81 protein-coding genes (2 of these 81 only partly in view) are annotated in these 115,343 nt (G+C 56.9%); 44 read left to right on the forward strand and 37 right to left on the reverse strand.

Going from position 1 to position 115,343, the window contains the following annotated elements; translation table 11 throughout:
* The 9 genes from C7378_RS11550 to C7378_RS11590 form a co-directional block, all read left to right on the forward strand.
* On the forward strand, positions 1-705 hold the 3' portion of the coding sequence (locus tag C7378_RS11550) for a sigma-70 family RNA polymerase sigma factor (protein WP_165876773.1). 216 nt of this gene lie to the left of the window's left edge; only the last 705 of its 921 coding nucleotides appear in the window; the start codon falls outside the window, past its left edge; it ends in the stop codon at positions 703-705.
* Between the two features lie 149 nt (positions 706-854).
* Positions 855-2,225, forward strand: a complete 1,371-nt coding sequence (locus C7378_RS11555) for a TolC family protein (RefSeq protein WP_131996579.1) — start codon at positions 855-857, stop codon at positions 2,223-2,225.
* Positions 2,222-3,343 carry an efflux RND transporter periplasmic adaptor subunit gene (locus C7378_RS11560; protein ID WP_131996582.1) on the forward strand — a complete coding sequence of 374 codons (1,122 nt, stop codon included), beginning with the start codon at positions 2,222-2,224 and terminating at the stop codon, positions 3,341-3,343. Before C7378_RS11555 ends, C7378_RS11560 begins: the two co-directional genes overlap by 4 nt.
* Positions 3,340-6,627: an efflux RND transporter permease subunit gene (locus C7378_RS11565; protein ID WP_131996585.1), complete on the forward strand. Its 3,288-nt coding sequence runs from the start codon at positions 3,340-3,342 to the stop codon at positions 6,625-6,627. Before C7378_RS11560 ends, C7378_RS11565 begins: the two co-directional genes overlap by 4 nt.
* Before the next feature lie 11 nt (positions 6,628-6,638).
* Entirely contained in the window at positions 6,639-6,854 is a 216-nt protein-coding gene (locus C7378_RS11570; protein WP_131996588.1) for a YgaP family membrane protein, read from the forward strand.
* 46 nt (positions 6,855-6,900) lie between these two features.
* Positions 6,901-7,599: an OsmC family protein gene (locus C7378_RS17975; protein WP_243648210.1), complete on the forward strand. Its 699-nt coding sequence runs from the start codon at positions 6,901-6,903 to the stop codon at positions 7,597-7,599.
* A 15-nt stretch (positions 7,600-7,614) separates the two neighbouring features.
* Positions 7,615-9,069: an NAD(P)/FAD-dependent oxidoreductase gene (locus C7378_RS11580; RefSeq protein WP_131996591.1), complete on the forward strand. Its 1,455-nt coding sequence runs from the start codon at positions 7,615-7,617 to the stop codon at positions 9,067-9,069.
* A 3-nt stretch (positions 9,070-9,072) separates the two neighbouring features.
* Positions 9,073-9,255: a hypothetical protein gene (locus C7378_RS11585; protein ID WP_131996594.1), complete on the forward strand. Its 183-nt coding sequence runs from the start codon at positions 9,073-9,075 to the stop codon at positions 9,253-9,255.
* Positions 9,256-9,380: 125 nt separating this feature from the next.
* Positions 9,381-9,935, forward strand: a complete 555-nt coding sequence (locus C7378_RS11590) for a YcbK family protein (RefSeq protein WP_131996597.1) — start codon at positions 9,381-9,383, stop codon at positions 9,933-9,935.
* Positions 9,936-9,938: 3 nt separating this feature from the next.
* On the opposite strand, the gene C7378_RS11595 is transcribed toward C7378_RS11590, so the two are convergent.
* From C7378_RS11595 to C7378_RS11625, 7 genes are all read right to left on the reverse strand, one after another.
* Positions 9,939-11,522 carry a L,D-transpeptidase family protein gene (locus C7378_RS11595; RefSeq protein ID WP_165876774.1) on the reverse strand — a complete coding sequence of 528 codons (1,584 nt, stop codon included), beginning with the start codon at positions 11,520-11,522 and terminating at the stop codon, positions 9,939-9,941.
* Positions 11,523-11,768: 246 nt separating this feature from the next.
* Positions 11,769-14,027: a sigma 54-interacting transcriptional regulator gene (locus C7378_RS11600; protein ID WP_131996603.1), complete on the reverse strand. Its 2,259-nt coding sequence runs from the start codon at positions 14,025-14,027 to the stop codon at positions 11,769-11,771.
* Positions 14,028-14,247: 220 nt separating this feature from the next.
* Positions 14,248-17,367, reverse strand: coding sequence for an efflux RND transporter permease subunit (locus tag C7378_RS11605; RefSeq protein ID WP_131996606.1), 3,120 nt, complete (start codon positions 17,365-17,367; stop codon positions 14,248-14,250).
* A gap of 6 nt (positions 17,368-17,373) precedes the next feature.
* Positions 17,374-18,639 (reverse strand): efflux RND transporter periplasmic adaptor subunit, encoded by a 1,266-nt coding sequence (locus tag C7378_RS11610; protein WP_165876775.1) that lies wholly within the window; start codon positions 18,637-18,639, stop codon positions 17,374-17,376.
* 38 nt (positions 18,640-18,677) lie between these two features.
* Entirely contained in the window at positions 18,678-19,931 is a 1,254-nt protein-coding gene (locus C7378_RS11615; RefSeq protein ID WP_165876776.1) for a TolC family protein, read from the reverse strand.
* Positions 19,932-20,117: 186 nt separating this feature from the next.
* Positions 20,118-22,637: an alpha-glucan family phosphorylase gene (gene glgP, locus C7378_RS11620; protein ID WP_131996615.1), complete on the reverse strand. Its 2,520-nt coding sequence runs from the start codon at positions 22,635-22,637 to the stop codon at positions 20,118-20,120.
* A gap of 115 nt (positions 22,638-22,752) precedes the next feature.
* Complete coding sequence (locus tag C7378_RS11625; RefSeq protein WP_131996618.1) at positions 22,753-23,358, reverse strand: hypothetical protein; 606 nt, start codon at positions 23,356-23,358, stop codon at positions 22,753-22,755.
* Between the two features lie 166 nt (positions 23,359-23,524).
* Between C7378_RS11625 and C7378_RS11630 the strand changes: the two genes are divergently transcribed.
* From C7378_RS11630 to C7378_RS11645, 4 genes are all read left to right on the forward strand, one after another.
* On the forward strand, positions 23,525-24,088 hold the full coding sequence (locus tag C7378_RS11630) for a hypothetical protein (RefSeq protein ID WP_131996621.1): 564 nt from the start codon (positions 23,525-23,527) through the stop codon (positions 24,086-24,088).
* A 325-nt stretch (positions 24,089-24,413) separates the two neighbouring features.
* Positions 24,414-25,847 (forward strand): efflux RND transporter periplasmic adaptor subunit, encoded by a 1,434-nt coding sequence (locus C7378_RS11635; protein WP_207901411.1) that lies wholly within the window; start codon positions 24,414-24,416, stop codon positions 25,845-25,847.
* 16 nt (positions 25,848-25,863) lie between these two features.
* Positions 25,864-26,589 (forward strand): ABC transporter ATP-binding protein, encoded by a 726-nt coding sequence (locus C7378_RS11640; RefSeq protein WP_131996627.1) that lies wholly within the window; start codon positions 25,864-25,866, stop codon positions 26,587-26,589.
* A 5-nt stretch (positions 26,590-26,594) separates the two neighbouring features.
* Entirely contained in the window at positions 26,595-27,833 is a 1,239-nt protein-coding gene (locus C7378_RS11645; RefSeq protein WP_131996630.1) for an ABC transporter permease, read from the forward strand.
* 34 nt (positions 27,834-27,867) lie between these two features.
* Here C7378_RS11645 and C7378_RS11650 read toward each other — a convergent pair whose 3' ends face one another.
* From C7378_RS11650 to C7378_RS11660, 3 genes are all read right to left on the reverse strand, one after another.
* Positions 27,868-28,740 (reverse strand): universal stress protein, encoded by an 873-nt coding sequence (locus C7378_RS11650; protein ID WP_131996633.1) that lies wholly within the window; start codon positions 28,738-28,740, stop codon positions 27,868-27,870.
* Positions 28,741-28,907: 167 nt separating this feature from the next.
* Complete coding sequence (locus C7378_RS11655; RefSeq protein WP_131996636.1) at positions 28,908-29,954, reverse strand: AI-2E family transporter; 1,047 nt, start codon at positions 29,952-29,954, stop codon at positions 28,908-28,910.
* A 50-nt stretch (positions 29,955-30,004) separates the two neighbouring features.
* On the reverse strand, positions 30,005-32,815 hold the full coding sequence (locus tag C7378_RS11660) for a cation-translocating P-type ATPase (RefSeq protein ID WP_131996639.1): 2,811 nt from the start codon (positions 32,813-32,815) through the stop codon (positions 30,005-30,007).
* A 153-nt stretch (positions 32,816-32,968) separates the two neighbouring features.
* Here C7378_RS11660 and C7378_RS11665 point away from each other — a divergent pair, with 153 nt between their 5' ends.
* The 10 genes from C7378_RS11665 to C7378_RS11710 all read left to right on the forward strand — a co-directional run bounded on the left by C7378_RS11665 (position 32,969) and on the right by C7378_RS11710 (position 42,066).
* Positions 32,969-34,879 (forward strand): heavy metal translocating P-type ATPase, encoded by a 1,911-nt coding sequence (locus C7378_RS11665; protein ID WP_243648211.1) that lies wholly within the window; start codon positions 32,969-32,971, stop codon positions 34,877-34,879.
* Positions 34,880-35,003: 124 nt separating this feature from the next.
* A complete protein-coding gene (locus C7378_RS11670; RefSeq protein WP_131996642.1) occupies positions 35,004-35,612 on the forward strand; it encodes a DUF308 domain-containing protein in 609 nt (202 codons plus the stop codon).
* Between the two features lie 111 nt (positions 35,613-35,723).
* Positions 35,724-36,599, forward strand: coding sequence for a universal stress protein (locus C7378_RS11675; RefSeq protein ID WP_131996645.1), 876 nt, complete (start codon positions 35,724-35,726; stop codon positions 36,597-36,599).
* Between the two features lie 363 nt (positions 36,600-36,962).
* A complete protein-coding gene (locus C7378_RS11680) occupies positions 36,963-37,181 on the forward strand; it encodes a hypothetical protein (protein ID WP_131996648.1) in 219 nt (72 codons plus the stop codon).
* Positions 37,178-37,900, forward strand: a complete 723-nt coding sequence (locus C7378_RS11685; RefSeq protein WP_131996652.1) for a Crp/Fnr family transcriptional regulator — start codon at positions 37,178-37,180, stop codon at positions 37,898-37,900. Before C7378_RS11680 ends, C7378_RS11685 begins: the two co-directional genes overlap by 4 nt.
* A gap of 368 nt (positions 37,901-38,268) precedes the next feature.
* Positions 38,269-38,424, forward strand: a complete 156-nt coding sequence (gene rpmH, locus C7378_RS11690) for a 50S ribosomal protein L34 (RefSeq protein ID WP_131996655.1) — start codon at positions 38,269-38,271, stop codon at positions 38,422-38,424.
* A gap of 110 nt (positions 38,425-38,534) precedes the next feature.
* The gene (gene rnpA, locus C7378_RS11695; protein ID WP_131996658.1) at positions 38,535-38,969 is read left to right on the forward strand and encodes a ribonuclease P protein component; all 435 of its coding nucleotides are present in this window, start codon (positions 38,535-38,537) and stop codon (positions 38,967-38,969) included.
* Entirely contained in the window at positions 38,966-39,280 is a 315-nt protein-coding gene (gene yidD, locus C7378_RS11700) for a membrane protein insertion efficiency factor YidD (protein ID WP_131996661.1), read from the forward strand. The genes rnpA and yidD overlap by 4 nt, the downstream gene beginning before the upstream one ends.
* A 9-nt stretch (positions 39,281-39,289) precedes the next feature.
* Positions 39,290-41,047: a membrane protein insertase YidC gene (gene yidC / locus C7378_RS11705; protein WP_131996664.1), complete on the forward strand. Its 1,758-nt coding sequence runs from the start codon at positions 39,290-39,292 to the stop codon at positions 41,045-41,047.
* A 74-nt stretch (positions 41,048-41,121) separates the two neighbouring features.
* Positions 41,122-42,066, forward strand: a complete 945-nt coding sequence (locus C7378_RS11710; protein ID WP_131996667.1) for a cupin — start codon at positions 41,122-41,124, stop codon at positions 42,064-42,066.
* 85 nt (positions 42,067-42,151) lie between these two features.
* On the opposite strand, the gene C7378_RS11715 is transcribed toward C7378_RS11710, so the two are convergent.
* The 10 genes from C7378_RS11715 to C7378_RS11760 all read right to left on the reverse strand — a co-directional run bounded on the left by C7378_RS11715 (position 42,152) and on the right by C7378_RS11760 (position 52,411).
* Positions 42,152-43,120, reverse strand: coding sequence for an isoaspartyl peptidase/L-asparaginase (locus tag C7378_RS11715; protein WP_131996670.1), 969 nt, complete (start codon positions 43,118-43,120; stop codon positions 42,152-42,154).
* A 61-nt stretch (positions 43,121-43,181) separates the two neighbouring features.
* Positions 43,182-43,895, reverse strand: a complete 714-nt coding sequence (locus tag C7378_RS11720) for a CDP-alcohol phosphatidyltransferase family protein (RefSeq protein WP_243648212.1) — start codon at positions 43,893-43,895, stop codon at positions 43,182-43,184.
* Between the two features lie 15 nt (positions 43,896-43,910).
* Positions 43,911-44,393 (reverse strand): GreA/GreB family elongation factor, encoded by a 483-nt coding sequence (locus tag C7378_RS11725; protein WP_131996673.1) that lies wholly within the window; start codon positions 44,391-44,393, stop codon positions 43,911-43,913.
* A gap of 170 nt (positions 44,394-44,563) precedes the next feature.
* Positions 44,564-46,330, reverse strand: coding sequence for an alpha-glucan family phosphorylase (gene glgP / locus C7378_RS11730; protein ID WP_131996676.1), 1,767 nt, complete (start codon positions 46,328-46,330; stop codon positions 44,564-44,566).
* A gap of 197 nt (positions 46,331-46,527) precedes the next feature.
* Positions 46,528-47,682: a galactokinase gene (galK, locus tag C7378_RS11735; protein WP_131996679.1), complete on the reverse strand. Its 1,155-nt coding sequence runs from the start codon at positions 47,680-47,682 to the stop codon at positions 46,528-46,530.
* A gap of 29 nt (positions 47,683-47,711) precedes the next feature.
* The gene (locus tag C7378_RS11740; RefSeq protein WP_131996682.1) at positions 47,712-48,635 is read right to left on the reverse strand and encodes an aldose epimerase family protein; all 924 of its coding nucleotides are present in this window, start codon (positions 48,633-48,635) and stop codon (positions 47,712-47,714) included.
* 15 nt (positions 48,636-48,650) lie between these two features.
* Positions 48,651-49,178, reverse strand: a complete 528-nt coding sequence (locus C7378_RS11745; protein WP_243648213.1) for a GNAT family N-acetyltransferase — start codon at positions 49,176-49,178, stop codon at positions 48,651-48,653.
* A 93-nt stretch (positions 49,179-49,271) separates the two neighbouring features.
* Positions 49,272-50,288: a hypothetical protein gene (locus tag C7378_RS11750; protein WP_131996687.1), complete on the reverse strand. Its 1,017-nt coding sequence runs from the start codon at positions 50,286-50,288 to the stop codon at positions 49,272-49,274.
* Complete coding sequence (locus tag C7378_RS11755) at positions 50,288-50,920, reverse strand: FmdE family protein (RefSeq protein ID WP_131996691.1); 633 nt, start codon at positions 50,918-50,920, stop codon at positions 50,288-50,290. Before C7378_RS11755 ends, C7378_RS11750 begins: the two co-directional genes overlap by 1 nt.
* 144 nt (positions 50,921-51,064) lie before the next feature.
* On the reverse strand, positions 51,065-52,411 hold the full coding sequence (locus C7378_RS11760) for a glycoside hydrolase family 27 protein (protein ID WP_131996694.1): 1,347 nt from the start codon (positions 52,409-52,411) through the stop codon (positions 51,065-51,067).
* A gap of 198 nt (positions 52,412-52,609) precedes the next feature.
* Between C7378_RS11760 and C7378_RS11765 the strand changes: the two genes are divergently transcribed.
* Entirely contained in the window at positions 52,610-53,362 is a 753-nt protein-coding gene (locus C7378_RS11765; RefSeq protein WP_131996697.1) for a hypothetical protein, read from the forward strand.
* Between the two features lie 85 nt (positions 53,363-53,447).
* Positions 53,448-54,527 carry a metal-dependent hydrolase gene (locus C7378_RS11770; RefSeq protein WP_131996699.1) on the forward strand — a complete coding sequence of 360 codons (1,080 nt, stop codon included), beginning with the start codon at positions 53,448-53,450 and terminating at the stop codon, positions 54,525-54,527.
* 91 nt (positions 54,528-54,618) lie between these two features.
* On the opposite strand, the gene C7378_RS11775 is transcribed toward C7378_RS11770, so the two are convergent.
* Positions 54,619-55,479: a glycosyltransferase gene (locus tag C7378_RS11775; RefSeq protein WP_207901412.1), complete on the reverse strand. Its 861-nt coding sequence runs from the start codon at positions 55,477-55,479 to the stop codon at positions 54,619-54,621.
* A gap of 321 nt (positions 55,480-55,800) precedes the next feature.
* Here C7378_RS11775 and C7378_RS11780 point away from each other — a divergent pair, with 321 nt between their 5' ends.
* The 3 genes from C7378_RS11780 (at position 55,801) to C7378_RS11790 (ending at position 60,649) form a co-directional block, all read left to right on the forward strand.
* Positions 55,801-56,868, forward strand: coding sequence for a hypothetical protein (locus C7378_RS11780; RefSeq protein WP_131996702.1), 1,068 nt, complete (start codon positions 55,801-55,803; stop codon positions 56,866-56,868).
* Between the two features lie 522 nt (positions 56,869-57,390).
* On the forward strand, positions 57,391-58,680 hold the full coding sequence (locus C7378_RS11785) for a hypothetical protein (RefSeq protein ID WP_131996705.1): 1,290 nt from the start codon (positions 57,391-57,393) through the stop codon (positions 58,678-58,680).
* Between the two features lie 688 nt (positions 58,681-59,368).
* Complete coding sequence (locus tag C7378_RS11790) at positions 59,369-60,649, forward strand: Ig-like domain-containing protein (protein ID WP_131996707.1); 1,281 nt, start codon at positions 59,369-59,371, stop codon at positions 60,647-60,649.
* 156 nt (positions 60,650-60,805) lie between these two features.
* On the opposite strand, the gene C7378_RS11795 is transcribed toward C7378_RS11790, so the two are convergent.
* Complete coding sequence (locus C7378_RS11795; RefSeq protein WP_131996710.1) at positions 60,806-64,210, reverse strand: DUF5107 domain-containing protein; 3,405 nt, start codon at positions 64,208-64,210, stop codon at positions 60,806-60,808.
* A gap of 190 nt (positions 64,211-64,400) precedes the next feature.
* Here C7378_RS11795 and C7378_RS11800 point away from each other — a divergent pair, with 190 nt between their 5' ends.
* From C7378_RS11800 to C7378_RS11815, 4 genes are all read left to right on the forward strand, one after another.
* Positions 64,401-65,489 carry a LacI family DNA-binding transcriptional regulator gene (locus C7378_RS11800; protein WP_131996713.1) on the forward strand — a complete coding sequence of 363 codons (1,089 nt, stop codon included), beginning with the start codon at positions 64,401-64,403 and terminating at the stop codon, positions 65,487-65,489.
* A 154-nt stretch (positions 65,490-65,643) separates the two neighbouring features.
* The gene (locus tag C7378_RS11805) at positions 65,644-69,177 is read left to right on the forward strand and encodes a TonB-dependent receptor (RefSeq protein WP_131996716.1); all 3,534 of its coding nucleotides are present in this window, start codon (positions 65,644-65,646) and stop codon (positions 69,175-69,177) included.
* Between the two features lie 28 nt (positions 69,178-69,205).
* Positions 69,206-70,639: a sugar porter family MFS transporter gene (locus C7378_RS11810; protein ID WP_207901413.1), complete on the forward strand. Its 1,434-nt coding sequence runs from the start codon at positions 69,206-69,208 to the stop codon at positions 70,637-70,639.
* Complete coding sequence (locus C7378_RS11815) at positions 70,629-72,623, forward strand: galactosylceramidase (protein ID WP_165876777.1); 1,995 nt, start codon at positions 70,629-70,631, stop codon at positions 72,621-72,623. The genes C7378_RS11810 and C7378_RS11815 overlap by 11 nt, the downstream gene beginning before the upstream one ends.
* A 59-nt stretch (positions 72,624-72,682) precedes the next feature.
* Here C7378_RS11815 and C7378_RS11820 read toward each other — a convergent pair whose 3' ends face one another.
* From C7378_RS11820 to C7378_RS11860, 8 genes are all read right to left on the reverse strand, one after another.
* Positions 72,683-75,142 carry a GH92 family glycosyl hydrolase gene (locus C7378_RS11820; protein WP_243648214.1) on the reverse strand — a complete coding sequence of 820 codons (2,460 nt, stop codon included), beginning with the start codon at positions 75,140-75,142 and terminating at the stop codon, positions 72,683-72,685.
* 351 nt (positions 75,143-75,493) lie between these two features.
* Positions 75,494-75,937, reverse strand: a complete 444-nt coding sequence (locus C7378_RS18205; RefSeq protein WP_424221469.1) for a twin-arginine translocation signal domain-containing protein — start codon at positions 75,935-75,937, stop codon at positions 75,494-75,496.
* Between the two features lie 35 nt (positions 75,938-75,972).
* On the reverse strand, positions 75,973-76,296 hold the full coding sequence (locus C7378_RS11835; RefSeq protein ID WP_131996725.1) for a hypothetical protein: 324 nt from the start codon (positions 76,294-76,296) through the stop codon (positions 75,973-75,975).
* Positions 76,297-76,468: 172 nt separating this feature from the next.
* Positions 76,469-79,072 carry a glycoside hydrolase family 9 protein gene (locus C7378_RS11840; RefSeq protein ID WP_131997001.1) on the reverse strand — a complete coding sequence of 868 codons (2,604 nt, stop codon included), beginning with the start codon at positions 79,070-79,072 and terminating at the stop codon, positions 76,469-76,471.
* Positions 79,073-79,717: 645 nt separating this feature from the next.
* Complete coding sequence (locus tag C7378_RS11845) at positions 79,718-81,325, reverse strand: MFS transporter (protein ID WP_131996728.1); 1,608 nt, start codon at positions 81,323-81,325, stop codon at positions 79,718-79,720.
* 335 nt (positions 81,326-81,660) lie between these two features.
* Positions 81,661-84,153, reverse strand: coding sequence for a TonB-dependent receptor domain-containing protein (locus C7378_RS11850; RefSeq protein WP_131996731.1), 2,493 nt, complete (start codon positions 84,151-84,153; stop codon positions 81,661-81,663).
* A 144-nt stretch (positions 84,154-84,297) separates the two neighbouring features.
* Positions 84,298-87,711, reverse strand: a complete 3,414-nt coding sequence (locus C7378_RS11855; RefSeq protein WP_243648215.1) for a CRTAC1 family protein — start codon at positions 87,709-87,711, stop codon at positions 84,298-84,300.
* Positions 87,712-87,994: 283 nt separating this feature from the next.
* Positions 87,995-89,470, reverse strand: coding sequence for an alginate export family protein (locus C7378_RS11860; RefSeq protein WP_243648216.1), 1,476 nt, complete (start codon positions 89,468-89,470; stop codon positions 87,995-87,997).
* A 169-nt stretch (positions 89,471-89,639) separates the two neighbouring features.
* Here C7378_RS11860 and C7378_RS11865 point away from each other — a divergent pair, with 169 nt between their 5' ends.
* The 3 genes from C7378_RS11865 to C7378_RS11875 are packed head-to-tail and all read left to right on the forward strand — an operon-like array spanning position 89,640 to position 93,468.
* Entirely contained in the window at positions 89,640-90,962 is a 1,323-nt protein-coding gene (locus tag C7378_RS11865; RefSeq protein ID WP_131996734.1) for an asparagine synthase-related protein, read from the forward strand.
* Positions 90,959-91,927, forward strand: a complete 969-nt coding sequence (locus C7378_RS11870) for an archaeosine biosynthesis radical SAM protein RaSEA (protein ID WP_131996737.1) — start codon at positions 90,959-90,961, stop codon at positions 91,925-91,927. The genes C7378_RS11865 and C7378_RS11870 overlap by 4 nt, the downstream gene beginning before the upstream one ends.
* Positions 91,924-93,468: an NAD(P)/FAD-dependent oxidoreductase gene (locus C7378_RS11875; protein ID WP_165876779.1), complete on the forward strand. Its 1,545-nt coding sequence runs from the start codon at positions 91,924-91,926 to the stop codon at positions 93,466-93,468. The genes C7378_RS11870 and C7378_RS11875 overlap by 4 nt, the downstream gene beginning before the upstream one ends.
* Positions 93,469-93,475: 7 nt before the next feature.
* Here the strand turns inward: C7378_RS11875 and C7378_RS11880 are convergent, their stop codons facing one another.
* Genes C7378_RS11880 through C7378_RS11895 form a run of 4 tightly spaced genes read right to left on the reverse strand, consistent with a single transcriptional unit; the run spans position 93,476 to position 101,529 of the window.
* The gene (locus C7378_RS11880) at positions 93,476-95,323 is read right to left on the reverse strand and encodes a CRTAC1 family protein (RefSeq protein WP_131996743.1); all 1,848 of its coding nucleotides are present in this window, start codon (positions 95,321-95,323) and stop codon (positions 93,476-93,478) included.
* A 25-nt stretch (positions 95,324-95,348) separates the two neighbouring features.
* Positions 95,349-96,203: a hypothetical protein gene (locus C7378_RS11885; protein WP_131996746.1), complete on the reverse strand. Its 855-nt coding sequence runs from the start codon at positions 96,201-96,203 to the stop codon at positions 95,349-95,351.
* The gene (locus C7378_RS11890) at positions 96,200-97,996 is read right to left on the reverse strand and encodes a CRTAC1 family protein (protein ID WP_131996749.1); all 1,797 of its coding nucleotides are present in this window, start codon (positions 97,994-97,996) and stop codon (positions 96,200-96,202) included. The genes C7378_RS11885 and C7378_RS11890 overlap by 4 nt, the downstream gene beginning before the upstream one ends.
* Complete coding sequence (locus tag C7378_RS11895) at positions 97,993-101,529, reverse strand: CRTAC1 family protein (protein ID WP_131996752.1); 3,537 nt, start codon at positions 101,527-101,529, stop codon at positions 97,993-97,995. The genes C7378_RS11890 and C7378_RS11895 overlap by 4 nt, the downstream gene beginning before the upstream one ends.
* A 351-nt stretch (positions 101,530-101,880) precedes the next feature.
* On the opposite strand from C7378_RS11895, the gene C7378_RS11900 reads away from it, so the two are divergent.
* Genes C7378_RS11900 through C7378_RS11915 form a run of 4 tightly spaced genes read left to right on the forward strand, consistent with a single transcriptional unit; the run spans position 101,881 to position 106,751 of the window.
* Positions 101,881-103,026 (forward strand): UDP-N-acetylglucosamine 4,6-dehydratase, encoded by a 1,146-nt coding sequence (locus tag C7378_RS11900; RefSeq protein ID WP_131996755.1) that lies wholly within the window; start codon positions 101,881-101,883, stop codon positions 103,024-103,026.
* Entirely contained in the window at positions 103,023-104,186 is a 1,164-nt protein-coding gene (gene neuC / locus C7378_RS11905) for a UDP-N-acetylglucosamine 2-epimerase (RefSeq protein WP_131996758.1), read from the forward strand. The genes C7378_RS11900 and neuC overlap by 4 nt, the downstream gene beginning before the upstream one ends.
* Positions 104,173-105,351, forward strand: a complete 1,179-nt coding sequence (locus C7378_RS11910) for a DegT/DnrJ/EryC1/StrS family aminotransferase (RefSeq protein ID WP_131996761.1) — start codon at positions 104,173-104,175, stop codon at positions 105,349-105,351. The genes neuC and C7378_RS11910 overlap by 14 nt, the downstream gene beginning before the upstream one ends.
* On the forward strand, positions 105,348-106,751 hold the full coding sequence (locus C7378_RS11915; protein WP_131996764.1) for an amidase: 1,404 nt from the start codon (positions 105,348-105,350) through the stop codon (positions 106,749-106,751). Before C7378_RS11910 ends, C7378_RS11915 begins: the two co-directional genes overlap by 4 nt.
* 108 nt (positions 106,752-106,859) lie before the next feature.
* Here C7378_RS11915 and C7378_RS11920 read toward each other — a convergent pair whose 3' ends face one another.
* Together C7378_RS11920 and C7378_RS11925 are read right to left on the reverse strand one after the other, a co-directional pair.
* The gene (locus C7378_RS11920; protein ID WP_131996767.1) at positions 106,860-107,852 is read right to left on the reverse strand and encodes a 4Fe-4S dicluster domain-containing protein; all 993 of its coding nucleotides are present in this window, start codon (positions 107,850-107,852) and stop codon (positions 106,860-106,862) included.
* Positions 107,853-108,435: 583 nt separating this feature from the next.
* On the reverse strand, positions 108,436-109,332 hold the full coding sequence (locus C7378_RS11925) for a helix-turn-helix domain-containing protein (protein WP_165876780.1): 897 nt from the start codon (positions 109,330-109,332) through the stop codon (positions 108,436-108,438).
* Between the two features lie 84 nt (positions 109,333-109,416).
* Here C7378_RS11925 and C7378_RS11930 point away from each other — a divergent pair, with 84 nt between their 5' ends.
* Positions 109,417-110,184, forward strand: a complete 768-nt coding sequence (locus C7378_RS11930) for a nuclear transport factor 2 family protein (RefSeq protein ID WP_131996773.1) — start codon at positions 109,417-109,419, stop codon at positions 110,182-110,184.
* Positions 110,185-110,458: 274 nt separating this feature from the next.
* Entirely contained in the window at positions 110,459-110,593 is a 135-nt protein-coding gene (locus C7378_RS18065) for a hypothetical protein (protein ID WP_279388593.1), read from the forward strand.
* A gap of 54 nt (positions 110,594-110,647) precedes the next feature.
* Here the strand turns inward: C7378_RS18065 and C7378_RS11935 are convergent, their stop codons facing one another.
* A complete protein-coding gene (locus C7378_RS11935; RefSeq protein ID WP_131996776.1) occupies positions 110,648-110,998 on the reverse strand; it encodes a hypothetical protein in 351 nt (116 codons plus the stop codon).
* A 617-nt stretch (positions 110,999-111,615) separates the two neighbouring features.
* Between C7378_RS11935 and C7378_RS11940 the strand changes: the two genes are divergently transcribed.
* The 3 genes from C7378_RS11940 to C7378_RS11950 form a co-directional block, all read left to right on the forward strand.
* Entirely contained in the window at positions 111,616-112,644 is a 1,029-nt protein-coding gene (locus tag C7378_RS11940; protein WP_131996779.1) for a type IV toxin-antitoxin system AbiEi family antitoxin, read from the forward strand.
* On the forward strand, positions 112,610-113,473 hold the full coding sequence (locus tag C7378_RS11945; protein WP_165876781.1) for a nucleotidyl transferase AbiEii/AbiGii toxin family protein: 864 nt from the start codon (positions 112,610-112,612) through the stop codon (positions 113,471-113,473). The genes C7378_RS11940 and C7378_RS11945 overlap by 35 nt, the downstream gene beginning before the upstream one ends.
* A gap of 174 nt (positions 113,474-113,647) precedes the next feature.
* On the forward strand, positions 113,648-115,343 hold the 5' portion of the coding sequence (locus C7378_RS11950; protein WP_165876782.1) for a DUF3427 domain-containing protein. The gene runs 1,421 nt beyond the window's last position; only the first 1,696 of its 3,117 coding nucleotides appear in the window; it begins with the start codon at positions 113,648-113,650; the stop codon falls past the right edge of the window.

Below are 115,343 nucleotides of genomic sequence, written 5' to 3' on the forward strand. Positions count from 1 at the left end.
CTCTACACTGTCGCCCGGAACCGATGCTGGAGAATGCGCCGCCGCTCAGTCCATGCTCCGCGGCACACCTTGTCGCTCGATGAGTTGATGCCGGATGAGGCGGAACTTGGCATGCTGCTTCGCGACGCGACAGCAAACCCGGAGAGCAGGATTCTGGAAGGTGAACAGAATCAGCTGCTTCATAAGGCTATTCTGGCTATTCCTCCGCAGTACAGGATCGTCCTTGTCTTGCACGATATGGAAGACCTGAACACGGAACAGACCGCCCAGATTCTCAATATCCAGCCGGGGACGGTCAGGGTACGGCTGCATCGCGCCCGGCTCCAGGTGCGGAAGGAGATGGCCCTGCTGCTGGAGAGTGCTCCAGCTGCAGGACCTGCCCGAAAGGCTCCGCGCAAACGGTCTCGCAAAGAGGCTGCCGCTCCTGGGCGGCCGAAGGAGTGCCGCGAACTCTTTGCCAACCTCTCCGACTATCTGGATGGGAAGGTGACTCCCCGGACCTGCGAGGAGATGCGTCAGCACATTGAGGCCTGTCCGGCCTGCATTGCCTTCATTCGGGATCTCCGGCAGGCAATTGACCGTTGCCGCAAGCTTGACGTTCCCTGTGATCCGGAGACTTCCGGGCGGCTGCGCTCTCTGCTGACGCAGGAGTATCTGCGGATGCTGGGGCTCCAGGCTCCGCAAAAAAACTCATCCATTCTGTAACGTTTCCGTCTCCTGTGTCTTTTTTATGGTGAGAGCGCCATTTGAAGGCACTCCAAAGCCGCCCAGCGGCTGTGTTCCAGCGTGACAAGGATCACAGCGCTGCATGCTCTCCGCGGACTATTCGTGAGGAGTGGCGGTAAGAGAGAGAGATGCGAACTATTCCTCATTTACGAGCAGGTCTCATGTGCTTCTTCCTTGCCTCTTCGTGGCACTGGGGTTTCACGCAGCAGCAGACCGCGCCTCTGACCTTGCGAGAGGCCGTGGAAGTTTCTCTGGAGAAGAGCCCCGACAGAACAATGGCCCAGACTGCGGTAGATGCCGGCCGCGAAGGCTCGCGCCTGGCACGCACTGCTTTGCTGCCCAGTCTCACTTTCAGTGAGGCAGCGACGCGCGGCAATGACCCGGTCTATGTCTTCGGGACTCGTCTGCGGCAGCAACGCTTTCAGCAGAGCGATTTCGCGCTGAACAGCCTGAACCGCCCGTTGCCGATCAATGACTTCACGACCCGCTTCGCCGGTAACTGGATGGCCTTCGATTCCTGGCACACCCAGTTTGAGATCAGACGTGCCGATCTGCTGACCAAAAGCTCCTCGGCGGCCGCTACGCGCGCGGACCAGGAGATCGTTCACCGTGCGGTCGAAGCGTATGAGTCGATCCTGCTGGCCATGCGCCAGGTAGAGGTGGCACAGCGTGACGTGGAGACAGCGAAGGCGTTGCTTGGGTCCAGCGAGAATAAGGTGAAAGCCGGCCTTGCCGTCGATGCGGATCAATTGACCGCCGCAGCTAATCTGTCAGAACGTCAGCAGAACCTCATCAGCGCCCAGGGTAGGGTAGAGGTTTCCTGGGCCGAGCTTGAAGCCGCTATCGGCGAACTTATTCCCCCCGAGGCGCGGAATCTGCGGCCCCTCGGCGAGCGGCACTTTGACCCCCTTCCGCTGGCTGACGAGCTCGCTGTTGCCCTAAAGTCGCGTCCCGACCGTGAGGATCTCGCCCTGCAGCGCCAGGCGCAGCAGGCGGCCGTTCAGTCTGCACGCTCTGCCTTCGGTCCGCAGATCAGCACCTTTGGCTCGTGGCAGACAGACAGGCCCAGTATCGCAGGCGCAGGTGGCAAAAACTGGCTGGCCGGGGCGGAACTCCGCGTCGATATTCTGCCCGCTGCGAAGCGCGAAAATCTTGCACTGGCCAAGATCGCATTGCGCCGCGCGGAAGCCGCCACCACTTCCGCCGATCAGCAGATTCGGCTCGAAGTCACCCGCGCTTACTACGAACATCAGGCAGCGCAGCAGATGCTCGACGTGGCCCGTGCCTCAACCGCTCAGACAGCGGAGAGCCTGCGCATTCTGCAGAACCGCTATCAGGCCGGACTTGCAACGATGACGGAACTGCTGCGAGCCGAAGATGCGGAGACACAGAGCAGCGCCAACTATTGGCAGGCAGTCTCTCGCAACACGCTGACCTACGCAAATCTCAAGTTCGCAACCGGAACGCTGACACCTGGCAGCGTAGAGGACCTTCAATGACCAGTCTCAGCAATAGACTCGCCATCTTTTTTACTGCCGCTTCTTTCGTACTTGGCGGATGCGCGGATAAGAGCAGTACGCCAATTACGCCCGCTGTGGTGACAGGCCTAGCGGTCTCTCGATCCAGCCTGATGCAGCTGCCGAATACGGTTGACGCTGTCGGCACTGTTCATGCACGCGAATCGGCTGTCCTCTCGGCGCAAGTGATGGGCCGTGTTCTTTCCGTTGGCGTACATGAGGGCGATCCAGTACGAGCACGGCAAGCGCTCATTATCCTTGATGATGCCCAGGCGCGATCAGATGTGGCACGCGCTCAGGCCGAGGTCGCTGCCAGCGATCAGCAGGTGAAGGTCGCTGCGAGCCAGGCATCGCTCGCCCAGTCGACACTGGTTCGCTACAAGCTTCTGCGTGATAGCAAGAGCGTCAGCCCGCAGGAATTTGATGAAGTCGAGCGGCGTGCCCAGGCCGCCACTGCAGCGCTTGAGGCTGCGCGCTCGCAGGGCCAGGCTGCTCAGGCGGCAGAGTCGGGCGCGCGCACTGCTGCGGGCTACTCCCGGCTGATGTCGCCCTTCGCCGGGGTGGTCGTCGCGCGGCATGTAGATCCAGGCGCGATGGCGACACCAGGCATGCCACTACTTGAAGTGGAGCGCACCGGCCCGCTACAGTTGCAGGCCGCTGTAGATGAGTCGCTGCTCGGTTCCCTGAAGCAGGGGGGGGCGGTCCCCGTACAGATCTCAGCCATCTCTTCGCAGCCCATCCAAGGGAAGGTTGCGGAAGTGGTGCCAGCAGCTGATCCGGCCAGTCGCACCTTTCTGGTGAAGATAAATCTTCCAGCTGTTGCAGGTCTTCGTTCGGGCATGTTCGGGACAGCCCGGATGAGCGGCGGTACCGATCATCCCGTGGTCGTGGTCCCACAATCGTCGCTCGTGACGCATGGCTCGATGAATGGGGTATGGGTCCTCGACGCTAACGGCATTGCATCCCTGCGCTACATCACGCTTGGCGGCAAGCACGAGACAAATATCGAGGTTCTGTCAGGGCTCAGCGCCGGTGAGACAGTGGTGTTATCTCCAGGCGATCGCGAGCTCGGCGGCAAGCGGATCGAGGTGCAGCAATGAAAGGCTCCCTCGGCATCGCCGGACGTCTGGCTGCTGCCTTCCTTGACTCGAAGCTGACGCCTCTCTTTATAGTCGCGTCGCTTATTCTCGGCGTGTTTGCAGTCATGGTGATCCCGCGCGAGGAAGAGCCGCAGATTGTCGTGCCGATGCTCGACGTCACAACTGCCATGCCCGGTGCATCTCCGGCAGAGGTTGAGCAGCGAGTCTCAGTACCGATTGAAAGGCTACTGCGGGAGATTCCGGGGGTAGAGTATGTCTACTCCACATCGAGCCCGGGCCAGAGTCTCGTCATTGCGCGCTTCCTTGTCGGGACACGCGAAGAAGATGCACTGGTCAAGGTCTATAGCAAGCTCTTCTCCAATATGGATCGTCTGCCGCAGGCCGCCTCGCAGCCTGTCATTAAGGAGAGGTCCATTGACAATGTGCCTATCCTGTCGCTGACCCTGTGGGGAAAGAACTATAGCTCCTATCAGCTCCGGACCATGGCGGCCGAACTTGAACATAGCATTCAGCAGGTTGATAACGTTTCTGAGACCAACATTCTTGGGGGGCAGCCGCGCGCCATGCGGGTGCTACTCAGCAACGATCGGCTGGCCTCCTACTCCCTTTCGGCCGGAGACATTGTCGACAGGCTGCGGGCGGCTAACTCCCGTGTTGAGGCAGGCCAGTTCGCCTCTGGCAATCAGCAGTTTCTGGTCGACGCAGGAGACTTCTTCCAGCGCAAAGAAGACCTTGAAGGAGTAGTGGTCGGCGTCGATCATGGGCGCCCCATCTATCTTCGCGACGTGGCCTCGAAGATCGAAGATGGCCCTGCAGAGCCCCAAAACTATGTTCTGTTCGGCACCGGCGCAGGCACAAAAATACAGGGCCAGACCATCGGCAGTGAGTTTCCCGCCGTCACCATCACCGTTGCCAAGCGCAAGGGGACGAACGCGACCGACATCGCCAATGCAGTGCTGAAGAGAATTGCAGAAATGCGCAGGACCACCCTGCCGGCAGATCTGAACATAACAACTACCAGGAACTATGGTGATACAGCAAAGGCGAAGTCGGACGAGCTGCTGAAGCACCTGCTGCTGGCCACTCTCTCCGTCACTCTTCTGATAGCCGTCTTCCTCGGCTGGCGCGAATCGGGAGTGGTGCTGCTCGCCATTCCTGTAACGCTGGCGCTTACGCTGGCTGTCTTCTATCTCTATGGCTATACGCTTAACCGCGTTACGCTCTTCGCCCTCATCTTCAGCATTGGCATTCTCGTCGATGACGCGATCGTTGTCGTAGAAAATATGGTTCGCCACTTCCGCCTGCCCGAGAACACGGGCCGGCCGGCGAGCGAAGTTGCCATCGAGGCCGTCGCCGAAGTCGGCAACCCGACGATTCTTGCCACCATCGCTGTCATCGCTGCCATCCTGCCGATGGCCTTTGTCCGGGGACTCATGGGGCCGTACATGCGGCCCATTCCAATTGGTGCTTCTTCGGCCATGGTGTTTTCGCTCATCGTAGCCTTCGTGGTTTCTCCCTGGGCTGCAATGCGCCTGGTATCCCACAGTGCGGAACAAAATGCAAAGCACGGTTCGAAGGAAGGTGCGACGACGCGCTTTTATCGGCGCATCATGTCGCCGCTCATCAATTCCTCCCGTCACCGGTTATTTTTTCTAGTGGGAGTTGTTCTTCTGCTACTGGCGGCCTGCGCGCTGGTTCCTCTCAAACTTGTCCGCGTCAAGATGTTGCCATTTGATAATAAGAGCGAGTTCCAGGTCATTATCGACATGCCGAATGGGACTACGCTCGAGCAGACCACGCGGGTTGCTCAGACGCTGGGCCACTATCTGGCCGAGCAACCGGAAGTCGCAAATTATCAGATTTATTCCGGTCTCTCGGGCCCTTACAACTTCAATGGGCTAGTTCGTCACTACTACCTGCGCCACGAGCCCTACCAGGCCGACATTCAAGTTAACCTGCTGCCCATTGCAGAGCGTAGCGTCCAGAGTCATGAGATTGCCAAGCGGCTGCGGCCAGAGCTGGTCAAGCTGGGCCTCCCCTTTGGTGCGCGCATCAAGGTCAGTGAAGTGCCGCCCGGCCCTCCTGTCATACAAACTCTTGTCGCTGAAATTTACGGCCCGCAGATGGCCGGGCAGCTTGAGGTAGCCAGAAAGGTCAAGCAGGTTTTTCAGCAGACTCCGGGTGTAGTCGATGTCGACTGGTATGTCGACGACCCTCAGCCGAAGCTCGTCTTCAAAGTGGATGAAGCAAAGGCCGCGTTGCATGGGATCGCTGTGTCGGAGGTCGCGAAAGCACTTGAGGTCGCCGAATCGGGAGCCGAGGCCGGGCTTCTTCACGATGCGCAGTCTCGCGAGCCTATCCCTGTAGATGTGCAGATGGAGCGCCCTGACCGCTCATCGCTGCAGCAGATTGAAAACATGAAGCTCACCGGAGCTGACGGACATACCGTGTCTCTCCGAGAGTTGACCCAGGTGCAGCAGACGACGCTGCAGCCGAGCATTTACCACAAGAACATGCAGCGGGTGGTCTATGTCACTGGAGACGTATCGGGTGCGGAAGAGAGCCCTGTCTATGCGATCTTCAAGATGAACAACGCCCTCGATAAGTTCAAGCTTCCTGCCGGTTATACGTTGACGCGCTACAATTCGGTGCAGCCTGAGTCGACCGACCACTACTCCATGAAGTGGGATGGCGAGTGGCAGATTACCCTTGAAGTCTTTCGCGATCTCGGACTTGCTTTCGCGGTCGTCCTTGTTCTGATCTATGTCCTGGTGGTCGGGTGGTTCCGTTCCTTCATCGTGCCGCTGGTCATCATGGCTCCGATCCCACTGACACTGGTCGGCATTCTTCCAGCGCACGCTATGCTGGGGGCATTTTTCACTGCTACCTCCATGATCGGCTTCATCGCTGGCGCCGGTATCATCGTTCGCAATTCAATCATCCTTGTGGACTTCATCGAACTCCGCCGGGCCCAGGGCATGCCTCTCGCCGAGGCAGTCATCGATGCCGGCGCTGTCCGCTTCCGGCCCATGCTACTCACCGCCGCCGCTGTTGTTGTTGGCGCGAGTGTCATCCTCTTCGATCCTATCTTCCAGGGGCTGGCACTCTCACTCATCGCAGGCGAAGTAGCCTCAACCGTACTCTCGCGACTGGCCGTTCCTGTTCTTTACTACATGGTTCAGAAGCATTCTGCCGGCGGCGGTACTCACATCCATTCACCCGAAAATATCGCCGAGTGTGAACGTCCGGTATGTGATGTACCGGAACAACTCTCTCGTGGATAAGGAGAACTCCCATGACTGTCGAACGTGCTCTTCGTCTCATCGCAGGTACCGTGATTCTGATATCGCTCGCACTTGCGCACTATGTATCCCCCTACTGGTACATTCTGACCGCCTTTGTTGGACTTAATCTGCTCCAGTCCGGAGTTACAAACTGGTGCCCGGCTATGACCATCCTTCGTCTGCTGGGGCTGAAGGATTCCGCAACCGGACAGTCTTGCGCCAGGTGAACCGATGGATGCGCCTACTCCACGACGTCGGCCTGTGCGAAAGGCCGTGAATGCTCTTAGGGATGAAACCTATCGAGCCATGCTGCGGCTCGAAGGAGGCAGGCCCGATGCTGCGCCGCTGCTTTGCGATGCGCTGCTGACAGCGTGGCGCGGCAGTGGTTCCGTCGAAGAGCCTGAGCAATTTGGCGAGTGGCTTAGGAAGGTCACTCCCGTTTGCCTGGAAATGCTCTACGCTTCGACCCACGGTGGGTATGGCAAGAGCGCTTCTGCTCATTATTCCCGACCCCCAAACATCAGCAAAAGAAAGCTTCTGAGGGAAAACATGGAAATCAAAGTGGCTCATCTTGACCACGTGCGGTTCTCGATCCAGACACGTGGTCATACGATTATCAGCGATCAGCCGGTTGAGGCTGCCGGCAACGACACCGGAATGACGCCTCCGGAACTGCTGCTCGCCTCCCTCGGCTCCTGCGCAGCATTTTATGCAGTCCAGTATCTGAAAATAAGAAAACTCGCCGAGAGTGGAGTGGAAGTCACCGTACATGCAGAGAAGTTGAAGCAGCCTTCTCGCATCGGAAATTTTCTAATCCAGGTCGCTTGTCCCGTTCCGCTTTCGGAAGAACAAAAGCAGGGAATGATGCGCGCCGTGCATCAGTGCCTTGTGCATAACACTCTTCTGAATCCTCCAGAGATTGCGATCCAGTTGACGACAGAAAGTCCGACAGAGGCACAGGTCCAACGGTAAGGAGGTTCTACTGTTATGGCAAGCATCCTCGTACTCGGTGCAGGAGTGGCGGGACATACCGCTGCTGCATTTCTTCAAAAATGGTTGGGTAGCGACGGTGAAGTCACGGTCGTTTCTCCCAAGCCTGACTACAACTGGCTGCCTTCCAATATCTGGGTAGGCGTGGGACGCATGAGCCCTGACAAAGTCCTCATTCCTCTTGCTCCCATCTACAGTGCCCATGGGATTCGATTCAAACAGGCACGCGCTCTCAGCATCCATCCCGAAGGGAGTGTCACGGATGCAATTCCTCATGTTGAGATCGAATCCACTCTCGCTGCGAGTGCTGGTGCAAGAGAGATCCTCCACTATGACTTTCTCATTAACGCCACAGGGCCGAGGCTGAACTATGCCGCAACAGAAGGACTTGGGCCGGATAAGTACAGCTACTCTGTTTGCACCGCATCGCATGCCGCGGAGACAGCTGTAGCCTTTCTCGAAAATGTTGAGCGCATGAAGCGCGGAGAGCGACGGCGATTTGTCGTTGGTACGGGTCATGGCACTTGCACCTGCGAAGGCGCGGCATTCGAGTACATCGTCAACCTTGAGTTCGAGCTACGCCGTCACGGTGTTCGCGACAAGGCGGATGTCATCTATCTTTCAAACGAATATGAGCTTGGCGACTTTGGCATGGGAGGAGCCCACATCCGTCGCAATGGCTACATTACTCCGACAAACATCTTCACCGAGTCACTCTTCGCTGAGCGGGGAATCGAGTGGATTATACGATCGCATGTGCAGAAGCTGGAGCCTGGACGCCTCTATTATGAGAACCTCGATGGCGAGGAAAAGGATCTAGCCTTTGATATGGCTATGCTCCTTCCGCCATTCTCTGGAGTTGGACTGAAAGCCTATAACCAGAATGGAGAAGACATAACGCCTGGTATGTTTACTCCGAACGGCTTTATGAAGGTTGACGCGGTGTATGAGCCGAAGCCCTATGAGAACTGGCTTGCGAGCGATTGGCCGCGGACTTATCAAAGTCCCGCCAGTTCTCGCATATTCGCCGCCGGCATTGCCTTCGCTCCTCCTCACGCCATTTCCCGGCCTCACATCAGCAAGCGTGGAACACCAATCTTTGCAGCTCCTCCAAGAACAGGAATGCCCTCTGCCACCATCGGAAAAACAGTCGCACATACAGTGGTTGACATGATTCGCGGCACCGGCAAACCAATGCATTCGGCATCCATGGCCGAGCTGGGCGCAGCCTGTGTTGCATCGGCCGGGGCTGATATCTTCCACGGCACCGCTGCCACGATGACCGTGTTCCCAATAGTTCCAGACTATGAGCGCTTCCCTGAATATGGCCGTGATCTTGATTACACCATTGGAGAGATCGGCCTCGCCGGCCACTGGGTGAAGCTGCTGCTCCATTATTTGTTTATGTATAAGGCGAGACTACGCCCTGGCTGGGCCTGGATACCGGAGTAACTTATGAACGAGCAGACAGTTGTAAAGCCCATTGCTCCGATAGCTCGCGGGCTATCGGAGTATGCTACGGTGCCAACGAAAGCGACTGTATTCATGCGCACATTTCTTCCCTGGCAGATCATTCGCTTTCTTGTCATCAATGCCAAGATCATGTCGATGACGCGCCGCAATGAGAAGCTGCACTGAGCCAGCGCGCCGGGAGCAATGTTATGCCGCTATCTCTATGCAATCGAAGCGGAGGAAAACTTGTGTCAACAATCTATAGGCAAGTCCTATAATTAGTAAGCAACACTACCACTGGGAAAAGATACATGCTGTTAAGAAACTCCGCCTTCGCGGGTCTGTTTTTCCTGTTGTCGCTGCCGACTGTCTCCACTGTCGGGGCAACGACTATCAACCGGGGCACATCTTTCGACGCCGTACCCTATCGCCTTCACCTCTACCACCTGCACACGGGCGAACATATCGATGTAGTCTATCGGAGGGGCAATCAGTATCTTCCGGAAGCTGTGGCTGAGCTGGATCATTTTCTCCGCGATCACCGCACGGGCGATGAAAAGGACTATGACGTTAAGGAGTTCGATCTTCTCCATGATCTGCTTGCCAAGCTAGGGCGGCCCAATGGGGAGATTGACATCGTATGCGGTTATCGCACACCTTGGAGCAATCATTATCTTCGCGAACATGGACACGGAGTTGCGCTGCATAGTCAGCACATGGAAGCCAGGGCGATTGACATTCGTATTCCAGGAGTTTCTGCAGCGACAGTTCGCGACGCCGCTCTTTCTCTGCATCGCGGCGGGGTAGGTTATTATGCGCAGTCGAACTTTGTGCACGTGGATGTAGGTAGAGTGCGCCGGTGGTGAAGGCTAGTTCGCATAAGGCCGTCCTTTTGCCAGTACTGCATTAAGCGAGCGATCGTGGCCATAGATGTCGTCGAAAAAGTGAACCTCGCCATTCTGCTCAACCACCGCGGTAAGGTAGACAATCAGCACAGGTACAGGCTTCGTGAGATCCACCTGTCGATTGTCTGGTCCAGATTCCATTGCCTGTCTGATGCTCGTCTCAGTCCACTCGGGCTGGTCCCGCAATAGCCATGTCGCAAGCTCGAGTGGCTTCTCCACGCGCACACACCCATGGCTGAAGTCACGGCGTGACTGTGCAAACAGCTGGGGTGCTGGTGTGTCATGCAGATAGACACTATGGGTATTCGGAAACAGAAATTTCACGAGTCCTAGCGAATTAGTCGGTCCCGGTTTCTGTCGCACGAGCAGTTTGCCTGATCGCATCTGCGCCATCTGGTCTTGAGTCACCGGGCCGCTTGTCACGAGGCGACCACTTAAATCCGTAACCTCGAAGTCCTTTCGCGCAAGATAATTCCTGTCCTTTCTGATGGAAGGAAGTATCTCCGCCCGCGTGATGCTTAGCGGGACATTCCAATAGGGGCGAAAGACAATATACTTCATGTCTTGTGCAAAGACCGGGGTCTGGTGCCGGACCGCTTTCCCTACAACAACATTCATGCGCAGGGCGACCTTTCGATCTTTTGTAAATGCACGCAACACGAACTCCGGGATGTTGACAGCAATCGGAGGTTGAGGAAAATCATGCGGCAGCCATCTCCACCGCTCCAGCGCGTCTTCTAACTGAGTTACCCGGAAGTTCAACGGGATGTTGAGCTGCTGTAAAGTTTGCTTGCCCAGCCGCCCATCGCCCCCTAATCCGTGTCGCACCTGGTAGTGCTTTACTGCATCTACGATAGCTCCGTCATAGATTCCGGTGTCAGTATCTACAATTGCCTCCGGCGGCAAGTCGCCTACGAGTCGCAGCCGTTGCGCAAGTTGTGCAATCCCCGCATAGTAATCGCCGGGCTCCAAGGTCTTTATAACCTGCGGCAGCGGCTTGCCGGGATCCATGGCCTCGAATGTCAGGTAATGCTGAAGAGCGATCTCCGTGCGTCTGTAGCCATCGAACTGCGGCTCAGCTTCATTCAGGACAGCCTGCATGTCACCGGGCGCGATTAAGACCCTCTGCGAGAGAAACTGCACCAGATCATACGTTCTATGGTTGATATCCAGATCGAATTTGAATTGCGCAGGATTTACTCGCCCGATGTGCAGGTCTGAGATGTAGCGCATCGCACTCACGGTAAGCGCCATATCAAAGCGCGCAACTGTATCTGCATTACTAGGTGCACCGTGCAACGCAGCGATGTGGGAGGGCCAGAGCGAAGCGTCGTAGTCCTGGGGAAGTAGACCTTTCTGCTGACTGCTTTCAAGGGCTGCGATGACGCCCAGTGCCTGGCGTGTAGGCTCTCCGTCTCGAGACCACACAGGGGAATAATTCGTTATCGCATACAGCTCCTGAATGCGCTGCACATAGTTTCTGTAGTCAGGCCATCGCAAGTCGCTGAGCTCTCCCCCTGTAGCCAGACTGCGCAGGCGATCCGCCACTGTTTCCGCGTTAAGGACAGGCGTGGGTGTCGGGGCGGCAGGTGAAATCTCCTGCGATTTACATCCGAGAGCAAGTAAGCACGGAAAAAGAACCAGAAGCTTAAGCGCAGTAAGACGTCTTGCAAGAGGCATGACTCATTAGAGCATTGATAAGGTTGCTGTCAGCACAAATGAGTGTGAGTAAAAATGCGAGGTGGGCCCGGAAATAGTCTTGAGATCTTTTGCTCGCGGAATCCGCCCTGCAGGTTATAGATACTGCTCTCTGCTGATTCCCAGCTTCTTCAATTTAGAGTTGAGGGTCGTTCGCTTGAGTCCAAGCTCTTCAGCGGCGCCGCCGGGGCCTCCGATGACACCTCTTTTAGCTCGAAGCACGCGCAGGATATGCTCACGCTCCGCTGTCTCGAGCGTAGGATCTGCCTCTTGCGTGTCTTCGGGATCTTCCAATTCTGCGAGCGGTGCATGCAGAGTTGATCCCTGACTCAAAATCACAGCTCTCTCGATGAAGTTCTCCAGTTCGCGGACGTTCCCCGGCCAATGCCAATTGGAAAGTGCTGTCATGACGTCTGGAGGTATTGCCGAAATAGATTTGCTCATGCGTCGCGCATGCTTCGCTACGAAGTAATTGACCAGCAGTGGAATGTCTTCACGGCGCTGCCGCAGGGAGGGAATGAGGATAGGAAATACCTTAAGGCGATAATAGAGGTCGATCCGAAATTGTCCTTCCTTAACCATTTTGGCAAGATCGCGATTTGTGGCTGCGATCAGTCGGATATCTACCTTGATTGTCCTCTTACCGCCTATCCGCTCAATCTCCTTTTCCTGCAAGGCGCGAAGGAGCTTTGGTTGCAGTTCCAGGGGGAGATCCCCCACTTCATCCAGGAACAATGTCCCCATGTGGGCCAGTTCCAGTCTGCCAATTCTTTGCGCGATGGCTCCAGTGAAGGCGCCTTTCTCGTGGCCGAAAAGCTCGCTTTCGAGTAGCCCCATGGGGATGGCGGAGCAGTTCAATTTCACAAACGTATGATCGCGCCGCGGACTGAGATGATGGATTGCCCGGGCGATTAGTTCTTTGCCTGTGCCGGTGTCTCCCAGGACAAGAGCGGTGGCATCCGTAGGGGCGAGTGTCTCGACCTGCTTCAGGACGCGTTTTAGGCTTGGGCTCTCGCCGACGATTTCTTCAAAGCTGTACTCGGTGCGAAGCTCTTCTTCTAAATAACGCTTTTCCTCGCGCAGCCTGTTGCTCATCTCGGAAAGCTGTCGGAAGACATTAGCGCCGTCAATCGCGGCGGCTATCTGTCGAGCCATCTGCATCAGCATTGCGGTGTCTGCGGTCGTAATAGCTGCTTCGCGACGACTGCCTATCAGGAGCGTCCCAATAATGTTTCCATGACTGTTCAGCGGAAGCCAGCAGCCCGACTTCACGCCTGCCCTCACCAGATGGTCCATTGAGCCGGGCGCGAATTGCGATTTATCCAACTGGTCTAAAAACAGCACTTGCCGATTCTGATAACACCATCCGGCGGGTGAGCCGGCGAGCGGCAGGGTGAATTCGCGGGGGGGCACTTGGTTTTCCTGCGAGGGAAGCTCCTGCACCCGGAGGCGATCAGCGTTGCTGTCGTAGAGCGCAATCGTAGCGTAGTCATTAGGCAGTAGATGGGAGATGCTGGAGGCGATGGCGGTGAGCATCCTCCGTATATCCATGCTGGCGACGACGATGCTGCTCAGTTCAAGCAGAAGAGATTCTTCCGCTCTTCTTCGATCGGTAAGGTCGCGCGTGATCTTGGAAAAGCCGAGGAGCTTGCCATCCTCTCCGCGCAGCGGCGTGATGATTACATTGGCCCAGAGGCGGGAGCCATCTTTGCGGATTCTCCAGCCCTCATCCTCAAACCTACCTTCCTGTGCAGCTACCGCGAGTTCATGGGCGGCCTTGTCGCAGTCGATATCCTCCTGTGTGTAGAAGGTGGAAAAGTGCTTTCCTAGGATTTCCTCAGCTCGATAGCCCTTGATACGCTCTGCTCCGGAGTTCCAGGAGACTATATTGCCATCGGTATCAAGCATGAAGATCGCATAATCCTGCACCCCCTCGACCAGCAGGCGAAATCGCTCTTCGGTCAGATGGAGAGCTTCCTCTGTCTTTCGGCGTCGAGAAATATTGCGAATCACGACTAGAAAGCGCTGGGCTGCATCTTCTTCGATCGGTTCCACCATCACGTCAATGGGGATTTCATGACCGTCGGCGTGAAGCCCGTGAATCGTAATCAGAGATTGGACATCTCCGTCACGAGCTTCGGAAAGGCGAGTCTGGACATATGACGTGTAGGTCTGGGCATATCGCTTTGGCAGGAGCGTGTCGACTGGTCTGCCAATGAGTTCATCCTGCGAATAACCAAATAGCCTTACAGTTTGCGGGTTTGCCTGGAAGATGCACCCATTGTGATCTGCAGTCAGAACGGCGTCGGGCAAAACCTGAAAAAGCGTTTGACTGAGCAGTCGGTTGGTCTCCATCGGGAATGCCCATCACTTTCCATCGCGCTCAACTGCTTAGCTGTTGAATTCTGCTTCGGCGGCAGAACCATCTTACAGGGCGCCATGGAGGAAGAGAGCATCGGCGGATTGTGAGTTCTGCCATCGCTGGACCGAGCTATGTTGGGATGCAGCCGATTCTGCCCGGGTAGCCTGCAGTACAGCAAAATAATAGATCTGTGGGGAGTTCCGAGGCAGAAATCTAGATTGGCTCCAATCGGGATGCAGGCACCTCCTCGGGATTCCTCTCGAGGGATGAAATAGAAGGTTTGCGGTTGAATAATTCGTAAAACGTAGGCAACAGGAAGAGGGTGAGCAGTGTCGAGCTTATCAGTCCGCCAATGACTACGGTAGCGAGCGGCCTCTGAATTTCGGCGCCGATTGAGGTGGAGATAGCCATTGGAACAAAGCCGAGGCTGGCTACGAGAGCTGTCATAAGGACTGGCCTCAATCTCCTCGTGGAGCCCTGCAGCACTGCTTCATGCAGCACCATGCCGCCCTCTCTCAACTGATTGATGGAACTGACGAGAACGACGCCATTGAGCACTGCGACCCCCAGCAGCGCGATGAAGCCCACGGATGCGGAGAGATTGAGATTGATGTGAAACATCCACAGAGCTGCAATGCCGCCCACCAGCGCGAAGGGAACATTTACGAGGATTAGAAAAGCAAGCTTGATTGAGTGGAAGGTCATGTACAGAAGCCCGAATACAACAGCGAGCGCAAGCGGGATAACCAGCAGCAATCGCCTGGTGGCTCGCTGCTGGTTTTCAAACTGGCCTCCATAGGTGACGGTGTAGCCTGCGGGCAGCTTCACATTGTCATTGACCTTCTGCTGGACCTCGGCAACGAAGCTGCCAAGGTCACGGCCTCTTACGTTCGACATGACCACAATGCGCCGCTGGCCTTCTTCGCGGGTAATCTTTTCAGCTCCTCGGGTCAACGTGACATCAGCTACCTGCCCGAGCGTAACGAGTTCGCCGCCCGGAGCGTAGAGTGGAATGCTGCGCATTGCAGACAGATCAGTGCGGTAGCGATCAGGCAGGCGCAGAGCGATCGTGTAGCGTCGCTGGCCCTCAATGACCTCAGAGATAACGGCGCCGGAGGCGGACGCCTCGACGGCCTTCTGCACATCCGAGACATTCAACCCATAACGAGCGAGAGCAGCCCTGCGGATTGCCACTGAAAGTTCGGCAACACCTGAGGTGATCTCCATCTGCGCGTCTGCCGCGCCTCGGACCGTGTTCACCTGGCGGAGCACCTCCTGGGCCAGAGAGTCTAGCTGCTGGAAGTTTTCTCCGAAGATCTTTATCGCGAGGTCTGCCTTCACCCCGGAGACTGTTTCATCCAGCCGCATGGCCATCGGCTGGGTGAAGTTGTAGCTAATCCCGGGGATCTTCGCCAGAGCTTTATCCATTGCATCGATGAGCTCTTCCTTCGAGTGGAATCTCTTCCACTCCTTAGTGGGAGTGAGAGCTACATACACATCGCCCTCGTTGATGCCCATTGCCTCGGTAGCAAAATCCGGCCGCCCAATCTTGGTGGTGACGTCAGAAATCTCAGGGAAAGCGCGAAGTGTTGCCTCAACGCGCTTTGAGATTTCGATAGAGTCGGTGAGCGAGATGCCGGGCAGCTTGCGTGTTTCAACCAGTATGGAGCCTTCATCGAGGCGAGGCATGAACTCCGTGCCGATGAAGATGAGCGAAGCCAGGGACACAATCAGGACAGCCGCCGCGGCGGCGATCATTGGAAGGCGGTGGCGAATCACCCACGACAGGCCGGAAGTGTAGTGCTTGGCCAGCCGATCCATCCATGTCACTTTGTGTAGCTTCTTCTTGTCTTTCTTGAGTCCATGGCGGAACACGAAAGAGCTGAGGACAGGAATGAAGGTGAGCGCGAGCAGCAGCGACCCAAGCAGAGCCGCACAGACGGTGATCGCCATGGGGCGGAACATGCGCCCTTCGAGCCCCTGCAGAAAGAGGATGGGAAGGTAGACAGCTATGATGATGCCCACGCCGAAAGCCATGGGTCGCGCAACCTCAAGCCCAGCAAGCGCAATGGAGGTGGCAGGCTTCTCCTCTTCAGCATGGTCGTGCATCCTGTGAACGGAGTTCTCGATCATCACGACTGCGCCATCGACAATCATTCCGAAGTCGATCGCACCAAGGCTCATCAAGTTCGCGCTGATGCCAAAGAGCTTCATTCCAAGGAAGCTGAAGAGCAGCGAGAGTGGAATGATCGAAGCCGTAACAAGAGCAGCGCGAAAACTGCCGAGGAAGAGCAGCAGCACAACGGTGACGAGGATGAACCCTTCGAAGAGATTGCGCTCTACTGTGTGAATGGTCCCATCGATTACGACTGATTGATCGTAGAAGGGCTTGAGAACAACGCCGGGAGGAAGATGCATGCCTGCGATCTTCTTTTTTACCAGTTCGATAACGTGCTTGCCATTCTCGCCCTTCAACATGATGACCATGCCGGAGATGGCTTCGCCATTGCGGAGAACTGCACCCTGGCGAGGTGCCGGCCCGATTGTTACCTGGGCAACGTCATGCAGCACTACCGGCGTGCCCTGATTGGCCAGCAGAACGATATTGCCAATTTCATCGACCGTGCTTGTTCTGCCCAGGCCGCGCAAGGTGTATTGCTCGTAGGCATGCTCGATGTAGCCGCCACCAAAGTTCGTGTTGTTCTCGACTACGCGCGTAGCCACATCCTTGAGGGTTAGCCCATACTGCTGCAGCAGAGCCGGATCGACCTTGATTTGGTATTGCCTGGTTTCGCCGCCCCACGTGTTCACATCGCTGACACCGGGAATGGTGCGCAACAGCGGCTTGATCTCCCACTCCTGCACGTCTTTGAGGTCCATGGGCGAGAGGCCGCCACCGGCAAGGGTGTATTGATAAAGCTCGCCGAAGGCAGTGGAAGGAGGGCTGAGCACAGGCTGGATTCCCGCAGGGAGCGAAGTTGCCACCTGCTGCAGCCGCTCGTTGACGAGTTGGCGTGCGAAGTAGGTGGGCACGCTGTCCTCGAAGACCACGGTCACCATGGATAACCCGAGCTTCGACAGCGACCGCACCTGCTCCTGCTTGGGCATACCCATCAGGGCACGCTCTATCGGATAGGTGACAAGCTGTTCTACCTCAGAAGGAGGCATCGAGGGCGCGTCCGTCACAATAACAATCTGGTTGTTGGTCAGGTCAGGAAACGCATCGACGGGGATGGTGCCAACCACCCAACCGCCTCCTGCAATGAGTACAAGGACCCCAAGTAGAATGACCCACCGATGAGCGAGCGAATAAGTGATGATCTTTGCGAACATGATGGGTCAGTCCCCCTGCATGGAGGCTTTGAGAAGTTGGGACTTCAGGAGAAAGCTGCCCTGCACCACGACCTCATCGCCGGGGCGCACTCCCTCTGCCAATATGACCTTGCCGTTTACCGATGCACCGATGCGGACAGGATGGGGAGCGAAGCGGTCGGGAGCGGTGCGGACAAAGACTATATCCTGTCCGTTCACCTGCTGCACGGCCTCGGGCGCAATCAGCATGACCGGGTGCCCTTGCCCAACGGCGACCTCCGCGGTTGCCAGCATCTCGGGTCGCAGAATGGCCGTTGGATGTTCAATGTCGATACGCACCTGCAGGCGCCGGGTCGTAGGGTCGAATTCCTGGCCAAGATTCGTGATGCGGCCCTTAAACCGCTGACCGGCAACCCCAGGCAGCGTAATCGAGGCATTTTGCCCCACCTTCAACTGCCCCAGGAACTCCTGACCCACAGAGGCCAGCATCCACAGGTGCCGCAGATCTCCGAGAATGAAAATATCTGTCGCCGGGGCCACGGTGGTGCCCGGAGTTATATTCTTTTGCAGAACATATCCGCTTGCCGGTGCGACTATCGGGATCAACTCGGTGGTTTCGCTGCTGGCATTCGGGGGCAGATCTGCAGGGATGCCGAGATTTTCTTCCAGATGCATTTTGGTGCGGGTGACATCGATCTCGCCGTTTTTGAGAGCGGTTTTCGAGTTGATGAGCTCCTGCCGTGCCTGCTCCGTCTGTTCAACCGAGGCCGCACGGAGAGCATAGAGTCGCTGCATGCGATCGAAATTGATCTGCGCCAGCGATTCCGCCGACTGCAGTCGCGCCCGCTCGGCAACAGCCATCGCGTAGGCCGCGCGCGCCTCATGGACATCGTGGCTGTGCATCCGCGCAAGCACCTCGCCTTGATGCACATAATCGCCGAGGTTGGCGTAGACACGTTCGATGCGTCCCGTGGTCAACACTCCGACCCGCCAGCTCTGGTTATCGGGCAGCACGATCTTGCCGGGGAATTGCAGCATATCGGGTTCTTCCTGAACTGCGAGGGTCGTTGTGGTGATGACCCCGTGCTGCTCCGCGACGGGCAGCACTATCTCCGCTGCATCGCGGGCGGATTTCGATGCCGATGTCGACACGGCTGCCTCGGCTGGAGCGCCGGATTTGCTGCCTGCGGAGCTGCAGCCGCTCGCGAGAGCTATGCCTGCCGCTATCGCGAGCGTAGCTACCGCTGTTGCCGACAATCGTCTCCATTGCTGCATTTCAATTCTTCGTGTCATAACGTTTCGTCCTCGCGCTTTCACGCTGCGCTCCCTCTTCATGGCTCAAGCCCATTGGCATATTCCAGTGAAAGCACGCTCTGGTGATAATTCCCCAACGCGTCGACCCAGGCGCTCTGTGTGTCCAGGCGCAGCTTCTCTGCATCCAGCAGGCGCAGAAGGTCGATGCCGCCTTCGCGATACGCGGCAAGAGAGATGTTGGCGATATCCACTGCCTGATCAAGAAGAGGGCGGTAGCGCTCTGAGACCTGGCGCCTCCAGGTTTCATAGGACATGCGCGCCAGCTTCAACTCGCTCGCACTCTGCTGCTGCACCGCCTGGAGGGTTGCTGCGTTGGCCTGAATGTCAAACTTCGCTGCTGCGGTAGCGCCCTGGTTGCGGTTGAAGAAAGGCAAATTCATCTGGACACCTGCAATCATGGTGTTGAGTCCTCCCGTACGCTTGTAACCAAATGCGGTGTCAAGATCAGGGCGCCCCTGCGCCTTTTGCACCATCAGATTTGCACGCGCTGCATCGATAGCCTGCTGGGCGAGCTTGACCTCGATCCGTTCATTCTCCGGATTCACGACGGTCGGCGGCTCCTTGGGTGGATTGAGTACCTCAAAGGGTTCGCTGAGTCTCCAGTTGCCGGCTTCGGGAAGCCCCATTTCGCGCGCAAGGCGCTGTTTGGCTTCGGCCTCCATCAACCTGCTTGACTCCATGTTGGCTTCCGCGCGCGCTTCTTCCAGACGGATGCGGAGAAGATCAACTGCGGCGATCTTACCCTCATTAAAACGCTTGGCATGATAGTCCAGAATCTCGCGGTAGTATCCAACGCTCTGCTCCGCAAGGATGCGAAGGTACTGAAGCCGCAAGGCATCCCAGTAGCTTTGCGCTACTGCCAGTTCGATGACTCGCTTCTGCTGCTCTGAAGTGAGCTGAGAATGGTGAACGCCGCTCTCCGCCGTAGCGATACGTGCTCCCCTTTTTCCGGAGACTTCCCACATCTGATTGACATAGGCATAGATATCGATGCCCTGCCCAAAGTCCATATCTGGCCGAAGATTCTCCATCTGATAGAAGAGGTGAGGATTGGGAATCAAGCCGGCCTGGCGGCGCATCTGCAACGAGGACTGATAGGTTTGAGCAACCGCCCGCAATTCCGGGCGGTGCGTGAGTGTAGACTGGATCGCGTCGCGAAGAGATAAGTCCTGAGGCAGGGAGTTCTGCGCGAGAACCATCTGCCCCGTCAGAATGGTTGCCAAGGTCGCCGAGAGGATGATGTGCGCCGCGGATCGAATGGTCAGCCTCATATGTTGCCCTTCGCTGTAGGGTGGTACCGTTCCGGGTCGATGAGTTCTAAATAAGGGCAGAAGTACGCCGTCTGGAATGACCAGCACGCAGTGAAGAATTCGCATTTCATCCGATAATCTGGATCGCAATTTGAAGTCCTCAATTGAGGTGGCCGAGTTTTCTTCCCACGTAGATTTCGCATGACGTTATCGCTGCCAAAGGATGTGTGACGCTTCAATAGGAACCGATGCTTCGGGATGGAAGGGCACAACACGCACAGTGAAGTCCTGCGATGGCCGATCAGCGGGGACGCTGCCTGTGTATAGATATGCGTTCTGAGATCCGACGAGATCCGGTCCGCGCTGCATGACTTCAATGAGAGGGTGCCCGCCGGTTGGAGAATCGGCAAAGATTTCCATCTGAATTGAGTTAGCAGGAAGGCTATTGAGATACAGCTGTGCGCTGAACAAAAAGCGTTCTTTCTCCTGCAAGACGGTGAGCGTGCCGAAGCGAATGGTATGCCAGTGCCGGTCAAGATGCTGTCGCCATTCCAGGAGCTCCGCCCCAAGAGTCTCACTTCGGGCGCGCTTCAAATATGCTGTGGCCGCGGGGAGATAATGTTGCTCGGTGTATTCACGAACAGCACGATTGCTTGAGAAGGCGCTCGTAAGGCGCGCCATGCTCTCCTTCATTCGCGCGACCCATCTCGCCGGAATACCCTGTGAGTTGCGGTGATAGAACTCAGGAATCACCCGTTCTTCAAGCAATTGATACAGCTGATTGGCGTCCTGTGCATCCCTGGCTCCATCATGTTCCTGGCCATCACCGATCGCCCAACCTATCTCCGGAGAAAACGCCTCGGCCCACCATCCGTCGAGTACAGAGATGTTGAGGCCGCCATTGACCAGCACTTTCATCCCGCTGGTGCCACAGGCCTCCCAGGGGCGCCGCGGTGTGTTCAGCCAGAGGTCGACACCCTGCACCAGGTGCTCCGTGAGGTGCATGTCATGGTCGCTGAGAAACACAGCATGCGGCCTGACCTCAGGACGGTGAACAAAGCGTACCCATTGCTGAATGAGCTGCTGCCCGACGAAATCCTGCGGGTGCGCCTTACCCGCCAGCACCAGCTGAACGGGGAAATCCCGGTTGGTCAGTATTCGTATGAGACGCTCAGGATCATGGAGAAGAAGGTTTGGCCGCTTATAGGCTGTAAATCTGCGGGCGAACCCAATGGTGAGAGTGTTGGAGTCGAATACTTGTCCGGCGACGGCGACTTGCTGCGGATGCTCACCGCGCGCCGCAAGCTCGCGCGCCAGGCGCACGCGGGTATACTCCACCAGCTCCCGGCGTGAGACAGCTCGCAGCTCCCAGAACTCCTCATCACTGACACAGCGCAGGCTTTCTTCAAGCGTCTTCAGGCTTCCGAGCCAGCGGCCCTTGCCGCAGGATCTGGTCCATAGCGCATCTGATGCCGCCGAATCCCAACTGGGCGTGTGGACGCCATTCGTGATGGCGGTAACGGGAACCTCCAGCTGAGGCCATCGCGGAAAGAGAGGCTGAAAGATGCGGCGGCTGACCTGACCATGCAGCTTGCTTACCCCATTGATCGCGCAGCTGCCGCGGATGGCCAGATAAGCCATGTTGAAGGGTTCAGAAGAGTCTTCAGGATTCTGGCGTCCCAGGGCCAGCAGATACTTCAGAGGGATGCCGAGAGCTTGTTCCGCATAAAGCGTGAAGTACTGCTCGATGAGCTGTGGAGCGAAGCGATCAAAGCCTGCCTCGACGGGCGTGTGGGTTGTAAATAAATTCCCTGCACGCGTAACCGCAAGCGCGATATCAAAGGGCTGCTTGTGATCCAACATCCAGCCGTGGGCCCGCTCAAGTACGGCAAAGGCCGCATGGCCTTCATTCATGTGGCACACCTCAGCATGTAGGCCGAGACTCCGCAACAGCCGCCACCCTGCGATGCCGAGAACCATCTCCTGTCTCAGGCGAGCCTCTGCTCCTGAAGGATAAAGCTCGCTGGTGATGCCGCGGTAAGAGGGAAGATTAGCAGGATCATTCGTATCGAGCAGATAGAGTCGGGTGCGGCCCACTACTGCCTGCCATACACGGATCCAGAGCTTGAAGCCGGGCAGGACAACTGGAATTCGCAGCCATTCACCAGCGGCGTCGCGAACAGGAGTGATGGGAAGCTGGCCCGGATCATTGAAGGGGTAGAGAGCTTGCTGGAGACCTTCTGCGTCGATCTGCTGGCGGAAGTATCCTTGCTGGTAAAGCAGGCCTATGCCGACCACGGGGATATCGAGATCGCTCGCAGCCTTGAGCTGGTCTCCCGCCACATTGCCCAACCCGCCAGAATAGATAGGCAGCGCCTCACTCAGCATGAACTCCATGCTGAAGTAGGCGACGCATGTCAGGGGCGAGTCTGCATGCGTCTGACGGAACCATCCGGGGCTTTCGATGGCGCTGCGGCGCTCAGCAATCAATTCCTCCAATAGTTGCATCATTGCAGGCTGTTCGAGGGTAGCTTTCAGCTTTTGCTGGGAGACGGTCTGCAGGATGACCCACGCATTCTGCGTGAGATCCCACAACTCCGGCTCCAGACGCCGCCAGAGCTCATCGGAAGTGTGATGCCATGACCAACGAAGATCGAGAGCCAGTTGGACGAGCGACTCAAGAGGACCATCCGCCATGGCAGCTGTGCGCTGAACGGCCTCGGTCATGATTCCTCACTTGTGCAGATGAGCTGGGAAGACATAGATGTGCCTCGAATAGAGGCTAGCAACGAATGATCAAAGTTCCTGTGACACGCATCACGCCATAGACATGCGGAACATGTCAGACGACGGGAGCACTAGAAGGGGCGTCTTGTGTCTGCGTGCTTAGGGCAGACTTGCGTAACAGGAATGAATTCATTACGCGGGCGACAACACTCACAGCTGCTGCACTCGTTGCCAAAAGGAACAAAGAGAACTGCCACGCATGAGGAACCAGATCGGGCAGCGGCCATCGTGACCAGTGAGAAAGATTAATCATGGCTCGCGGATCGCACAATTGCCACGCAAGTGAAAACGGCACTACATAGAGCAGCCATGCTCCAAAGGCGGAGTATCTGGGCACGGTTGTCATGGACGATACATAGTTCAAACCGGCGATGAGCGGTACCGTGTGCAATAGGACCGAGGTGATTTCGACTTGGCTGTCAACGATGATGCCCAGCAACCACACGGGCAGCCCCAGGCCAAGAAAGAAGATAACCCCCGCTGATACTAACCGGTCGGAGCGGATGAAAATTCCAACTGCCAGCGTTATCGATGCCCAATAGCAGGCCCACATGATCTCGTGTCTGTCAGCAGGGCGTTTCAGCACCAGGTCGATGATTAGAGACAGGAGTACCAGGGCTGCAAGGGCCCTGGCCAGCCGGAGAGACGGTCTCCTGTTCATACAGAGATCATCCTGTACTTTGACACAAATATACGGTGATCTCTGTCACAGGAACAGTGATCTGGCGCACGAATGGCGCGTGACACAAATCACAGATTGTTATCTACCCGATCGGTAACTCTACTATCGCCTGGGAATAAATGATTCCTATCGGCAAGGAGGAACTATGCAATCCCGATGGATGGTTCGTGTATCTGGTGCGTTCGCAGTTCTCGCACTCCTGTTTGCGGTCGGCTCTCCGCTAGTAATGGCGCAAAACGCCGATTCGCCTGAGATTAACAAGTTGCTGGCAGACGCAAAGGACCATGCAGTGCTGGCGGAGAACGACGCCGACACCCTCAGCTCCTATACAAATTCAAAACTCTCCTGGGAGACGCATGCTCACCGGCTTGAAATGATCAAGACGCATGTGAACAATCTGGGCAAAGTTGTAGCGGACCTGAAGGACAAGCGCGCAGAGGGCTCAGCTTGGCAGCAGGAGGCGATCGATCGCATCGATCCTCTTCTGAATGACATGGCCGAGAATCTTACGGCCACCATCAATCACCTGAACGACAACCGGGCCAAGGTTCACATGCCGCCCTATCGCGACTACGCGAAGGCGAACTATGAGCTGGCAGCCAGAACGACTGCCGTCATCAGCGACCTGGTGGAGTACGGCAAGGCCAAGGCAAAATCTGAATCGCTTGAGCAGAAACTTGAACTACCTGCTTCTGGCAGCGGCGAATAAGGCCGCGAGCCATGCAAGACGATAGGTCGTGCAAAGCTGCGGGGTGCTCAGTAACAGCCAATCTGCCTGAAGCATCGCGTATCGAGCATGCATCCCCTGGCAGCTTGATCTGCAGAGAACGGGTACGGGAAGGCACAGAGTTCGGGGCGTGGGCGATAGCTCACCCTGCCGAGCGCCTCCTCGTCCCGTTTATGCAGCGGGTGATGAAGATCACAGCCGATCACGAAAGAAGACGCCATCATGAATGGTGGCAGGGAAGTGGAAGCGACTTTACCTGCGGATGGATCCTCTGATGGCGAATACCAGCTCAATCTCGGGCAAGAATATGGCAGCCGCAATACCTCAGTCTGATTTTGAAGGCGCGAAGCCCAATCCGGCAGGTTTGAGCCAGCGTAAGGGCCATCGCCGGAAGGTCTGGATTGTACTACTGGTAGCGCTGGTCATCGTAGCAGCTGCCGTTGTCATCAGGCTTATGCGTCCCGTCGATGCGCCGCGGTTTGAGACTGCCAAGGTGGAGCGAGGCGCGATCCAGGCATTTGTTACAGCTACCGGCAATCTGAACCCAGTTGTGAATGTGCAGGTAGGAAGCCAGGTATCCGGAAACATTAAAGCCCTCTACGCAGACTTCAATACAAAGGTAAAGAAGGGACAGCTGATTGCGCAGATCGATCCTGCGCTCTTCCAGGCACAGGTAGACGTCGCGGAAGCGTCTGTTAGGAATTATGATGCCGCGGTGATGAGTTCGGAGGCTCAATACGCGAAGGCATCCGCCGATGCATCCTCAGCCGAGGCTGCCAGGATGCAGACGTTGGCCGTAGCGGCTAAGGATCGTGCGACACTTGTGAACCTGAGCAATCAATGGGACCGCACTCAGGAACTGTACAAAGAGGGCATTGCCTCATTGCAGGACTACGATGCTGCAAAGGCTTCCTATGATGCTGCTCAGGCTCAGCTTGCTTCGGACCAGGCTCAGATCGATGCGGAAATGCATAACATTCAGTCGGCGAAGGCGCAGGTTGCGGCCGCTCACTCGCAGCGGGATGCGGCTACTGCGCAGGCGCAGCAGGCCAGAGCCAGCCTGGCACAAGCTCGCATCAATCTTGATCACACTCGGATCGTTGCTCCTGTATCAGGCATCGTCATTGCGCGCCATTTTGACGTTGGACAGACAGTTGCTGCATCGTTTCAGGCGCCTGACATCTTTGATATCGGCGAAGACCTGACCAAGATGCAGGTGGATACAAATGTGGATGAGGCGGATGTAGGTGCGATTCGCGCGGAGCAATCAGCGGATTTCACCGTAGATGCATATCCAGGTATGGTCTTTCACGGCACGGTTGCCGACGTGAGACGCGCCCCTATCAATGCCCAGAATGTAGTCACCTATGACGTCGTAATTTCCGTGGCTAACCCTGAAATGAAGTTGTTTCCAGGTATGACCGCAAAGGTGACGATCATGACATCGAGGGAAGATAGCGTGCTCAAGGTTCCCAATGCTGCTCTTCGCTTTCGCCCCAGTGCTGAGCTCCTGGCGAAGATGAAGGCGTCGGCCACCAGCACAGGCCTCGGGTCGCGGCTTTATCTGCTTTCAGACTCCGAGGTGCTTAGCGTCCCGGTATCCGCAGGTATCTCCGATGGCAGATTTACGGCCGTGACGTCGCCTGACCTTAAGGAGGGCGATGCCGTCATCCTTCGCTCGGCAGTCTCTAAGAAGGCGACTCCCACAACAACCGCACCAGGAATGCGCCGTCTCCCCTAACCATAAGGGCTACGCTATGACTCCGCTGATAGATGTTCGTCACCTGAGCAAGACCTACAGCCTGGGTGAAGTTGAAGTGCACGCGCTCTCGGATGTAACAATCACCATCAGCCGCGGCTCGTTTGTCGCAGTCATGGGACCATCGGGATCCGGCAAATCAACCTTCATGAACATAATCGGCTGCCTTGACCGTCCCACCTCAGGCAGCTATTTCCTCGATGGTGTTTCGGTTGAGAGCATGGAGCGCGATGAACTTGCAGAAATAAGAAATCGTAAGATTGGTTTTGTCTTCCAGAACTTCAATCTTCTTGCTCGAGTGACCGCCCTTGAGAATGCCAAGCTTCCGCTGCTTTACGCCGACAACGTTATCAGGGATGCAGATGCACGTGCCGCAAAAGCTCTTGCGGCCGTTGGACTTGAAGGGCAGCTTCAGAATATGCCCAGTCAGCTTTCAGGTGGACAACAGCAGCGTGTAGCCATTGCCCGCGCCATTGTTAACGAACCGCAGATCATCCTTGCGGATGAGCCCACCGGCGCTCTGGACACGAAGACCAGCCGCGAGATCATGACGATCTTTCGTGATCTCAACCAAACCCGCTCCATTACGGTTATCGTCGTGACCCACTCCGATGAAGTGGCGGCTTACGCGGACCGGATTATTTATTTTCGCGATGGCAGACTGGTGAATGGTGAGGCCGCAGTCCCTATGCCTGTGGTGTTGGATCAGGCAGCTAAGAGGTAGCTATCATGCTTAACCATTGGATGTCGACGATACGCGTTGCCTTTGCCGCACTGAAAACCAATCGGGTCCGCAGCGCACTCACCATGCTTGGCATTGTTATTGGAGTCGCAGCTGTGATTGCGACTGTGGCCGTTGGCACGGGCGCCAGCCAACGAGTGCAGGCACAGATCGCAAGCATCGGCAGCAACATGATCATCCTTATTCCTGGCAGCCTCACCAGTTCCGGGATGCAACTCGGCACGGGAACCGTCACCACGCTCACACGCTCCGATGCGCGAGAGCTGAGCGAGCAATGCGCAGATATTAAGGATGCCGCCCCCGCTGTTCGCGGCGCCGCGTCGGTAATTTATGAGGGCAATAACTGGGGTACAACTATTCTCGGAACGACGCCTGCGTATCTGCGAATTCGAGACATAGCCATTGCGCAAGGGGAGGCATTGAGCGAGCAGGATGTTGAGAAAGCAAGTAAGGTGGCCCTCCTTGGTTCGACCGTTGTGGAGAAGCTCTATGGCGGCGCAGATCCGATAGGAACGATTGTCCGTATCAAACAGGTTCCCTTTATTGTTCAGGGCGTTCTTGCTTCCAAAGGGCAATCCGCAGGCGGGCAGGATCAGGATGATATTGTCCTGTTGCCGATCACGTCAGCCAAGCAGAAAGTGCTCGGTTTCAAATCCGCCAACGCGGATGCGGTGGATGCAATCCTGATCCAGGCGAGGTCGGGCGACCAGCTTGATGCTGCGCAGGAAGAAGCCAGAGCATTGCTTCGCCAGCGCCACCACCTGTTGCCTGACGAGGAGGACGACTTCTCGATGCGGAATCTGGAGGAAATCCTGAAAGCACAGGTCACTTCCTCTCGCATTATGTCGCTGATGCTGGCTGCTGTCGCCTCAGTCTCTCTCCTGGTCGGCGGCATCGGGATCATGAATATCATGCTCGTCTCAGTGAGGGAGCGGACCCGTGAAATTGGACTGCGACAGGCAGTAGGAGCGAAGACCCGCGATATCCTCTTGCAGTTCCTGGTTGAGGCCACTACCTTATCCATCTTCGGAGGGATTGTAGGAATCATGACGGGAATTGCCACTTCTGTCATCATCTCTCACTTCGCGGGATGGCAAACAGTCATCAGCCCTGCTGCAGTTCTGCTCGCAGTTGTCTTTTCGGCTTTGGTGGGAATCGGCTTTGGCTTTTACCCAGCCCGTAAAGCTGCCTATCTTGATCCTATCGAGGCACTGCGCTTTGAATAGCGGACCACACCTTCCAGTCGGGAACGTTCGCGCCTTACAGACCTTTACAGGTGGGGCACACCGTCAACACGGGGCATGTCGCAAGCCGAATCACATCATAGGCCACACGCGGCAGCGCCGGTCCTTCGCCCTTGTTCCGTTCATGTACGCCCAGCACGATGAAATCGACACGCTTCTCATGGGCTACGGCAACGATCGTATCTACCGGAGTTCCTCGTCGGGTGATGTACTCGGAGACGATGGATGGATCTTGGATCTGACTCGCTACCTCCTGAAACCGCCCTCCGGGGCATTGCGGAGAGGCAGCATCGACCCCATCTTCGTTGACGTGCAGCAGTAAGAGGTGTCCTGCAAGGTAATGCGTGAGTCGCTCAGCATACGCCACTGCCGCTTGCGATGTTTCAGAGAAGTCTGTGGGTAGCAGCACCCCCCTGAGATGCGTTTCTTCAAGAGCATCCTGCCGAACTCTCGTCCCGACGGTTAGTACCGGGCATGGCATCGTACGGAGAAGCCGCTCTGCAACCGATCCCAGCTTTTCACTGCTCTTATTGCCTTTGCCACTCGTACCTATCACAAGGAGATCGATATTGCGTTCGCCGATAAGCTCCAGCAGCACATCTTCGATAGCGCCTTGTCGCACCATCACTACGTTGCGTACCGATTCATAGCAGAGAGCAGCGTTGACTTTCTGTAAATGATCTTCGGCAGAATTGATCAGGTCAGCGATAGTCTCTTTCTCGCGCTCTTTCTGCAAAGGCACACCGCATGGATCTACCACATGGACGACCAGGAGCTTAGCTGACAAGCTTTTCGCAAACTGCTTGGCATAATTAAGTGCGCCAAAGGAAGCATTGGAGAGATCCGATGCAAGCAGGATCGTCCTTATCTTTTCAAGGTATTCCGCCATGTCGATATCATCCTTCCACAGAGAGGCGTGACGAAATCAAAGTTATACGAGGCGCCTGCTCTTCCTTGCTTTTTCACTCTAAGCATAGCCCAGCAGATGGCATGTGATCTTCGTCACTATCCTTTCTGGTTTATATAAAGCTTTCCTGTCAAACAAGGTTGTTATCTCTATGTTTCCATCCTTCGCCGCCAGATAACCAGAAAGGATTCCGCCACTGTGAAGATGATGGGTCCCAGGATCAGACCGGCAATTCCGAAGAGCCAGATACCCCCGAGAATAGATAGGAAGACAGGGACTGTATGGATCCGCAATCGTGTTCCCACAAGAACCGGATACAGAAAGTTGTCCAGAGTGCTGATGATGAGTGAGCCGACGACAGCCATGATGATTGCTTGTAACCAATGATGAATTGCAGCCAGATAGAGGGCCACTGGTAGCCACACGAGGAAAGCGCCGAAGGAAGGAATCATGGCAAACAGCGCCGTGATGAATCCCAGCAAGGCTGCCCCGCCAATTCCCAGGCTTGCAAAGGCAATGCCCGCAACCAGACCCTGAGCGCCTGCGACTAGAAAGCGCCCGGTCACTATGGCGTTCACCGTATCGGTGATGCGCGCAAGCAGGTACTCTATTTCATTCTCATGGAGGGGTAACAGCGAATGCAGTAGTCCAAGCCCCTGCTGCTTGTCGCGGTAGAGAAAGAAAAGGATGAATAGCATCAGGATGATCTGCGTCAGCGCGCTGATGGAGCCGCCAACCACTACACCGATCTTTCCAGCTACAAAGCCTGCGGCTCTCTCGAGAGCCTGGCTGGGGTTGATGTTGTCCAGGGAATATTGCAGGGCAGTTGCTGTTCGGGGGGATCGATTCAAATAATCACGTAAGCCCTGTTCGGCGCCTCCACTCTGGAGATTGTGCACCCCGGCCAGCACATGTCGTCCGATTACCTGGCCCAGGAAAAATGATGGCACGATGATAATCAGGCTTACAACGATTACGCTGATGCTTGCGGCCAGCGTGCGATTCCTCACTCTTCCTGTGACCCAGCCATGAGGACGCTGGGTCACAATGGCGAGAACGATGGCGCCGATTACAGCTGGTACAAAGGGGTTCAACATTATGGCGCAGAGAAGGACGGCAGCTATGGTAAGCAGAAAAAAAGTCAGATCTTTCCAGCCATGTTCGTCTGCTGCAAACTTCGGATGATTCGTATCCATCTGCTCCCCGGCTGCGCGATTTAGAAAACGACTGATGAAAGCTCTCGAAGTTATCCGGCTATGCCCGATGTGCGTGTGCTGTGCCGGACAAGGTATTTCTTTATTTCTGTCACCCACAGAACGCAGCTGGCCACACCAGCCGCAAGAAGCCACTCGTTACCACTTAACTTTACGACGCCGAAGATAAGTCGTGAAATGGAAGTATTCAGCAAAAAATACTGCAATGCGAGCGATCCCAGGATCGCTGCCCAAAGCCAGCGATTGCTGAATATGCCGCGAAAGAAGCTGTCTGCATCGGAGCGTGCATTCAGAGAGTTGAAGAGCTGAAAGAGGATCAGCGTAGTGAAGGCGAGCGACCGGTTGTGCGCCATTGATGAGCTGCTGCTCGGTATGAGGAACATCCATAGGGTGCCTGCCGTCATGACGATGCCAACCACCGTCAGGCTTCTCGCCATGCCGAAATTGATCAGCTTCTCACCAGATGGCCTTGGTCGACGGCGCATAATTCCTGGTGCGGCCGAGTCTACGCCAAGCGCAAGTGCTGGAGCTCCATCCGTGACAAGGTTGATCCAGAGAATCTGGGCCGCCGTCAGGGGTAGTACAAATGTCGCTGCAGTGCTCGTTTCGCGTAGAGAAAGGATGACGGCACTTAGAAACATGATCAGCACTTCGCCCAGGTTTGTCGCCAGTAGATAGCGCAGACACTTTCTGATGTTGTCGAAAACGATACGACCCTCTTCAACCGCGGCGACGATCGTAGCGAAGTTATCATCCGTCAGGATCAGGTCGGCTGCTTGCTTCGATACGTCCGTTCCCGTGATTCCCATTGCGATTCCGATATGCGCTGCTTTCAGGGCTGGTGCATCGTTCACCCCATCCCCGGTCATGGCTACGATCTCGTTATTCTGCTGCAGTGCTCGTACGATTCGCAGCTTGTGCTCAGGATTGACACGCGCATAGACACTGGTGTCGCGCACAGCTTCCGCGAGGTCACTCTCTGAAATCCGATCCAATTCTGCGCCTGAGAGCACACGATCATTTGAGGTGATATTCAGGCTGTGCGCAATGGCGATTGCCGTATGTGGGTGGTCGCCAGTGATGAGCAGTGTCCGGATGCCTGCAGCTCGGGCCAGTTCGATTGCAGCTCGGGCTTCGGGCCGAGGCGGGTCCATCATGCCGACCAGCCCTAGAAAAGTCAGCCCTACCTCAAGGCGATGAGGTTCGGTCGCGTCCGTCACATATGCTTCGTCCGACGCGAGGCGACGGGTAGCAACGCCGAGCGTCCTGAGAGCGCGGCTGGTCAGCGCTTCATTCTCGCGCTCGATCTCGAGCCGGCGCTCTTCCGTCAAAATCCTCGTTTCGCCGGCGACATACTCGTGCGTGCAGCGTTGCAGCAGGATGTCTGGAGCCCCCTTGGTGAAGAGGCTTCTATCCTCTGCCGCCTCCATCTTTGTGTGCAGTGTGCTCATCATCTTGCGTTCTGAGGAAAAGGTGATTTCTCCCACCCGCGGATATGCCTTTTGAGCATCCTGCGGCAGTATCTTCGCCTTTCTCGCGGCCGTCAGCAGCGCAGCCTCTGTGGGATCCCCGAGAATCCGCCACCGGTCTTCCACCTTGCTCAGCTGCGCATTGTTCACCAGCACGGCGCCCAACAGCAGCGCCTGCACTTCATCGAGATGCCCATCACCCAATCCACTTGCCTGCGAATTGCTTAGGTCGCCTTCAGGAGCGTAGCCGCTGCCGCTGATATCGGTGCGGCCTGAGGCTGTCATCAGTATCTGTACCGTCATCTCGTTGCGGGTCAGGGTGCCAGTCTTGTCGGAGGCGATCACCGTGGTTGAGCCCAGCGTCTCTACCGCGGCCAGCTTTCTCACAATCGCGCCCCGGCGCGCCATCCGTTGCACCCCCAGCGCCAGCACCAGCGTGATAATCGCTGTCAGCCCCTCTGGCGTAGCCGCCACAGCCAGCGCGATTCCAAAGAGCAGAATCTCCATGCCGGCATGTGCCTCGTGGCCGCGCTGCAAGGCCAGCAGTGTAATCACAACCACTGTGGCGATTACCACAACCGCGATGCCGAGCTGTTTACTCAGTTGCTTCAGTTGCTGCTGCAAGGGCGTTGTCTGCTCTTCGGCAGTTTGGAGCATCTCGGCGATCTTCCCAAATTCGGTTCTTGGGCCGGTATCCGTTACAACTCCTCGCCCATTTCCAGAGATAACCATCGTTCCTGCGAAAACCATATTTACGCGGTCTCCAATGGCGGCACTGTGCGCCACCGGCTCGGTCATCTTGAGTACCGGCAGGCTTTCCCCAGTCAGCGATGCTTCTGACGTGTGGAGGGATCGCGCCTGCAGCAGACGCGCATCCGCTGCGATCACATCCCCTTCATGAAGAACCAGCACGTCGCCAGGCACAAGCTCCTCGGCGAGCAGGCGGCGTTGCTCCCCGTCCCGAATCGCAGTCGCCTCGGCAGGAGCCATCTTGCGCAGAGACGCCAGTGCGCGCTCCGCTCGATCTTCCTGGAAGAATCCCAGGACGGCATTCAGCAGCACGATGGCGAGGATAATCAGGGATTCGAAGGGGATCCCCCCTGCGCGCTCAAGCCAGAAGACGACCAGGGATAGCGCTGCCGCAGCCAGCAGCAAGTAAACTTGCGGATCATGAAACTGCGCCACAAATCGCTGCCAGCCTGGTGTGGGAGTTGTCGCCCGCAGAATATTTGCGCCGTAGAGTCGCTGCCGCTCGCGTACCTCAGCGGAAGTTAGTCCGGTGACTGCATCAGCGCCAAGATCAGCTAGAACCTGCTGAGCCGGCCGCTCATAGGGGGCCTCATGGAGGCTCGATGTACTCTTCACTGTAGACATAGCAGCCTGCGGCCTTTCGCTATCTGAAACCTCGAAGCAATTCAGGCGCTCTTAGCATATCCTCTGCCCACAGTCCCTGTAGTGACTGCAGTCACAGAAATAAAGCAGCACGCAAGTCTACGATGACGAATATTGAAGCAGTTTCGCGACTGCGTGCAATCATGTACTCTCTCCACCATCGCAATGACGTCCAAGTCGACACAAATCGCAGGTGACTCGCTTGCACGCAATCTGGTGCGCGCCTGGAACAGTATCTCGGCCATTCTCTCTTTTGCAGCCATTGTTCTGCATCTGGTTCTCCGTTATGGGTTCTCCGTCACGGGCTATGCGGCGAGCGTTCCACTGTGGATAGCTATTATCGCAGGGGGCGTCCCCCTGCTCTATGAATTATCCCGCCAGGCATTGAAGCGGCAGTTTGGATCAGACTTCCTTGCCGGACTCTCGATCGTGACCGCCACGTTGATGGGCGAGTTTCTGGTGGCGACCATTATCGTCCTCATGTTGTCTGGCGGGCAGGCGCTTGAGGCCTACGCAACGCAACGTGCCTCTTCGGTCCTCAATGCGCTGGCTCGCCGCATGCCCAGCGTAGCCCACCGCATCGCGGGTGACATGACCTCGGATATTCCGGTAGGCGACATTCAGGTTGGCGACCGGCTCATTATTTACCCGCATGAAATCTGTCCCGTGGATGGCGTTGTCGAGTCCGGCAGCGGAACCATGGACGAGTCCTTCCTCACTGGCGAGCCCTTCCGGATGCGAAAGACCTCCGGTTCCCAGGTCATCTCCGGCGCGCTGAACGAGGACGCCGTCCTGACCATCGTTGCGGAGAAGCTCGCCGTAGACTCACGCTACGCACGCATCATGGAAGTGATGCAGCGCGCCGAGCAGAATCCACCGCGCATTCGCCGCCTGGCGGACCGCCTTGGAGCTATCTACACGCCAATCGCGATCGCAGTCGCAGCGGCAGGTTGGCTCTTCAGCGGCAATCCGGAACGCTTTCTCGCTGTCATCGTCATCGCCACTCCGTGCCCGCTGCTACTGGCGATCCCCGTCTCCATCATTGGAGCCATTTCTCTCTCGGCCAAGCGAGGCATCGTCATCAAGAAGCCGGTCATCCTCGAACAGGTCGGGGAGATTCGAACCATGTTCTTTGACAAGACCGGAACCCTTACTCATGGGGAGCCTGTCGTTACGGATATCATCAGCTTCTCCGGCGCAGAGAGCAGCGACGTGCTCGCACTCGCAGCCAGCCTGGAACAATACTCCAAGCACCCGCTGGCCGGCGCCATACTCCGTGCTGCACAGGAGAAGAACCTCGCGCTCCAGCCGGTTAAGGAGATCAGTGAAAAGCCCGGGGAGGGCCTGCGCGGCAACATCGCAGGGAGATCGGTGCTGGTTACCGGCCGGCGCAGCCTCCGCCCTGAGCTGGCGGCGCTGCTTCCCGTTAACGCATCCGGCATGGAGTGCATCGTTCTTGTGGACGATCGCCTGGCGGCCCTCTTCAAGTTTCACGACCGGCCACGTAAGGAAGGCAGCCGCTTCATTCGTCATCTAAGACCTATGCATCATGTCAGGCATCTGGTGATTCTGTCCGGCGATCGTGGAAGCGAAGTCGAGCACCTCGCCGATATAGTCGGGATCGAAGATGCCCGGTCCAGCCTCACCCCTGAACAGAAGCTCAATATTGTGCGTGAGGAGACCGCGAAAGAAGCCACCCTTTTCCTCGGCGATGGCATCAATGATGCACCTGCCATGATGGCTGCAACCGTGGGCGTTTCCTTTGGTCAGAACAGTGATATTACCTCTGAGGCAGCAGGCGCCGTCATCCTCGAGCCCACCCTTGGCAAGGTTGATGAGCTTCTTCACATAGGCATCCGTATGCGCCGGATTGCACTGCAGAGTGCTATTGGCGGTATGGTGCTCAGCACGGCAGGTATGATCGCTGCGGCTCTTGGCTATCTTCCGCCCTTGGCTGGCGCCATCGGCCAGGAGGTCATCGACGTGCTCGCGGTCCTTAATGCCGTCCGCGCATCCATTCCTTCCCGCGATCTGCAGGACTTTTAAGCATAGGCTCTCCTCAAATGTTCGCGACCTGTCTGTGGTGATCTTCATCACATCCTGCCACACGTCTGGATCGCTACTCTGGCACTACGCGAGAATGTAAATTTCGCTCGGGCGAGAAAACGTCATGCAATCGGAACTTAAACTTCACCGCTTCGTTATCACCACCGTCGTCACTCTGCTGATCGCCTTTATCGCCGCACTGATTTACCTCAATCCAACGCTAGCCAATCAGCGCCTGGAGGTCGTTGCCTCTTTAGTCCTCGTCGTCCTCGTGGCGGCCGCCTTCGTCACCATAGGCCTTGTAGAAGGAACGATCGCCTTTCAGTTCGGCACCGCCCACAAGCGGGAACTGGTGGTCTATCTCGCACTGGGGCTGCTATCCATCGGTACCGGCCTTTACCTTGCGCTCTCCCGCCAGGCATCCCTGCATACGGTGGCCCTGGTCGTTGCTCCTCACGCATTCCTCTTCGGGCTGGGGGAATTGCGCATTGCTCATCACCTGGAGCATCATCGCGCGATCCGGCGGGCGCTCTACCTCTGTGGAGCCTTTGAGATAGTTCTCGGGATTTCACTTCTCAGTGGAGGCGATCTTTCGAACGAGCACATGGCAATGCTGCTTGGCTATGTCGCGATTCTTTCCACTCTCCAGCTCTTGCCTTTTCTCTTTTTCCGGCTGTCTCATCGCCCCCGCCACACGGATTCTACTGGTGATCTCCCGCTCGGCGGCCACTGAATACAGCTCGAAAGCAACTGACCCATCTGCCAGGAAGACCTGAGTGATCCTCATCACAGACTGCGCTGGCCTTTGACGCCCAAGCTGGGCGTGTGTCCTGGAGACCATGCCATGAAGGAAACAAAGACCCACCAGTGGAGCAGTCCCGATCTGATTCTTGTCGCTACAAACCTGCACGACGGTCCCTATCTTGTGCCGCATGCCATAGCCCAGGCCAGGCTCAGTGCGGCAAAAGTTCTCCTTGCCTATGTCCTCGAGCCCGAGTACCTTCGCACCAGCCCGACGGAGGGTGCTCCTTTTGTCTTGCCCGGGCCTACACTGCATGCTGCACAAGACAAGCTGAATCAGTTCGTGAAGGAGTTCCAGGCCAACGGCATCGTGTGCGAGCCGCTTGTGTTGAAGGGCCGGCCGCAGGAGCAGATCTCCACACTCGTCAACGAGCGCGGAGTCGATCGGGTAATTGTTGGTACCCGGGCTGCGCAGGCGCTGGAGCGGCTTTTGCTTGGCTCTGTTGCCGAGGACCTGCTGCACTCGCTCGACATCCCCGTCTGTGTCATCGGGCCCCATGTTTCCCCCCTGGTGCGCCAGGAGGGGGTGCCGACCTCGATTCTGTTCGCTACGTCGTTTCATCACCCTGCGCATCAGAGCGCGCAGCTAGCCCTTGAGCTTGCTAACCTCTACCAGTCGCGCCTCGTTCTGCTCCATGTAATCCCCGCCGGGCAGGCAGCCAATGCGGAGCTGCATCAGCAAAGGGAAGACGAGTTGGCGTCGCTCGCCAAGGGTGAGAGCGAGCTCTGGTGTGACCTCGAAAAAGTAGTGCGCGATGGCGATCCCGCCGCGGAGATTCTTGCCGAGGCCAAAGCGCTGCCTGCCGATCTGATTGTGCTCGGGGCAACGGGCGCATCCAAAACAGCCCGCCTCGTTTCCGCAGGTGTTGTGCACCGGATTATTGCCGAGGCAACCGTCCCTGTTATGACTCTCAGGTAGCAATACAACTCCACCACCACCGTTGAGCGAACATCGTACGACGGAGCCGTGCCCCGTTTTTGGGGCACTTTTTTGGTTTAGGGCCGAATATGTGACTTTAGTAAGTCTCCTGTGACGATATTTCGTCTTAAAGCGTCGTCACCGCTATCAGCCCCTTCCCTCCTAGCCTTAATTATCTGCGATCTATCTTATCTTCAATCAGCAAGATGCGGCATTTGACCGGTGAACCTCCTTCTTTGGTCGCCCAAGTGTACTTAGGATTACAGGCAAGAAAGAAGAGAAGTCACCTTGTTAAGAGTTTCCAAGCATGATCACCCAAGCCTCTTGATCTTGAAAGTAGAAGGACGATTAGCCGGACCCTGGGTGGCAGAACTGGAGCAGATGTGGCAGATGCTTTCAGTTAATTCGAAGAAGCTCCGCCTGGATATACGCGGCATGACTTTTGTGGATAAAGAGGGGAAACGCATTTTGAGAGACATTGTCAGGGCAACAGGTTGCGAGATACTGGCGGACTCACCGCTGACCAGGCAATTCGCAAATGAAGTAGTTCAAACATTAAGGACACTCGAAGAGGAGTCATGAATATGTCTGGCCTGCACGGAACCGCCTCTAACCTAGCCTGTGAAAGCTGCAAGCTCAAAGCAGACAACTTTTTCTGCCATCTCTCTCCTGCAGCGGCAAAAGAGTTTGCGGCGATCAAATACTCAACCACCTACCCCTCAGGATCTGTGCTGTTTCTTGAAAACGAGCACACCCGCGGAGTGTTCCTCCTGTGCTCGGGCCTGGTGAAACTGGCTGTCAGCTCCCGTGGCGGCAAGACCCTGATTCTGCGTATTGCGGGACCGCGGGAAATTATAGGCCTGCATTCGGTCATGTCGAATGCTCACGCTGAGGTAAGCGCCGAAACCCTTCAGCCCTGCCAGATAGCCTTTATTCGCCGCGATGACTTTCTGCGCTTTGTGCACACCTATCCCGAGGTGTATGAGGCCGTGGCAATGCAACTAAGCTCGCAATACAGCAGCGCCTGCGAGCAGCTCCGAACCATCGGACTGTCGAGCTCGGCGCATGGCAAGCTCGCCCGCCTTCTCCTTCATTGGTGCGCCGATGGAAGAGAAACAAAGGATGGAACTCAGATCAAGGTTCGTCTGACTCACGAACAGATAGCGGAATGCGTCGGTTCAACCCGCGAGACCGTTACTCGGACGCTCAGCGAATTCAAAAGCAGGCATCTGGTCACATTTAAAGGTGCAACCATGATGATCCCCAGCCGTGCTGCCCTGGAGGCGATCGGCGGATCATAAGCCTGAGATTTCCTGCAGTCCTTCTGTATTGATTTCTGCCTTGGTTGTTCTTTTGGGGGCTCCGTTGTTGTCGGCATTCTCCTTGTTGAGGATCAGGTGCAGTAAAGCACCTGGCCAGACCGCTCAGCCGGCCGCTGGTACCACTTTTCACTGCACCACTTTGTAATTCTCTGTCTTGGCTCTCCCGTTGGCCGCACGAAACAGCCACGCCGGCTCACTTGCCGTGGGCCGGCGAGGGAGCTACCCCCGCTAGGATTGTCGGGCGCTCGCCTTTCCGCTATACTGATGATTCGCCCGGCGTGCGGTAAAACGCTCCTGCCGCGTGCATTAAACTTTAAAAAGATTAAAAGATTGAGGAGCGCAGTTCCATGCCTAAGCGCACATTCCAACCCAACCGCCGCCATCGTGCAAAGACGCACGGTTTCCGTACCCGTATGAAGACCAAGAGCGGTGCAGCCGTCCTCTCACGTCGTCGCGCCAAGGGTCGCCACAAGGTTGCCGTCAGCGCTGGCTATCGCGACTAGTTTCGCCCGGCGTCATGCAGGCGCTCTTTGGTTTTGCCAGTCCCGCGAATGTTTTCTCCCTCGGCAGGTGCCGCCCACAGTTGGCGGCACGCAGAAAAGGGACTGCCTTCATGCCAACCCAGACCCAGTCTTCCACTACCGTCACGGAGCAGCCGCCCCGTCGCGGCGTCTCGCTCGCGCCCTTCCGCCTGCATAGGCACGGGGACTATCAGAGTGCCTATAAGGCTGCCCGCAAGCAGTCCTCGCCCTCGATGAGCTACTTCTACCGGGTGCGCCCGGCTGAACTGATAGACACGGCGACGCCACGTATCGGGCTTACCGTGGGGCGTGTGCTCGGTAATGCGGTCAAACGCAACCGCATCAAGCGCCGCATGCGCGAGGCAGTCCGGCTACACCTCGACCTGCTGCCTCAGTCCATTGATGTCATTCTTCACCCCCGCCATTTTGTCGCCGAGATGGAGTTTTCCCGGCTTGAGGCGGAAATCGTCACCATCTTTCATCGAATCGCCAGCGCTGTTCACGCAGTCAGTGAGGCGCAGCCATGAGGCAGATCCTCTTCAGGATATATAAGCAGATTCTCTCTCCCATGCTGCATGCTGGGCTGGGGCTCACGGGGGCCTGCCGCTTCCAGCCGACCTGTTCTGAATACGCATCGATCGCGATCGCCGAGCACGGATTCTGGCGCGGCAGCGGTCTGGCCCTCTGGCGCCTGCTGCGCTGTCAGCCTTTCGCCCGCGGCGGCTTTGATCCTGTCCCTCCGCGACGTAATTTCCACTGCGATGAAACCGTCGCAGGAGCAGTTACCATAGAACCAGTACAAGAACCGGCATGCTCGCTTCCCGCCGGTCATCGATAGGAAATCTTCTTGGCAGAAATACGCAATCCGAATCAGCAAGGCGGACAGGACTCAAAGACAGTCCTCATCTTCACTGGAATCTTTCTGGTGATGTTTCTTGGTCTGCAGTTCTTCAAGCAGCAGCATAAGCCGGCGCCCGCCGCTGAAAAGCCAGCGGCTGCAGCAACAAGCCAGTCTGATACTCCAGCTTCTTCTGAGCCACCCGCCGCTGCGGTTCCTGGCGCCTCTTCCGGTGTCGCCAGCAGCGTTCAGGCTGCGGCTGAGTCCACCACCGTGGTTGAGAATGAGCTCTATCGCATTACGTTCTCCAACCGGGGCGCGCAGGTAACCTCCTGGATCCTTAAGAAGTACAAGGATGACGATGGCAAGCCGCTTGACCTGGTCAACCACTCCGCCGCCGCGAAATTCGGGTACCCGCTATCGCTTTATACCTACGATGCTGCATTGCGCGGACAGCTGGCGAGTGCCCTCTACAAGCCCTCTGTTACAGGTTCCCTCACCGCCCCAGGCACGCTCAGCTTCGAGTACGCAGCCAATGGCGTCACGGTCGAGAAGAGCTTCACCTTCGATTCCAGCTATGTGATTCGCGCACAGGTGACTGCCACCCGCAACGGCTCGCCCCTGGCGGCCATGCTTGCGTGGCCCTCAGGATTCGGCGATCAACAGACGCTTCCCCAGTACGCCGGCGGTATGATTGACACCGCGCAAGGCGATAAGGTGGAGCAGGTCGCCTACAAAAAGGTCGTTGGCGGAGCTACTCAGCAGGGCACTTTTGCGTGGGCGGGTGTCAGCGATCTCTACTTCACCTCCATTTTCCTGCCGGAGCCGGGCCAAGAGTCCCAGTTCGTCACCCTGCATAACACCATCAATATCCCCAAGAATCCGAAGCATCCTGAGCCCAACCAGACCGAGAGTGCTTCTGTGCTTGGCGCGGGCCTCGGCAGCCCCACCGGTACTTACAGCACCCGCCTTTTTGTAGGCCCTAAAGCGCTCGGCGTACTCGGCTCCATCCCGACCGACGGCGGACCGAATCTTGAGAAGGTCGTCAGCTTTGGCTGGTGGGGAGTCATCTCCAAGCCACTCTTCCTTATGCTGCGCTTCTTCCACCAGCATCTGATTCCCAACTGGGGCTGGGCCATTCTTCTACTGACCCTGATCCTGAATGTGGCTATGCTGCCCACGCGCTTCCAGATGATGAAGTCGTCGCTGAAAATGCAGCGCATTCAGCCACAGATGGACCAGATCAAGCAGAAATACGCCAAGTTCAAAGCCACCGACCCGCGCAAGCAGGAGATGCAGCGCGAGATCATGGACCTCCAGAAGAAGGAAGGGGTCAATATGTTCGGCGGCTGCCTTCCCATGCTGATCCAGTGGCCATTGCTGCTCGGCTTCTACCGCATGCTCGGCAACGTCATTGAGCTGCGCCAGGCCCACTGGCTCTGGCTGCCCGATCTTTCCGCGCCGGATCCATATCACATCCTGCCGATCTTCTTCATCATCTCGATGTTTGCCGTGCAATGGCTTACGCCGTCGCCCGGCGTAGATCCGGCTCAGCAGCGTATGATGGCCTTCACCATGCCGGCTGTTTTCGGCTTCATGACCTGGAACATTGGCTCGGGGCTGGCCCTCTACTGGGCCGGAAGCAACGTACTCGGCATCGTGCAGCAGATGGCAATGAACAAGACGAAGATGGGCAGGGAAGTTCGCGAAATCGCAGCACGCCGCGCCGCAAAGAAAGCAGGCAAGGTCATCAACGCTCGGCGATAAGGTACAGCGGCGCTGCTTCCACTCGCTCAAAAGGACGGATTGCAACAGCACTTCACGTTCAGGAGAGATAACGAATGAGCACCCAGACAGCAGCGCCGCTGATCTCCACCGCGACCCTTACGCAGGACGCGCAGATCTTCGAATACAGCCGGGCAGCCAACCCTATCGAGTCCGGCTCGACCCCGCCTATCCCGATCAAGGGATTCTCCGCAGACCTCTACGCTTCAGGTCCCACCCGCATTATTCCGCTCGATCTCAGCTCGGAGCTTCGTACCCCCTGGCCAGCGACCGGTCCGGGCCTGCTCGCCAGCTTCGTTCGTATCCTTGCCGGAGAAAAGCTAGTCAGCGCGCCTAACGCGAGCAGTGAGTTTTATTTTGTGATTTGCGGACGTGGCCACTCGGAGACGGCAGAGGGTTCCATCGCTTGGAAAGCGGGTGACTTTCTAGCGCTGCCCGGCATCGAGGCGATCCACTCTGCGGACGAAGAAGCAGCTTTCTATATGGTCAACGACTCGCCGCTCTTCGCTTATTTGGGCGCGAGCAGGGCTCAGGCGCGCTTCCGCCCCACACTCTATACCCGCGAGCTTGTAATGGCCGAGCTCGACAGGGCAAAGCATGATCCCGAAGCTTCGAAGCGCAGCCGCATCAGCGTTCTGCTCGCCAACAAGAAGTTCGAGCAGACGATGACCATCACTCACACCCTATGGACTATGTTTGGCACCATCGCTCCCGGCACACGCCAGCTTCCCCACCGCCACCAGTCCGTCGCGCTTGATTATGTCGTGGATGCAAAGCCTGGCGTTTATACCCTTGTAGGTCCCGAGCTGAACCCAAACGGCACCATCCGCGACGCGGTCCGTGTCGACTGGGTCTCCGGCTCAGCCTTTGTCACCCCGCCCGGATTCTGGCATGAACATGTGAATGAGTCGGCAGACGAGGCCTTTGTGATGCCCATCCAGGATGCGGGTTTCCACACTTATTTGCGAACCCTCGACATCCAGTTCTACAAGGAAGACTAAGGTCTACCGGCGCTGCGCGTTTCCAGACGAGCAGCGCAGGTAGCAATCGCTTCGAGCAACGATGTGCCGGGTGATCGAGGCGAAGCTACTCGACTACAATCTCCACCTGCTGCCCCTTGGCGGTCGCCACGCCCCAGGCCATGCGTGGGGTGTTGTGCGACACTCCATAGCGCCCATCGGGCGCGAGCAGGATGATGCCGCCGTGGCCACCCAGCCGCTTGTAAAGGTATGCGATCGCATCTGGCGCGACTGCCTCCGGCGAGCGCCCCTGCTGCACCCGGTCGGTCGCCCATTTGCCCAGCACCAGCTTCATGATCGGCTCGCCCCAGCCCGTCAACGAAACCGCTGCGCTAAGGTTGTCCGCATAGCAGCCGCAGCCGATCAGCGAAGAATCTCCAACTCGCCCCGGAGCCTTGTTCAGCGTTCCGCCGGTTGAGGTTGCAGCGGCGATGTGGCCGTGCGCGTCGAGCGCCACCGCCCCGACCGTGTCGTGAGACGCAAGCCCCGCTTCGCGCGAAGCCAGCTCTGCCGCCGTCTCCGCTGACTTGTCATCTCCGGCAAAAGTCAGATCAGGCAAGCCAGCCAGCGCTCGGTTCTGTGCCTCGGCCAGCCGCTCACGCTCCCGGTCGAGCACCAGTTCAGCGTTATCGATGAGCGGAATTCCATGCTGCGCGGCAAATTCTTCCGCTCCCGCGCCTACAAAATAGACGTGAGGGCTCTTCTCGAGGACCAGCCGTGCCGCCTGGATCGGGTTCCGCAACCGCTCCACGCAGGCGACTCCGCCCGCGCGCAGCGTTGCGCCGTCCATCAGCAGCGCATCGAGTTGCACGCGCCCGTCCCGCGTCAGGAAGCTGCCTCTTCCGGCATCGAATGTCTCATCGTCTTCGAGCACGGTTACGGCGGCCTCGACCGCATCGACCGCAGATGCGCCCCGCTCGAGCAGCGCATAGCCAGCCTCCAGCGCGCGGGCAACACCCTGCTTGTGCGCATCAATCATGTCATCGGGAATCGCCCAGGCGCCGCCGTGGACGAGCAATACAGGAGTGTGAGTCATAAGTGGCTAGCTGATTCTACTCGAACGACAAGGCAGGAAGTTGCGCGATGCTTCCGCGCCATCAGGCGCGCGGAGCATCGGTCGCCGACTGCAGATCCGGGCCTGGCTCCTGGGGAAGGTTGCGCAGCACCCTCGGCAGCGTTTCTTTCACGGGTGCGAGGTGCTTTGTCATCTGGTAGGTAAAGCTGATGCGGTGGATCACGGTCACCGTCGACAGCACCGCCAGCACCCACAATACCGGCGCCATCACGCCCCAACGGTTGAAGAGTGCACCAAGAATAATCAGCACGACGCGCTCCGGCCTCTCCATAAAGCCGACCTTGCACTTGCCGATCAGGGCCTCAGCGCGCGCACGTGTGTAGCTGACCATCAGCGATGTGACCATTACAAAGGCCGCCAGCACTACATAAAAGAAGCGATTTCCGCGTGCGTAATAGACCAGCAGCCCGAAGAAGAGCACCACGTCAGAGTAGCGGTCGATGACGGAGTCAAAGAACGCGCCGAAGATCGTCACCTGATCCGTCTGCCGCGCCACCCGTCCATCTACCATGTCAAAGATGCCGGCGCCGATAATCACCAGCCCCGCGTAGGCGAACATGCGGACGTAGTTGTGCTCATTGGCGTAGCCAAAGAGCACGGCCGCTACAGTGTTGATAATCAGGCCGACAAAGGTGAGCACGTTCGGCGAGATGCGGGTCAGCGCAAGGCCATTGACGATGGCCTGCAGGATCACTCCGCAGCCGCGGCCAAACGCACTCGTCCATGTTCTGCTCATCGGGTGCTCATGTTTCTAGGCTGGCGACTCGGCTTCATCGTGAATGGTCGTGAGCTTCAGAATCTCCATCTCACGTTTGCCGTTGGGTGTGACCACCGTCGCCACATCGCCAACCTGCTTGCCGATCAAGCCCCGTCCAATAGGCGAGGTCGTCGAGATCAGCCCCTTGTTCACATCGGACTCTTCGCTCATCACCAGCTTGTACTCGATCTTCTCGTCTTTGGAAGTGTCATAGACGAGCACTGTCGAACCGAAGGCCACGCGGTCATGCGGAATATTCGAAAGGTTGACGAGAGCCAGCTCGGCCATGCGCTTCTTCATCTGGCCCAGGCGCGCGTTTACAAACTCCTGGCGCTGCTTGGCCATGTGGTACTCGGCATTTTCGCTCAGGTCTCCGAGCGAAGCGGCCTTCTTGATTTCCAGGGGAAGCTCATGAGCCAGTTCGTGCTCGAGTTTGGTGATTTCTTCCTGCAGCTTTTTCTTGACGTGTTCGGTCATCCAGCAATCCGTAGGGGAGTGATTAGGGGAAAGCGGCAGGCCGCTGACCGCAAAGGACGATTATACGACGGGAAGGCCAGTGCGTGACTTCCAACCGGAGAAGTCGGGGTTCCGGGGCGTGCCCAGGGAGTTGCGAATATCCCCCGGACACGCCTCGCTTCGATGTGTTCCTATCGGGACATGACTGCTTCCAGCGACTCTACCGGTGCGCCAATCACTCGCTTTTCCGGAAAATACGCGTTCAGCACATACTGCTCAATCATTCGCTGGGTATTGAAGAAGGACCCGTTCAGGGCAATGCTCGACCGCATGATCCGACGCCACTGCTGCGGCTGTTCGTAATAAAGTGGCAGCACCACCTGCTCCAGGTGCTCGTAGAGCGAGTTGCTCTCGCCGGTTTCATCGTCGTGATCGTCGATGGCCCAGCCGGTCACGCCCTCAATCCAGCCCTCGATCCACCAGCCGTCCAGAATGCTGAGGCTGGGAACACCATTCAACGCGGCTTTCATTCCGCTTGTGCCGGAGGCTTCATAGGGTCGCTTCGGGGTATTCAGCCACACGTCCACGCCGCCCGTGAGGAGCGCGCCCAGCTCCCACTCGTAGTTCTCCAGATACACGATTCGGAGCGCGTCTGAGTTAAGCTCCTTAGCCAGCTCGATCACGTGCTTGATCTTCGCCTTGCCCGGATCGTCCGCCGGGTGCGCCTTGCCGCTGTAGATGATCTGCATGCCGCCGAACTTGTGCGCCATTTCAATCAGCCGTTGCGGATCGGTAAAGAGCAGGTCTGCCCGCTTGTAAGTTGCGGCCCTCCGGGCAAAGCCCATCGTGAAGGTCTCTGTATCCAGTCGCACGCCCGTGCGCTGGGCTACTGCGTCTACCAGGGTCTGCTTCGCCTGGCTATGTGCCTGCTCTATTTCTACTTCCGGAATATCGATGGCGTAGCGCAGCGTCACATTGTCCTGTCGCCAGCGCGGAAGATGCTTGTCGAAGAGTCCCTGAAATGGCTGCGACGTCCAGGTTCCCGCATGCACCCCGTTGGTGATCGCATCGATGGCGTAATCGGGGAACATCTCCCGCGAAACCTTGCCATGCTGCATCGCGACCCCATTCACAAAACGTGAGAAGCGCAACGCCACATAGGTCATGTTCAGCAGCCCCTCATGTACGCCCCCCACCCGCTCCAACAGCGACGAACGTTCGTCGCCGAGAATGCGATAGGCCTGCTCCATTGAGAAGCGGTCGTGTCCTGCCGGGACCGGGGTATGCGTCGTAAAGACGCAACGCTCATGCACCTTCCGGTAATCCTGCTCTGTAGCCGATAGCAGGCCGCGCTCGCCGAGCTGCTGCTCCAGCAGCGCCACCGTCAGGAGCGCCGCATGACCTTCGTTCATGTGGTAGACAACTGGCTCGTAACCTAGCGCACGGAGGATGTATGCTCCGCCGATGCCCAGCACTGCTTCCTGCCGCAGGCGATAATTGCTATCGCCACCATAGAGGCGATCTGTCAGGATGCGGTCTGCAGGATCGTTCTGGTCAACATCGGTGTCTAGGAAATATATAGGAACAATTTTTCCCGTCACGCCCTTCATGTCGTGGCGCCAGGCGCGAATTGTGACCGGACGGCCTTCAATCATCACCACGGTCGTCGCATCCTCAGCCGCGCAGAGCGCCTCCGGACTCCAGGGCTGAGCCTCCTCAGTCTGATTGCCGTCGGCGTCGAGATGCTGCTTGAAGTAGCCCTGGCGGTGCGCCAGAGTAACAGCGGCGAGAGGCAGCCCCAGATCGGACGCGGAGCGCAGAGTATCTCCGGCGAGTACTCCCAGACCGCCGCTGTAGGTCGGCATGTCAGGGCGTACGGCTATCTCCATCGAGAAATACGCGACGATACTGGTGCTGGAGTTGAGGACTTCGGTTGGGACACGACTGGAAAAAGACATTACTTTATTATCTCCCGCACTCCCGGAAGGAAGCCACTCGGCTTCTCCGGGAAATGGACCGGCAGGACACGCAGATCCACCTTGCTGCAGTCTAGCGGTCGCGCCATTGTTATGGAATACGACTTTGTTGCCATATCAGGTGCCATATCAAATCCGGTATGGCGCGGGAAAGGAGACGCCAGCTTCTCAGTTCCCGCTTACAACACTTCGTGCGCGGCGGCGGAGGCCCTGCAGCGATAGATGTCGGGCTGTATGCCAGTGGCTGCACGATAGTCGGCTGCGATCTTCTCTGAAAAGGCCTCAGCCGCCGACGTTTCGACCAGGTTTACCGTACAGCCGCCAAATCCTCCGCCCGTCAGCCGGGCGCCGTAGCAGTGAGGATCGCGAACCGCCAGGTCCACCATGATGTCAGCCTCGGGACAGCTGGCCTCGAAATCGTCGCGGTAGCTCGCATGGGCAGCCGCCAGCAACTCTCCCAGCTTCTTCAGGTCGTGGGCTTCGAGGGCATCCGCGGTGGCGATGGCCCGCAGGCTGTCTGTGATGATATGGCGGCAGCGCTTCAAAACATTCGGCGGCATCTCGTGCCCCCAGCGTTCCAGGTCTTCCGGTGTCGCATCACGCAGCACGCGTACCTCTGGCCGATGACTGCGCAGAATGGCCGTACCCTCTTCCACCTCGGCGCGCCGCGTGTTGTATTCTCCGCCGGCGTGGGAGTGCTTCACCATCGTATTGCAGATCACCAGGCTGATATTGCTCGGAATGGGCGCCAGTCTGTAGCTCAGGCTCCGGCAATCCAGCAGCAGGGCGTGGTCCTCCGCGCCGCAGCAGGCGATGAACTGGTCCATGATCCCAGTCGAAGCTCCAACATAGCTGTTTTCTGCCCGTTGACACAGCCGCGCTACCTCCGGCGGCGGGAGCGTCGTTCCTGCCGCACTCAGCACCGCCAGCGCCACCGCGACCTCGATCGACGCTGAGGAACTCAGCCCTGCGCCCAACGGCACATTGCCCTCGATGCTCATGCTGAAGCCCGGTACATCAATGCCAGCCAGCCTGAGCATATGAACCACGCCCAGTGGGTAGTCGCTCCAGTGGTGTGAGCCCCGCTCCGGCATCGCATCCAGATCGTGGATCACCTGCTCGGTGAAATTCGCCGAGTAGATCGCGACCTGTCTGTCATCCCGGCAACTTATCGCTGCCTGCGTCGAAAAATCGATCGCCGCCGGCATTACGAAGCCCTCCGCATAATCGGTATGCTCCCCGATCAGGTTCACGCGACCCGGAGAAGTAAAGACCCTCGGCGTCTCTTTGAAGCGCTCCAGATGCGTCCTTTTGATAGCGGTTACATCCATCATCTAAGTCCTATCCTCATTTCTGCCAACGCCTACGATACACCAGTTAAACGAACCGTGATCTGCCAGGTATCGCTCTGTCCCGCTGTCAACCGCTTTGCCGAGCCATTTTCCATTGCCTGCGCAAGTGAGTCAACCGGAGCCGTGCAAGGCTCCAGGGCGACACACTGCTGCCGCGCTGTCCCCTTTTCAGGCCACCCTCCGTAGCAGAGCCAAAGCCCCAGCGAGGGAATTTCAGTCACATCAAAATGAACTGAGATGCGGCACTTCTCTTTGCGCCGCTCGATCGCGCACCAGCCCTCGGCCGGAGCAGCGGTGTAAAGCTTATCTCCGATACCGTCCGCGATATCTCCGGCGATGCTAAGATCGACCGTTTTACCATCCGATTGGATTGCCCGTGGCCAGTTATGGCGAGTACCTGCAGTGCCCAGCCGATCTCCTGCTGACCCTTGTACGACTACGCTCTCTACAGTTCCCGGCAAAAGGATGCGATCACCCGCGTCTACTGTAAACAGCGGGTGGGCCGACCAGGCATACTCGACCGGCTGATCGCTCAGGTTCGTTACCCGGTAGGCGAGGATTACGCTGGAGTCTTCAAGACGCAGAGTCTTTTCAAAGCGCAGCGGCAGGCTAAACCCATCGGCCCTGAGGCGAATCTCGTCTCCGGACTGCTCCCCCTGCCACTCGATGCGCCAGAAGTCCCCATGGTCGGGAATCGTCACTGCTCCTGCAGCAGTCTGAACAACGCAGCCTGAAACCGAGGGCAGGCACTCATCGAAGCCGCTGGCATCGCTTTCATCAAAAGCCATCTCCCTGGTGCGGGCGGCATAAGGCCGCAGAGGCTGCTGCAACAGTTCCGCGCCCCCGCTCAGACGCAGCGAACTCAGCTTGCTGCCAAGCTCCGGTATGACTTCCACATGCAATTTCCCGTTATCGAGCGTCAGCGTCTTTCTCACTCTGCCCCGTCTCCTTTAGATTTCCCGCCCCATCACGGCGTCTTCGTGCAGTGTCGTGCCCACGAGGAAGGTACGTTCTCCTACCTTGCGAAACCCGCACCGCTCATAAAATGCGATTGCCCCAACATTGCGCCCGTAAACGCCCAGCAGCAGTCGCTTCCGCCCCATCTCGCGGGCCGCTTCGATCGACTGCTCCATCAGCGCACGTCCAAGCCCACACCCCTGAAACCGATGCAGCAGATAGATTCGCTTCAGTTCAATGTCCGTAAGCTGCGGATCCGCCACCGGCAGCTTAGCCTCAGCAAGGACGGCATACCCCACTGGCGCGCCGCCCTGAGAGCTTTCTGCTATATAGATGCGGCTGGAGGTCTCTGCCATCCACGTGGCATAGACCTCCGGTGCGTGCTGCTTTTGGCAATGCAGCAGAATGTCTCGCCCCTCCAGAGTGCCGGCAAACGCCTCCAGAAATGTCGCCGCCCCAACCAGCGATAGCGCCTGTTCATCACCCGCGCCGCAGCGGCGGAGCCTGAATTCGTCCTTCAATCGTACTTTCTCCGTGGTGGCGACTCGAGGCTGGACCGCCCTCGGACCCATTAGCATAGTTCAACCCGGCTGTTTCTGCGTCCGCCAAATGGACTATCGCTGGCCGTCCCCCGAACCGTGGCTGGGCACCGGCAGGCTGTGCGTCTTCTCCGGGGCACTCACAATTCGCTGCAGCAAAGTGGGCGGCAGGGTAGCCGTCAGCACTGCACGATCCTTGTAGTGCACCACCTTCGTACTGTTCAGCAGCGCCGCAGTGTCGGCATCCGTGAGGCTGCCCGGCAGGTTGTTTTCCGCTGCTCGGAAGATTGATACCAGCGCCTTGATCGACTCGGCGGAAGCGGTCGCCGCGCCCTCCGTAGGTGCAATCTCTTCAATGCGCAGCCGGATCGATCCGGTCCACCGCAGCGACGCGATGAACGTAGCATCGACGGCCAGCGGCAGGCGGATGCCCATGATCCTGATTCCCCCCTCCTGCCCCAGTGGCAGTCCTATCTGCCCGACGCCCCATGCCAGAGACAGTAGCGGTACATCAGCATAGTGCTGCGCCAGCAGCGTCGAACCGGAGAATGGCAGCGCCGCTGTCCGGTATCGATCAATCATGGAGTGAATCTGCTCCGAAGTTGGAGTGTTGCTGATCGCCACCATGTCATAGCCCAGCAGCACGACCCTCACCGTGCGTCCGTCGCTCGGGACGTTGTAGATCGTGTGGCCGGCGTACTTCTCCTGCGAGGCAGCTACACCCGCCAGGTAGTTCGTCAGCCGGTGCCCATCAAAACGCCCGTCGAAGACCTCAGAGAACGCCACCGGCCCATTCGGCCCGAACGGGTCGGGCCTGCGATGCAGCGCAAACGCCGCCTCATCCAGATCGCGTTCAAAGACAATCCCCGTGGCATCGATAAATTTCTGATAATCCGGATCGTGCGGCACCTGGCGCTGGTCAAAATGCGTCGCCGCGCGCAGTGGCCGCAGGTTGAGGTAAACGATGCCGTCCGACTCCGGGAGCAGCCGTGCCACCTCCGGGGGAGCTTTCTTCCGCAGGTAGACGGCAACCACCAGCAACACAAGAATCACAGCTGCAACCAGGATCGTGATGCGCGTTCGTTTTCGCATTAATTCTGTGGGCCCTCAAGCCCTGTTGTCTCAGCCTCAGTGGCCTCAAGGACGGTGTAGTAGCGCTGCTCCGGCGCCGCGCAGCCCAGGCACAGCAAGCGCTCTTCGCGGCGTACGAACCGATCATAGTTGATCCCCTCGCCGCACTCCTCGCATGCCACCCGCTCGCCCTTGAAGCCGGGGAACTCCTTCGGCGCAATCTCCACCTTCACCCACTGCTCCGCAAATAGTTCCACATCCGGCATTTCGCGATAGGCGCGCATCTGCTGCTGATTCTTATTTTCGATTTCGGGATAGAGTTCCCGTGCCCTTGCTTTGGATGACTCGCGCGCAACTACTCGCAGCGACCGGCCGGTGGCAAGATCGCAGAAGGTCGCCGCCATCTTCCCCCAATCGCGAAACTTGAGCGCACGCTTGCCAAGTCTGCACCCCGTCACGACTCCGATGGCATCGGTTGCGCAGCGGTCAATTTCGACATAGGTGACCAGCCGCTTGCGATCTTTGCCGCGGGGCTCTTCGATCCCAAGCCGCGCACAACCAAACATTGCCATCCGCACGCCAAGGATCTGTCCGGCGCAGAGATGCCCATGCGCCGCCTCTGCCGCCTTCAGCAGCTCGTCAAGAGACTCCATAGCAGTATGGTACTCGGGTATAGCGCCTCAGGCGTATCGCCCTAATTGTCGCCAGCAACGCGCCAGCTAACAGCCATAAGCGTACAGGTCGCGATCTTCCCGATGTTGAACGTGACGACCAAGAATAGGTTGCATTAGGTGCAGCTACTCTACCCTGTAGAGCAGCGAAGCGTGCGGCGCAATTTTCACCTTTACCCCTGTTGAGCTGCCGAGATCCTTGTGCTGCCAGAGGTCGCGGGCCGTGTGCTTCCCCGCCGCAAGCCCCAGATCCTGCCAGGTGTACTCCATGTCGAGCGGCCCGTTGCTCACATTAAAGAGCGCGACATACTCACCCTTCGCCGATGTCGCCTTGGCCGTCCAGATCCAGCTCTGCGGCGTGTGCATCAGCGCCTGGTTACCGGTCGAGGCCTGATTCACGGCAATCACTTCGCGGTTCGTCAGCAGCGCCTCGGTGGCCGCGTCCATCTGGGTCAGGTTTGCTCCCAGCACCAGGGGCGAACGCGCAATCGACCACAGCGTGAAGATCGTCCGCTGCTCATCCGCCGTCAGCCGGGATTTGCGAGGCTGCTGCCATCCGGGCCGTGGTCCCAGGGTGCCAAAAGGTAGCATGTCGGCATCCGGCCAGTGCCCGGGCCCAGCAAACTGCTCCCATTGCGACACCAGCAGGAACTGCTGCACCGCATTCTGGGGAAAGCCATGAGGATCGTTGTTCTGCTGCGACCATACATCCCAGAAATCATTCGAGATGCGCCACATCTGCGCCTGCTTTGTCACGTCCGCCGCGTCCTCGAGCGGTGTCGGCCCAGGGGACAGGCTGAGCACAATAGGCCGCCCTGTCTTGCTCAGCGCAGCGCTCATCATGTGGATCTCGCCCTGCTTGTACGGCGCGGAAATGCAGTCCACCTTAACGAAATCGATACCCCACCCGGCATACAGGTTCGCAATCGAGTCGTAATAAGCCTGCCCGGCGGCATTGTTCTTGACGCCATAGTTGTCCGGATTCCATCGGCAGGTATCGGCCTTGTCCGCCGCATCAGCGGCATGAAAACTCGAATCTGCGATCGGCAGATTCCGCTCCACGGCCTCCTTGGGGATGCCGCGGATAATGTGTATGCCGAACTTCAGTCCCAGAGAGTGGGCGTAAGCAGCGAGAGCCTTGAGGCCGGCTCCGTTCGCTGCCGAAGGAAAACGACCCGGGGCCGGAGTATAGCGGCCATTCGCATCGAGCGTATAGCCCTGGTCCGCGCCCTTGGTCCCGGCATTCTCCGGGTGCGCCAGATACCATCCCTCGTCGATCACGACGTACTTCCAGCCATAGGGCTTCAGGTGCGTGTTGAACCACGAGACATTCTGCTTAAACTCAGCCTCGGTGATCGTCAGTCCATAAGAATCCCAGCTGTTCCACCCCATTGGAGGGGTGGGAGCAAGCTGCGAAAAAGCGGCCAGGGGAAGAACCGATAAGGCGGCAAGCATCCAGATCATTCGGCGCATTCAGGCATACTCCGGACAACGTTTTCCACGCAGCCAGCAGTGTAACCGCAATTTCCTGCCTTCGCCTAATGTGCTTTCGGCGCGATGGGTCTAAGCGGGCTGACCCCGGGGAGCCTTGGCGTTGGCGAGCGCAATGGGGCCGCTGTTAGTCTTGTAAATAGAGGTTGACGCTCGCCCCGAATTCTCCGAGAACCCTCAATGAAGTTCTTCAAGATTTGCGAAAAGATGCCGGTGATGCGTGGAGCCGCAAGCTGCGGCCGCTGGGCAGCGTGGATGCTCTGTATTGCCAGTGTCTCTTATGTGCAGGCGGTGCAGGCCCAAGCAGCGCCGCCACAGACTTCGCGCGCTGTGGCGCAAGCCAGGACGGCTCATAAGCCGAGAAAAACATCTGCTGCCAAAGAGCGACGGGTCAGTTTGCCGGTTGAAAAGCCGAAGAATCTTGCGTCCTCTGCAGATGCTCCAGCTGGCATAGCCCAAGTGCTACTGAAGAATCGGAGTCTCACGGTGAAAGCGGACAACTCTGACCTGAGCCAGATTCTAAGAAATATTGCCAAGATGAGTGGCATGACCATCAAGGGCGACGTCAAGAGCGGACGGGTATTTGGCGTATATGGTCCTGGCAATCCCAGTGACGTTCTTACAGATCTCCTGGCCGGGTCAGGGAGTAACTTCATTATGATCGGAAATACCCCGGATGGCACCCCGCGTGAGTTGCAACTGCTGCCGAAGAATGGCAGTTTGCCGGTTGTTGAGGCGCCCAGAACGAATGCTGCAGCCTCGGGAGGTAGCGAAAATTCAGATAGCGAGTCCGAGGAAGAGCCTCCGGGCCCAGGTGCGATTATTCACGTTCCCCCTGCCGGATCGGATGACCCCCAGGTGAGAGCTGAGCAGAATCTGCGGCGGCTTCAGCAGATGCATGACCAGCAAAAACAGCAGGAAGCACCCCAGTAGCGGGAAGTGTCAAGTGTTTGCAGTGATTTAGCCAACCTCTGGTTATCTTGCGCAGACCTGCTTGAGCCATTACGGTGACTCTTGAATGGAACCTGTTACCCATATGCTCACCGGGGCTTGTCTCAGCCGCTCCGGATTAAATAGAAAAACTTCGTATGTTACGGCAGCCATGGTGATTGGCGCAGAGGCTCCTGACCTCGACATGCTCTGGAGACTGCATGGCCCTGTATCCGAGCTGCAACATCATCGCGGGATCACGCACACTTTTCTTGGTGCACCTTTCATGGCTTTGGGCACCTTGGCTGTGCTTATGATCTTTGACCGCATGCGAACAGCCAGACCCTCCGTACCCATTCGCTGGGGCTGGGTCTGGCTTTGCGCCTTCATCGCCGATCTCAGCCACATTCTGCTCGACTACACGACGAACTACGGTGTCCGTCCCTTTTACCCGTTCAACCCCCACTGGTACGCCTGGGGAATTCTCAATTTGTTCGACACGTTTATCTTCCTGTCGCTGGTGATTGCGCTGCTCGCGCCAGGTGCTTTTCTCCTTGGCAATCAGGAGAGGGGCAGTCGCGAGAAGTTTGCCGGACAGCGCGTATGGGCATGGGCTGCGCTGACTTTTGTTCTGCTGTGGTGGGGGTTACGGAGCCAGCAACAGGCGCACGCTAACGCCCTGGTGAAGAATGGGGACTACTTTGCCGAACCGGTCCGGCGTATTGGCGCGGAGCCTTCCATGACGAGCCCGTTCCGGTGGCATATGGTCATCGACACAGGGAACGCCTACCGTACTGCGAGTGTCGATACGCTGCACAATGAGGTTGTCCTGAATCGAAGAGTGATCTTAAAGGGCCCGATTACCTCCGCAGTCGTGGCCGCCAAGCAGTCTCACCTGGGAAAAGTCTACGTCGACTGGTCGACATGGCCGCTCATCGAAGACATGGGCTCCTTGTCTATACCCGCCCCGGTCGCACCACCCACTCCAGCCGGACAACATTGGCACACAGTCGCATTTCTTGATATGCGTTTCGACAGCCCCAGCCTTTTAGAGGAGTTGGAGAAGTTCCGGCACAAGGCGGGAACAGCTTCGCTCATAGGGTGGGTGTATGTAGGACCCGACCATCAGATCGAAGGCCAATACATGCATGGCCAGAAGCAGCGGTGAGTGCCGGGTAGAGCTCTCTCTCACTGTTTGCGATAGCCGATCCAGCAGGCAAAGTAAAGCACCGCCGCAGCTGCCCGAGGTGGCCGATTGCTTACTCTTGCCGAGTGCGCCCTGAAGAAAGCCTCTGAGGTGAGAAAGCTTTATCGTTCAGCGTGCGGCGATAGATAGTGGCCAGTTCGCCGAGAGCCTTGAAGAAGTCCAGAGGGCTGACTTTGGAGCCTGCCACATCCGTCCAGACGGGCAGCGGGTATTCATAAATTTCCTTCTCCAATTGCTTCGTGCTGCCCTGGTGAATAGCGAGAAAGCGGGCCAGCATTTCAACGTCAAATATCCAGCGAGAGTGAAAAGGCTGGGACAGCACCAGGCTGAGTTCCGGTGTAATGCGGAACAGCTTCGCACCACACTGAGTGTCATAGATTGGCAGATGGAGCAGCAGGGAAACGGCAGTTGCAAAGCATCGACCTAAATAGTGGCGAACCGGCTGCCGATGGATATCGCGACCTAAAAGTCGCACCCGCGCGCCAAAGACTAGATTGAGGTCAGGCTTGGAGACCATTAGCTCCACGAAGTCGTTGATCTGTGGGAGAGGCGTCGCGAGATCAGCATCCCAGAACCCCGTGATCCTGGCCCTTCCAGAGGCAATCACATGCAGCATGCCGTTGCGTACAGCCTCAGCCTTTCCACGGTTAGGCTGCTGATCGAGCACGGAGACTCGGGTTGGAAACCTGTTGCGTAGAGCCTCAAGCATTGGAAGCGTTTCATCGCTGCTGCCATCGTTGACAAAGAGCAGACGAATCTCGCCGCTCTCTTTGCTCTTCAGATACCTCTCATATTCGTCAACTCGAAAACGCTTGGCTTCGTTGTAGCAGGGGATAACTACGACACAGTGTTCCGTAGCTGAGAGCGCGGCTTCATTTCCGGCTCGTGTGATTATCTCGGCTCTTGCGTCCACAGTTGCTCCATTGCTGCTTAGCTACGAATTTCTCAGTATAACCGTACGCGTATCTAACTTCGTCGGCTCACAAGACATGCCCTTCCTAAGTGCAGCAAGAGCGCACATCTTCGATAATCAATCTATTGATGCCCTCTGATGTACGATGAAGCTTTCAGAGATGCATTTCCTGTGTTTTACGTGCTGCGTAGGCAAGATGCATGGTTCCCTTTGTTGTGGACCGAGACAGAAGTCGTTGTCTTCTGAATGGCAAATTGCATCTCTGTATGTGAGTCACGGCGGCCTGGATTGGGAAGCCTGTAATCGGAGAGCTTTAAGATCATGCAAAGAGATCAAACACTGAGACACGCTGTTCGGCTCCTGGTGCTTGCACTGGCTGGAGCGCTGGTCCTGCCGGTCGCGTATGGCGACTCCTGTACCATGCAGTCGCAAATTCCCTCCGCGCAGCGGGAAGAGCTGTCGCGCGTCGCGCGCACGCTTGTGGGTGAAGTCCAGAGTGGCGATCTTCAGGGCCTCCGCAACAATACGCTTGCTTCCGTTGCTGCTAACTTCGACGGCATCGCACATTCAGCGGAGGCGCTAAAGCCGCTTATTCAGCAGGCCGGTATCACCGTGGACCAGCTCTTTGCATTTGAGGCTACCCAGGCGCCCCAGGGCACCCTGGGCTCGCAGTTCTTCTGTAGTCCGGTTAACTCCTCGATGACCGTAGTGTTGAATTTCTCAACGCTGCCCCCCGGAAAGTATGTGCTCGCTATCCTTCACGCGACTGGCGTTCCGAAGCCGCAACAGATTTCCCTCATTCTCGCTGAGAGTCCTGAGAAACAGTGGAAACTGGCGGGATTTTTCACTAAATCGCTGATGCTGGCCGGTCAAAATGGGCTGTGGTACTGGACTCATGCTCGTGAATATGCGCAGCAAAAGCTGGAGTGGCCGGCGTGGTTTTACTATCAAATCGCAGAGTTCCTCGTCGATCCGGTGGACTTCCTCTCCAGTCCTAACATGGAGAAGCTCAAGCACGAGGCTGATGAGATAAGGCCGAAAGATCTGCCGGACGATAAGCCTGTGATGCTCCAGATGAATGGCACTTCGTTTGAGGTGACAAAGGTGGATGCATCGGCTGAGCTGGGGCCGCTGGACTTCGTAGTTCATTACACGCCCAGTGATGCCCAGTCTGCACAGTTGCGTGATCCGGTGGCTGCGCGCAAGCAGGCCATCGATGTGATGACGGGCTTGCTGGCTCAGCACCCTGGATTGCGGCAAGCTTTTCATGGCGTGTGGGTCTATGCAGATGCGAAGGATGTCACTGTCTTCGCGCTGGAACTGCCGATGGATCAAATCCCGGGAGGAGCACAGACCTCTGCGCCGTCCTCTGCCCCCTCAGGGCGGTAGCGCAAAACTCCACATCCCCAAGGCAGATGCGGGACAATGCCTGGATCTCGAAAGCGAAGATACTTTAGATCCTCGTTTTCGAAGACTCCAGGCATTTTGTTGGTCTTCAGAAGATGGCGCTGTAAGTTTCTCTTAGCTCTCGCGACATTTCCTATTACTTTGGTGATATCCAACCAATAGCTTTATTAAAGCTATTGGATTTAGTCCATGTTATCGTTCATATTTTTCCCTAAATAGGGCAATAGGTGCATTTCCAAAGGGAATAGCTTAACTCCCATACCCCGAAAATTACTTGAGTAATGGTGAGAGCATATCTTGTTACGTATGTAACGCTACTTATACAACCTTCGTTTGATTGCTCCTCAAAGTTAGTCGACTTAGTATTCGATAAACACTCCATAGAAGCGGCTCAAAAGAACCACTGACGTACCGGCCTGTAACTGCTCATGCGATTACACGCATTCGCGTCGTTCTGCCTTGGTATCTCTAATCCGCTCGGAGTTGGTTACTAAAGGGGCTCATATGAAAATCCTCCTCTCCTCCATCCTGATGCTTATGTCGTTCACTGCAGCGTCATTTGCCAACGTTACGGTCAGCAGTCCACAGAACCAAGAAACTGTGAGCTCTCCCGTGCAATTTACGGCAAACGCCAACACCAACACCTGTTCCAGGGGAGTCGCTTCAATGGGCGTCTATGTAGACGACCACCTAGAATATGTGGTGCAGGGAACAAGCATGAAGACGTCCCTGAGCATGAGGCCGGGCAGGCATAACGCAGTCGTCCAGGAGTGGGACTACTGCGGAGGAGCGACATTAACTTCCATACCTGTCACCGTAGCCGGCCAGACCGGAGTCTGGGTCACCTCACCTTCTGATCACAGCACCGTGAGCTGGCTGACAAATTATGTCGCAACGGCCACGACGAATTGTCCGCAGGGTGTGGCTGCGATGGGAATCTACGTCAACAACCAGCTGATGTATGTGGTGAAGGGCTCGAGGCTCAACACTCAGATGAATTTGAGTCCAGGGACACAAAATACCGTGGTGCAGGCATGGGATCAGTGTGGTGGCACCTCAAGTCAGCCAGTCAGCGTGACGGTGCAAGGACGCGGCAACACTTTTACCGACCTTCAGGCCAGTAAGGGTTGGAATAGCTGGGGGCAACTGGCTCCGGTATATGCCGATTGCAATAATCCCTGCTCAGGTGTGAACTGGTCGATGGCGCAGGGCGTGAAGGCACCATCCCTCCACGGCAAGGCAACGCAATTCAACCTCGGCGGCAAGACGCCCTATTCAGATGTGCTCTTTGAGAATCCAGTGATAGGTCAGTTTTCGACGCAAAATCTCCGGGACATCGATCGCAAACTTGTTCCTTCCCTGCATAACTTCACTTATGACGCTTACTTCTACTACAGCGATGAGAAGGCTACGCAGGCGGAAGAGTTTGACGTGAATTGGTTCATGGACGGTGTCGGCATAACGTGGGGAACGGAGTGCCGAGTCCATGGCGGCAATGAATGGGATATCTGGGATAACGCAAACGCAAAGTGGGTGCCCACAGGGATTCCCTGCAATCCGATTGCGAATGGATGGAACCACATAACTCTGAATGTGCAGCGTGGCCCCAATAATTCCGTTATCTATGAATCGATCACACTCAATGGAATTACTGCAAACATTAACAAGACATATCCTCCTTTCACCGTTCCCATGAGCTGGTATGGAATCACGGTCAACTACCAGATGGATGGAAACGAGAAGCAGGCGGCATACACAAGCTATCTCGACAACTTCAGCTTCATGTATTGGTAGAACGCAGATTGCCTGACCAGCGATGCTGAAGTGTCTGTGGAGTCTTCTTCAGAATAGGGCCGCATGTCTCGATCGAGTGCGGCCCTACCCCCAAAAGCTCCGCGTGGAAGCTGCCCCTGGATGGGAGCCACTCGGTTTCGAGACCTCAGTGAGGTCAGACAGAAAAGGCTGCAGAAAATAATTTACTGCTGGGAGTGTAAATATGACAGCCGATCCGCCAATCTTACTTTGCCTTCGAGCACAATTTGCACAGATGGGAAAAAGGATGCCTGAGGCTCTGATTTTTTCTTTCAATTTCGCAAAAAACCGGCTCGATTAGGGAGATTGATTATGTATTATTCCCTTGAATCAACTTTCGTGTCTGCCTGGAAATGCCCGAATTTAGGCTCTGGTGGAGAACATCCCGCGCCGTCGGTAATGCTGCAAAGACAACAGCATGAATGCTCCGTGAGGGAGTTCGCACCCAAGTCAAATTCTGGTTCGGATCTGCCAGAGGTGTGCATCTCTGCTGACCCCACATGAGTAAAAGAGGTCGAGTTATCTCAGGCGCATTGTGCCTCAGGCGAAGCTCAGACCACCCCGGCAATTAAGAAGACGTGCTGGATTTCTTCACTGTCAGGTGCAGCGAAAAGATCCAATTCGAAAACCTTAACCTCCCCCAAATGACCCAAAGTTTTGAGGCAGATTCATGAAGCTTTTCTCCCGCATCCTCCTGATCGTCGCCTTACTCCCGGCACCTGCGTTCGCAACTGTAATTGTCAGTAGTCCTTCGAATGGCCAAACCGTCGGCTCCAACGTTCAATTCTCTGCAAGCGCCAACACCACCACCTGCTCCAGAGGCGTGGCGTCCATGGGCGTCTATGTTGATAACGAGCTCAAGTATGTAGCGAACGGAACCAGTCTCAACACGGGTGTGTCCCTTCCGTCTGGTACGCATAGAGCCGTTGTGCAGGAGTGGGATTATTGCGGCGGCGCCACAGGCGCGGCTATGAACGTCACAGTCAACAGCCAGGCTGGTGTCTCAGTGACATTGCCCGCAAACGGCAGCACTGTGGGCTCTCCCGCTACCTTTGCCGCCACGGCGACGACAAGCTGCTCGCGGGGTGTGGCAGCAATGGGAATTTATCTGAATGGTCAACTGGCCTATGTTACGGGGGGAGCACAGCTGAGTACCCAGTTACCCTTGGGCGGTGGGAGCCAGAAGGCGGTTGTGCAGGAGTGGGACTATTGCGGTGGCTCATCGTCTACGCCTGTAAATGTAAATGTGGGCGGAACGACGCTCTCTAATCTGCAGGCCAGCGGAGGGTGGGACCAGTGGGGTGAACTAGCCCCCGTCTATGACATTTGCTCCTCGTGCGGAGGGGTGAACTGGTCCATGTATCAGCACGTCCGCTCTAACTCCCTCAGCGGAGATGCAACACAGTTCAATATTGGTGGATCGACGCCCTATTCTGATGTCCTATGGTCGAACAAGATCGTTGGCCAGGGCACGACGCAGGGCTTACCCGACACTGGTCATACGATCCTTCCGAATGTGCACAATCTCACCTACGATGCCTATGTATATGTGACGAATTACTCTGTGACCCAGGATCTGGAATTCGATATCAACATGTATATGAATGGCGTCGGAATGGAATGGGGAACGGAGTGTAACCATCTGGCCGACGGAGTCTGGGATATCTGGAACAATGTCGAGGCCAGGTGGGTGCCGACAAGTATTGCATGCAACCTCAACAATCAGGCATGGAACCACGTAACGCTTCAGGTTCAGCGCAAACCCAATAACGACCTCCTGTATCAATCGATCACGGTCAACGGCGTGACACACACCATTAACCAGACCGTCGCCCCCTTCCAGGTTCCCTCCGGCTGGTACGGTATGACGGTTAATTATCAGATGGACGGAAACTACCGGCAGTCCGCATACACGACTTATCTGGATAAGTTGAATGTTACTTACTGGTAGAGGGCAGGTCTGCCGCGGTCGGCTCAGGAGAATAGCCGATGGAAGAGGCAGGTAATACGCAGGCTTCCTACTTTCAACGGCTCCGTGCAGTGCACACTGCATGGAGCCGTTGAGTTTTACAAGTGTGGCAATCGCCGGAGTGCAGAGCTAGCTCACTTAGCCTTCAGCCTTGTTCCTGCGAATATGCCACAACAAGTCAACTGCACCCGTATGATTGCCGTCTGTGGACAGAATCTCCTGCAGCAGTACTTCCGCGTCTTCGGAGCGTCCCATCCCGGCGAGCGACTGGGCTCGTAAATAGCGGGCGAGGGTGGAAGCTCGACGAGAAAGGTCGTCGTCGAACAGCAACATCGCAGGCAATGAGGTTGCGAAGTAGTCGATCCTGGGCTCCCTTGTTTGAAGCTCGAGTGAGTAAGCGTAGATGGATTGAAGAAGCGCATCAGCTGCGCCGGTATCGCCAAGTTTCTGGTATGCAAGCGCACTCCAGTAGGTCATCTCAGAAATGCTCTGTACGGCCATGTTCTGGAAGTCCCCTTTATGGCGTGTGGCGAGCTCCCACCAACTCCGCGCCGCGTCTCTTTGGCCCAGCCTGTCCAGAGCCACACCCAGCCAATAATAGATATCGCTCGGGCTAGCGAGCAGATGCCGGGCTTCGCTCAGGTTGGGCGGTACCGCGAGAGCAGCTTGGAATTCTAGTATGGCGACGTCAATAGCACCCACCTCGAGCGCCTTGCAGCCCAGCAGCAGTCGGGCACGAACGTATTGTGCCAGGACCAGGCCTTCACCGCCCTCCCACGGCTGGAACTTCCGGTTGAGAAGCAGAGCCAGAGCTTCTTCGGGCCTGCCGGTCTGGCTATAGAGTGTGGCCAACTCTACAGAAAGATCGTCCCTGCTCTGAGTGAGATGTGGGTATTTCAGCATTTCGGTCAGGCGCCGTTCGGGCGCAGTGCCAATTCGCTTCCATAGTTGATCGCGTTCATAGAAGATCCGTCCATCCTGCGGATTCTCTCGGAAGGCGCGATCAAAGGAGTCCAACGCTTGCTGAACATTATGTCCGTGATTAAAGTATGCAATTCCCAGGTTGCGCCATACGGTTGCAAAGGAAGGCATGCATGCGGCTGCTTGCTGCCATGCCGCAATGGCGTCCTGGTATCGCCGCCTGTCGTACAGCAGGTTACCTAGCAGATAAGAGGCTCTGCCATCTTCCGGATGAAACGCAACGATGCTTTCAAGTATCAGCAATTCCTCAAGCCGGCTTGGAAAGCAGTAATCCAGCGGCGCCTCCTTGGCCTTTCGGAAGGTGCTTTCAGCTGAAGGCAGTCCAAGCTGCGCCTCAATAGATGCGAGCGTGAGCAGGATCATAGGCACGGAACCATCGCGCGCGTCCATGTTGGCCGACTCGAGAACCCTAATAGCCTCCTTCTGCTGGCCCGAGCGAAGCAGGTCGAACGCAAGGTCCAGAATCTCCTGGCCGCTCGATGGCCTGATGCCTTTCTGCCACCGCGCTCCGATGTCCATCGGGTCCATCGAGAGAGTGTCGGCAATCAGGCGATCCGCAGACTCCGTCTCGCCAATCTGATTTAAGGCCACAGCGAGAAGATTGCGTGCGTTAAGATTCCCATCCTCTGCGGCAAGGCTGCGTCTCAAGTGATCGATCGCCAAGTCCCAGCGCTGGGCTTTTACATCGGCCTCGGCCAACGCAAAATATGCAGGCCCTCGCCATGCAGCATTCCAGGTAGCACGGTAAAAAGCGTCGTAGGCTTCTTTGTCCCTTTGCTGATACCTGCGCGCAAGGCCGAGGTTGTAGTAGGGCTCTCCGTCCCTGGGGTTTGGATTGAGCTGCGTGAGCCGCTCAATAGCAGCCTCGAAGTGCTCTGCCGCAAGTTCAAATTCGCCCCGACGCAGCTGCCATAGACCGAGGGCATTGTGTGCCCGGCTCTCACCAGCATCACGCCGCAGTATCTCTTCCCAATACGGCATGGGTTGGCGTGTGGCATGACGATACTGCTCCAGATGCACCCCGATGAGGTATAACTCCTCAATGGTCGCTACCTGTTCCGGCGGCTTTGGCTCCACAGCAACAACAGGAGATTTAGCAGGCTGCACCCGCTGTCCATCGTAATCGAGCAGCGTGCGGCCCTCGGAACTCACCGTCACCCGCAGCATTTCCTCCCGGATGCCATCTTGTAGCTCTGCTTCCAGAATTGCGGGCACGTCTACGGGGATGCTTGAAGTCCACTCCGCAATGATTTTCCCGTCATGGCTCAGCGAGATCTGTGCCTCTTCGAGTCGGCGGGGTACGCACACACGAATGCGCGCGTGCCTCCCTTCAACTTGCAAGCTGAGTGCTCCGTGCAGGCCGGCGGTCTTGGGTATGCCAATCCGATGAATAGGAAACCATGTCTGAGTAAAAGTCTTCGTTTCCCAAGGAGCCAGGTAGGAAAAATCCGGCTGGTTGTCCGTGTATACGCCGGCCATTAACTCAATGTAGGGCCCATTGTGATCGGTCAGGCTGCGATCCCAGGCATAGCCAAACTCGTGATTTCCCCACGTCCACTGCTTTTTGCCAGGAGCAATGTGGTGATTAGCCACATGGACGACCCCAGCATCGGCGCGATGATCGTATCCGCCGAAAAAGTCCTCTTCCGTTCCTATGGCCATGTAGCTGGTGGGCACGGGGATATTCGCATACCAGCTAAGGTCATTTGCGGGATACGTACCATCCGGCACAAACATGGGTGGCTTTTCTTCGTCCGGGACTCCTGCGGCCGCCCGGCCAGCATAATCGACTCCGTAATAGTGGCCTGTGCTGAGAGGAAACGTACTTATTGCCCGCTTTGCATGGTCGGCGACAAAGCAGACATCCGGAGGGAAGAATGACTGATATCTCTCATGCACGCGAGTCGCAACATTAGCCCACCACAAGAAAGTTTGCATGAGCGGGGTGCGGTTAAAGAGACGAACGTTCAATTGGACGGAAGCTTGCCCCGGAGAGAGGCGTATCCCATGCATGCCTTTCATCCGAAGCATTGGATCATGATCGCTGCACCAGACGGTGATAGAACCATCAGCGTGTCTTACAATTTCTGTCTCCACCGGCATGAAGGTGGCTGGTCTGTGGTGTTGTGGCCAGTTGAATTCCACCCCTCCGGAGATCCAAGGACCAGCGAGGCCAACCAAGGCGGGCTTAATCACGTCCTGACGGTAAAAGAAGTCATAACCTGTCGACTTGTGGTATCCGATGTGAATACGGCCGCCTATTTCAGGCAGGATCATCAGACGCACGTACTCGTTCTCAATGTGGATAGCGTCCCACCGCTTTAGCTGGGGCTCTGTCGCAATGCGGTCGATGAAGGGCAACGGGTATACGCGACCGCTGCTTCCCTGATACACCCGCTTTTCAAGGAACATGGGGTTCAGCTCTGGGTTCTCAGGAAGGTAGGTAAGTATCTCAACCTCCTGCTTCCACGCCTTTACGGGCCCCTGCAGATGTGCGGGAGCATCAGGCAGGTGAAGGACGGCGGGTTTGTTCTCTATCCCAGGATCGAGTTTCGCATTCACGGTCGGCCTTCCGCGTTAACGTACACGCATATATACCGTAGGCACCTCCTTTTTAAATGTCAAGGAGGCAGGCGCCACTTCTTCAGGGAATCTGGCGGGATATTTTCAGACTTACTCCAATGAAGGGCTCAGAGCGCTTTCAATTCCTCGATACTGCGATCGTGATAATTCTCTACAATTGCGCATATCGATGGATAAAAGGGATAAGAGCAAACCGAAGCCAGCCGGAATTAAAGAGATCGCCACTGCGCTCGGGATCTCCATCGGTACGGTGGACCGCGCTCTTCACGGGCGCTCCGGTGTAAGCCCCAAGACCCGTGCCAAAGTACTGAAGGTCGCTGAATCTCTCAATTACCGGCCGAATCTCGCTGCACGCAGTCTCAAGCTGAACCGCACTCTGCGCATCGCCGTTCATCTTCCCCGGCAGATTGCATCGTTCTTCTCTCCGCTAGCCGAGGGGATTCGCTCGGCTGCGGCCGCGCATGCTCTGAACGTCGAGTTGGATTTCCGCACCTTTCCACGGCTCGGCGATGGCGATATCGAGCTCCTGAAAAAAGATGCCGGCCGCGGCTACGACGGAATCATCCTCACTCCGGGAAATCCTGCCAGCATTGATCCCTTGATCCGCCTCATTACCCAGCAAGGTACTGCTGTAGTCTGCGTTGCCAGTGACGCTCCCCGCACAGATCGGATTGCGGGCATCTCCGTCGATGCGGCGGTCAGTGGTGGAATCGCGGCGGAGATGCTCGGAAGGACCATTTTCCGCAAAGGCACTGTTGCCACGATCACGGGCGATCTGAATACCTTGGATCATGCCGAGAAGCTACGTGGTTTTGCCGCAACGCTTGCCACGCTTGCGCCCCACCTCACGTTGATGCCTGCAATCGAGAGCCACGAGAGCCCCAAGGAGGCATATGCGGCCACGCTCGATCTTCTCGCGCGCGAGCCTGGGTTGGCGGGAATCTACATCAGCACGGCAAATAGCCTTCCCGTGCTGCGCGCGCTGCAGGAGCATAAGCAGCTTAAACAGGTCCGCATCATCACTACGGATCTCTTTCCCGAACTACTCCCTCTCCTCGAATCCGGCGGGATTTTGGCAACACTCTATCAGCGCCCCTTCACGCAAGGAAAGGTCGCATTCGAAACGCTGACACAATATCTGCTCGAAGGTATCCGGCCACCATCCTCAACTCGATTGGCGCCCCATATAGTTCTCCGCAGCAATCTTCCACTCTTCCTCGGCAGGCTCAGCAGTGGAGAAAGTGGCGAGCGCTCCTAGCCGTCTCAGTCGGTTCCTCGTCCAGCAGCAACGACGAGAGTCAGAACCGTTGGAGAAGCTGATTAAATATCCTGCTTGACAGAAATTCCAGAAGAGCGTAGCGTTGCGATTTGCCGTTAACGTACACGTTAATGGAGAGCCTGGAGGTGGCAGAATGAGACGGTTTGGAAACTTTGCAAGCATAGCAAAGGCTGCAGTGTTTACTGTGCTGGTGGCCCTGCTGCTCGGTCCTGGTTGCATCTTCGCGCAGGTCGATCAGGGAACGATCACGGGAACGGTAACGGACCCGTCCGGAGCGGTGATCCCCGGAGCGAAAGTGACCCTAACGGAGACCCAGACCGGCTTCGTGCTCAACGGAACCACGAACCCCAACGGCGTCTACGTATTTTCGCCTGTCAAGATTGGGAGCTATACGGTCCAGGTATCAGCGGCAGGCTTTCGATCCGTCACTCTCTCAGGATTGGTCCTGAATGTAAACCAAAGATTGCAGGCGAGTCTCAGCCTGCCCGCGGGCGATGTTTCGCAAACGGTCCAGGTAAAGGCCGGAGCATCGGAACTGCTGCAAACGGAGCAGTCCTCTACCGGGCAGACGGTAAGCACGAAGGTGATCAACGACACGCCCCTGAATGGCCGTAATTACGTTTTTGTAGCGCAGCTTGCGGCAGGCGTTGCACAATCCAATGGCTCGCGAGGTGAGGGAAATGGCGACTTCAGCGCTAATGGACTGCGAGCCGAGCAAAACAATTTCATTCTGGATGGGGTGGATAACAATTCAAATCAGGTCGACTTTCTGAATGGGGCGAGCTACATCATCAAGCCTCCGCCCGATGCCCTGGCCGAGTTCAAGGTAGAGACGAGCAACTACGATGCGGAGTTTGGCCATTCGGCCGGAGCTGTTCTGAACGCCTCGATCAAGAGCGGGACCAATAGCCTGCACGGAAATCTGTGGGAGTATTGGCGAAACAATATCCTCGATGCGAAGGACTACTTCGCCCGGAGTATCCCCACCCCCGAGTACCGGCAGAACCAGTTCGGAGGCACGATTGGTGGCCCCATCGTCAAGGATAAGCTCTTCTTCTTCGGAGATGTAGAGGCGAACCGAATTGTCTTCGGAAGTACGAATACCTATTCAGTGCCGACGCCACTCATGCGGCAGGGAAATTTCTCGGAGCTGCTTAATCCTGCACTCACGGGGAGCAGCAAGCCGATCACGCTCTATCAGCCCGGCTCGAACGGGACAGCCCTGCTTTCCTGCAATGGGGCACAGAATGTATTATGCGCGGGACAGATCAGTCCAGTGGCGCAACATCTGCTGCAGCTATATCCGTTGCCGAATACAAACGACGGCAAGACCTATAACAATCTGGTGGAGAACATCAACGACATCAATAACACAGTAGATTGGGACGCCAGGATTGATTGGAATGCGAGTGCGAAAGATCAGGCCTTTTTCCGCATGAGCTACTACAACCAGCGCGGCAATTATCCAGCCCCATTTGGACCCATTCTTGATGGTGGCGGCTACGGATCAGATGGTCCGGTAGTAAACATGGGGGAAAACTATGTATTGAGCGAAACCCACATTTTCAGTCCGTTGCTGGTTAATGAGTTCCGCTTCGGGTACAACTGGGGCCATCCGCAGTATCTCCAGCAGAGCGCAAACACCAATGTTGCTGCTGCCGCTGGCCTGGGCGGGATACCGTTTGGGCCGAACAATGGCGGCCTGCCGAGTACAAGCGTTTCGGGAATCAGCGGCTTTGGCTCTCCCGGCTTTTACCCCGCCATTGAATACGAGAACGTCTTCCAGATACTCGATAATGTCACCCGTGTCATTGGGAACCATACGCTCAAGATGGGGGTAAACTTTCAGCGAATCCGCGTGTCTACGACGGCGCCGATAAGTCCACACGGTACCTTCGGCTACAACGGCTTCTATACTTCCAACCCCGGCGTGAGCTTTACGGGGTCCGGCGTTGCCGATTTTCTCGCCGACCAGATGAACAGCGCGAGTCTCTCCAACCTCTTCAACATTGAGAACGCCCGCTGGTATAACTCCGGGTATTTGCAGGATGACTGGAAGGCCCTGCCAAATCTGACGCTCAATCTTGGTCTCAGGTATGACTATTTTCAGCCCGCGATTGAGCAGCACGATCACCAGGCCTACTGGAATCCAACGTCCATCAGCGGACCGGGCAGCGGAACCGCAGATTTCCTGCTTTCCAATGGAGCCCGTAACGTTGCAATCGCGCCCACATTCTTATCGTTGCTGGCGAGTAATAACATCAACCTAATCTATTCCGGAAATCGCTCCCTCGCGCTTTCGCAAAAAGCGAATTTCGGCCCTCGAGTTGGCTTCGCCTTCCAACCTCTTTCCCGTCTGGTGGTGCGTGGCGGCTTCGGAGTTTTCTTCGGGGGGCTTGAAAGTATCGGAGGCGCTCCGAATCCGGGATACAACTATCCGTTTGCGTTCACCTTGAACTTCCCGGCTCCCGGCTGTAGCGGGAATCTCTGCCCGACGAATGGAATCACGCTCGCAAATGGATTTTCAAACGCCATTGCCGCGGGCCTGAACAATTACCTCTCCACGCCTGCACTTGTCGGTGGTCAGCTCCAAACCAAAACTCCCTATACCGAGCAGTACAACCTCTCCACCCAATATGCTTTCAGCTCCAGCCTGAGTCTCACACTGGCTTATGTGGGAAATGTTTCGCGCCATCTGCAGGCAATTATTGACCGAAATGCTCCGTTCGGCCTGGTTGGTCCGCAGGACAATGCTCAGCTCGATCGCCCATTCCCGGGATTTGGCGGTACTCAGTACGACGCCTACGAGGGGGTCGGCAGCTATAACTCCCTGCAGGCGACACTCGAGAAGCATGCCTCGAATGGACTCTATTTCCTCGCGGCGTATACCCTTGGGCACGCTCTGGACGATACGGCTACCCCGCTCAATGGCGGGAGTAACATCTATCGGAATGCCAACCTCCTGCCCATCGGATCGGAGTACACGAACTCTGATTGGGACGTGCGGCAGAGATTTACCTTTTCCGGGGATTACCAGTTGCCTTTCGGAAAAGGGCGCCGCTTTCTGAACCGGGGAGGATTTATTAACCAGGTTGTGGGCGGATGGTCGGACGATTTGACTTTCTACGCGATGACGGGCAATCCATTTACGGTGGGTCCGAACAACGCGGGCGCAAACGGCGCGAGTGCCCGCCGCGCCATATTGATTGGAAACCCCTATTCGGCGGGAGGAAGTCCCGATGCGAGCAATGCTGGCACAGCCTGCGCGCCTGCAACACGCAACATCACAAACTGGTTCAATCCCTGCGCCTTTGCTAATCCTCTGCCTGGAAATCTAATCCCGGATACGCAGACCTCCTCAAACCCACAAGGCACTCCGTTGCTGAGCGAGGCTGCTGTCCTCCCGTTTCTGGGCACCGCACGCAACCAGATCTACGGTCCTGGATATCAGCGGATCAATATGAGCCTCTTCAAGAATTTCGATACAGTAGAGGGCCAGTATCTCCAGTTCCGGGCTGATATTTTCAACCTTTTCAACACGCCTGCTTTCGGACAGCCGAATGGCAGTAACAACTCAAATGGGGGAGTTATCACCAATACGCGCTCGCTGGGAGCGTTTACGCCAAACGCCCGCTTCTTCCAACTCGCGCTGAAGTACTATTTTTAACCAATAGGGTGCGCACGCGATGAATGGATTGCCAACACAGAGCCAAAAGAACGAGGAAGAGCCACAGATTGCAGGCAGCGGTCCGTGGCCTCCCCCGCGAAAGGCCATTGCAGGTTTTGCGGGGCTCGTCAGCTGTGTTGCAGCGATCTCCGGTTTTCTATTCGGCTTCGATATCGCGGTAATCAATGGCGCAATCGTGCTGCTGCGGGCGGAGTTCCACCTGTCGGACCTTCACACGGAGTTTGCGGTAAGCAGCCTCCTCGTGGGGGCTATCGGCGGAGCGGGACTTGCAGGCTGGTTGAGCGATCGCTTCGGGAGGCGGCGGGTGTTGTCGTTTGCCGCTCTGGCCTTCGCCGCATCCTCACTTGGAGCCGCACTGCCGCGCAATTTTATTGAATTCAGTGCTGCACGGCTTGCGGGAGGAATCGCGATCGGAATCGCCTCTGTCGTTGCTCCCATGTATATTGCAGAAGTTTCGCCGGCAAGGATGCGCGGAAGACTGATCTCGCTGAACCAGATGGCGATCGTCACTGGAATTTTAGTCGCTTATCTCGCCAACTGGGGATTCTCGCTTTCCGGCGCGTGGGGCTGGCGATGGATGTTTGCGAGTGCGATCTTACCTTCGGCGGTCCTTTTCTTCGGAACGTTGCTGGTTCCAGAGAGCCCGCGATGGCTGGTAGAGGAAGGACAGGACGAGCGAGCACTCGCAGTGCTCGAACAGATAGAAGGCGGAGAAGAGGGCGCCCGCCAACTTCTGCTCATCCATGTCGCGGCACAGCAGGAGCGCAGCACCTTCCAGGACTTACTCGCTCCGGCGTTGCGGCGCCCGTTGTTGCTTGTGGTTGCGCTCGCCGTCCTCCAGCAGGTTACGGGTATCAACACGGTGCTGTTCTATGGCTCTCTCATCTGGCAGAGAGAGCTGCATCCGCATAGTGCATCGGGCGCGCTTGAGGCCAATATCCTCGTGGGAATTGTAAATTTTGCGTTTACGATCCTGGCTCTGGTGTTGATCGAACGCCTAGGGCGGAAGCCGTTGCTTATGATTTCCAGCGGGGTGATGGCGATCTGCCAGCTGGCGCTCGGGGCAGCCTTTCTTCTCAATCCTGTTCCGTCGGCACTGGTGCTCGGGGCAATGCTCTTTTGTATCGCCTCTTTCGCCATCGGGCTCGGGCCGTGCACTTGGGTGTTGATGGCTGAGCTTCTCCCGACGCGAGTGAGAGGCCGGGCCATGTCGGTTGCCAATGTCGCATTGTGGAGTGCCAGCTTTGTACTAACAGTTTCCTTCCTGACACTCAGCCATGCCATTGGTATCACCGGCACGTTTTCGTTGTACAGCATGCTATGCGTGCTTACTTTTGCGCTGGTCTGGCGCGTTGTTCCTGAAACAAAGGGGAGAAGTCTTGAGGAGATTGAAACTTTATGGCAGCAGAAGCACGAGGCGAGGGATGCCGATGAAGGTTAAATCTGGCTGGAAGGTTGCGCTCGGGGCATTGCTCGCGCTGGCCGCAGGATGCTCCCGTCACAGTTCGTCTGGTGTCTTGATCGTTGTCGATCCAGCCGGGCCTGCCCAGACCTTTGACGGAATTGGAGCGGTGAGCGCCGGAGCTTCCTCGCGCCTGCTCATCGACTATCCTGAACCGCAACGCAGCCAGATATTGGACTATCTTTTCAAGCCGCATTATGGGGCATCATTGCAGCACCTGAAGGTCGAGATCGGGGCGGATGTGAACTCGACCGATGGGTCCGAACCAAGCTATGCGCGCACGCCTACCGATCGCGATTTCACTCGTGGATACGAGTGGTGGCTGATGCAGCAGGCAAAACTCCGAAATCCTGCCATCGTACTCGACTCCCTTGCCTGGGGCGCACCTGGGTGGGTAGGCGAGTTTTATTCCCCCCGTAATGCTGGATACATGGCGGGCTTCGTTGCGGGCGCAGACAGCGCACTTCACCTGCAGTTTGCGGAAACGGGAGTCTGGAACGAAACGCCCTTCAATGCCGACTATGTGAAGACTCTTCGGCAGAAACTGGACGCGGCAAGCCCAGGCACCAGAATCGTCTGCTGTGACGAGTATCCGGGCGAGGGTGGTGGCCAGTGGAAGATTCTTGATGCAATGCGGGGGGATCCAGTGCTCGCTCGCGCCGTTGCAATTGTCTCGGTACACTACCCGCGCAAAAAAGAAGGGTATACAACTCCCCCGGAAGCAAAGGCTGCGCAAAAGCCATTGTGGTCGAGCGAAGATCAGCCGAACTCCGGAGGAGGGCCTATTCTGGCCAGAGATTGGCAGCACGGAGGGCGAATCCTGGCCAAGCTCTACAACGAGAACTACCTTGACGGCGGCTTCACTGCGACAGAAATCTGGAGTCCGGTTACGTCCTACTACGACATCCTTGCAGCGCCTAATTCCGGGTTGATGTACGCTAACACTCCCTGGTCTGGGAATTATCAGGTGCAGTCTGCCATCTGGGTGACTGCACACACGACGCAGTTTGCCCAGCCGGGGTGGAAATACCTGGAGCGCGCCTGCGGCCATCTCCCCTCCAAGGGCAGTTATGTCACATTGGCATCGCCCAACGGAAAGGACTGGAGTACTGTTCTCGAGACGATCGATGCCAGCTCGCCGCAAACTGTCTCGTTTGAGATCTCCGGCGCCCTTTCCAGGGATACTGTTCACATCTGGGAGACCAACGCGAGCCGCACCTTCGAGCACGTGGCCGATATCCCAGTGAAGGGCGGCCATTTCTCCTATACCTTTGAGGCGGGCTCCCTTTATTCACTCACTACTACTACTGGCCAATTCAAGGGCACGTCGACACCTCCCGATCCTCGTCCATTTCCTCTCCCCTGGTCCGAGAACTTTGAGCAGGTGACGCTGCGACACTCTCCAAAATTTCTTTCCGATCAGGATGGAGCGTTCGAGGTTGATAAGTGCGTGGGCCGCAGAGGCAGATGTCTTGAACAGGTGATTACACAAAAGCCCATCCCCTGGGGTCCGCTGCCCGATCCATGGACATTGGCAGGCGATATCGGATGGACAGACTATCGGGTCACCGCAGATGTACACCTGCAGGGGCGTGGCACTGCTATGCTCCTGGGCCGCATCGATTCAGCAGATGTCTTTGCGGACCAGAAGGCGAAGCTGCCCAGCGGCTATGTTCTCCGGCTCGACTCCACGGGCCGGTGGTCACTGCTCTCCTCCGCCTACAAGCAGCCCACCCTTCTTTTGGCTCACGGCACGCTCGATCGGGCCCCCGCCGCCTGGCTCCATCTCGCACTCGCTTTTCACGGCACTCAAATTTCCGCTTATCTCAACAACAAGCTGCTCGCCTCTGCCACAGACTCCTCCCATGCACACGGCATGTTCGGAATCGGCACGAGCTGGGACCGTGTCCAATTCGATAATGTGGGGGTCAGCCGCTTTCCTTCACCCGTCAGAGGAGAGTAATCGGGCTGAAGAGCTTCGAAGGAGAGCGGTGAGCTTACTCGCCATTGCTGGTTGTCGTTCTACGGCTCAAACGATGGAGGTACATCTTCTGCACGAATTCCCCAGCTTTTATCCGGTGAGGCGCTCAGCTCAAACTCAATTGTCCCGCCACGTTCGACGAAGCTCTCTGGAAGCCAGGTCTTGGTCGAGAGTTCTCCATTTATTTTCATGCTTCGGACATAGGGAGAATTCGTATCGGCGCCACTTGCCTTCACAATGATGTCGCGGTTAGGGCGGTGGATCAAGATCTCAGAGAAGAGCGGGCTTCCTAATATCAGCTCTGCGCGGCCTGGAATCTCCGGATACATCCCGATCGCCGACCAGACATACCAGGAGGACATTTCTCCAAGGTCGTCATTGCCCGGCATACCCTTCGGCGAATTTGTCCAGATGGAATTCAGAACTTTGCGCACCGCTTCCTGCGTTTTCCACGGTTGCCCGAGGAAGTCAAAGAGCCACGGTGTCTCGATGGAAGGCTCATTATTCAGTTCGGCATGCAGGGCGCCGGATTCCGTAACCGCCAGGCTGCCATCGGGATTATAGAAAAATGTATTCAGCCGCTGACTTGCTTTATTTTCCCCACCCATCATCGTAAACAGGCCCTTTTCATTAAAAGGCACCATCCATAGATATTGAGCTGCGCTGCCTTCGACAAATCCTTCGTCCGATGCCGGATCGAACTTCGGCCACGAGCCGTCCGCGTTGCGGTTTTGAATGTATCCTCCCTCGGGCGTCGCCTGAGGATTGAAGATGTTCTTCCAGTATTGCGCGCGCACGAGAAACTGCTTACGTGTCGCATCGTCGCCCATGCGCCGTGCCAGCTCCGACACGGCGAAGTCCGCTGTGACATCTTCCAGCGTGTCTGCCGCTGGTCCCCAGGCGTTGGCTCCTACCGGAATGTAGTGCAGCGATAACCACTTGTCCAGTGACGGCCTCTGCCCTACACACTCTACTTCGCAGCCTTCTTTGCTCAGATCATGTGCCGTCGGGACGGTGGCTGCCTTCAACAGCGACCGATAGGCCGCTTTGGCATCAAAGTTGTTGCCGCCAAAGGCCAGGATATCGGCGATCGCCGGCGCCGCCGGATCGCCGTTCATCACATGGGTGATCCCTGAATTATGCGTCCACCGGTCCCATTCGCCTCCATTCTGGTCGGCTTGATTCAGTAGGGACTGGGCCTCATCGCTGGCTACATCCGGAGCCAGCAGAGTGAGCAACTGCAGCTGCGATCGATACACATCCCAACCCGAGAAGGTGCTGTATTGCGCCTTCTGTGGAGCGACCAATTTATGCACCTGGCCATCCATACCCAGGTAGCGCCCGTCTGCGTCACTGTAGAGGTTCTCTCCCATCAATGCGTGATACAGCGCGGTGTAAAAAACGATTCGTTCATCGTGGGTGCCGCCTTCAATCTGTACCCGATTGAGCATTTCATTCCATGCCGCATGTGCCTTCTCGCGCACCGCATCGAACGCTGTCCCCTCCGGATTCTCCGCGCGAAGGTTGGCCTCTGCATTCTGTTCGCTAACGTAGGAAATGCCGACGCGAACGCCGACACTGGTGGACCTCGAAGTGTCGAGTGTGACCCAGCCCCCGGAGCCTTTTCCTGGCGGTACAAATCCCTTTGTCCCATATGTCGTGCCGCCGCGGGCATCGAACGTAGCCGGACGCACCGTCGCGTCCTGCCAGGTCCCTGCACCCGAAAAGTCGGTATCGAAATGCGCCACAAAGTAAAGGGTGTAATAGCTGCGGCGGTCGGCAGTGCCTATGTAGCCGCAGAAATTCCCGCTGGTCACCGAGCCGGAGATTGTTCTCGTTTTGGAATCGATATGTATCCGGGCATCCGTGCTTCCGGTCTCGGAATTCGCCGTCCGCACCAGCATTACCGCAGGCTTGCCCTCCGGATAGGTGAATCGCCCTGATCCGGTGCGAAGCGTTGTCGTCAGCTCGGCAAGGACGCCATCGTCGAGTTTTACCTTGTAATAGCCAGCTTTAGCCGTCTCGTTATCGTGGGAAAACGTACTGCCGTATCTCTCTGCGCCAGTATCGTCCGCAGGAGATGAGGTGATCTCGCCCACATACGGCATAAATGGAATATCTCCGCTGGCTCCGGCACAGCCTGTTCCCATCAAATGCGTCAGGGAAAATCCGCTGATGCGATTGGAGGAGTACTCGTACCCACCCGGAGCTGCGGGACGCCCACGATCATCACGCATTGACCCAGGCACGCCCTGCACCTGAAGGCGCGGATGATTGCGTGGCTCCTCCGGACTCCACGCGAGCATGCCCAGCGGCAATGTGGCTCCCGGATAGTCGTTCCCGCCATTCGTGGTGCCGATAATCGGATTCACCAGCGCAGCCGGGTCAGCCTTTGCGGAATCGCCGACCTGAGAAAAAGCTGAGACCCCACTCAGTGCAAAATAAACTAACATCGCAGGAAGATATTGAAACCGCCAATCGCTCCACTTCAGCTTGCTCACTATCATTGCTCCATTGCGGGATCTGTATGGGAAGATCAAACGCATACATGTCGCATTGTAGAGGCCGTCAATCGGTTCTAGCGAATCCGCCCCGAACCCAAGCCACCATAGATACTGTGAACGCCGCGGCGTACTGACATGTCTTGGCAGCACAACGCGGCTGCTATCTGGGCGGCGAGTCTACTTCTGATGATGGCTCTCATAAAGGTTAATCACCTCGCTCCGTCGGCGGAGATCCCGATTGTCGCCTGGGTGAAGCGATTCAACTGGTGTGCTCCAAACAACAGTCGGACGGGTCGTGGCTCTTGGAAAACTCCCATCCCGGTAGGGTCTGGTTCAAACTTGAGGAGCCTAGTCGCTGGAACACGCTCCGTGCGCTCCGTGTTCTTCACTGGTACGACGAATGGGCCCGCTGAGAGATGCCGCAGACCACCGACACCCTCCCAGGGCAGGGGAGGTTTGGCCGAAAAGCCAGCGATTTTCCCCGCCGGTATCCTGGCCGTAGGGAACTCCCTTGAAGGTGAAGACATCGCCCGAAATAAAGCCTCGCACTTTGCCGTATTTCGTATTGGCAACCGCCAATTGAGGCGTGGAGCAGAACGGAGGCTCCTGCTGGTGAACTCCGGTTTTGATGCTGTCAGAGGCGTGAGCCGGACGAACGACCCCTGCAGCAAGCCCGGCGCCAGCCGAAAGCTTCAGAGCGTCGCGCCGGCTCAGGAGACGAGGATCATCCGTGTTTGATTTCGATATTGCAGCTTCCTTCCGGTTTTCAAAAGATGGCTTCCCGATGGTTATGAGTCAGTTGACGAAGATGGGGTACATCGGGATCTTTATTGCATGGGCGAAGTGACCGGAAACCGGTAGATATTGACGCTGATGGGAGCGACCGATAACGAGTGCGAGACACTGCCGAGAGCGGTTTGCTTAAGTTCCACCTCGGGTGCCTGACCAACCCGATCTACAGCGTTGAGGCTCTTTCCGGTCAACTGCCAGAGTGTCGACGGGCCCGAGAGATGCACGCCCGCGACTTTCAGGTCGAGTGTATGCGGTTGAAATCGAAAGTCGATGTACCCATCGTGTGATTCGCTGCTCTGAGCGGCTGCCATACATCCAGCGCCAAGTGCTATAGCCAGAACTGCTACGCGTATGTTCATTTACCTACTTGGCCTCCGTTGCTCCACAACTTCTTTTCGCATGTCGCAGCTAAGCAGGCATGCTTCCTCAAGAGCGGTCATGCTGTTCTGACAATGCCCGTGCCGCAATGCGATCATTCAAGACGAAGCCCGAGGCACTCCTTGAGGGAGCACGGCGCTTCTCGAGCTTCTCTTACTTCGATCCATTGACGATCGCCTCGGCAGCGTTCCCGGCCACGACCCAGTTTGCCGACCCGGCGACGACTGCTTCATCCTCGAACCATAGGAACCCGAAGTCATCGATGCACTCAGGAAAATCCGGCTTGATAATGATGTATCCCGGAATCACGGCGCCCGGAATGTAAGAGTTATCGGCACGGTTGTTGCTATACGTCTTCGTCTTCGACACCGTACCGACGCCAGCTACATACGAAGTGCTGGATACCGGATGCGTGCCGAGGATGTAGTTGACCGCCCGCAGCGTATATTCGGGGCCGACAATATCCGGAAACGTCTTGTGCAGGAAGTACATTCGGATGGCCATATCCACCACGGCGCCCGATCCGCCCCAGGTGCCCAGGCTGGGGGGCACACCGAAGGGCGTGGCGTCCAGCTTCTTGTCCAGACCTGCCATGTATGTCTTCACGGCTTCCCGCATCTGATCCTTCGCGCTCGCATCGAGATAAGGCAATGCCCGGACTGCCGACCAGCCACGGAACTCCATCTGCTGGGGCGTGATCATCTGAGGGAACAATTCCTTCAGCCGGGACTTGTAGGGCTCGGCGCCATGCGTAGCGATCGTCAGTTCCAGAGCCGCAGGCCAGTCCACTCCGACCCCGAAGCCACTACGGCGGAAACTGGCCGGCGGAGCTGGCGCTGCACTGTTGCCAGCAGAACCTGCCGGAGCGCCCGAGCTGCCCTGTCGTTTAGGAGCGCCCCCGACAGTACCCTGAGAAGCAGCCAGCACGCCAGCCCCTGGACCTAAACCGCCGCTCGCCGGAGACTGCGTTGGATGAGACTTCTCCTCGCTCCACGCCTTGATCGCGGTGTCGAGGCAGTCTTTCGCTAATGCGTCGTCATAGCCTTTCAGCGTATCGGCCGCTGCAGCCAGCGCCGCAATGGCGTTCCACTGGAAATAGGGGTTGTTCGTGGTGAAGATCCACCGGTCGTCCGGCTTGCCGGAGTAGTCGCCCTTCACTTCGTTCGGACCAAGTTTCGGGTCGTAGATACGTCCGTCGGTTTTTGAAGCTCCATCGCCGACCTGCGTGTACTGGCGCAAATCCGGCTCGTGCGTGCCGCGAATGGCGTGGCCGATATTGTCGAACTGCGCCAGGATGTACAGAGCGCCGTGCTTGACTTGCTCGACCGTATCCGGCATGCCGTCAGGACGGTGCATCTCAACCTCACGCGAGGTCTCATTCACCGTAAGCTCGTCGTACTTGAGATTGAATTCGCGATACGCCAGAGCCAGACTTTGAATCACGCTCAGCTGCGCAGGCTCTTCCAGGTCGAAATCGCCGGCATCGTACCAGCCGCCCACATTCATTCCAGGAATGTGATCGCCGCCTTTGTACTTCCCGTCCGTTGCCGTAGCCTGATACCAACCGTCGAATTGCTCCCCAACTACTGGCGCCATGCGGCCATCGTCCAGGTGAGAAGCGCCGTGCCACATGCGGTAGCCTTCGCGGACGGAAACGTGATCCATCTGTTCCGCAAGATGGTGGTCCAGGCTGTCCTGCCAGATTCTGGCATAAACATCATGGGAAATGGGGAAGGGCGCCGTGCGCTGGTCTGCGTACTCAATGACATAGAGACCGGGGTCCTTCACCGGGGTGAAGTCAAACTTCGAATAGACGTAGCGCAGCCAGGGCTTTGCAGGCGTGATGGGCCCCTCGAACACCTGCTTGTATGATCCATCTTCCATCAGGCGCAGCACTTTTGCTGTCTTCGGGGCCTTGTACTTCGGGTCGAGTTCGAGCACCGCCACCTTGGAGAAATCCGGCGCATAACCCACCTGGCTGTGCGCGATCATCGGCGGCCGCGTCCAATTCGGAATCACATCCGGCCGGATGTGCCACACGATGGCATCCTTGGTCTTACCCGCAGGGATGAGGGAACGCAACACGAACCAGCCGTTCTGCGCACGGTCGCGTCCATCGAACAACATGAGGTCGGCAGTATCCGACTTAACGCTCACTCGGGCCAGCGCATCGTCAACTCCCAGGGTGATGCTCCTGCCCTCGGCGAAGGGAAGCGGCTGCGTGTATCCCTTGGCCTTGTCCCAATCCTCCAGGTAGTACGCCTTCTTCGGTTCATCTGGTAGCGGCAACACCTTGATCATTGGATCGTCGGGCGTGCGCGGAAAGATCCCCGCTTTGGTTCCATCCACCAGGTAAGCTTTTCCCATGTAGATCGAGGGAAGCAACTCAAGATTGAAGCCCGCGCGGCCGGCAAGTTTCGGCGGTAGCGGTTTATCGAGATTCACGCTGACCCTCACGCCGCCCGGTTCCGCTGCGACTTCCAGCGTGTAGCTGAGACCGAAGGTCGGAAAGGCGAGATCGGCAGTGAGCCGGTTATTCGCCTGCTCGGCGTGACGTGCTTTGAGGGTTGCCACCAGATCCCACTGCTCGGGCGTCGGCATCAGGCGCACGTCGCCGTTCGTGGCGATGCGCTGGTCGTGGAGAATCATCTCCATAGCCGTGTTCTTCTGATCTACGAATACGGGATGATATCTGCTGTCGTAGAGCATCACGTCGAAGCCCTGCGTACTGAGGTAGTCGTTTTTGGTTACCTTCATCTGGACGTCGGCGCCGAATGCCGCCACCTGCAAAGCGGTTGCGAGCAGGAGACCAGCAACAGACAAAAGCCTAAAAGAAAATCGATTCACCATTTACCTTCAACCCTCGCAGGGAACGAAGTATAGCTGAGCATGTCGCGTTAGGCCAAATCTGCTTCGAATTGAACGAATGCCCTGGAACCCTGTGCTCACCTGCACCGCGCATCCAGGCAAGTCACCCCAATGCTTTTCCGCGGGGCAACCCGATGGCTCTCCGCAGAAGAGATTGTGCCCGGCTGCGGGTGAATATCTGGGAATGAGCATCACGCGAACCGATGCCGTTATGGGTGACGCCGGCCATCTGAATGCGGCGATCACCCCTGTGAGCGGCTACTCTCACCCGACGTGAGAACGTGAAATTGAACTGCCCAATGTGGGAGCCGAGCCTGCTGAGAGAAGCTAGCCCTAATGCGAAGATCAGGATGGCGGTCAGGAGGATGCGACGGGGTGGAAAACGGTCAGAATACCGATGGCGGGTGAAACCCGCCTCACCGTGAGCGACGACGGCTACACCATCGACTACACCGCTTTGAGTCCCCGTCTAGCGGGCGCCAAAGCCTTTATAGAGACACTCACCCGTAGCTACGGCGAAGGGGCAGCCCTGCGTCAATCCGGGTACAACGGGGCGACTTCCATCGTGGTAGTTGTCGCCCCGGCCGTTTCCAGTTCGCGTAGGTCACGCGCGTGAGTTTCGTGGCCTAGAAGGACGATCAGCAGAATTGACACCACGCAGGGAGCAGCCACCACTCCGGCTGCCACACCCAGAGGCGGAACCAGAGCCAATGCGCCTAGCCCCTGGGCGAGAAGGCCTCCACCTTTGCTGAAACCAGCGACCCAACCGGTGGCACGGCCTCGCACCCGGAGAGGATAGCTTTCTGCCGAGTAGGGTAAAAGCATTGAAATGATTCCACTGGTGCCAACGATCAGCAGGGACACCGGGATGACCGGGCTGGAAAAAATGCGCAGCCCACCGACATCACGCAGAACAATTGTTATCAATCCTAATGTGGTGACTCCGACGGCAAGAATCAGCGTACGCTTGGTGCTCCAGATGCTATAGAGCCATGCCGTCAGAACAATTGTGGGCGTAGCGATAAGCGTAGAGCGCGCAATAAGCCTGCTGGCTGCGCCCATGCTGCGCCCCTCATGCATCAGGCTGCCGGGCAGCCACAGCAGTACGCCAAAATTGACAAAGCCCACGCATAGAGCGGTGAGCGTAAGCGCACAGGTAAGGCCTAACAGATTGGAGACTTTAAGCGGAGAGACAGTTGGAAGATTCTGTGGTGCAGCCTGCTTGTCTTTCCTTGTGCTAAGGGAGATTCCAAACCGCGCGAGCGTCTCTCGTGCTTCCTGCAGACGTCCCATGCTTTGCAGAAAACGGGCCGACTCCTGCAACATCGGGCTCACAACAATAAGGATGAGGGCGATCGGGAGGTTGATGAGCCACATGATGCGCCAGCCAAAGTATGGTTGCAGCAACGCAGACAGTGCGCTGGTAGCAAAATAGCCTCCGATGGATCCGATGCCACCAACCAGCACCAGACACCAGCCGCGGTGCCGGGTGGGCATGATTTCGGCCAGCAAGGCATACGTGACCGGAAGCATGCCGCCGGCGCCAACGCCCATCAGGAAGCACATGAAAATGTTCCAGTTGAATGATGGCATGGCCCCGCATATGGAGGTTCCCATAAAGATGACAGCTGCGAGGAGAATAGTGGCCCTTCGCCCGTAAAAATCCGCCAGGGCGCCCCAGGTGAAGGATCCAACAGTTGTGCCGAGCAGTCCGGAGAACGGCAGCAAGGCCACACCAGCGAACGTAAGGCCATACTCAGCGCGCATTCCGGGGACGACGAAACCAAGCGTCGCAGCCTTCATCACATCGATGATCAGTGCAGCCGCGAGCACAATGATCTGTACCCAGTGTGCGCGCGTCAGAGGCGCATCTTCAGGTGGCGCGATCTCCTCATAGACGCGGTTTGTTGTGCTGCGGCGGGGTATAAGTCCGTATGCTGTAGCACCAAACCCAGCAACGATGAGTCCCATACCAATAACCATGCCCATGTCCATTGGCATACCTGCCAATTTGTAATGCGTACTGCGGCCCATCAAAAACATGGGAATGTGCAGCAGGACGCCTATCGTCACCGCTACACAACCACCCCAAAACGCAAACGCATGACCCCAACTGGAAAATAGAGACGCCTTACGCGCCATGATCTTGCCTCCTGGCAGTCCAATTCACTTGCATCCTGTCACCTATCGACCGCAACATTGGAAATGTGGCAATGTCGGGAACTCGAATAGACGAAGGGTATTTTTTCTTCTCCTAGTGCAATGGAGTGTGAGTGCTTCTCTGGGGACAGCGCGCAGGTGCAACGCGGGCTGGCTCAATCCACGGCCATGCAAGCATGACTAAGAGCATGCGGAATGCGCAACCGTCGAGAGGTTGATCACATAGTCCATCCTTCGGTTGATTGCCGAGACAGTCGCGCCTGAATGTTGCGAAAAAAATAGGTTCATCGGCAAATAGCGTTATCAAGTCGCGACGGCTAGAAGGGAATGGTCGCGCTGAGGTAGGCTGACCGTCCGCGTCCCATCACGGGCTTTATCTGGCTCATTGACATACTCGCCAGAAAATCATCGAGGTTCACACCGCCTAATGGCAATGCATAATTTTTGTTGAATAGATTATCGACAGCCGCGCTCAGCTGCAGATGCGATGCATGATAGGCCGTCTGCAAATGTAAAAGAGCGTAGCCTGGTGTCTTCTGCTCAAAACGATGCGGATCGACATCGGACTTGCGGTCCACAGCTTCGACGCCAAAGCCTGCCGACCACCCCTTGAACTCCTCGTCCAGGTTCATACGCAAATGTAATGGCATCATCTGGTAAAGGCTTGTTCTGCTATCAAGCCTTTCACCGTGCAACCATCCAGCAACGCCGCTGAGCCTGCTTTTCCCAAACCCAGGGTTGATCCAGACGACATCGCCAGACATATTGCCACTGTAGATTCTGGCCTTATGATTGGCGAAACGCAGTTGGGCAAAAGTACTCATGCCGTTTGCGATAGTGGCCAACGGATCTACGTCAACATAATCCTGTATATGCGTCTCGCTGGCCGTGGTCTTGATTTCCCATACTTTGCGAGCATGGTCATGCAAAGTGGCTGTGCCGCTGACAGTCTGGGCAATCTCTGGCTTCAGATTAACGTTGCCCACATAGTAGTTACCGTCGCCGAACCAGCCGATCATACTGCTGATCATTTGACTGGTTGACCATGCATAGCGCTCGTAAAGGTTTGGTGCTCGAGTCTTGCGCGCATAGCCAGCTTCAAAGGCAGTGGAAGCGTTGGGCTCGTACCGCACCAGCGCAGTTACATCGGAGTCTACATCTGTGTGGGCGCGGCTTGATGCGTTAAAAGCCGCTGCATCGGCAGCATACATGGCCGAATAGCCATGCACCGGTCCAGTGTTGCTCCAGACGGTATCATTGCGCGCGCCTATGAGTGTGGTCCATTGTGCATTCCATGTACTGGCCAATTCCACAAATGTCCCCAGGCGAGCGCGGTGTCCATTGTTAATGCTTTCAAAGCTGCTTGGCCCCATCATTGGTGCACCCCCAGCAACCGGAGGCCAGGTATCGTTGAGAACAAAATGATGGAACTCATTCCCTATGCGCAGCGTGTTCTGTGTCGAGAACGGAACCTCATATTTTGCTGAGTAACCAATGTCCGTGCCATGGTCGTTCATCGGCATCCACATGGACATGGGAAATGTGATTTTGTCTCTGCCGATATTCATTGAGTGTGAAGTGCTTTGCCAGGAAGCATGCGTGTCCAATCCGCCATGATCGAACCTTCTGAGGTAATGCAGGTTCAGCGATGCTGCGTAATTGCGCACCATGTCCATGCGCGCGTTGACAAAGCCCTGGTAAGGGATGTGGTGCAGGCCAGCCCGGAGGACGACGAGGTTTCTGGCATTTCGTGCAGCCAGCGTTAGCGCCTGGTCGGTGCTCTGGGCATACGTTGATGTAATTTTGCGGCCGCTGCCGTCAGTGTAATCATCGCTGGTAACCCAGGAGCCGGTGTAACCGATGCCCAGATTATGGCCAGCAATCCACTCAGAAAGAGAGCCGCCATAATTCTGCCCGTTGCTCCAGTAGAAGCCTGAGGATGTGCCTTCTTCATGAAGCCGCTCAGCGGGACCAGCAAAGTCAGGCGAGCGCGATTCGATGGAGATGGTTCCGCCAAGGCTGTCGCCCCCCACGCTGACCGGCGTAATGCCTGCCATTACGGTGATCTGGGCCGCATTGGACGGAGAGATGTAGGACAGGGGCGGGTTCATATGGTTAGGGCAGGCATTGGAAACCGTCATGCCATTTACGAGCAGCTTAGTGCGCTCATCACCAAGACCATTAAGCATTGGACTTGAAGCAAGCTGACCGTTGCTCCGCAGACTGATGCCAGGCATACTGGCCAGCAATTCTGCGGAGTTGCGGCTTTCATCACGATCATTCTGATTCACCTGGTGCAAGGTCGCTGTAACAGGATTCGCAGTTGGCGAAATTACCATGACGCTGGTGCTAATGGATGCGAGCTTGAGGGCTATCTCAACCGTCATTTGTTCGTCAACGGCAACAGCAACATCGTGGACAGATGCAAGACCAAAGCCTTTTGCTTTGACAATAACCTGATAGTGACCCACAGGGACGGCTGTGAAGTTAAAGTACCCTTGCCGATTAGTTAACAATGATTCTTTGAACCTTGAGGCAGTGTTCCTTATTGTCACCTTTGCCCCTGAAACAATCGCCCCAGAAGGATCTTTCAATATCCCAGATATACGGCCCCGTGCAGAAGTGACGCTCGAGTCATTTTCTATCTGCATGGACGTCGCTTTGATAGGGCGGTCGACTCCCATGCTGGATCTTTGCTGAGCACAGATTGAGTCTGCCCGGCAGCACAGGCAGACAGCTGGCAAAATCACTAGCAGCAGCTTAGTTTTCACGGTTATCCTCATGCGTGATTCTGAATTCGCCATCTTCATGTAATCAGAAGGAGAAAACCTCGACTTCTGCTATTGAGTAGAGCGTGAGTTTGCCGGACCAGCTTTGCGCAAGCAAGCAGCCGAGGATGGATAAATGTTTAAATCTCCGATCGCGGGTGTGGCCCATCAATGCGGAGCAGTGAATCACTGCTCCGTCATCGGCGCTGACGTCGAGGGTTGATAGTTGAACTGATAGGGCTGGATGCGGTCTCCTGATTCAAACCGATTATTCCAGTCCAACTGGTACCTAACTGAAGCTGGACCGTCAGGATAGTGCTCCATGATCCGGTCATAGGGATATGTGCTTTCCCTGTGGAACGGCAGCTCGGTTACCGTAAACGGAAGCGCCTCATAGAAATCCATGTCCTTGACGAAACCGTTCGCATAGAAGAAGTAATCGCGCTTCCAGTGAGGCGGCAGCGGAGGCAGGCTTCTGGAGTTGAATTCTGCGTCAATCTCTTCGCCACTGCCAAAGATCACGTATCGGTCGTCGGCCTTACCCAGCAGAGGCGTCACATTTCCATAGTGGGTATAGCTGCCGCGCTGCCAGGCGAACGGCCCAGTCCGGCTGATGCGATCGTATCGATAGGTCAGATCGCCGGGCGTCTTGCCTTCTACCTGTTGCGGATAACCTCGGAAGTAGAGGTGCGCATCAGAAAGCGGCATCTCGGTCTGGCGGATTTCATGACTCCGATCCGGCCCGTTATCCACAAGTATTTGGTCCCAGTAGAGTTGCAGGTTTGTAGTCATACGAATACGCCGCACACCCGCTGGCAGTTTTCCCGTCAGGTCTACAACAATGGTGCGTGGCAGCCCGGCGGGGAAGCCCATGTCATTCGTGATACGCTTCCAACTGCCGTCCGGCATCTGCGCTTCAAGATACGGAGGCATCGGCTTGAGGCCCGCCTGCCACGCAGCGTACATCGAGCTGGCGCTAAAGTATTCCACGTATCCGTGCAGGAAGAGACGCAGAGGATTCTGTGGTGTCCATGGACCGAGATCGAGAGTAAGAGTGTGCTGATTGGCAAAGCCGGCGAAGCTGAGGTTTGTGAAATCGCGCAGATAATCGTGGTCGCGATAACGCAGTGCAGCGAGCGCCTCATGACCGTGATCATCCCACGCCCCGGCTGGCAGATGAGCTGATGCTGAGATCACCGCCTTGCCTGAAGCAAAAGGCGGCTCGCTCAGAAACTTCTCGTCGGGATAGACATCTGTACCCGCAGGATGATCGACAGCTATCAGGCGCATCTGGTCAACAAAGTTGATCTCCTCCATTGGTTCGCCAAAGCGCACACTGAGGAATCCATTCTGCGATTTCAGCCGTGAGCCGTCGATCTTGATCCACTCATCCGCATCTGCATGATTTGTTTGGTGGGGAGCCACCCAGTGCCCTACAACAGCTGCACCGATCACATCCGTAACAAAGCGGTACTGCTTGCCGTCCCAGGCAAACAATATCGGGCAGGAACTGCCGCGCCGATCCAGCTCCGTAAAGGCAAACGAGCTTGCCCCCGTGGCAACGTTCAGCTCATCCTGGGGAACTCCAGTAGGCCAAAGCATACGCACAACATCGGCATGCGGTTCACCGCCAAGTCCCACCACGATTTCTGTCGGCCCTTGGCTGAGGTAGCCGGCGCCTCCAGCGATCTCGAACTTCTGCCAGAGGCCGCCCGCAAACACTTCAACTTTGGTGCCAATGGCGCTCTTGTTGTCAGCCAGCCCAGTGAGATCCAGACGCAGGGAGTGGTTCTTGTTCCCCCCAACATTGCGCAGGACAAGCGCAGGCGCTCCGAGCTGCGTAACAATCAGATCGGTTGCTCCATCGTTATCTACATCTGCTGCGATGAGTGCTCGAGGATTCTTCAGCTGTATTTTGTCGAGGCCGAGTGCGTGACTCACATCCTGAAAGCCCTGCGCTCCCATGTTTCTGAGGACACGCAGTGCGGGCCCCTGTGCAGTCTGCACCAATGCCGCAAGATCGAGCCAGCCATCGTTGTCGAAGTCAATCGTTGTCACTCCCCAGGCTCGTGTTGCATCTTTGAGTGGCAGGGGTACGCGCTCAAACTGTTTCCCATCGACATTGCGCCACAGGCTTAGCCCGGGTGCGCCGTCATGCGTAACTGCAATGTCCATCCAACCATCTTTATTGAAATCAAAAGCGTCAACTCCGATTGACGACGCAAGTCCTTGCTGGATATAAAGCGGCTGAGCCTTGAAGTCCCCCTCGCGCGGATTGGCATAATAGGTCGGAGCGCCCGTCGATCCGGTCACTACTAGATCCACTGCGCGGTCGTTGTTGATGTCGGAGAGCACAGCAGAGACCGTCTTGCCTCTTCCGCCTAATCCAGTCGGAGCTGTCCAGTTTGTGAACGTGGAATTTCCGTTGTTCCGCCACAGCTCATTGGGCGCTCCTCCATTTATGCCTGCTCCAGTTACGAATAGGTCGAGGTCTCCATCGTGGTCAAAGTCGATAAATGTAAGTCCCGAAGGCTGGTTGCTTACCTCGATGCCTGCGGCTTTCGTCCCATTCTCAAATTTTCCATTACCCATATTGTGAAAGAGCAGCACGCGATCGCTCAGTGCAATCGCCAGGTCAGCTCGCCCATCGTTGTCATAGTCGCCCGCCGCGCAGGAGATTCCCTCACCCGTGGCCATCAGCCCGGTCTGCGCCGCGGGCACCACTGCAAAATTACCGTCTCCGTTATTGCGATAAACGTTGATCGCATCTCCGCCCCGGCCAAGGACCACCAGGTCCTTATGATTAGGGCCAAACAGATCGACCATGCACGCTCCTCCCTGCGGCCCTGCAGTCGCACTCGCCCCCACGGTTGCGTCTCCGATCGGACTCGCGGCGAAGTGGACTGGCAGCATAGCGGTAACTGAAGGCTCACTCGTCATGATGTCCTGAGTTTTCGCGTAGCGTCCCTGTTCGCCATAGACTGTGGTCAAGGGCGCTGCAATCTTCGTCCGGGTCAGGTGCGCGAAGCGCTTCAGATACTCGCGAGCCTCCTCGTTTTTGCCCTGCAGTTGCAGGGCACGCGCGAGCCCGAAGGTCGCCGAGGCGTGCAAGGGATTCACACGCAGCGCCGCCTGAAATTCGCTGACTGCTTTATCTGCGTTTCTTAGCTCCAGGTAGGACGCGCCGAGATAATAGTGCGCGTCCGCGTCCGAGGGGTCCATTTGAACTACCTTCTCAAGATCGTCTGCGGCCACGCGCGGCTGCCCTTGACTGCGATGCACCAGTGCCAGGCTGTACCATACCCACGCATCTTTGGGGTCGAGCCGTGCTGCCTGCTCAAGCGCTGTTGCAGCATCTGCATACTTCTGCAGGTAGAGCAGGGCGATTCCCTTGTTGAGTATCGGCAGCAGCAGAGCAGGGTTTGCCTTATGCGCCTCCTCGAACTGCTGCAACGCTTTCTCAGTCAGTTGTTGATTCATCAGCGCAACGCCTATGTTATTGAGCCTGGCTGCCTGCACTTGAGACGTCTGTGCAAGAGCATTTGCGCCTAGAGCCACCATCGTCATCAGGCAGAGAATGCGTCCCGCAACTCCGCGCAAACCATTTCGCCGGCTTTCAGTGGAAGACGATCGTGAGAGCCGGAGAGCAGCGTTGCGAATTTCATGATCGGGACAAGACAATTGCGCGGTCACAACTTTATTTTGCACAGCAAGACCTCATTGAGAGTGGCCTGTTTGACCCAGCCCTGCTCAAGGGCAGTCAGCCTCATGTCGGGCGATTGAGTGCTCCTGGGGACTGGATCAAACTGTACGGGACAACCTTACTGCATTCGTTCAATTGCCGTACATCTTGGTTTTATATAGCGGGTACACTGCACGCTCTTTATTGCGCAAGCGCTTTCTTCTGCGCGATTCCCCAGCGGTAGACGAATTCCACATAGCCGAACTGCCCGTTGCGATCCGTCGGATAAATAGCGCCAATGGTGCTCTTCCCACTCGCGTGCGCATAGTAAAAGTTGACGGCCAGTTGCGATGTGGTTTGCCAGTCAGCGCTGATGTCTGCGACAGTCGCCAGGGAAGAGTGCCCATTCGCAGGACGTCCTACAAACCCAAAGACTTTATTGTCGAATGCGCCGCCGCCCTGATACCAGAAGTCCTGCGCCGAAGTGAGTTGGAGCCAGTGCAGATCGCTGCGAAGTGCTAGCTTCTTCACTGGAGTGTCCATCACTTGCACGAAACTATCTGTGCTGTTCATCAGGTTGTAGAAAGGGAATCGAGCATACAACCGCGGCGTGGGAAGAAGCTGAAAGAATGTGTTGTGGTGATTATCCGTGGGATTGTTATCGCCCGTGGACCGGAACCAGCCGCCGCGCAGCCACGGCGAAGTCGCGACACTTGTCAGTTTGAGGCCACCCTCAAGAGCGGTGGCTCCAGCGCTGTCGCTCTGGGTTCCCCAGTTGCCGTTCTGTAGAACACCCCAGAAGAGAAAATCGATATCTTCATGGCCTGCCGGGATATCAGCAATCAGGTTGCCCCCATACGTGCCTAGTCGAATATTCTTGTGATCTGCCTGTCGCACGGGCAGAGGACGGTTGTCCGTTTTCGTAACGCCGGTGCGACCGTCATGATAACCAATCCCAAATGCTCGTACCAGCAGGTGTCCATTCACAGCGGGCCGCGTCACGGCCAGATATTGCGCATCCACATTCAGTTCCGGATTGCCGTTCATGTTAAAGACGCCCTGATCGGCACGCGCTGCGAAGGCCGTGACGTCCCACGCTCCAATGCCATAATGCGCATCTATGCCGTCGAAACTGCGCTGTGCATTGGTGAAGCCGAAATTGCTGATCAGCCGATTGCTTGAGCGATTCGCCTGCACCCATGCAATCACTGGATTCTTGGGCTGCGTCTCCTGGCCATCAAAAAATTCAAAGCGGCCCAGACGAAGATTCCTGTCCGCATGATCGAAGTGGTATCGCAGGAACCCCTGCTTGAGAAAGGCCGCCGCCGGATCTGTATTGTTGTCGCTCGATGCGAAGTAGGTTCCACCCAGTCCCAGCTGCCCCTGCGCTGGGAGCGGAGAAACTGCATTATCCGGCAAGCCGAGCACTGCAGGCTGAGACAGTTCCAGTTGCCAGTCCCAGTGGCGAACCTGCTGAGCAACCCCCAACCGCAGCAGCGACTCAACGTAGCCATAGGTCTCGGATTCAGGAGGAGCGGCAAACCACTGCCAGGCATTGATGCGAGCTCGCTCATAGACGGAAATGCTAACGGGAGAGTTCTGTCCATACGCATGTACGGCGGGCACAGCCATGGCGATAAATGAGGCCACCAGAAGGGCTAATTTATTTGTTTTCATTCGTGACCGCTAGAGTGCTGTAGTGACGAAGAGAAGTCAATCGTTCCGAAGTTCGGAATGGAGATCAACCTTTCGGTTGGTTTCAGTCGCAACCCTTCGCGATATGCTGGCTCAATCCAGGAATGAGCTTGCTATATCCTGAATCACATTGAGCAGTTGTGAGGTATTGATGCTGCACGAATACGTCGAGCGAGTGGTTAATCTCATTGAGCCGGAAGCGAACCATCTCTATCAGATGTCCGTGCAGCAGGCTCTGGATATCCTGCTGCAGGGCGATACAGAAGAGGTTTCGCGGATCGCAGGCTCCTTCGCAATAGTGGCTCAACGCGGAAAGACTGTGCTACTGGCGCGCTCCATGGACCGCCCTATGCGATATTTTCTTGCCAAGCGCCAGGCCGGCCCTGTGCTGGTCGTCGCTACGCGCATCGATACCATCCATGACTGGCTCAGGGCTGAAGGACTGGACGCACAGTTCCATCCCAGTTACACACGCATGGTTCCGGCTCATCACGTAGTTGAGCTACAGCTCATCGGTTGCCCTGACCCCGATCCTGTTTACAGAAGGTTCTTCACTCCATCCCAGGGGAGTCTGCCTGCCGATACAGAAATGCTTGGCCGCGCCTATATTAGCGCGCTCGCTGACGAGATTGCGCAATGGCTCAGGAGCATACCGCCATCAGAGCCTGCCGGGGTATGTTTCTCCGGGGGCATCGACAGCGGCAGTGTTTTCCTTACGACCTATCATGTCATGCGCACATTGGGCATGAGTCCCGCACGGCTTAAGGCGTTTGTGCTCGACATAGGCAACGGTTCTGATGTGAAGCAGGCTCACAATTTCCTTTCAGCTTTAGGGCTCGAGCTGTTTCTGGAAACAGTGGAGGTAGAGCCGGCATCTCTCAGGGTGGAAGAGACCATTCGCATCATTGAGGACTACAAAGCGCTTGATGTGCAGTCTGCGACCATGGCTACTGCACTCTGCAGGGGCATTCGAGCACGCTATCCGGACTGGCGTTATCTGATTGATGGCGACGGCGGCGATGAAAATCTGAAAGATTACCCGATTGAAGAGAATCCTGAGTTGACGATTCGCAGCGTGGTTAACAACCCCATGCTTTACCAGGAGGGTTGGGGTGTAGGCAAGATCAAGCATTCTCTGACCTACAGTGGCGGGCTCAGCCGCTCCTACACGCGCACCTATGCTCCCGCGCATCACTTCGGTTTCCGCGGATTCAGCCCCTTTACCCGCCCAGGCGTGATTGCCGTGGCTGAAGGCATTCCCTTCATCGATCTCACCAACTACGATGTGCCTCGTCTTTACGAGCTAAAGGGTGAGATCGTTTCGAACGGTGTCAGGGCGGTCACGGGACTTGAGATGCCGGTCTTTCCCAAGCGGCGCTTTCAACACGGCGCAGCTTCAGAGGCCACGTTTCAAGCGAAGCTTCCTTACAAGGAAGCCGACTATCGCCAGCAATTTCTTTCACTGTACCCATGACTGATCTCCTGTTGCACATCTATCCGGAGCAGGGACTGGCCCGCGACAGATGGATCGTTTCCCGGCGTCCGGCGCGGGAGCAACTCAATCCTGGGCTGCCGTACGCATGCTTTGTGGAGGACGAAGCAACGGCTGTGGGCACGATCGAGCCAACGGCGACCATCTTTCTTACCAATCGAGAGTGTCCCTTCCGCTGCGTCATGTGTGATCTGTGGCGCTATACGCTCACTCAGTCTGTGCCTCCCGGCGCGATACCTGCGCAGATCGATCACGCCCTTGCCACCCTGGCGCCAGCCACGCAGGTCAAGCTCTACAACAGTGGAAACTTCTTTGATCCGGGAGCCATTCCTCCCGTGGACTATCCGGCAATCGCCGAACGGCTCACACGCTTTGAACGCGTTATCGTCGAGAACCACCCGCTGCTCACGGGTGAAAGCTGCCTGCGCTTTCGCGATCTCCTCTCCGGACGACTTGAGATAGCCATGGGCCTTGAGACGGCCCACCCTGAAACCCTTGCACGCCTCAATAAGCGAATGACTCCCACCCAGTTCGCAACTGCGGCTCATTTTCTGCGCAAGCATGAGATAGACCTGCGCGTATTCATCCTGGTGCAGCCGCCGTTCATGCCGCCGCAGGAATCTCTTCATTGGGCGCAGGCATCTCTCGATCTCGCATTCGATCTTGGCGCAACCGCTGCAAGCCTGATTCCGACCCGCGGCGGCAACGGAGCGATGGAAACTCTCGCCGCGGACGGAAGCTTCGTGCCGCCCTCGCTTGTCACGGTGGAGGCGGCGATGGAGTACGGTCTTCGCCTGGGTAGAGGCCGCGTCTTTGTAGATACATGGGATCTGCACACAACATGCGCCGCGTGCAACGCGAATCGCGTTGCACGGCTGCGACAGATGAATCTGCAGCAGACCATCCTTTCCCGTGTAGGGTGTGCTCAGTGCGGAGCGGCGAGTTGAGCAGGCGATATGACATCGCTATCGCGGGCTCAGGGTTTGGCGGATCCCTCACGGCAATGATCCTGCGCCGCATGGGGCTGTCGGTCGTGCTTCTCGAGCGCAACAGGCATCCCCGCTTCGCCATCGGCGAGTCATCCACACCATTGACGAACCTGATCCTGGAACGCCTGTGCAGGCAGTATGACTTGGAGCGGCTGACTCCGCTCTGCAAGTGGGGCAGCTGGCAAGCGACTTATCCGCATTTGGCTTGCGGACTTAAGCGCGGCTTCAGCTTCTTTCATCATTCGCTGGGCGGCCCGGCGCATGATCCCGCAGATCGCGAGAGGCATCTTCTCGTCGCTGCCAGTCCTCATGACCGGATTGGCGATACTCACTGGTATCGCGGGTCATTCGATCATTTCCTTGCGCAGGAAGCAGTGTCTTTCGGCGCGGACTTGTACGAAGACTTTGCCTTGAGCACGCTGCAATTGACAGACAGCGGGGTAGCGATCGGGGGCAGCTGCAACGGCGAGCAGCGCAAAGTCGAAGCTGGCTTCATCATCGATGCGACAGGGCCCCGCGGCTTTCTGCATCAGGCACTCCAGCTTGAAGAAATGGCGCCGGTAGGAATGCCTTCTACGCAGGCGCTCTACTCACACTTTCGCGGCGTGGAGCGTCGGCCGCTCGCCGATGATGCGGTGCCCTATCCGGTAGAGGATGCCGCGGTCCATCATGTCTTTGAAGGTGGCTGGATCTGGGTTCTTCACTTCAACAACGGCATCACCAGCGCGGGTGTCGCCGCCAGCGCTGCGGTGGCTGAGCGGCTCAAACTCACTGACGGCGAAGCAGCATGGATGCGCATGCTGAATGAACTGCCTGGCGTGAGGGCGCAGTTCACAGGCGCATCGCCTGTCGAGCGCTTCGTCCACATGCCGCGAGTGGGCTTTCGCAGCAGCAGGATGGTCGGCAGCCGTTGGGCCATGCTGCCTTCAGCAGCTGGCTTTGTCGATCCGCTTCTGTCCACTGGCTTTCCCCTCACCCTGCTGGGCATCGAGCGGCTTACCGGGATCATCCGCCAGGACTGGGGAACGTCGCACTTTGACGAAGCGCTGCACAACTATGCGGCTGAGACGGGCGAGGAGTTTACTGCTGCATCCCAGCTCATCGGCGCACTTTATCGCAGCATGGGAAACTTCCGTCTTTTTGCAGCCATTTCCTTCCTCTATTTTGCGGCGGTCAGCTATGCGGAGACAGCCTGCAGAATGCAAAATCCATCGCTCGCATCGTCGTTTCTTCTGCATACAGACACAGACTTTGCCACCGCCTGCAAGCGATTGTTCGAAGAGTTGCACCATGCCGTAAACCCGGCTGATGAAGAGCGTCTGATCGGCGAAGCCATGAAGTTAATCGAGCCTATCAATCTTGGTGGCTTTGGCAACTCCCAACGACAGAACTGGTATCCGGTGGACGCTGAAGACTTACTGCAGAACGCACATAAGCTTCATGCCTCCCAGCCCGAGGTGGCAGCTATGCTTGAACGCTCAGGCTTTTGGGAGACATAGCTGCCTCCTACCTGTTCTGCGTGTCAGCTGCCCCGTGGCTATTGGATGCCTTTCCGCTGAGGTCAATCGGCTCACTTGCAACAATGCCTTTTCCTTCCACGATCGTAAGGCTCTGATTAGGTTTGATATCTGCGATCTGTTCACGATGGCCACGCGGCCACGCAATACTCAGCTTCAGCAATCTGCTGGAATCGGGTTTCCCCAGGCCAAAGGTCAAGGGAAGCTCACTTTGAGATAGGTATCCTGAGCCACCTTTGACCATTCGCTGTAGACGAAGGCTCCGCCCATCGACAAGGATTGCTACCGCACCGATGGCATCGCGGTTCGATCGTGTGCCTACCAGTCGCACGCGAAGCATATCGTTTTGGTTTCCGCCCATATTGCGCAGCAGGCGTGCAGGCCCATTGCCGGCAGTGATCACAAGATCAAGGTCGCCATCATTATCGAAGTCGCCATACGCGGCGCCACGGCCCACGATCGGCTGCTGCAGCGCCGGCCCGGTTCGATTCGAGACATTTTCAAAGGAGCCGTGTCCTTCGTTGCGAAACAGAAGTGTCGGCTCCTTGTAGCTAATCGAGGGCTGGGTCACGCTTACATCATCAGCCACATGCCCGTTGACCGCGAGCACATCCATCAGTCCGTCGAGATTGTAGTCGAAGAAGAATGTGCTGAAGGTAAGCACCTTGTTGGTCCAGCGATCGATTCCAGTTGTGGAGGATTGCTCACTGTAGATTCCGGCGCCGTCCGTGCTATAGAGTGCCAGCCCCTCATTGCTGAAGTTGCCGATTACCGCGCCAGGCTGTCCAGAGTTCTGATAATCTCCCACGTCTACGCCCATGCCCGCGCGGGTAGCACCGGCCTCGCTGTAGGCCACACCTGCTTGCACTCCCACGTCAGTAAACGTCCCGTTATGGTTGTTGCGATAGAGCTTGTTCGGCTCCGTATCGTTCGTCACCAGCAGATCAAGCCAGCCATCGTTGTCGTAGTCGAGAAGGGCAACCCCCATCGACTTGCTGGTCGGGTCGTAGAGCCCCGCTTTCTGTGTCACATCTTCAAAGGTGCCGTCGCCGCGGTTATGATACAGGTGATTACTCTCTCCCTTGTAAACCTGCGGCGTGCAATAGGACTTGTTCTTGCCGTCCAGGGAACAGGTCTGGTCGGTTTCAGCCGACCATGTCACGTAGTGCTCGACAAAGAGATCGAGCTTCCCATCATTGTCGTAATCGACCCACACGGCACTGCTCGAAAAACCCGACCCTCCCACTCCGGCTTTCTTGGTTACATCTGCGAACCGCCCGTTACCGAGATTGTGAAACAGGTGATTGGAGCCAACTGCAGTGATGTAAATATCTTCCCTGCCATCGTTATCGTAGTCACCGGCTGCGCAACCCATGCCATAGAATGAGCTCGCCAGCCCGGCTTCGCGCGTGCGGTCCGTGAAGGTGCCGTCGCCATTGTTGTGATAGAGCGCCGGGTAAGAGGCAGCGGAGCCGTGTCCCGGCCAGTCGGCTGAATTAACGAACAGGATGTCTTGTCGGCCGTCATTGTCGTAGTCGAGAACACAGACGCCGCTGCCCATCGTCTCCGGAAGATACTTCTTTCCAAAGGCACCATTATTGTGTTTGAAGTGAATGCCTGCTTCGCGTGTGACATCGACGAATTGGACAGGCCCCAAGGGCCGGTCTGCTGCGGCAGATATCGCCGCCTGCGTAGCAGGCGAAGCCGCAGTTGAGCCTGTGTGCTTGGCTGCTGTCTGGCTTCTCTCCACCGGCTTCCGACCGTCGGTCTGCCTGCAGCCCGAGACGAAGGAAAGCGCTACAGTCAGTGCGCAGGTTGTGAATAGCGACAGTCTCATCCGGATCGTTTCCGCCTAAGTAAGATCATGCTGCCATTGCATAGGCGCGCCGTTGGCGCGATGCGAGGTATGTCTCAAGCAGCAACGCCAATGGCCCAACCAGAAACAGTGCATAGAACGGGGCATAGACCGCCTGGTGCAGGCGCAGCACCATCTCCACCCCAGCTACAGCGAAGACGACCACGCACTGGGCCCACTTCGCCTTAACAGTCGTCTTTGGATCAGTGATCATAAAGAAAACAAACAGCTGATACATCGGTCCCGTAATGGGAGCAATTTCAGATTGCCATGGACTCCCCGTCATCCAGCTGCGCAGAAAAGCAAATCCCATAAATGAGACGACATATGTCGCGCAGATATGAAATCGGTGTAGGCGCCAGATGATCGCCGAACCGAGAGCCCAGATCACGATCATGGGCCACAAGAAATTACCCCATTGAATGCTGAGCCCCGCAACCGTGGCAGAGGCGAGCACCAGCATGGCCGAGATCCCGAAGTTCGACGGATTCCAGATGTGCCTTCCATTCACGCGAAAAAGATACTTCGACGTAATCGAGATGAGCGCGCACAGCGCATAGGGCCAGAAGGCCGGCGAGCGGATCAGTATGCCAACACTGATGCCGCTGATATAGGCGCTCGCCAGGTGAGGCCATCGGCCGTAGAAGATCTTCGAGAGCACGAGCTCGGCCACTATTGATGTCACGATAGCCAGCAGCGTTCTGGCAAAACTTTCGAGGATGCCGTAAGAAAGCTGGCCTGCCAGCAGGATCGCAGTGATCAGGATTGGAGATAAGTAGCGATTTTCAGGACTGAGAAAGCGCTTCCATCCCGCACTGGAGTTTCCCTGTCCCACGCCTTCCGCTGAGAGTGTTTGGCTCACTTCGCCTCCAGGATATGGTAGAGCTTGTCCGGAGCCAGGTCGTGCACCACCTGCTTTGTACCAGATGGCCACCGGATAACCGCCTTGTCGATCTGTGCATCTGGCCCGAGCCCGAAATGCAGACGGCGATCATTCTGCGCTGCAAAGCCACTACCTCCGGACACCTGCTGTATCTGCTGTTTGCCGTTCCAGTAGACCGTGACTTCAGCGCCGATCGCGCTGCGGTTGCTGCGCGTTCCCTCCAGCGCAAACTCGATCCACCGATTGCCGGGCTTCACATGATTCTTATACACAAGCAGCGGCCCACGTTGGTTAGCTACCACCACATCGAGTACACCACGATTCCACAAATCGGCCATCGCCACAGAGCGGCCATCATGCGTATCGGCCACTCCGACTGCTCGGGCCACATCTTCAAACTTGCCCTCTCCGTCATTCAACCAGACCTTCTTCTGCTGGTAGCCGGAGAGACTGCGGCCCTTCATCGCGGGCCAATTCTTAGCATCGTCGATAATCGTACTGTTACCGCCCGCAATCTTTGTAAAGTCATACCAGTAGCTCTTGCTTCGATCCAGCGAAACGTAGCCGTTCACCAGGTAGAGGTCCAGATTGCCGTCATTATTCAGATCTCCAAACTGCGCACCGAAGCTCCAGCCTCCAAGCTCCACACCCATATCCCGCGCCATATTCGTGTAGCGCAACGAGCCTTTAGGTGCGCTCTCGTCCGGTACCCACAGGTTGTTGCCTTGGATCAGCACACCTTCTTCGGAGATATTCGACACATAGATCGAATATTTCCCCTGGTCAAAAATATCGCCGAACGCGGCATTCATTCCGCTCTTGGGTGCTGCCCCCACGCCCGTTTGCTGGCCTGCTTCGTGAAAGCGTCCACCGTCGTTCAGGAAGAGTTCCGAAACGCCGTAATCATTGGCGATGAAGAGATCCTGGCGTCCCGTCCCGCGCAGGTCAGCGGCCGCCGCTGCGAGCGCCCAGCGACGGCTGGTGATGCCGACCTTCTGGCTGACCTCCTCAAACTTTCCATTGCCAAGATTGTGGAACAGATACTTGCGGCCGCCGTTCTTTGCGTACTCAAAGCTTTCCGGCATCATGCGTGTATTGTCGAGCTTCCACAGATTCACGTTCTCGGGGTAGTACCCACCCACAAACAAGTCCAGCTTGCCGTCGCCGTCATAGTCAAACCAGACCGCTGTATTTGCATTGATCCACGGCGGCAGTCCTGCCTCATCACCTACCTGGGTAAAGCCGTGCCCGTGATCGTTGTGGAACAACTCCGGTTTGCCCCACTTGATCAGGAACATATCTTCGTAGCCGTCGTTGTCGTAATCGCCCCACACCGCGCCCATCGAGACTCCCGTCCCTGCGCGATTTACATCGGCGACTCCCATCTTCTCTGCCACATCCTGAAAGGTCCCATCGTGCATGTTGCGATAGAGATGGTTCCTGCTGCCGATAGCGCTGTTCGTCACATAGAGATCGGGCCATCCGTCACGATCAAAGTCCACAATTGATACGGACGCCCCCATCGAGGCGACCTCCGGCATGATGGCATCGAGCCGGGGGTCCAGCGTCGGCGCCTCATGGATAAAATTGATGCCTGCCTGCTTCGAGACTTCGTCGAAATAAAAGCCATATCGCGCGAGCGCCGTAGCGCTGCTGATCGCACCCTGTGCTGCAGCATGCCGGGTGTCGCGCCGCTGCAGCACGAAGGGAACAAACAGCAGTGCTACAAAGAATAGCGCCAGGATGAATTTTGCGCTGCGTCGTGGTTTCATTGGGCTGCGTTGCTCCTCAGCGCATCATCGAACGGAGCCGGGGTGATATAGCGCGTCTGATACTGCTGCCAGTCCTCGGGATGATGCCGGTAGACCCACTCCTTTTCGAGCGTGCCAGTCGGATCGCCGTAGAGTGTTTGTGCATGGTAGGGAAGCGGCCGCACCGTCCGCGAACCAAGTGAGTTGTAGTCGCCGTCCTTGATCCAGCCGTCGCCCATGATCACATAGTCCCGCACCCATCCGGCCTGCGGCGGCGCCAACGCAGGAAACCGCAATCTCATCTCGTCGCCTGCATTCATGATGACGTAGCGGTCGTCGATCTGCTTCAGCAGCGGTCGCACATCGCCATAGCGCGTGTAATAGCCCTCGAGATCGCGCCAGACCTGGGTGGTGGATGCCAGCTGGTTGTAATCGGGCAGCTCCGGTGACGACGCATTCGCCTGCCGCACAACTGAATAGCCTCGATAATCCAGCTCGGCCAGCGAGGGCTGCAACTTCGTCATCTTCAGTTGTGTCTCGGGCAGTCCCTTTGCCCAGTGGATCGCGTCCCAGTAGATCTCAAGGTTGGTGCGCAGGCGAAGCTTCCTCTCTGTCCCGGGGCGAAACAGTCCTTCTAGATTGAAGAGGCAGGTCTTATTGCGGCCGGCTGGAAAGCCAAGGTTCGAGCGCGCAACCATCCATCCGCCGTGCCCATCCGGCACATCGAGGCTGAGCTGCTCAGCTTTCTGCGCGTGCCCCTGCCGGAGTGCCACATTCACCGTCGAATCCGTTGGATGGAGCCAGCCATCCGCGACTAACCAGAGCGGACCGGTAGCTGGCGCGTCTCTGCCGAGATCGATCTCGACAAAGTGGTCGCGCGTAAGCCCCTGATACTGCCCACGTCCAAAAGTGTCCAGGTACCTTCGATCCTGCGTCCTTACTATCTCAGTCACGTCGCGCCCTGTATCGTCTACTGCACGGGCAATCGGCTGCAGCGGTCCTGTCGCCGTCACCTGCAGCTTGACTGCCGGCACCGCAAACCGTTCATCGGTAAACACCTCGGTCCCGGCTGGATGATCGACAACCATCAGCTTCAGAAAGTCGTAGTAGTATGTCTCCCATAGCTCGCCGGTGATCCGCAGGTCGTAGTAGCCGTTCCGCGGAACAATCTGGTTCCCGGCGATCTTGTACCACTCCTCGGTTGCGGCAATCCTCGGCGATCCGATCGAGTCGATTTGCAGCCCGATCGCTGAACCCCACGGAACGGTATCCTTCACAAACGCCATCTCCTTGCCGTTCCAGGCAAAGAGGAATGGGCAGGAGCCCTTCAGCCTCTGTTCGGTCAAGACCTCCTGGTTGGCCTTGAGAGCGAACTCCGCACGCTCTGTTCCATTGGGCCAGAGGATCCTCACCACATCAACGCCATCCTGATCCCCGAGACCGAAGTGCAGCTGCGGCCCGTCGATGGCCTGCCGCTGCGTCAGCAACCCGGAGCGGATTTCCATTTCACCGCCGATTCCGAAGGAGTTGATTCGCTGATCGCCAGTGGCCTGTCGCGCCCGCGGACGAATGACCTGCCACCTGTACGCCTTGGTTCCGGCGTTTATCGAGGCCTTTGCTGCACCGCTGGGAGAAAGCCCCAGCAGATCGAGCCTGCCGTCGGAATTGAGATCGGCGATAGCGAAGATGCGGTCAGGCCCCACAATCTGAGTCGCGGACGTGAACTGCCCTTGTCCTCTGCCCAGCCAGAGCAGGGCGCCGGATTTGGCATCTGTCTCTGCACCGTTATGGGTAAGCACCAGGTCGACCGCGCCATTGTTGTCCATGTCTGCGCTGTGCAAGCGCACATCGCCCTGTAGCCAGGATGTTGCATCGGGAACCCTCGCCAGTTCAGTGATCGTCCATTGAGAGGGTCCATCTGTTCTCGCAATACCGACTATGCTGCCTGTAGCTTCAACAGCAATCAGCGAGAGCGTGCCCCCTCCGTCCACATCGGCACTGCAGATGGCCTTCACCTGCTCCACCCCTGCCGGCAGCGGCATCTCGTGGAATACTCCGCCACGATCGTTGTGCAGAATATGCAGCGCACCCGCACTGTCCATCAGAACTGCGTCTGGATTTCCGTCGCCGTCCAGATCGATCCACGCGAAGTCGCGCACCCCTGAGATACCGTGAAACGGGTGGATCGACGCGAAGGTTCCATCCCCGTTATTTCTAAGCACCAGAGGCTCTCCGCTCGATGAACCGAGCAAGACGTCCATATCGCCATCAGCCTCCACATCAAGCGCCCACGCGCCTGTATACGGGGCATTCAATACAGCCGCAGGCAAACCCGTCTTGGTGGAGACATCGGTGAATTGCCGCGGGCTGTCCTGCCGCAGAAAGCGCACGCCTCCATCGCCGGCAAGCACCAGGTCCATTTTGAAGTCGTAGTTGAAGTCCACTGACAGCACAGAGTCTTCCCCGGGAGCAACATGTCTGCTGCCGCCGGGAAAAGGAATTGATGCACCGCTCGCCAGCCTGACCGTCTGGCCGTTCGCGGCCGCTACCACCGGCGCACCTTCGCCGTTGAGCGACAGAGCCCCGATCCAGCTCCATGCCCCGGAAGAATCCACTGCAGCAGGAGCGATGTGAAAGCTTATCCCGGTATCGGGAGCCGCAGGCGTAAAAGCAGGAGTGGCAAGCCGAAGAAAGTGTGTGAAAGGAGCGGCTTCATCTCCCGCTGCGGGCTGCAGGCTGGCCACACTCCGCCGAAACTCTGGCACACGCATCAGCGTGTTACGTAGAAACGCGGTGCGCACGGCGGCAGCCCGTAGATCGGAGCCTGCCGCCGCTGCTTCGAGCTCTGTCATCTGCTGCTGCACAGGCGCGGGCCAGGAGGCTGCCCCGGCGCGCAGCTGTGCCACCATGTTTTTCAAAGTAGCGGCATCCCCCTGCTTGGCAGCAGCGCGAGCTAACTCCACCATTGCGGCCTGGTTCTCGGGCTGCGCTTTCAGGATTCCCTCCAGCAGCCGTTCAAATTCGGCCTCAGCTTCTGCGCCTCCCTGCCTTTCGGCCTCCTGCGCAAGCAGGTAGGTTGCAATCGTGTTGCGGGGGTTTGCCGCCACCGCACGGCGAAGTAGATCGATCGCCGCCTGCGAATTTCCTCTCTTGCTCTCAAGCAGCCCCTGCAGGTAGAGGATGTGGTCATTCTGCGGCGCCAGCTTCTGCGCCTTTGCCAGCCGTTCCGCAGAGAGTTCGAAGTTTCCCTGCCGCAACGCCAGCACGCCCCAGTTGGCCCAGGCCGCAGGCTCGCCCGGCGCAAGCTCCGTGGAGGACTTCAGTGCAGAGTCGGCCCGCACGTCATCGCCCACCTGCAGCGCTGCCAGCCCTACATAGAAATTCTTCACCTCTTCGCGGTAGGGCTGCGATGCCGTGTTCGGCAGCTCATGCGAGCGGCAGCCGCCCAGCGCCGCTGCGATACAGGCAAGAGCGAGCAGCCAAAGATTAGGCGACCGGCTGGCTATTGTCCTGCGAGAAGGCGGCGGGTTCAAAGAAAGGTGAAGGGATGTCACTCTAACAGGCCTTTATAAACTCAAGCGGAATCGATCCTGACAGCATCCCGCTTGTTCATTAGCAGGCAAGGTACAAATAAATACTGTCTGCGCTCAAATCATCATGACTCTGGCAATCCGGTCCAGAGTTGAATACAGGAAACGCAGAAATCCTATCCACGTCACACGACAAACACATGCGAGGCTACCGGAGCTGAGTGCGGCATGTCATCAACCTTTCGGTTGAGGGCTCAACGGCCATGTTGAACTTAAATAGGTAGATCGCCTGCTGCGTCATGACTCGAGAGGAAGCTCGTATGATGACGAGGGTTATTTCCGCATGAAATCTCTACCTGGAAAAAGTCCGGGCCAGTGAACGAAGGTATGACAGTGATTGCCGACAATGACTTCCGCGCATGGGGCACCTTGCTCAGGCGCAACCCGATTATCGTTGACCACGCGCACCTGCGAACCATCCTGGCTGGTAAGCGGGTGCTTGTCACCGGCGCGGGCGGGTGGATTGGCTCGGCATTGACGAAGGCTCTTGCGGCACATGATCCGGCGCATCTTGTGCTTGTCGATGCCTCTGAACACGCTCTCTACGAGATCGACCGCGCGATGCGGGAGAGGGACGATGCACCTCCCCATACGTCTGTACTCGGCAACATCTGCGATCGGTTAACTATGGCCGACATCTTTGTACGGCATGTGCCGCAGATCGTCTACCACGCTGCAGCCTACAAACATGTGCCGCTGATGGAGCGGAATCCTTTCGCTGCGGTGCAAAACAATGCGCTCGGTACCTACACTCTGGCGCAAGTCGCAGCTGATTGCAGAACCGAACAGCTCATCATGATTTCCACTGACAAGGCCGCAGATCCTGTCAGCATCATGGGGGCTTCCAAGCGGCTCGCTGAGCTCGTCTTGATGGCGGGCGCAGCAGACCATGTCAAGTGGAAAGCTCTCCGGCTGGGAAATGTAATAGGGTCGCACGGCAGCGTAGTTCCGCTCTTCGCGCAACAGATCGCGCGCGGCGGCCCCGTCACAGTGACTCATCGCCACGCCCGCCGATACTTCCTCACCACGCAAGAGGCGGTTGAGTGCCTCCTGCTGGCTGCTTCCGGCGATTTCGGCACTGCCATTCTTGTACCCGAACTGGGGGAGCCTGTCTTGATTGAAGACATTGCCCGGCATATGCTCGCACAACTTTCTTCCTCCCGCGCGGCGCCTGTCCCGATCGTTTATACCGGTCTTCGCACTGGTGACAAGATGGTCGAGGCGCTGCTTGCAACCCATGAATCGATCACAGCTTCGAGCAGCTTCTTGAGGGTGGTCGATAGTTCCGCCATTCCGTCTGACTTGCTCCATCGCACGCTGCGGGAGCTGGGTTCGTGCTGCCGGAACTGCGATGCAGACGAGTTGCTTCGATTGATGCTGAGAGCAATCCCGGAATATCAGCCCAGCGAACTTTTGCTCCATCCGCACACCACAGTCCTGGAACGGGTTCCCACCGCATGAAGCGCACCATCGCCGTTGTTACAACCTCACGTGCAGACTTCAGCCACCTCTACTGGCCCTTGAAAGATCTGGCCGATCACCCCGAAGTTGACCTTAAGCTGATTGTGCTTGGCTCTCATCTTTCCCCGCAGTTCGGCTATTCTGTGCGGGAAATAGAGAAGGATGCCATTCCCATCGCGGCAAAGCTGGAGTGCCTGCTCAGCTCCGACACAGATATCGGGATGGCAAAAACCATGGGAGTCGCAATCCTCTCTCTCGCCGATCTCCTCGGTCAGATGCGCCCCGACCTGCTGCTGCTGATCGCTGACCGCTATGAGATGCTGGCGCCAGCCGCCGTCGCACTGACTCTTCGCATCCCGATTGCCCACATCGAAGGCGGCGAGATCAGCGAAGGCGCAATCGATGATGCGGTACGGAACGCATTGACGAAAATGAGCCATATCCACTTCACCTCTACGAAGAAGGCGCGCGCCCGTGTCATTTCCCTCGATGAGGAGTCCTGGCGTGTGCATCGTGCTGGCGCTCCTTCCCTCGATCATCTGCGCCGCAGTCGATTGCTCACCCGTCAAGAGCTTGAGTCGGTGCTCAAACTCAGTTTCGATAAGCCTGCGATTCTGGTGGCTTATCATCCGGTAACGATCATCCGCGATACTGTTGAGGAGTCCGATGCGCTCTTCTCGGCACTCGCGCAGGTAGATGATCGACTCCTTTTTTGTTATCCCAATGCGGATGCAGGGAGCCATAAGCTCATCGAGCGCGCTCGTGGGCTTCTCGCCGCGCGGGCCGACGGCCGCATCTTTGTCAATCTTGACCCCGTGACCTATTGGAGCCTGCTGCAGCAGGTCAATATTCTCGTCGGCAACTCCAGCAGCGGCATTATGGAGGCAGCATCCTTTGCACTGCCGACTGTGAACGTAGGACTGCGCCAAAAGGGCCGCGAACGGGCGCGGAATGTATTGGATGCCCCGCCGGATGCGAAAGCCATCCTGGCAGCGATCGACTGCGCAAAGAGTGCAGCATTCAAAAGCTCTCTGGAAGGAATGACAAATCCTTACGGTGATGGCCACGCCTCCGAACGGATTGTGAAAGTGCTCACAACTACCGTACTCTCGCCTAAATTGCTCATAAAACATGCGAGGGAGTGCGATGCCATCGACTAATTCTGGGAAGATTCCACTATCCTCGCCTGACATAACTGAGGATGAGATCGTAGCTGTCGTCGAGGTGCTGCGCGGCTCCCGGCTTAGTCTCGGGCCCATGCTAGAGGAATTTGAACAGCTTTTTGCCGACTACATCGGCCTTCCCCACGCGGTAGCTGTCAACTCCGGCACCAGCGGTCTTCACCTCTGTATCCGCGCACTCAACATCGGTGTCGGCGATGAAGTAATCGTTCCATCCTTCACTTTTATAGCCGCAGCAAACGCGATTCGCTATGAGGGCGCAACGCCTGTGTTCGTCGATATCGAACCACGCACGATGAATATTGATCCTGCGGCTATTGAAGACGCAATCACGCCAAAAACCCGTGCCATCCTCGTCGTGCATACTTTTGGGTGCCCAGCCGGTATGGCCGCAATCCTTGAAATAGTTCACCGTCACGGTTTATTGCTGATCGAGGATAGCTGCGAGGCCCTCGGCGCGGAGTACGGCAGACGCAAGATCGGCAGCCTGGGCGATGCCGCAGTCTTCGGGTTTTACCCCAACAAGCAGATCACCACTGGCGAAGGGGGTATGGTCGTCACCCGCGATAGCAGCCTCGCGAGCCGCATGCGTGCGCTGCGCAACCAGGGGCGCTACGATACCGACGACTGGTTCCAGCACTCTGAACTTGGCTACAACTATCGCCTCTCCGAGATCAACTGCGCCCTCGGAATCGAACAGCTCAAGCGCATCGACGAGATTCTCACTATGCGCGAAACGGCTGCGCGGAGCTATCATCAGCACCTATGCCGGCACCCTGATCTCATTGTTCCACTTATAGAGATGCCCGGGCGCCGTATCAGCTGGTTTGTCTATGTCCTGCGCCTGAACACCAGCTACAGCGCGGCAGACCGTGATGCGCTGGCGCAACATCTGCTTTCCTCCGGCATCGGCTGTGGGCGATATTTTGCGCCGATCCACTTACAGCCGGCTTATGCTGCGTGGCGAGAGACAAGCCGCTTACCCATTACCGAATCACATGCTGCACGCACCCTGGCGCTCCCATTCTTCAATCGCATCCGGCCGCAGGAGATTGAATGTGTCTGCGAGACATTGTTGGAGTTTCTCAAACGACACGACAGATCGCGTGCGAACTCGCACGCAGGCAAAAGGGAGGAAGAATGACTCACCTGACCACGCGTCCCGCAGTCGATTTATTGGCTCTGCTCCAAAGCAATCAAATCTCCCCACTTGAGTTAGCAGACGAATTCATACGGCAGATCCAACAGCGCAATCCGCAACTGAATGCACTCGTCGACTTCGATCCAGAGCGCGTCCGTCGTCAGGCTAAAGCACTCGAGAGCAGTCCTCACCCCCGCAGTCCGCTCTTCGGTCTGCCAATGACGGTGAAGGCGTCCATCTCCGTCGCGGATCATCGCTGCGAGATCGGAAGTCTGCTCCATCGCGGCTACACCCCGCCCACTGATGCCACTGTTGTCAGGCGTATGCGTGAGGCAGGCGCGGTCATCCTCGGCGCCACCAACTGCCCGGAGTTTCTCATGGCCTACGAAACCGATAATCGTCTCTACGGGCGCACAGCCAATCCCTGGGACCTGAGTCGCACTGCAGGAGGGTCAAGCGGCGGCGAATCGGCTGCTATCGCTGCGGGGCTTTCCGCAGGTGGTCTGGGGAGCGACAGCGGCGGCTCTGTGCGAGTGCCCGCTCACTTCACTGGCATCTGCAGCCTGAAACCGACGCCGGGCAGAGTCCCCGCGCTAGGCCATCTGCCTCCCTGTGCCGGACCCTTTTCCATCCTTGGCGCCATCGGCCCAATGGCCCGGACAATCTCCGACGTCGCCTTGTTTTTTGAGGTTCTCTCCGGTCAGGATGCCGGCGACCCTGCGGGAGCGCCTGTTCACCGGCGGGGCTACTCTTCCGAGGAACTGAAGCGACTCCCCATCGGATTTCTTGAAGATGACGGTCTTACGCCCGTAACCGCAGAGACGCGGCAGGCCGTGCGCGATGCCGCCGCAGCGCTGCAGAAGCAGGGCTTCAAGGTAAGCCCATTTCGGTCGCAGTCCCTCGAACAGGCGCGCCGGTTGTGGTGGAAGTTTTTCGTTCGCTGCGGCGCGATGCTGCTCGACCCCCTCGTCCGTGGACGCGAAGACGATCTCAGCCCCACCTTTCAAGACTTCCGTGAAATTGCGCACCGCGAGCTGCCGCTCACCGGCGAGGAACTACTCGCAGCCTGGATCGAGTGTGACCAGGTGCGCGGCAACCTGCTGGCGGAGATGCGAGAGTTCCCCATCCTGCTCACTCCGGCCTGCTCCATTCCCGCCTTCCGGCACGGCGAGCGAAGCTGGATAATCGAAGGCCAGCCGGTCCGCTATCTAGATGCTATGCGCTACACCCAATGGTTCAACCTCCTGGCGGCGCCTGCAGCAATTGTGCCGGTCGGTAGATCTCCAGAAGGCCTTCCGATTGGAGTCCAGCTCGCGGGCCGTCCATTCGAAGACGAGATGGCGCTCGGCATCGCCGCACAGCTTGATCGAGAATTCGGCTATGTGCAGCCTCCAATTCTATAAGGAGTGATGGAGCGAAGCTCACCATCACGCCGACAAAGGTGGCGGCGTGAACGTCCCATCCGGCGTAGTGGATCGAGCCTTCGTCCGCAAGGCCGGCTGGGCTCGTGTTCATCCCTCGCCGAGCCGTCGGGCCATGGTTGCCAGAAGCTTCGGGCGCACTGCTGGACGGGTCCATGGGCATTCCGCGATGCAGATGCCGCAGGACGCTGCTTCCGCGAAATAGGGAATGCACTTGTCGAAGTCGACATACCATCGCTCGACACCGCGCACCATCTGCTTCTTCGGCGTGATCGCGCCCGGTGGACATGCCTGTGTGCACACCTGGCATGTGCTGCAGAAATCATCTGCGCCGAAGCGCCGAGGCGACGTCGGAATCAGCGGCATATCTGTAGTGACGCCTGCCAGACGGACGCCCGCGCCGAAACGCGGGTTGATGAGCGAGCCATGCTTTCCCAGTTCACCCAGGCCAGCGGCGATCGCGGGTGGAATCAGCACCAACGCTCCGGCTGAAGGCCCCGGATAGGGATCGGCCTGATAGCCCTGCGCGCGGATCCAGTTTGCCAGTGTATAAGACGATCGCGTTCCTTTTGCGTATTGATCGCCCACGTCGCAGACCCCTACACCATTGGTTTCGTCTGAGGGGACTTCGCGCAGGCGCTCATAGTTGTGCGCAAGTGCAAGCACGATCACCAATGGATGATCGATGGCATAGCCGTCGAAGACATACAGCGGATCCATTGGAGCAATCCCAATATCGTCCGCCTCGTTAGAGAGCGCGAATCTCCGGACCTCCTCGGTCAGAGTCTCCGCCGGCGCGTCGTTGCGTGTTGCTGACACCGCATTAAGCTCGGGATACGAAGAGGCAGCCTGAAACGCTTCCGCAGAACCTGGGCATTTCCGGGAATTCTGGCGTGCAACGATCTGCAGTTCACCCCAAGGGTGCTGATCCGGCGGATGCCAAAAGAACGGGGAAGGTCTGCGCGGCGTCCCCTCGCCAACACCGTTGATGGGATTACCCGAGACGCGCAGCAGCGAACTGATTTCCGGCTTGGGTTGCCAGGTGTTTCGCCTCGGACGGCGAGGATTGAGTGGTTCGGACATTGAAGTGGCTCACAGAAGAGGGAGACTGCCATGCTTATCCGCACATCAACAGTTCCTCTGGAATTTAATCGCAGCCGGAATTGTGCCGGAGTACACAGTCAATGCGAAACCATCCGGGGTTGGGCATCGATGCCCAACCTTCGGTGGACAACAAAGGCTGCGAGCCACAGACTCTTTAGTGTGGTGGCGGTAGACTCCGGATAGCGGGCATCGGAGCCTGATCTGGACTTCACTACGCTCCGGAGGTATCCACCGTGGTATTGGATGACGCACTCGATCAATTGCAAAGATAAAAGATAGATGACAACGGAAAGCGTCATTGCCGACAAGGATCTGGAAGTACGCAGCTGGCTGAGATCGTTGGAGTCAAAGATATCTATGCTTCTGTCAATCGTATCTGCTCGAAGCTGGTAGACCAGACAAGTTTATCCCTGCTGGCGATGAATAAGGGTAGGAATAGCTTTCCTGATGCTCGTGAGCTATTGTTCCTCTGCGACGTCGGATACCTCGCTCAAATCGCCATCGCAAGGCGAGACCCTAACACAAGGCAGGGTATGCGCCGGAATTGCCGAATGTTGATTAGTTAGTGATCCGACTTAACAACGCCGTGCCTCACAGGAATCGATAGTGCCTGATCTCGAAAGGCCATCGGAAGCATCCCAGTTAAGCGTCGGAAAAACTTCACAAAGTTGGTCGGTTCGGAGAAACCCAGCTCCTCCGAGATTTCCTTCACTGTCATGTTGGTATAAACCAGCACGCGTTTAGCCTCCAGTGCCACGCGCTTTTGTATAAGTTCCTTCGGCGCTGCTCCAGTGACTACGCTGCAAGCTCGATTCAGAGTTTTTTCGCTGCAACCTAGTTTATGGGCAAAAGCGGCTACAGACCTCGTCTCAGCAAAGGACGCTTCCAGCAGCGTCTCAAATCGGTTAAAGATGTCGAACACATTCGATGTTTGCGCGGACACGTCCGAGAGCAAGTCACTCTGGCGTTCCAGCCGCAACAAAAGTACGATCAACTCGTTTGACAGGATACGCCGCGAAGTTGGGTGCGCATCCCCTCCGGAATACTCCTCAAACAAGGTGGCAAATGCAGCTCTAATCGGCGGTGTCGATTCAATCATCGTCGAGATGCGGTGCGGCTGTATTCCTTCCTTGCTGGGGGAAATAAAATTCAATTCAAAGATCAGTAGTTGCGCCTTACACCGGTCTGATATGAATAAACGCTGAACCTGACCGGGCCGGATGAAGATCAGTGATCCTGTTTTGAGTCGGTAGGAGATAAAGTCGATTTCCTGATGCGCTGTTCCTTCGTTCACCAGCATCAACTGAAAGAACGCAGCGCAGCGCGGTCTTGCAAAGTGCTCTTTTCCAGCACGTTGGACCGCAGTAGCCAGCGTCACCGCTTCAAAGCCGAGAGCTTGCTTTTTGGCGGCGAAATTGACTCGGGTAATGGATGGGCTACGGTGTCCGATTTTGACCATTTTCAGTACGATTTTGACACTACTCAAGTTGATCGGTCGACCTGACAATCGTTTACATATCGAGCTGCCAAGAAAGGCCAATCCATGTCCATACGGAAGCATCAGGTCGTTGACCTGTTGAAAAGTATCCAGACCGGTGATACTGCCCCTCTGTCATACATCAATCCGAACAAATACATTCAACATAATCACCGCGCCGCTGACGGGCTTGCAGGCTTCGGAGCACTTATCGCGTCGCTCCCCGCAGGGTCGGCGAAAGTTTTCACTCCGCGCGTCTTTGAGGATGGGGAATTCGTCTTTTCTCACACCGAATACGACTTCTTTGGCCCGAAGATCGGCTTCGACATCTTCCGATTCGAAGATGGAAGCATCGTCGAGCACTGGGACAATCTCCAGGAAAGACCTACAGGAGCGAATCCGAGTGGACATACGATGACGGATGGACCCGCAGTAGCGACGGATCTCAACAAGACCTTGGCCAACAAGATTCTTGTAGAAGCTTTTGTGGAAGATGTCTTAGTCAACGGCAGAATGCAGAGGCTCGGCGACTATATCGCAGGCGACAACTACGTCCAGCACAATCCTTATATCGGAGATGGCCTGTCTGGTCTCGGAAAAGCGCTTGAGGCCATGGCCCGCGAGGGCATCACTTTGAAGTACGACACTATCCACCGCATTTTAGGTGAAGGCAGCTTCGTTCTCAGCGTAAGTGAAGGTGAATTTGGCGGCAAACACGTCTCGTTCTATGACCTGTTTCGCGTGGTCGAGAACAGGATCGTGGAACATTGGGACACCATTGAGGAGATCCCAGCATTCGGCGCGGAATGGAAAAATGGCAACGGAAAATTCTAGGTGCCGATTACTGGTCCTATGAACTGCACAGGCGTAGCAGCAATCCAAATAGAGAAGGTTTTCACAGCGAAAGTTGTTTTGTAAGGCGCATTAGGAAATACGGCTTAGAGCATTTCGGGAAATTCAGGGTAGAGGACATTACTGGACGGCGGCGGTTGGGGGCGATTCCTAGGCTGCGTATCAGCGAAGTCCTGGGCCTGAAGTAGATGGATATTGACTGTAAGACGTTACAGATGGACATTATCCGGTCGGTGGTGGATGGCATTGTCGGGAAGTGCAAAACGGAGGTCTCCCGCAGGCCGGTTCCATCGATGAGCTGACCACCACCACTGCCGAGTTGCTGGCCTGGAAACGGGAAACTTGCTACGCCGAGTCGGATGACTGGGTCTTCGCGAGCGAACGAGTTTAGAGGAAAAGGAACACGAAAGACCCAAGATGATGACCCGCCGGGACGGGTAATTTCCTAGCTCGGCAGGAAACCACGTCGCGCCCGAATCTCCAGGCGCAGCTCTTCGCGAAGCGCCTTGCTCCTTTTGAGCCGCTTGAAAAACTCCTCCAACACGCTCACCACGATTGAATTCACGCTGACGCCTTCCTCCTCCGCCCAAGCTCGGATGACAGCTCGCGCTTCGGCACCGACATGTAGCAGCTGCGGCTTGGATAGCGGAAGCCCGGCCTTGCGAGTCTGCGTAATCGTTACATCCTTCCGCTCGACATGGCGCAGAGCGAAAAGAATCACCTTCGAAAGATCGCCGGCCACCCGCGCTTCTTCCGTAACCGCCTCTCTGAGGTCAATCGGGAGGCGCAGAGTCATCCCTGCCCGGTCTTCCGTCCACCGCTGTCCTTCACGGTTCACATTTCTCGCTGTCTTCTTTGATGCCAAGTAATCTCTCTTCCTGGTACGAGACATCGGCGGGGTCGAAGGATCGCGACCCATTCAAACCTCGCCGTCTCTACGTTCTCTGATTTTATTGAAATGAAACTTTCAACAAACAAGTCGATTCTAAGGTAAAGAAAGGCAGTTTTGGCCTGTTAGCCTGAGCCACCAGAGCGTTGTTGTGCCTTCCTTCCGGAGGCGTTTTGTCGCGCTATTGGGCGAGTCATTTTAGACGGTCGATTCTCTCGAGAATGGAGAAGCGCATGCTTCTCATGACCAGCCAACACCCGGAGCGGAGGTGTCGGTCAGGGCCGCAAAGCGCCGCGCCAGCGGTCGAGGCGCAGCGGAGAGCCTTGACGGAGCCGGAGCGAAGGGTAATACGCCCGGTCAGTAGGCGCCGGAGACTAGAAACGCCGGAGCTGGCGAGGAAGATTTCCTCCTGATTTTCTGTGGTTTAGGGTTTCATAAGGTTTAAGACAGACTGATCTTGTTCAATTTATTTATATGTTCGTGAATCACGAACAGTGGTAAATTTTGTACAAGAAGCGACTTATATGGACAAACACCATACACACCGCGAGGAAACCGTCCTCGAAGAGGCGTTCGCAGCACTTCGTCGAACTACCGGCATCGAGGCGCAAATCATCAAGCGCTGCGATCCCCCTGCGGCAGGGGATGCTCTGATCGAAATCAAAACAACAACGAAGAAATACAAGTTTCTGGCCGAGGTCAAAACTGTACGACACTTCGCCACCATCGGCTTAGTAAAGGAGCAACTCGCTCATCTGGACCGCGGGGTCTATCCTCTCCTGGTTGCTCCCTATATCACTCGAGCATTGACAGAACACTGCCGCGCATTGCATCTTCCATTTCTTGACATGGCAGGAAATGCGTATCTCGATGCTCCGGGCCTCACGATCTACGTGACCGGCGAACCCCGTCCAGACATCGCCCGTGATGAACCGCGCTATCGGGCTTACACCACAGTCGGGATGAAGGTCGTCTTCGCCCTGCTATGCCGGCCAGAGTTGGCCGAGGCCACTCGTCGCAATCTCGCCGCCGCAGCCCAGGTTGCGCTTGGCACGGTCGGGCCTGTCATCGAGGATCTGGAGAACCGCGGCTATCTCGTGCAACGTGACAAGAAAATTCTCACCAAGACGAAAAAGCTGACAGAAGAGTGGGTCGCCCGCTTTCCAGACGCTCTCCGCCCAAAGCTATTCAAGAACCGCTATCAAGCCGACACGGACCGGCTCCTCGCTCTTAATCTGCATGCGCAACATGCCTTTTGGGGCGCAGAGGTCGCCGCTCAGCGCCTGACCGGATACCTCAAGCCTGAGCAATTCACGATCTATCTACGGGGCGATGGAAAGCCCCTATTCAACCAAGCTAGAATGCGCCTCGACCCAAAGGGAAATACCGAAGTATTACAGGCATTCTGGGGTTTTCCCGAAGATCCCAATCATCCGGACCTGGTCCCCCCCTTATTGGCCTACGCCGACTTGATGGCGACGCAAGATGGACGTAATCTCGAAACAGCACGCCTTCTCTATGAGCAGTTTCTCGAACCCACTCACCGTCCCTGAGGACAGGCCGCTCGATCCCGCAATACTTCACATCCTTACCGTGGTGGACGGGGTGGCTGCAAAGCAAGGGTGTCCATACATCGTCGTGGGTGCGACGGCGCGCGATCTGCTGCTTTACCATGTGTTCGGGATTCCCGCGATGCGTGCCACACAGGACGTTGACTTTGCCATCGCCGTCGAGAACTGGGAGCAATTTCAGAAACTCCGTACTGCGCTACTAGCAACCGATCACTTCGAGCCCAGCCGAGTTGAGCACCGACTTTTTCTGAAGACGCTGGAGGGAATAACCAAAATCCCTATCGACCTTATCCCGTTTGGAGGGGTCGCCGAAGGCGACACAATTGCGTGGCCGCCGGATAGAGACACGGTGATGACGGTTGCCGGATTTGAGGATGCTCTAACGGCGTCGGTTCAAGTCCAAGTAAATGCGACCCTCTCGCTCCCGGTGGTCTCCCTTGCCGCACTGGCTGTCTTGAAGGTATTTGCCTGGCAGGATCGAAAGACGAACGATAAGGACGCTCTCGACCTGTACCGCGTGATCTCTACCTACGCAGATGCGGGCAACACTGACAGGCTCTATGACTCAGAGATATCTCTCCTGGAACAGTTAAATTACGATCTAGAACTCGCCGGAGCCGCACTTGCCGGACGCGATGCCCGGCAACTCTCCAGTCCCGCAACCCTGACCAGACTCGGCACCTTTTTCGTCTCTGATTTTATGGACACGCTGGCGGAATGTATACGAGCCTCCCGGTGGCCACTGGAGCCGGAACAATTGCCGCGCACTCGGACCATGCTATCGACGTTCAGTGAATATCTTTCAGCGTAGTGTTCTTCCAACCCGCGGCTCTCTTCGGCGGGTCGTTCTCGGTTTTGTACCTGCCGTGAATAATGAAAATATACGAAAACGAAATGCCAACTAAGCTCCGATCCGAAACTCGAAATATAGTCTGAAGCTGACTCATTTATGATGAGGACGCATGTTCGGACCTTCCTTTCAAGAATGAGCGATCTAAACGAGGGCCTGTACGACCAGCTCATCACTCGCCGCGTTCGTGAGTCCCTCGATCGGCAAGCCACCCTTGGCCTGAAATCGTTAGTTGAAGCGATCGAAGAGAACGACCACCCGGATTATCTCGCACGTCACCTAATTCGACAGATAAAGGCCGCCCTTCATGGATTACCTGCGGAAGACCGTAATCGTCGGCAGATCGACTTGGCGAACTCTCTTTTGGACTTCGTGCGCGATCCGGCAGATTCGATCGAATTAGATCCTGTCGATGTACCCGGCCAAGTTCTTCGCGCTATCTACCGCGGCGCTGATGCACCAAAGCCGCCATCCACGCCCCTTAGCGTTACTAGCCTGCTCATGAACGCGTTGGATGAACCTCGTCTCGGCTTCGAACTTGAACGCGAAATGGCCACGGCCGATCGCGTATTTATGGTGGTCAGCTTCATCCAGTGGCGCGGGTGGCAGCGACTCAAAAGCGCATTTCACGAACTCGCGACCCGCCAGGTTCCAATTCGACTCCTCACGACGACCTATATTGGAGCCACCGATTTCCGAGCTATCGAGGAAATTTCGCGGCTGCCGAATGTCGAGTTGCGAATCTCACTGGATGGGCGCCGGCGACGTCTCCATGCCAAATCATGGCTGTTTCAGAGGGACAATGGCTTCAGCAGCATCTATGTCGGTTCCGCCAACTTGTCTGGACCCGCTCTTGAAGACGGGATCGAATGGACAGTCAAGCTGAGCGAAGTGGAAGCTCCTCACATTGTCGAACGCTTCCGCGGAGCGTTCGACTCTCTCTGGTGTGATGAGGAATTTGAGCAGTTCCAACCAGACGATGAAGAATTTTGCCGGCGGGTGAAGCAGTCTTTGGAATATGCGAAGCGCGGGCCAGGAAGCCGCGATTCCGGACCACCAGTGTTCTTTGATCTTCGGCCGCATCCCTACCAACAAGCCACCATCGATCAACTTGAGACAGAACGGATCGACAAAGGGCATTTCCGTAATCTCGTCGTCGCCCCAACAGGGACGGGCAAGACGCTGATCGCGGCCTTCGACTATGCTCGCCAACCCTTCTCGGGACCTAGACCGAGGTTGCTGTTTCTAGCGCACCGAGAAGAGTTGCTGCGCCAGGCCCGTGATCGATTCCGTCACGTGTTGCGCGACGAGTCTTTTGGCGATCTGTTAGGTGGTGGAGAAGAACCGAGTAGTTACGAGCATCTATTTGCGACGATTCAGAGCTTTCGCAGCCGAGGTCTGCTTGAAACTCAGGGCGAGACACATTGGGAATACGTCGTGCTCGACGAAGCACACCACGTGCCAGCAGAGAGCTACCGAGAGATCGTCGCTTCTTTGCGGCCGCGCATTTTGTTGGGATTGACCGCTACCCCGGAGCGTATGGACGGGGAGAGCATCCTGCCATGGTTCGAAAATCGAATCGCAGACGAGATGCGTCTCTGGCATGCAATTGAGCGCCAGTACCTGGTGCCATTCGACTACTACGGCGTTCACGACGGCACCGACCTAACCGGACTTACCTGGAGCCGCGGTTCATACGCCATCGGCGAACTCGAACAACGCTACCTGGGCAATATGCGGCGGGCGAACCTAATCATAAGGGAGTTTTGCGAATTCTATGGCGACTGGCGTCTTGCGCGAGGACTAGGGTTCTGCGTCAGTATCTCCCACG

This window comes from Acidipila rosea, from assembly GCF_004339725.1.
GTDB classification, from domain to species: domain Bacteria; phylum Acidobacteriota; class Terriglobia; order Terriglobales; family Acidobacteriaceae; genus Acidipila; species Acidipila rosea.

What these genes read in the sequence shown, in the direction of transcription:
- C7378_RS11555 (WP_131996579.1), top strand. Translation starts at nt 855, where the DNA reads ATGCGAACTATTCCTCATTTACGAGCAGGTCTCATGTGCTTCTTCCTT.
- C7378_RS11560 (WP_131996582.1), top strand. Translation starts at nt 2,222, where the DNA reads ATGACCAGTCTCAGCAATAGACTCGCCATCTTTTTTACTGCCGCTTCT.
- C7378_RS11565 (WP_131996585.1), top strand. Translation starts at nt 3,340, where the DNA reads ATGAAAGGCTCCCTCGGCATCGCCGGACGTCTGGCTGCTGCCTTCCTT.
- C7378_RS11570 (WP_131996588.1), top strand. Translation starts at nt 6,639, where the DNA reads ATGACTGTCGAACGTGCTCTTCGTCTCATCGCAGGTACCGTGATTCTG.
- C7378_RS11580 (WP_131996591.1), top strand. Translation starts at nt 7,615, where the DNA reads ATGGCAAGCATCCTCGTACTCGGTGCAGGAGTGGCGGGACATACCGCT.
- C7378_RS11585 (WP_131996594.1), top strand. Translation starts at nt 9,073, where the DNA reads ATGAACGAGCAGACAGTTGTAAAGCCCATTGCTCCGATAGCTCGCGGG.
- C7378_RS11590 (WP_131996597.1), top strand. Translation starts at nt 9,381, where the DNA reads ATGCTGTTAAGAAACTCCGCCTTCGCGGGTCTGTTTTTCCTGTTGTCG.
- C7378_RS11600 (WP_131996603.1), bottom strand. Translation starts at nt 14,027, where the DNA reads ATGGAGACCAACCGACTGCTCAGTCAAACGCTTTTTCAGGTTTTGCCC.
- C7378_RS11605 (WP_131996606.1), bottom strand. Translation starts at nt 17,367, where the DNA reads ATGTTCGCAAAGATCATCACTTATTCGCTCGCTCATCGGTGGGTCATT.
- C7378_RS11610 (WP_165876775.1), bottom strand. Translation starts at nt 18,639, where the DNA reads ATGACACGAAGAATTGAAATGCAGCAATGGAGACGATTGTCGGCAACA.
- C7378_RS11615 (WP_165876776.1), bottom strand. Translation starts at nt 19,931, where the DNA reads ATGAGGCTGACCATTCGATCCGCGGCGCACATCATCCTCTCGGCGACC.
- glgP (WP_131996615.1), bottom strand. Translation starts at nt 22,637, where the DNA reads ATGACCGAGGCCGTTCAGCGCACAGCTGCCATGGCGGATGGTCCTCTT.
- C7378_RS11625 (WP_131996618.1), bottom strand. Translation starts at nt 23,358, where the DNA reads ATGAACAGGAGACCGTCTCTCCGGCTGGCCAGGGCCCTTGCAGCCCTG.
- C7378_RS11630 (WP_131996621.1), top strand. Translation starts at nt 23,525, where the DNA reads ATGCAATCCCGATGGATGGTTCGTGTATCTGGTGCGTTCGCAGTTCTC.
- C7378_RS11635 (WP_207901411.1), top strand. Translation starts at nt 24,414, where the DNA reads ATGGCAGCCGCAATACCTCAGTCTGATTTTGAAGGCGCGAAGCCCAAT.
- C7378_RS11640 (WP_131996627.1), top strand. Translation starts at nt 25,864, where the DNA reads ATGACTCCGCTGATAGATGTTCGTCACCTGAGCAAGACCTACAGCCTG.
- C7378_RS11645 (WP_131996630.1), top strand. Translation starts at nt 26,595, where the DNA reads ATGCTTAACCATTGGATGTCGACGATACGCGTTGCCTTTGCCGCACTG.
- C7378_RS11650 (WP_131996633.1), bottom strand. Translation starts at nt 28,740, where the DNA reads ATGGCGGAATACCTTGAAAAGATAAGGACGATCCTGCTTGCATCGGAT.
- C7378_RS11655 (WP_131996636.1), bottom strand. Translation starts at nt 29,954, where the DNA reads ATGGATACGAATCATCCGAAGTTTGCAGCAGACGAACATGGCTGGAAA.
- C7378_RS11660 (WP_131996639.1), bottom strand. Translation starts at nt 32,815, where the DNA reads ATGTCTACAGTGAAGAGTACATCGAGCCTCCATGAGGCCCCCTATGAG.
- C7378_RS11670 (WP_131996642.1), top strand. Translation starts at nt 35,004, where the DNA reads ATGCAATCGGAACTTAAACTTCACCGCTTCGTTATCACCACCGTCGTC.
- C7378_RS11675 (WP_131996645.1), top strand. Translation starts at nt 35,724, where the DNA reads ATGAAGGAAACAAAGACCCACCAGTGGAGCAGTCCCGATCTGATTCTT.
- C7378_RS11685 (WP_131996652.1), top strand. Translation starts at nt 37,178, where the DNA reads ATGAATATGTCTGGCCTGCACGGAACCGCCTCTAACCTAGCCTGTGAA.
- rpmH (WP_131996655.1), top strand. Translation starts at nt 38,269, where the DNA reads ATGCCTAAGCGCACATTCCAACCCAACCGCCGCCATCGTGCAAAGACG.
- rnpA (WP_131996658.1), top strand. Translation starts at nt 38,535, where the DNA reads ATGCCAACCCAGACCCAGTCTTCCACTACCGTCACGGAGCAGCCGCCC.
- yidD (WP_131996661.1), top strand. Translation starts at nt 38,966, where the DNA reads ATGAGGCAGATCCTCTTCAGGATATATAAGCAGATTCTCTCTCCCATG.
- C7378_RS11710 (WP_131996667.1), top strand. Translation starts at nt 41,122, where the DNA reads ATGAGCACCCAGACAGCAGCGCCGCTGATCTCCACCGCGACCCTTACG.
- C7378_RS11715 (WP_131996670.1), bottom strand. Translation starts at nt 43,120, where the DNA reads ATGACTCACACTCCTGTATTGCTCGTCCACGGCGGCGCCTGGGCGATT.
- C7378_RS11720 (WP_243648212.1), bottom strand. Translation starts at nt 43,895, where the DNA reads ATGAGCAGAACATGGACGAGTGCGTTTGGCCGCGGCTGCGGAGTGATC.
- C7378_RS11725 (WP_131996673.1), bottom strand. Translation starts at nt 44,393, where the DNA reads ATGACCGAACACGTCAAGAAAAAGCTGCAGGAAGAAATCACCAAACTC.
- glgP (WP_131996676.1), bottom strand. Translation starts at nt 46,330, where the DNA reads ATGTCTTTTTCCAGTCGTGTCCCAACCGAAGTCCTCAACTCCAGCACC.
- galK (WP_131996679.1), bottom strand. Translation starts at nt 47,682, where the DNA reads ATGATGGATGTAACCGCTATCAAAAGGACGCATCTGGAGCGCTTCAAA.
- C7378_RS11750 (WP_131996687.1), bottom strand. Translation starts at nt 50,288, where the DNA reads ATGCGAAAACGAACGCGCATCACGATCCTGGTTGCAGCTGTGATTCTT.
- C7378_RS11755 (WP_131996691.1), bottom strand. Translation starts at nt 50,920, where the DNA reads ATGGAGTCTCTTGACGAGCTGCTGAAGGCGGCAGAGGCGGCGCATGGG.
- C7378_RS11760 (WP_131996694.1), bottom strand. Translation starts at nt 52,411, where the DNA reads ATGCGCCGAATGATCTGGATGCTTGCCGCCTTATCGGTTCTTCCCCTG.
- C7378_RS11765 (WP_131996697.1), top strand. Translation starts at nt 52,610, where the DNA reads ATGAAGTTCTTCAAGATTTGCGAAAAGATGCCGGTGATGCGTGGAGCC.
- C7378_RS11770 (WP_131996699.1), top strand. Translation starts at nt 53,448, where the DNA reads ATGGAACCTGTTACCCATATGCTCACCGGGGCTTGTCTCAGCCGCTCC.
- C7378_RS11780 (WP_131996702.1), top strand. Translation starts at nt 55,801, where the DNA reads ATGCAAAGAGATCAAACACTGAGACACGCTGTTCGGCTCCTGGTGCTT.
- C7378_RS11785 (WP_131996705.1), top strand. Translation starts at nt 57,391, where the DNA reads ATGAAAATCCTCCTCTCCTCCATCCTGATGCTTATGTCGTTCACTGCA.
- C7378_RS11790 (WP_131996707.1), top strand. Translation starts at nt 59,369, where the DNA reads ATGAAGCTTTTCTCCCGCATCCTCCTGATCGTCGCCTTACTCCCGGCA.
- C7378_RS11800 (WP_131996713.1), top strand. Translation starts at nt 64,401, where the DNA reads ATGGATAAAAGGGATAAGAGCAAACCGAAGCCAGCCGGAATTAAAGAG.
- C7378_RS11805 (WP_131996716.1), top strand. Translation starts at nt 65,644, where the DNA reads ATGAGACGGTTTGGAAACTTTGCAAGCATAGCAAAGGCTGCAGTGTTT.
- C7378_RS11815 (WP_165876777.1), top strand. Translation starts at nt 70,629, where the DNA reads ATGAAGGTTAAATCTGGCTGGAAGGTTGCGCTCGGGGCATTGCTCGCG.
- C7378_RS11835 (WP_131996725.1), bottom strand. Translation starts at nt 76,296, where the DNA reads ATGAACATACGCGTAGCAGTTCTGGCTATAGCACTTGGCGCTGGATGT.
- C7378_RS11840 (WP_131997001.1), bottom strand. Translation starts at nt 79,072, where the DNA reads ATGAAGGTAACCAAAAACGACTACCTCAGTACGCAGGGCTTCGACGTG.
- C7378_RS11845 (WP_131996728.1), bottom strand. Translation starts at nt 81,325, where the DNA reads ATGGCGCGTAAGGCGTCTCTATTTTCCAGTTGGGGTCATGCGTTTGCG.
- C7378_RS11850 (WP_131996731.1), bottom strand. Translation starts at nt 84,153, where the DNA reads ATGAAGATGGCGAATTCAGAATCACGCATGAGGATAACCGTGAAAACT.
- C7378_RS11860 (WP_243648216.1), bottom strand. Translation starts at nt 89,470, where the DNA reads ATGAAAACAAATAAATTAGCCCTTCTGGTGGCCTCATTTATCGCCATG.
- C7378_RS11865 (WP_131996734.1), top strand. Translation starts at nt 89,640, where the DNA reads ATGCTGCACGAATACGTCGAGCGAGTGGTTAATCTCATTGAGCCGGAA.
- C7378_RS11870 (WP_131996737.1), top strand. Translation starts at nt 90,959, where the DNA reads ATGACTGATCTCCTGTTGCACATCTATCCGGAGCAGGGACTGGCCCGC.
- C7378_RS11880 (WP_131996743.1), bottom strand. Translation starts at nt 95,323, where the DNA reads ATGAGACTGTCGCTATTCACAACCTGCGCACTGACTGTAGCGCTTTCC.
- C7378_RS11890 (WP_131996749.1), bottom strand. Translation starts at nt 97,996, where the DNA reads ATGAAACCACGACGCAGCGCAAAATTCATCCTGGCGCTATTCTTTGTA.
- neuC (WP_131996758.1), top strand. Translation starts at nt 103,023, where the DNA reads ATGAAGCGCACCATCGCCGTTGTTACAACCTCACGTGCAGACTTCAGC.
- C7378_RS11910 (WP_131996761.1), top strand. Translation starts at nt 104,173, where the DNA reads ATGCCATCGACTAATTCTGGGAAGATTCCACTATCCTCGCCTGACATA.
- C7378_RS11915 (WP_131996764.1), top strand. Translation starts at nt 105,348, where the DNA reads ATGACTCACCTGACCACGCGTCCCGCAGTCGATTTATTGGCTCTGCTC.
- C7378_RS11920 (WP_131996767.1), bottom strand. Translation starts at nt 107,852, where the DNA reads ATGTCCGAACCACTCAATCCTCGCCGTCCGAGGCGAAACACCTGGCAA.
- C7378_RS11925 (WP_165876780.1), bottom strand. Translation starts at nt 109,332, where the DNA reads ATGGTCAAAATCGGACACCGTAGCCCATCCATTACCCGAGTCAATTTC.
- C7378_RS11930 (WP_131996773.1), top strand. Translation starts at nt 109,417, where the DNA reads ATGTCCATACGGAAGCATCAGGTCGTTGACCTGTTGAAAAGTATCCAG.
- C7378_RS11935 (WP_131996776.1), bottom strand. Translation starts at nt 110,998, where the DNA reads ATGACTCTGCGCCTCCCGATTGACCTCAGAGAGGCGGTTACGGAAGAA.
- C7378_RS11940 (WP_131996779.1), top strand. Translation starts at nt 111,616, where the DNA reads ATGGACAAACACCATACACACCGCGAGGAAACCGTCCTCGAAGAGGCG.
- C7378_RS11945 (WP_165876781.1), top strand. Translation starts at nt 112,610, where the DNA reads ATGAGCAGTTTCTCGAACCCACTCACCGTCCCTGAGGACAGGCCGCTC.